We start from the raw sequence: 82,951 nt of genomic DNA on the forward strand, positions 1-82,951 counted from the left end.
GCACACGCCCTCGCGCTCGACTTCGTAACGGTATTCTGCCGGCTGCGCCGCAGGGGCGTACCGCTCTACGGCGCAGGCCCAGACGCCGCCGTCGGCGTATTGCAGGGCGATGCGCCGCTTGCCGAGGCGGAGTACGAGCTGTTCGCCCCAGCGGGTACGGTATTCGATGGTGAACAGGAGTTTCATGGCATTGGATTGTGGGAGGTTCTGATCGGTACTTGGGGTGTCGGTTGTCTTTTTGCGGAATCAAAAATAACCAAAATAATCGAATGACGGAAATTCCCCGGCGGAGAAGCGATGAAAAGCGAATCTCAGAGTCCTTCGATGAATCCGGTGACGGCGGCGACCAGCTCCGGAGCGACCGGAAGCGTATCGTCCGTATAGGCGGCGATCTGCTCCGTGCGCGTGGGGCCGGAGGCTTTTTTGAGCGTGTGGGTCATGCCTTCGATGATCGTTTTCCGGGACCGGGGCTGGGCTTTCGCCAGTGCGTCGGCGTTGTCGGGCGTCACTTGGAAGTCGATGTCGCCGTTGACGATCAGTACGGGAACCCTCACTTTGCGAATCTCCTCGCGCGGGTCGTAGCTCAGCGACGAGATCCAGAATGTCTGTAACGGGGGTGCGAAGAGGGGCGTCAGTTCGGGCGGACACGACTCGACCCGTTCGCCGCGTTTCAGGGCGGCGGTGATGGCACGGGCCTGCATCAGCAGCTCCATGTGCGTCGGGGCGAGTTGTGCGGCCAGCTGAAGCTGGAGTATTTCGTCGAGCGGATAGCCGGCGCCCGCCAACGAAATCACGGCATCGACTTCGGGGCATTGTTGCGCCGCGCAGAAGGCGATCAGCGCCCCCTCGCTGTGGCCGATCAGCACGATGCGGCGGAAATCCTGCCGGGAGAGGTACTCGGCCCATGCCGCAGCGTCGCCGATGAAGTCGTCGAGCGTGGCGTCGGCCATTTTGTCCGGGTCGTCGAATTTGCTCGATCCGATGCCCCGTTTGTCGTAGCGGAGCGTGGCGATACCCGCTTTTTCGAGCTCCTGCGCCAGATAAAGGTAGTTGTTCGTATTGCCGTTGCGGGGTGTGGGGCCTGATCCCGCGATGATGACCGCCACGGTTTCGGCGCCTTCGCCGGGCGTGAGCAGCGTGCCGTAGAGGGTTCCGAAATCGCGTTCGAGCGAAACGCTTTTTTCTCCGGCGGCGGCATTTGCCGCGGCCAGCAGCAGCAATGCGGACAGCAGTCGTTTCATGGCGTTATTATTTGGCGGTTCTCGTTTGTCGGTGCGGTTTGAGTCGGCGGAAAGGCGCTTTTTGTCGGCGTGACATGGGCCCACCTTTGTTCCGGGTCCTGTCTCGCTCCGGGGCCTCCTTCTGCTTCGGGCCCCTCCTCGTTCCGGCGTTGCGCGGCGGAAAGGTCCTGTAAGGCGGGGCGACTCTGTGCGCGGGAAGGCCTGCCGGGCGATGTTACAGCTCTTCGAGCGCCTTTTCCAGTCCGATGCCGCGTGAACCCTTGACCAGCACGAAGGCGTTCTCGACCGGACGGCGGCGCAGTTCGGCGATCAGCTCCTCGCGCGAGGGGAAGAGGGCGGTGTTGGCGGGCTGCGGCTCCATGCCGGCGCAGGCGCGGGCGAATTCTCCGCCTACGAGCATCAGTTCGGTGTCCGGATTCCGGCTTGCGAGGGCGACGATGTCGCGGTGCTCCTGCTCCGACCATGCGCCCAGTTCGAGCATGTCGCCCAGAATCAGCACGCGGCGGCTTCTGCCGCCGGCCGGCTCGGCGAGGAAGTTGAGGACCGAAGCGCGCATGCTCGACGGGTTGGCGTTGTAGCAATCCACGATCAGCGTGTTGCGGCCCGTTTCGGTCCGCTGCGAACGGTTGTTGTCGGGCATATAGCTGCCGACGGCGTGGCGGATGCGTTCGCCGTCGATGTCGAAATAGCGTCCTACGGCCACGGCCGCCGCGATGTTGAAGCGGTTGTAGTCTCCCTCCAGATGGTGCGCGATGCCGTCGGCCAGTGTTACGGAGTAGTATTCCGCAGCCAGCCCGTCGCGCTCCGCGGCCATGTTGGTCAGCGTTTGGTCTTCGCGCGGGACGAAGGCGCGGCCGCCGTTCGCGGCCAGATAGTCCAGCAGCTCGCCCTTGCCGCGGCGAATGCCCTCCGGGCCGCCGAATCCTTCGAGGTGCGCGCGGCCGATGTTGGTCAGGATGCCGTAGTTGGGTTCGGCGATAGACGCCAGCAGGGCGATTTCGCCGCAGGCGCTGGCGCCCATTTCGACCACGCCGAATTCGGTGTCGCGGGTCATGGCGAGCAGCGTCAGCGGCACGCCGATGTGGTTGTTGAGGTTGCCGTGCGTGGCATAGACTTCGAAGCGTTCGGCCAGCACGCGGCTCACCAGCTCCTTGGTCGTGGTCTTGCCGTTGCTGCCCGAAATGGCAAGAATCGGAATCGCCAGTTCGCGGCGGTGTTCGCGCGCCAGCTCCTGAAGGGCTTCGAGCGTATCGCCGACGAGTACCGTGCGGTCGCTGCTGACGGCCGCAGGATCGTCCACGACGGCGTATGCGGCGCCTTTGGAGAGTGCGTCGGCGGCGAAGCGGTTGCCGTCGAAGGTCGCCCCGTGCAGGGCGAAGAAGACGGACCCCGGCTCGATGCGGCGCGTGTCGGTCGAGATGCGGGGGTGCCGCCGGAAAATATCGTACAGTTCGGACATATGGATGCCGTATATGCGGGCTGCCGGCCCGGATGCGTCAGATGTGTTTGTCTCCGTTGTGGAATTTGACTTCGTCGATGAATTTCTTGATGTTCTGCTCCTCGGAGCGGGGGCAGATCATCAGCACGTCGTCGGTATCCACGACGATGTACTCCTTCAGGCCGCTGATGACGGCCACCTTGTCCTTGGGCAGCGAAACGATGCTGCTGCGCGTGTCGTAAAGGTAGCACCCCTGTTCAGGCACGGCGTTGGCGTAACGGTCCTTGCGCGAATGCTGGTAGACCGAGCCCCACGTGCCCACGTCGCTCCAGCCGAAATCGCCGCAGCGGACATATACGTTGTCGGCCTTCTCCATGATGCCGTAGTCGATCGAAATGGCGCGGCACTCCGAAAAGACGATTTCGACGGTGGTTTTCTCGGCGTCGGTGCCCAGCGCCTTCATCACGCCGCTGAACATGGCGTGGTGTTCGGGCAGGTATTTCCGGAAGGCTTCGACGATGGTCTGCACCTTCCAGATGAAGATGCCCGAATTCCAGAAGAATTCGCCCGTCTGCAGGAAGGTCTGCGCCAGTTCGAGGTTCGGTTTCTCGGTGAAGCACTTGACCTTGCTGATGACGTTGGTGTCCGAAACCTGAATGTAGCCGTAACCCGTATCGGGACGTGTCGGTTTGATGCCGACGGTCAGCAGGGCGTCGTGTTTGTCGGCGAATTCGAGACACTCGCCGATGATTTGGCGGAAGTCCTCTTCGTTGAGGATCAGGTGGTCGGCCGGGGTGACGATCATCTCCGCATCGGGATTCTGTTTCAGCAGCGTGTAGGCCGCATAGGCGATGCAGGGGGCCGTATTGCGGCCGATCGGTTCGCAGAGCACCTGCCGTTCGCCGATTTCGGGGATGTGTTCGAGTACGAGGTCCTTGTATTTATGGTTGGTCACGACGAGAAAGTTCTCGGCGGGGACGATTTTTGCAAAGCGTTCGTAAGTGTGGCGGATAAACGATTTTCCCGTTCCCAGTATGTCGAGGAACTGTTTGGGCATCGACTGCCTGCTCTTGGGCCAGAAGCGCGAACCGATGCCGCCGGCCATGATGACACAATATTTGTTGCTTGCCATAGTTATAATATGGAATTTAGTGAGACAAAGATAAAAATATTTTGTAACTTTGCCGCCTATTGCTGGAATAAATATTTTTAGGTTCCCGATGAAAATAAAACTGTTCACCATACCCAATCTGCTGACCCTCTCAAGCCTGCTCTGCGGCTCGTTTGCGGCGGTTTCGGCGTTGGTTTACCACGATCTGGAGCTGACTTTCTGGCTCACCGTCGCCGCGGGCGTCTTCGACTATTGCGACGGCTTCGCCGCCCGGCTGCTGAAGTGCCCTTCGGCCATCGGCGTCCAGCTGGATTCGCTCTCCGACATGGTTTCGTTCGGATTCGTTCCGGCTTCGGTGCTTTTCGTGCTGTGGAACGACGCGCTTGCGGCCGATGCCGAACCGTGGATGCGCTACGGCGGCAGCGTGCTCTGCTTCGTGGTGGCGGCTTTCTCGGCGCTGCGGCTGGCCAAGTTCAATATCGACGAAACGCAGCACACCGAATTCTGCGGTCTGCCCACTCCGGCCAATGCGCTGTTCTTCGCTGCACTGGGTTGGATGAACGCCAAGACGGGCTTCAGTCTGGGCGTCTGGGTGCTCCTGCTGATGCCGGTCATGTCGTGGCTGCTCATTTCGCCGGTGAGGATGTTCGCTTTCAAGTTCCGGAGTTTTTCTTTTAAAGGCAACGAGATCCGCTATCTCTTTATTGCGCTGTCCGTTGTCCTGTTGGTCGCTTTGGGTGTTCGAGCTGTCCCGGTTATCATTCTGCTTTACATCATCGTTTCGGCGGTAAACTGGATCGTGACGCTAAAAAGCCGTGATTCAGCGGCTTGCCCGGAGGAATAATTTTATATCTAAATTTTTTTAATTACCTTTGCCGCGGATTCCCGTTCTATGTCGAGATTGACGAAAAGAATATTGCTGACAGCTTTGCTCGGTCTGTTCCTGACAGCGCCCGGCGTCGTCCGTTCGCAGGGTTTCGACGCCAAGACGCTGATGCGTGCGCAGCAGCGCGGGCAGACCGGCAGCCTGTACGGCAACAATCCGTTCGAACAGCCTGCGGAAGAGGGCGAGGAGGGCGAACAGCAGCCGCAGGATACGACCAAGAAGGAGCGCAAGATCCGCAAGCCGCTCGAATCCTATTTTTTCAGCGATTCGGTTCGCTCGCTGAACAACTTCCGCTGGAACGTCAGGCGCGACTACAACCGCGTTGAGATCGGACCGCTGGACACGACGCTGACCGACTGGCGCATCGACTATCCGTTCTACCGCGAAGAGGTGGGCGACATCGCGCAGGGCGCTCTTGGACAGGCTTCGCTGCCGATGAACTATTTCCGGCGGCCCCAGAACTTCGACTTCGGTTTCGCGAGTCCCTACTATGCGTACACGTACGACATGGAGAACGTGCCTTTCTACAACACGAAGAAGCCGATCATCCGCATGACCTATCTCGAATCGGGACAGAAGCGTTTCCGCGAGGAGAACTTCAACATCATGCACGCGCAGAACGTCTCGCCGACGACGGGATTCAACGTCGATTACAAGGCGCGGGGAACGCGCGGCCAGTATATCTGGTCCCGCACCAAGAACCACAACCTCGCGGTGGCGTTCAACCATACGGGCAAACGCTATTCGGTGCATGCGGCCTATTACAACAATCACATCGAGCAGCAGGAAAACGGCGGCGTGGTCGGCACGTGGGCCATTGCCGATACGACGTTCCAGATGCCGTCGGGCGTGCCGATGAAGCTGGCCGACGCCGAGGCGCAGAATACCTACCGCAACAACGCCTTCTTCGTCACCCAGTCGTATGCGCTTCCGCTGCAGCGGGTGACGGACAGCGATTTTTCGCTGGCCGACCTTTCGGCGGTATTCATAGGCCATTCGTTCGAGTACAGCTCGTGGAGCAAGGTCTATACGGATATAAAGGCCGGCTATACGAACGAGCGGGGCGAGCGGGACCCGGAGACGGGCGAATTCAAGCCTACGGAGGGGATTTACTACAAGGACTGGTTCATCAATCCCCGCGATACGCGCGACTCGATTTACGAGCGCGTTATCTCGAACCGCTTCTTTGTTCAGGCGCAGCCTTGGGACCGCAACGGCGTGGTAGGCACGATTGATGCCGGCATAGGCATCGACATGCATACCTACTCGCAGTTCGAGATGCGTGATTTCCTGACGGGAAAGTATACGAAGGTCAACAAGACCAGCTATTTCGCATACGGCTCCGTCGGAGGCAAGATAAAGAAATATGTCGATTGGGATGCGAACCTCAAGTTCTACCCGTCGGGATACAGAGGCGGAGACCTCACCTTGGGCGCCCATCTGGCGCTGACGGGGTATCTCCGCGGACACCCCCTGATTCTCGAAGGCCGGTTCACGATGGACCGCCGCTCGCCCAACTACTGGCAGGAGAATCTCTTCTCGAACCATTATATATGGTCCACTCCTTTAGGCAAGGAGAATGAAACTCGGTTCGAGGTGAAGTTTTCGATTCCCGATTTCGCGTTTGAAGCGGGAGCATGGCAGGGCGTCGTCAGCGACAAGATCTATTACGACGCAGACAGCCAGATTACCCAGCAGGGTGGAAACGTAAGCCTCACGAGTGTGTACGCTCGCAAAGATTTCCGCTTAGGCGGACTTCATTTGGACAACAGGGTATTGTTGCAGTGGAGTACGAATCAAGAAGTTGCACCCGTTCCGCTTTTGAGCGCCTTCCTTTCGTATTATTACGAATTCTGGGTCGTGCGCAACGTACTGCGCCTGCAGATCGGTTTGGACGGACGCTATAATACGCGTTATTATGCGCCCGGTTACAATCCCGCACTGTCGGCGTTTTACAACCAGCGCGAGGTCGAGGTGGGGAATTATCCCTACATGGACGCTTTCGTCATGGGTAAGTGGAAGAGAATGCGGATATTCCTGAAATATCAGCATGTGAACAAGGGACTGTTCGGTAACGGAGAATATTTCTCGGCGGCTAACTATCCGCTGAATCCGGGCATGTTCAAAATCGGTATCTCATGGGGTTTCTATGATTAGCGTATTGTTCTGCGCGGTGTGAACTGCCCGCAAAACAACCTTTTATGTTAAAAAAGACAGTTTTAACGTTTGCGTTCTTAACAATTCTTACGACATTTTACGGCTTTAACGCCAAGTTCAGCACACCCGTGACGGACGACATGCTGAACGAAGAGGCCGATTTCGGCAATTCGCTGCTCAGCGACGGCGATTACGTGATTTCGGCCTACGACAACATCATTCGCAACATCAGCGAAAAAGAGGGCCACGACTGGCGCCTGATGAGCGCCATCGCGTATCACGAGTCGCGTTTTACGCCCGATATCACCTCGCGCAGCGGAGCCAAGGGACTGATGCAGATCATGCCTTCGGTAGCGCGTCAGTTCGACGTTCCGGCAGGCGATATAGCCAATCCAGAGACCAACATATGGCTGGCCAACAAGCTGATGTCGAAAATAAAGAGTACGCTCCGTTTTCCTGCGGAAACTTCGGACAAGGACCGGATGAGCATAATACTGGCCTGCTACAACAGCGGTATAGGCCATGTGAACGATGCACGGCGTCTGGCGCGTGTCAACGGGGAAGATCCCAATTCGTGGGAGGTGGTAGCCCGGTACCTGCAGCTCAAGGCGCAGCCCGAATACTACGAGAACGAAGTGGTCAAGTGCGGCCGTTTCACCGGCAGCCGGCAGACGCTGGCTTACGTGAACGACGTGATAGGCCGTTATGACAAATATTGCCGGGTCGCCGTGAGGTGATTTCCGCCCGGCGGAACGTAAGCCAGAGTGCGATAACGAAGCGGCAGAACCATCGGTTCTGCCGCTTTTGTTTTTTGTTCTGAGAGGGGCGGCGAAGGAGTGGGAACAGCAGCGAGCGATTGAGACTGCGGTGAGGGATTGGAGACTGCGGTGGGGGAGGCAGCGGCGCGGAACTGGGACCTGAGTGCCCGTAATGAAAAAGGATGGGACGCCGACGCGTCCCATCCTTTTTCGTTGTGTTTTCCGGTTTTAACGCTCCCGGCTTAATAAACCCATTCGAAGTCGTCGACGTACATCGTGTTCGTCGTGCAGCCGACCATGAAGTCGCCGTAGGCGCTGGTCGAGCAGGAGATGACGATGCTGTATTTGCCCGTGGGACGGGCCTGCGTGTCGTAGAAATCGAGCGGCAGCGTGATTTCGGTCATCCGGTCGCCGGCGGTCGAACGGTCGATGAACAGCGAACCGCAGGCGATGATCTTGCCCTCGTCCGTTGCCGTGGTTTCCGTCGGGTCCCAAGTGCCGGTCGGGGCGCCCGTTCCCGAAGCTACCCGGTGACGGGCATTCCAGTCTACGATTGCCACGAAGATCCGGGCCTTGTCCTGATCGCCCTTGCCGATCGGCGCTCCGCTGTGTTTTGTCTGATTGACGATGCCGACCGTCGCATGGTATTTTACTTTCATGCCGGAGGGGCGTGCCGTCCATGTGTAGGGCTGCCCGAATTCCACGACGCCGGTCGTCAGACCGTCTTTGTAGAAGATGCCGGACATCAGGTTGCCCGCGGCCAGTCCCACGATCAGGGGAGCCGAGGCTTTCAGCAGGGCGCAGCGGCTGCCGCCCATTCCGTCGAAAGCGGCCGATGTGCAGAGTTCCTTAGCGAAGCCGTTGTTGCCGCTGGCCCAGAATTCCGCATTCTGATTCTCTTGTGTGAAGCACGAAAGCCCCGGATTTTCCATGTTGCCGTCGGGTATGACGTCGCCCGCGGGGACGGTGTATTCGGACGTTTCGGTCGCTTCTCCGTTGACGAGCAGCCGCAACTCGTAGGTCTGACCCGCATAGACGCCCTTGGTCCGCACCAGACGTTTGACGGGTAGCCCGGCGGCGTTGGTCGAGTTCGTCCATTCGGGGGTGACAGCGGCCGTGAAGAGTCCGGTTTCGTCCCGCTCGCCCTTTTGCGTCGCCTGCCACTCGTCGGTGCCTTTCACACGGTATTGGATCACAGCATTGGGATACTCCTCTTCCGTTACCATGGCGGTTATGACGCCCGTGTTGTTCCAGAGATCGGTTTCGCGGAATGCTACTTTCAGGTCGGTATGCTCGACATGGAGCGTCCAGCGTTCGGTCGTTCCGTGATAGGTCGCATCGACGAAACGCATCGTTTCGAAGCCCGAAGCCGAGAGTTCTTCCGCCGTGGGAGAGTAGGTCGTGATGTCGGCAGGACCCAGTTTGAGCCGGGTGACTGTAATGTCGCCGAGGTTCGTCCCCTTGGCCACATAGGCCGTCGCCGTACGTTTCTGGGCGTCTATTACCGTCGCGCCGATCTGGCCTGCGACCGTAAAGGCGCGCTCGATCGGCTGTTCGGCCACGATCGTCCATTCGTAATCCTGATAGAGCGAGAGAGTGACGTACAGCGGCGAACGCAGGTCGAATTCTCCGCTGAGGGGCCGCGACGTTTTGATCTGGCCGATGAAAGACTCCGTGTCGGTCATCATCGGATTGGAGGTCGCGACGTCGAACGTAACCTTGTCGATGCCGACTTTGCGTATGTCGGTTTTCTCATCCAGCGTAAGCGCCACGGTGCGGTTGGCGATGCTGATGCCCGACACGGTGAAGCCGCTGCCTTCGACGCCCGCGATCCTGAGTTCGACGACGGGATAAGGCACGTCGTTGTCGATGCACGAAGCGGCTAAAAGAAGCGCTGCTGCCGAGAAGAGTATGCGGAAATATTTCATGTCTTACTGCTTTTTCTTGTCCCACAAATGGATCGTCATGCCGAAATTGATGGCTGCGATGTTGAGCCGGAAGCGCATGTTCGAAGCCTTGCGCGAACCGACCTTGTTGCCGTCGGCATCCTTCTGGGTGACGGAATTGTACTGTATGCCACCCAGCCCGAACGAAAGCGTCGCGCAGACGTTGGGGAAGATGTAGACGGCCGCTCCCGGATTAAACGAAAGTTTTACCTGCGTATTGTCACTGTAGGTACGATTGGGGTTGCCGCCCTCCTTGCGGTCGGGGTCGTACAGGAAGTTCGAAGTACCCGTAGAGAGGGCCAGTTCGAATTCGGCGAAGAGTCCGAAACGCCCCTTGGGATCGAGTCCGGCATACGAACGGTGGAAGATGCCGAACGAGTAGTTGTCGCTCGAAAGGTCGATGTAGGGGAGCTGCCCCGACAGGTCGTTGCCCTCGCCGGCATCGAAATAGGTGTTGTCGAGCGTGCCGCTCATGTGGCGGTAACCGAAACGCACGCCGATGCAGTTGTTGTCGCGGTAGAAATAGCCGACAAAGGGTTTGACCGTAGCAACCGTACCGTCCGCGTTGATGTTGTCGAGGATGAGCATGATGTCCGTATCGTCGCTTGACAGGGTGCCGTACGATGCCGTCAGTCCCATCATAACTTCGCCTTTGTAGGCGAATTTGAGTTTGTTGATTTCGCGGTCTATGCGTTTGCGCGTCGGCAGAAAGCGCTGTTCCTTGGGCCGTTTCTGCCTGTCGGCGGCGATGGGCGACGGTGCGGGCGTCGCAAAGGCGTCTGCGGTCAGCTGATTTCCGGATGTCTGTTCCGCGGCGGGCGCTGCTGTCTGCGCCGCAGGGGCTGCGGCGGATTCGGCCGTGACCGAAGGCGTTTCAGCGGCGGCAGCGGTTTCGGACTGCTGCACTGCGGGACGGGCTTGTTCTGTCTCCGCAGCGGCGCCGAGCGTAATGAATACCGAGAAGATGGAAAGTATGATTCGTTTCATGTGCTTGCCGATTTTAGAGATAGAATGCCATACCGAGTCCGATCGAGAAGATGTTGACCTTGAAGTTCATCATGCTGGCGTCGCGCTTGCCGACCGTAACCTGATTGTGTACCTGCTTGGTGTGCGTATAGGTGATACCCATTACGCCGACGTTTACTTCGACGGCCATGTTGTTCGTCGCGAAGGCCACGATGCCGGGCGAAACGCCGAGCGAGAAGGTGTAGCCGGTTTCGTAGGTGCCCTTCACCGGGGAATCCTTGGCGAAGCGCGCCTGCGTGCCGCCTCCGGACAGCTGCATTTCGTTGAAGAGCGCGAAGCGTTTGTTGCGTCCCAGCGGAATGTACTGCCGCCAGATTACCGCCACCGAGTAGCTGTGGCGCAGCGAATAGTAGTCGTTCACCTCGAAATTGAGGTCCGAATCCTCGCCGCCGAGGTTGAGGTCGGCCTTGTCGAGCTTGAGCAGCGAGCGCGAGTAGATGAAGCGTCCTCCGATGGCCATGTTGTCGCGCAATGCGTAGGCGATCATCGGGCTGACCTTGAAGGTGTAGCCCTTCGATTCGATGCCTTCGACGACCAGAAACCGGTAGGTTTCGTTCGAATGGGTCGAGTAGGAAGCCGTTCCTCCGAATATCCACTGTCCGCGCGGGACGAAGAGGTTGTGCGTATCGGTCAGACCGCGCTGTTGGCGCATTTCATTGATTGTGAGCGCGCGTTCCTGTCCGACGCTGTCGGCCGGGAGGGACGCGTCCTCCGTTGTCTGCTGCGCACGCAGCGCCTGAGCCGTACCTGCGAGATACAGCAGGGTCAGGAGCGTGCTGATGGTTATTTTGCGCATTGTCGTGCGTTTAGTCGTTAATATACCCATTCAAAATCGTCGACGTACATGACGTTCGTCGAACAGCCCGTAAAGTAATCGCCGTAGGCGTTGCAGGCACATGAGATCACGAGTGAGTACCCCCCCCCGCTGGGACGCGTCTCATGGTCGTACCATACGATGTCCAATTCGGCGTCCTGCATATCGTCGCCCTCCGTCGACTGCGTGATCCAGAGCGAACCGTATCCCAGAATTTTACCTTCCGATACGTTGTCGATGCCTTTCTCCGGGTCCCAAGCGCCTTTGGTAGTGGTCATGGCTGATACTACCTGATGCGGGGCGTTCCAATCGACGATGGCAACGAAAATCCGCGCCATGTCCGGATCGCCTTTCTTGATGTAGGGACAAATATCGCCGGAGGTGCGTACTTTATCTACCGTGCCGACCTTGGCGTGGTATTTAACCTTTAACGCCGAGGGGCGCACCGTGAAGTCATAAGGCTGGCCGAACTGCACGGTGCCGGTGAAGCTTTTGTAAGCGAATGTTCCCGTGAAAAGGTTGCCGGCGGCCAGAACGAGCATATTGGTGCTGGTGAGTTTGGCTGCCGGTGCCGCCTTGCCGAATTTTACGTCGGTGGAGGTGCAGAGCGTTTTTGTCATAGTGTTGTTGCCGCTGCTCCAGAATGCCCCTCCCTCCGCATTGGGGAATGCGAAACCGCTGGTCATGCTCCACCCCGACATGTCGGCATTGGGAATCGTTTGCGCCGCTCCGGCCGTGAACGAACCGCTTTTTTCAGTTCCGTCGATGGTGACTTTGTACTCGTAGCCGTATGTTGCGACGACTCCGGTGCCCGCCTCTCGCGTGTAGACCGTATGGCCGTTGGCATTGGTCGATTCCTGCCACTGCGGTGCGAACGTCGCCGAGATGAAATCGTCGCCCTGCGACGTGCCGGTCAGGTATTTCCATTGGCCGTCGCTGCCGCACAGACCGAACGTTACGTTTGCCGACCGGGTGAAATCCACGACCTGCAGCGTTACGGTATTGGCCCAGAGGTCGTAGCTTTTTTCCGTAACCGGAACCAGTCCCTGCAGACGGTAGGTCGTCGAAATCTCGTTGCTGCCGCCGTTGGCGTCTTCCACATGGATCGTCACGGCGTGGTCGCCGCCCGCTAGTCCTGCGAAGAAGGCGTCGGACAACGTCAGTTCGGTGTTGTATTTATCGGTAGGCGAGAATGAAATGCCTTCGTGCGTGCCGGTGAGCAGGTCGTAGCTGTCGTCGCCGACCGAGACCGTGAATTTTTTCAGTTCCGCGAAAGCCATGATCCGGTATTTCTTCTCGCCGGACGTATATTTCTGCAGTTCGTCGTTGTCGAATCCCTCGGTGAGAAGGGCCGGATCGGGACTGAAAATAATCTCGTCGTCCTTGTCTTCCGTCTCGGTATCGACGCGGATCAGCAGGGCGTCGATATAACCCGGCAGGTCGGGGGAGTAGCGGAAGGTGAAGACGTATTTGCCGCCGGCCTTGACCTCGGTCAGCGTGTTTTCCATCTCGACCTCCTTGCCCGACGTATGCGTGCCGCGGAACATCCATGCCAGCGAAGTCGTACCTGCGGGCAGGGTGTAATAGCCCGTGCCTTCGTCCGTGAATTTGAGCGCAGGAACCGCACCCGACTCGGCTTCCGCCTCGTCGAATTTGTCCGTACCGGCTATCCATACGAAGTAGCCCGGATCGAGATTCTCGACGATCGAAGCGTCGAATTTGACTTCGACGACGGTGTTCGCGATCTTGCAAACTACCTCCGCATGGGTCGTTTCGCCGGGTTTGACGGTGAATGTCTCCTCGCCTTTGTAGAAGCGTTTCGAGAAATCCGCGGGGACCTGTTCGCCCGCCTCGACCGCTACGCGGTAAGTGCCGGAGAGCAGCTCCAGCCGTTCGGGAATGTCGTCTTTCGCGGCGTATTTGCGGAGCAGCCCGCCCTCGCTGTTATAGATATACACTTTCTGGTATTGCAGCGGATCGTATTCGCCGTTGTCTTCCGCCCGCGAGGTCGAAATCGTCATCGCCATCACGCCCGTGCGCCCGTCGCCGGCAGGAGTTTCGTCCTGCGAGCATGACGCGCCGGTGAGTGCCGTGAGCAGCATGGCGATATATGTGATGTGTCTTTTCATTATTCGGCGGCTTTAACGATGAGTTTGACGGTCTTGTGCGTCAATACGTTGTTGTTGTCCGTCACGTCGAGGACGAAGTTATGCTCGCCCGGAATCTCCAGCAGTATCTCGACGAATTTGGTGATCGAGAACATTACGACGGTCTGGTTCTTCACCTGTTCGTTGATCGGGAATCCGAATTCGTCGTGGAGAATCGCGGCCAGATCGGCCGGAATGTCGCAGATGTCGAACTTCTCCGGCATGTTGATGACCGGAAGCAGATCTTTCAGCTCCTCGGAGTCGATCGTAACCCAAAAAGACTTGATGCCTGCACTTGCAGTCACGTCGATGTCGATTATCATGTCTTTCTGCACTTCGTACTGCTTGTCGATATCGTAGCCCCTCCAGACGATTGCAGGACCCTCCTGACCCGCGCTTTTGTCCACGACGAGCGTGAGCGCGGCTGCGGTCGAGACGCCTTTTGCGTCGGTCATGTCGAACGAGAAAGTGTGCGTGCCGTCGAATTCGTAGAGCGCCTTGATCTGCCCTGCGATGTTGAAGCTCTTGGCCTGCTGGCCCTTGAGTTCGCCGCCTACCGGGTAGCCGAATCCTTTGAGTATGATGCCTGCCGGCGACGATGCGTCGAGCGCGCAGAGGTCGAACGTTTCGGGAAGCTGGATTGCCGCCATCGAAGCCATGAACCGACTGCTGGTCGAGCCGATATTGACGCGCAGCGATTCGATGCCGTTGGGCGATGCGAGGTCGAAGACGAACGGTTCGATGCAGTTGCCGTTGTCGTCGAATATGGCGTCCGTCAGCGTAAAAGGCTTGGACATGTCATGTCCGGGCCATGCGAGAGTCGGCGCATTGGGGTCTTCGAGAAGCTCTTCCAGCAGGTTGTCGGTGCCGTCTACGACGAAAGAGTTGTCCTGAATGATGTTGTTGTCCACCGTTACCTGAAACAGAAGCGTTCCTTTGTCGGCGTAGTTGATTACGACCGAAATCTTACGCCACTGGCCGGCCTTGACTCCCGTGATCTGCTTGCTGAACTGCGCGGGGATGTCGGTGCCGGCGAAAACGCCGTCGAAGTTGAAAACCAGCGTATTCTCGATGTCCAGCGATTTGAAGTAGGCCGCGCGCGTTTCGGTTTTGAGAAACTCCTGACTGGTCTGGCCCAGCGATATGGTCGCCTTGCTGGTGTCGGCCAGCATGCCGGCCAGTTCGGACGAATAATCCACCGTGACCTTGATATTCTGCAATGTGCAGACCACCTCTTCGAGCTGGGTCGTCTGCGCCTTTGAAATCGAGAAGCTGCTCGTCGCGCCGTAGACCGGGTGCTCCCACGCTACGTCCGGAGTGCTCTCCTCCGAGCGAACCTCCATGCGGTAGGCGCCCACCGGAAGTTCCATCGGCTCGGTGAGCTGCTGTTTGAGTTCGGCATAGGTTTTTTTGAGTACCTGCGCGTTGTCGGCGTCGAGAATCTCTACGATAAAACCGTCCACGTCGGGTTGTTCGGCGCGGGTGCCGGATACGGCCTGCGGGCTTTGTGTTTGGTCCGAAGTGTCGTCGGGACGAACGTCCGTCTCGTCATAGACCACCCGCATCGAAAGGCCGCTTACCGACAGGAAGCCCGTCGCGTCGCCCGGCGTCGGTTTGGGTTCCTCCTTGTAGGGAGGTTCTTCGTTCACACAGCCTGCCGCAACGAACGCTGCAACCGCCAACATCGTAAAAAGTCTGGTAAATGTCTTCATATCTTTTGCTGTTTTTTATTCCTTATTTGGTAGCGTCGATAGCGCCCTCGTTGACCTCGCAGTCGATCGGCCGGGTTTCGGTGTAGTCGTCGCTGAGCGTGACGGTCAGCGTGACGCTGCCTGCATCCTTTGCGTCGAAGGTGAGAACGTGGCAGGTGCGCGGCGAAGTGGCTTCGAGCGTTTGCTCGGAGAAGGTGACCTTAGGCCCCTCGTCGGTTCCGGTCTGGCTCTGGCGGCGTGCCGTGCCGGTTACCTTGAGCGTCGTGGCGCTTTTGACGAATACCGGCTCGTCGGCGGGCGTGCTGCCGGGCGTGAAGTCGAACTGGTTGCCCGATGCCGTCGTTACGGTAAACTGCGCGTCGTGGAAATAATTGAGGAACTGTTCCGTGGCGCGGACCACCGTCTGCGAGTTGGCGATCGTAGCGGTCATCTCCACCGTTGCAGCGCGGCGGGGCAGCACTTCGACGCTCTTCTCCGCGGCATAATAGGGTTTGTCGATTCCCTCCGCATCGGGGTCGCCGTGTGCGACGGAGACGGCGTAGGTTCCCATTCGGAACACGGCGTCGCTCTGCTCGAATTCCGCGAGCGTATCCCATTTTTGCGTCCCCGATTCTCCGGTGACCGTAAGCGTGAAATCGCCGGCTTGGGGGACGGAGGGCGCAGCCGGCATCCGGGAAGTGTCGTCCGATGCGGCGACGATCGAACCGTCGGCGGTGCAGCTGACCTTCAGCGTGCCGTATTCCGTGCCTTCAGCCTTGTTTTCCGTGGAGCATCCGGCCGCCAGCAGGGCCGCCGATGCCATTAAGTATATGAGTTGTCTTTTCATGGTATTCCGGTCGTTCAATGGTGAGTGTTGTCGGTCGTGCCGTTTGCGGACGGCGCTGCCGGTTCGGCAGCCGCATCTGCCGCTTTGACTGTACCTGCCGGGGCGCCTTTATACGAAACGTCCCGAAGCGTCTGTTTGGGTCGGGATGTTTGGTTTTTTGTTCGCATGGATGCATGCCTTTTATTGACAATGTGCAAAAATAGGCATGCGCCGCGGATTTGTAAAATAAATTCAACGAACGGCGCATTTTTCATCACGAACACCCGACACGCCGCATGCCGTCGGGCCGGATTCTCCTCTCTTCGGGTGTCTTTCCGCTGCCGGGAAATGGCTTGCGCGCCCTTCTTTCGCGGTGCGGGCGGTGCCTAATAAAAGAACCTCCCTGCAATCGCAGGGAGGTCGGGGGTGAAGGCCGCGGGGCCTTCGGGTTTGTTATCGGAGGATTAGTATACCCACTCGAAATCGTCTACCCAGAGTTTGTTGGTTGAGCAGCCATTGAAAAACTCCCCATAAGCATTACATGCGCACGAAATTACAAGTGAATACTTGCCGTCGGTAGGCTTGGCTGTCTTGTCGTAGTAATTGATCGGAATGTCGATTGTCTGCCAATCGGTTTTCCCTTTTTCAATCCAAAGCGAACCGTAGCCTATTATTTTGCCTTCACCGGGATCGGTAGTCGTTTCCGGATCCCATGAACCGATGACAGTAGCAGGAAGTCCGCTTTTTACTTCAAGAGTTGAGGTTACAGTATGAGGACCGGTCCAGTCAACGACTGCAACAAATATGCGGGCTTTGTCAGGACTGTTTTTAGGGATATTTACCGTTGTTGTTGTGTTGACATAATCTACATTGTCGACTTCAGCTTTATAGCTGACCCGCATGGCGCTGGGACGTGATTTCCAAGGATATATTTGTCCGAAACGGACGTCGCCGCCGGTGCCATTTTGGGTAAATTGTCCGAAAAATAAGTTTCCGGCAGTTAATAATTTTCCGAAGACATAAGTGTTTTGGGTTCCGGATGTTAAGTATGCACATTTCCCGGAATTACCGTCAGCTTGTTGGCACAACCAGCAAGCCGATAGCACTTTGTTGTTACCACTGCCCCATGTTTCGGAGGTTTTGCTTGCGTCTTGCAGGATAAAGCACGGAAGAGCCATATTTTCCATATTCCCTTCTGGAATAATCTGATCTGTTTTCGTTGTGAATTGGCCTTTGTATTCTGTGCCGTCTACGGTCAATTTGTAATCGTACGTATTATTTGCGAAAACGCCGGTTCCTTCCGTAATGCGCCAAAACGGTTGTACGCTGTTGGGGGTAGTCCAGTCCGCCGCCGTAAATTGCGTGCCCCAGTCGGGTTTTATTTCCGCTTTTGTATTGTTTCCGGTAATTTCGGCGGTCTGCCATTCCGTATCTGAAGCGGTCGATTTCTTATATTGCACGGAAACGGATGTCGCATCGGCAGGGATGTTCAAGGTAAACGATGCTGTATTGGCCCAAAGGTCTGCGTCGTTGTTGTAAGTAATGGGGGAAACGACTGTTTTTACGTATTTCAGCGTGATGACTGTTTCCTGCCCTGCATTGTCCGTGACGGTGAACTTGAAATCGGAGTTCGTCGTTTCGGTCATCTCGGCGCAGACCATGGCGAGCATGTCTATCAGACCGCCGATCTGGAAATACACATGCTGCTGGTTGAGCAGTTGTGCCGGAGTCGGAAAGCCGAGTTGGGCAAGCATGCTTGCCATCTCTTCCGTGGCAGGATTCGTTAAATCCATGGATTCGGCAAGGTTGACCAAGGGAAGCTGCGTTGCCAAGGGGGCGGAAGTGATATCCACCTGCATCGACTTGATGCCGCCCGGTGCGCTGACCCGGATATTGGCGCTGTTGCCGCTTTCGGCCAGCTCGACGGGTGTCGTAAGGTCTTCGTGGCCGATCCACTTGACGGTCGGGGCTGCGGCTTTGGTGAATGATGCGGTCCGCTCCACCGTGTAGACCCAGTTGGCGACGACGGGTTTCGTTCGGGTGATCGTGAAGCTTGCTGCGTTGCCTTTGTCGGTGCAGGCCGAGAAGGTCAGGTCGCCGTAGCTGTCATCAGGGAGCACGTTGAAAAAGGTCTCGCTGTAATCGGCCGAAGGAGCCGTGCCGTCGGCGTAGGTGACGGTGATGTGCTCCGAGTCGATCGAGATGGGAGAGCCTGTTGCGGAGGTGCCTTCGGCGACCAGCTTCGGGGTGATAGCCGACGGATCGTATGCGGCGTTCGGGTCCGACGGAACGGTGAAGGTCAGCTTTTCGGAGGCGATCGGTTTTTTCGACGTCAGCATGACGGAGGCTATTTTCTCCGACGCAGCGCCGCCTTGCAGTTTGAGCGCGAGGATCGAGGTGATGCGGTGAAGATTGAACTTTACGGCATTCCCTTCCGGCGTTTTGCCCTGCTTGGCGTTGTTGTGGGTGATGGCGTCGGCGGCCATGATGTCGAATTCGCTGTTGTATTTGTTTCCGTTCTGGGTGCGCAGGGCGCTGAAAGGAACCGTTACGGTCGTGCCGGAAACGGTGGCGTTTCCGTTGTGAGGGTAGAAGGCGCGGTACGCCCAAGTGCCTTCGGAGCCGGAGAGCGAGCCTGTAAAAGCCTTGCTGTCTGTGGTGTACGTAAATTGCAGGAGCTTCGAGAAGTCGTTGGCGAGGACGCCGAGTTTGTCTTCGCCGTTCCATGTGCCGGTAAGGCCGGTTTCGAAATCGACGTTGATGTCGGCGCGGCTTTGTTCGCGGGGAGCGATATCGGCGAGAAAACCGACGGCAGTTGCTCCGTCGCCGGATGTTGCGGGAACTTCCTCGTAGGTGCTGCACGCGCCGAGGAGAAGCGCTGCGGTCAGCGTTAAAAGAGAGACTTGTTTTTTCATGGCTGCCGGTTTTTTATTCGTTTTCGCCCAAATAAAAATCGTCGTAGCAGCTCAGGGGGCTGATTCCGTCGGAGGAAGGGACGTCTCCGGACGTGGCAAATCCTTTTTCCGCGGCGACCTCAATCGTCTCGATCATCGGGGCGGAGTATTGCCCCCCCCCTTTCGTGGTTGATACAATTTCCATGGTATGCAATAGTTTAAAGTTTTATGACAAAAATAGACGGGAATTGGTTCTTTTGAAAATAAATTCAACGAACGGGCAGTGTTTCATCACGAAAAGGCATATTTGCCTTGTGGAACCGGAATCGATTGCGGCAATATTACAAGGCGGTGGAAATTAACAAGAAACCTCCCTGCAGGCGCAGGGAGGTCGGGGTGAAGGTTGCGGGGCCTTCGGGTTTGTTATCGGGAGATCAGTATACCCACTCGAAATCGTCTACCCAGAGTTTGTTTGCGTCGCATCCGGTCAGGTAGTCGCCCAGATAGCTGGTCGCGGTCGAAATGACCAGCGTGTAGTTGCCCGTCGGAGGCGTGTCCGTCTTTTCGTAATAGACGATCGGAAGCTCCAGATCCTTCATGCTGCCGGTGTGAGACTCCGTGATGTAGGCGGAACCGTAGCCGATGATTTTGCTTTCGTTCAGGCTCGATACGGTTTCGGGGTCCCAGAACGTCGTCTTGTCTACCGAAGTGCCCGATTGCACTGCATGGCGGTCGCTCCATTCGACGATACAGACGAAGATGCGTCCTTTGTCGATGCCGGTGCTTACGGGCGGATCGTTCTTGACCCGGTTGATTTCGCCTATCTCGGCGGCGTATTTCAGTTTGAGGGCGGCGGGACGTGCCGAATAGGTGTACGGCTGTCCGAATTGTGCGTAACCGACTGTGCCGTCCATCACGAAATCTCCGGTGTAGAGGTTGCCCGCAGCGAATGCGATGCCTGCATACTTCGCGGCGAGTTGCGCGCAATAATCACCGACCATGCCGGGATATGTTGCCTGAGTGCATAATTTGTCGGTTCCCGAACTGGTCATATAGGCGTTCGGATAGGGTGCGTTGGCAGAGCCTGAGAACATCTTTTTCATCGATTTCGTGCTCCAGCTCTCCATGCCTGCATTGGGAATGACGTCGCCGAGGTTGTTTTTGGGCGTGAATTCGCCCGAAGCGACTGTTGCGCCGTCGGCGAGCAGTCGGTATTCGTAGCTCTTGCGGGCGAAGATGCCGGTCTTGGGATCGACGCTATGGATCGTCAGCCTCGCTTCGTTGGTGCCGGTGGTCCAGTCGGGGCTGATCAGGGCCGTGCGGCTGCCGTCGTCGTTCGGCCCGGAGACGCTGGCGGCGTTCCATGCGCTTTCGCCTTTGATGCGGTACTCCGGCACGACGCTGCCGGCGTCGGCGAACTGATTGCTGATCGTCAGCGAGGCGGTGTTTTTCCAAAGGTCCGTTTGATCTACCCGCACGAGCGCCGGGGCCGTGAAGGTCAGCGATTGCTCGGTCACCTGCCCCGCGAGATCGGTCACCTTGACGTCGAAGACGTGTTCGCTGCCGGGGTCGGGACCCAGCAGGAGGATCATCGGCACGAGTGCCGTGATGTCGAAAACGCACTCTTTTTTATATTGTATTTCGGTCTGGCAGCTGAGTCCGAGATCTGCGAAGGAGATTTCCTCGATGACGTCGGAATCGTTGAACAGGTCGAGTTTCGAAATGCCCAGCATGCTCAGTACGGGCGACGAAACATCGACTTCCAGACCGGCGATGCCTCCCGGTACATGGATGTTGATGGCGGCGGAGTAGGTGAGTTGGTTGTTGTCGTCCACGGTGATTTCGTGCGCTTGGTCGATCTCATGTCCCCCGGCCAGTCGAACGACGGAGCTTCGAGCGGAGCGAAGACGGGCGTTTCGGCGCGCTTGTAGAGCTTGCCTGCGGCAAACGGTTTGTCTGCCCCGCGTTCGATGGCGACCGTACCGATCCGGGGTGCCGTAATCACGTCTACAGTCAGTTTGTCGTAGCTCCCCGGCATGATGTTGAAGAAGGCGTTGATGTCGTTGGCGTCGGGAGCCGTGCCCTCCTCGAAGCCCAGCGCGATGACGTTCGACGGAGCGGTTTGGCTGAATGCGAGTCCGGAGCCCATGTCTGAAATGTCGAAGTCGATGCTCGCGGCCGAGAGCGTCTGGGTTTCGTTTTCCGAAGTCAGCAGCAGGTAGCGGACCTTGTCGGCATTGTCTCCGCCTTTTACCTCCAGATTGAGAATCGAGGTCAGGCGGCTGAGGGTGAATCGGACCGGATCGCCTTCGTCGGTTTTGCCCGGTTCGGCATTGGCGAAGTTCAGGCACGGGGCCACCAGTGCGTCGGAGGCGCAGTTGAAAGCGTTGCCGCTCTGGGTGCGCAGGTTGCCGAACGGAATGCTGGCTTTGGTGCCGTTTACGGTCGCATGGGGATAGAAAGCCATGTATTGCCACGCTCCGGTCTGCGCCGGCAGTTCTCCTTCGAATGCGAAGTCGTTGTTGTTGTAGGTGAACGGCCGAAGTTCGGGAGTTGAGCCGGGGGCGGTGAAAAGAATTCCCATAGCGTCGTTCTCTTCCCAATATCCGGTAAATGTGCTTTCCCCGACGGAGATGCCGGCACGGGTTTCGGCGTCGTCGGCGACATCGGCAAGGAGCTTTACGGACGTATTGCCGGCGCGCGCCGGATCGTTCGTCTCGTCGTAACTGCTGCAGCCCGCAAACAGTGCGGCCGCAGCGAGGATTGACAGAGCTTTATGGAAGTTTTTCATAGCTGCGCCGTTTTTTATTCGTTATCCAAATAGAAATCGTCGTAGCTTGCGCCGGTCGGCTCTACGCCGCCGCCGGGGAAGGAGTTGGCAAATCCCTTTTCGGGCTGCACGTCGATCTATTCGAGCAGGGGTGTGACATAGCACAGCTTCCCCGCCCGGTGGGTGGTTACATTCTTCATAGTCAAAATCTGTTAATTGCGTCAAAAGCAAATGTAGGAAGGTCCTGACTAAGATGAAAATAAATTCAACGAACCGGCGGATTCTTCCAATGAACCGGTAGATTTGGCGGACGGCGGACGGGCTGAAATGGTTTAAGAAAGAGCGAAAAGGTTTGCTTGGCGAACGATAAAGGCCGCCCGACGATTCGGACGGCCTTCATATCGAGCCTTTCGGACGGTTATTTTACGTATTTGTTCAGCCAGCCGAAGAACTCGCGGTTCCATACGAGCGAGTTCTGGGGTTTGAACACCTGATGGGCTTCGTTTTCGAACTCCACCAGACGGGCCGGGATTCCGCGGACGCGGGCGGCGGTGAACGCTTCGAGCGACTGCGTGTAGGGGATGCGGAAGTCGTATTCGCCCGTGAAGATCAGCATGGGCGTGTCCCATTTCTCGACGAATTTGTGCGGCGAATTGGCGTAGGAGCGCTGTGCGACTTCATTCGACCGATCCCAGTAGGGACCTCCGTAATCGTTGTTGATGAAAAACAGCTCCTCGGTTTGGCCGTACATCGACTCGAAGTTGAAGATGCCGCAGTGCGAGATAAAGGCCTTGAACCGTTTCTCGTGGCATCCGGCCAGGAAATAGACCGAATATCCGCCGTACGATGCGCCGACGCATCCCATGCGGGTCTCGTCGGCCCACGGCTCCTTCGCCACGTCGTCGATGGCCGAGAGGTAGTCGCGGATGTTCTGGCCCGAATAGTCGCCCGAAATCTGGTCGAGCCACTCCTGTCCGAACGAGGGCAGGCCGCGGCGGTTGGGCGCAACGACGACGTAACCCTGCGCCGCCATCAGCTGGAAATTCCAGCGGTAGCTCCAGAACTGCGAAACGACGCTCTGCGGACCGCCCTGACAGTAGAGCAGCGTGGGGTATTTCTTGGCGGGATCGAAGTCGGGCGGCAGGATCACCCACGTCAGCATCTGTTTGCCGTCGGTGGTCCTGACCCAGCGTTTCTGCACCTCGCCCATTCTGATATTGTCGTAGACGGGTTTGTTGATGGCCGAAATCTGCGTCAGCGTGCCGTCCGCGGGATTCACGTCGAAGAACTCCGTGGCCATCGAGATCGTACACATTTCGGCGGCGATCCTGTCGCCCGCCATCGAGAAGGCGTTGATGTCGTGGTCGCCGCGGGTCACCACTTCGACTTCGCCGACCGAAGGCGCGATGCGGCATATCTGGTGCGTGGCTTCGATCGGGGCGATGAAGTAGAGCATGTCGCTGCCGCTCCAGACGACGTTCATGGCGTTGTAGTCGAAATCCTCGGTCAGGTCCTGCATTTGGGCCGTCTGGCAGTCGTAGAGGAACAGGCGCGCCTTGTCCGACTCGTTGCCGGCACGGCGCTGCGAGAGGAACGCGATCTGCCGGTCGTCGGGCGACCAGACGGGGTATTTGTCGTAACCCGCCATCGTGGCCATGTCCGCGATCGGTTCGCCGGTATTGACGTTTACGGGTTTGCAGATGTTCTGCGTCACGCCGTTTTCGAGGACGTAGACGAAGATGTCCGAATCGGTCGAAACGGCGTACTCGGTGCCGGTCAGCGGCTTGCAGGTGTACGCCAGCATCGTTCCGGCGTTGTTCCACGCGATTTCGGCCATGTCGAAGTAGGGTGCCAGCGGAGCGTCCCACGCGGCGTCCTTGCCGATGATGTCCACGCCGGGCTTCAGCCCCTCGGCTCCGAAGTCGCCGACGAAGATATGCAGGTAGGAACCCTCGTCCCAGTAATTCCAGTGGCGGGCCATCAGGTCGTCGTAGATGCGGGCCTTCGATTTGTCCATGTCCTTGTAGACGTCCGACGACTTGCGGTCGCAGACCTCGACGCGCTGTACGTACCACGCCTTGTCGCCGCGGGGACTGATGCCGAAGCCTTCGACGTCCTTGTCGAATGCCGAGAGCTGTCTGGCGTTGCCGCCTGCGGGCGTCATTTCCCATACCTGCATCGAGCCGCTGCGGTCCGAGAGGAAGTAGATCTTCTCCCCGTCGGCGCTCCACTTGGGATCGGTGTTGTTCGACGCGGTGTCGGTCAGGCGCGTCACGGCCTTGGTCGCAAGGTCTTCGACCCAGATGGTCGTCACGCCGCGGTTTTCGGCCATGTTGTAGTCGGTCTGCGCATAGAGGAGCGTACGCCCGTCGGGCGAGAGCGACGAGGAGCCTGCACGGCTCATTTTCCACATCACCTCAGGGGTGAGAATGCCTGTGGCGATCTCATCGGCCGTCAGGGCATTGTCGATGGTAAGGGGCTGCGGCCGCCTGCTGTCGCATGCGCTCAGTCCCGTAGCTGCAATAGCCATAAAAAGGAGTAATTTTTTCATTTTCGGTCGGGTTTCTTCTATTTATTCGTATTTTTGCATTCAAATCCGATCGGCATGAACCATACCGTATATTTTGCAGATAAATCCGTGATTTTCACTTCGGACGCGCTCGGCGGCGAATGCTATGCCGTCGTGCCCGCAGATCCGGCGGACCTATCACGAGCGAAGGTAACGAAAATTCTCGAATCGCACAACTGCGTCGCAGTCGTTTCTGCCGATCCCGACGCGGCGTTCCGCTCTTTTGCGGCTGATTTTACGCAGATCGAAGCGGCGGGCGGCGTGGTGGTGAACGACCGCGGCGAGTGGCTGATGATGCGCCGCAACGGCCGCTGGGACCTGCCCAAGGGACATCTCGAATGCGGCGAGCGCATCGAAGCGTGCGCCGTGCGCGAAATCGTCGAGGAGACGGGCGTGTGCGCCGAACCGGTGCGGCCGCTGTGCCGGACGTGGCACGCCTATTATTTCCCGAAGACCGAACGCTGGGAGCTGAAACGCACCCATTGGTACGAACTGCGCGCGGTGGCCTGCGGCGACCTCGTACCGCAGACCGAAGAGGGGATCGAGACGGTCGTCTGGTGCACTCCGGCCGAAGCGATGGCCCATGCCGCCGGGAGTTTCCCCACGGTGCGAGCCGTGCTCGAACGGCTCGAAGCCTGCTTGTCTGACGATAAAAAACGCTGATCCATATGCTTTCAATCTCCGCTTCCGCCTATCCCGACTCGAAGCCCCATTATGCGATCCTCGACGGTCTGCGCGGCGTCGCGTCGCTGGTTGTCGTGGCTTTTCATTTTTTCGAGGCGCATGCCGCGAGCCATACCGACCAGATCATCAACCACGGCTATCTGGCCGTCGATTTCTTCTTCGTCCTTTCGGGCTTCGTCATCGGCTATGCCTACGACGACCGCTGGGGACGCATGACCTACCGCGATTTCTTCAAGCGCCGTCTGATCCGCCTGCATCCCATGGTAGTGATGGGCATGCTGATCGGCGCTGCGGCGTTCTACTTCGGCGCCTGAGGACCTTACGAAATGATCGCCGGCGTTCCGGTCGGACGCATGCTTCTGATCCTGCTGCTGGGGTGTCTGATGATTCCCGTGCCGCCGTCGATGGATATTCGCGGCTGGAGTGAGACCTATCCGCTGGACGGCCCCGCATGGTCGCTTTTCTTCGAGTATATCGCCAATATCTGCTATGCCCTTGTCCTGCGGCGTCTTTCGAAGCTGTTGCTGGGGGCGCTCGCCGTTGTCGCGGCATGCTTTACGGTGCGTCTCGCCGTGACGCAGGGCGATATGATCGGCGGCTGGGCGCTCGACGGCGAACAGCTCGGCGTAGGTTTCACGCGGCTGGCCTATCCGTTTATCGCCGGACTGCTGCTGTCGCGCGTCGGAAAGCCGATCCGTCTGCGCGGCGCTTTCTGGCTTTGCAGTCTCTGCGTCGTCGCCGTGCTGGCCATGCCGCATCTGGGGACGGACCGCTTGTGGCTGAACGGTCTCTACGACGCCGTGTGCATCATCGTCCTCTTCCCGCTGGTCGTAGCGGCCGGCGCGGGCGGCAAAGTCACGGACCGGGAGTCGAAAAAGGTCTGCGGTTTCTTGGGCGATATCTCCTATCCGCTGTATATCACGCACTATCCGTTCGTCTATATTTATACTGCATTTATACTGCGTGGGTGGTCGATACCCGTCCCGCATGGCCCGAAGCACTGGGGTACGGTGCACTGGTCTATGGCGGCAGCATCCTGCTGGCGTGGTTGTGCCTGCGTCTGTACGACGAACCGGTGCGCGGGTGGCTCAAACGCCGCTTCATGCAGCGCAAACCGGTGCAGGGGTAATTTTGTCGCACGGACGACTCCAGCCGGAGTCGCGTTTTCGTGTCGTCAGTTCGATTTCTCCGTCAGTTTCTCCTGCACCTCGTACGCTTCCGCGATCAGGTCGCGCGGATAGTCGTACATTTCCAGAATCCGGATGGCGTTGCGGGTGGTGAGGGGACCCGTGTGCAGTTGGTAGTCGAAGACCAGCTTCCCGTCGATCACCTCCTCGCGGAAGTGGTGCAGTTCGTAGCCGTCTTTGCGGAGCAGGTCCGCCAGCTCGACGTCGTGCGTCGATACCAGCACGAGATGCGGCCCCCGGTTGAGGTGCGCCAGCACGGCTTTTCCTGCGGCGATGCGTTCGGTCGTGTTCGTGCCCTTGAAAAGTTCGTCGAGGGCGAACAGACACGGCGCCGGCTCCTGCGATGCGTCGATGAACCGTTTGACGGTCAGCACTTCCTGCAGGTAATAGCTCGTCCCTTCGGCGATGTCGTCCGAGATGCGGATCGAGCTGTAAATCTTCATGTACGGGGCTGTGTATGCCTCGGCGAAGCAGATGTCGAGCGTCTCGGCCAGCAGGGCGTTGAGCACCAGCGTGCGGATGAACGTGGTCTTGCCCGACATGTTGGAACCGGTAAGCAGCAATCCCGTGCCGTCCAGCTCCAGCGTATTGGGGACGCAGTCTCCGATGAGCGGATGTATGACCTCCTCGGCCCGCAGGTATTTCCCGTCGGTGAATTCCGGGCGGCAGGTCGGCGTTTCGCCGCGCAGGCGTGCCGCCGAAATCGCGGCGTCGGTCTCTCCGATGAACCGGAACAGTCCGTGGATGGCGTCGCGGCGCGCTATGATGCTGCCTGTGAAGCGGTGGAAGAGAATCACCTCGACGTTGAAGGCCGCCTTCAGCAGTTCGAGCACCAGCCATACGGCCGCGGCCAGCTCGTTGGCGCTGTCGCCCTGCGTGCCGACCACGCGGCTGCGCCGTTCGACCTCGGAGACCTGACGGATGACCTTCAGGGCCTCCTCCGTGCCGGGAACCTCTTCGGCAGCGAGATGCCGGGCGGTCCGCAGCGCCAGCGACAACTGTTTCACGGCCGAAGCATAGATCGAAATGTTGAGCTTGTTGCTGTAATGGATATACATGTTCGCTGCGAAGACGGCAAGAAACAGCAACAGCAGCAGCGGATAGAGAAAGCTCAGCAGCAGCGACACCACGGCTGCGGCCGAGAGCAGGTAGACGAGAGCGATGCGGCGCACCTGCTCCGGCTTGTCGAAAATCAGGTTTTGCAGGTCGTAGGCGTCGTCGTCCGAGAGCCGCGAAAGGTGTTTCGCGCATTGTTCGGCATGTCCGGCGTTCCCGGCGAAATGATCCGTCCTGCGGCCGAACTCCCGTACCTCTTCCGTGCCGCGCAGGGTCCTCAGCCGGGCGTACAGGTATTGCTGTCCCGGCTTGGAGGAGGTGCGGTCGATACGCTCGAATACGGCGTTGAGGTCGAGGTCGGCCGTGGTCTCGGCGTCGATGGTCTGAAAAGAGCTCTCTTCCGAGGAGACGTTGTAGAAATAACGGCTTGTCAGGTCGAAATTACACGCGGCCCGTTTTTCGCCGGATGCTCCGGGAAGCCCCAAAAAGGTTGTCAGGTATGCAGTAGGTTTCATGGTCGCGTGTCGGTTGTTCTGGCGTCCGACCGGAACGGCCGGTCGGATGCGGGACGGTGGGCAGGGGGCCGTATCGCATGCGGTCCCGCATTCCGTGCCGCCTCTGCGTTAATATTGCGGTGCGGCGTTCATCGCCTTGGCGATGCCTTCGGCGATCTGATCCAGTCCGCCTTGGAGTTTGCCGCCGATCATCATTTTCATCATCATATTCAGCTCGATGTGCAGCACCAGCCGCATGCGGGTGTCGGTGTCCGAGACCTTGTGGAGCTGGATCCAGAATGCGAAGTCCATCGGCACTCCGCCGCCGTCGGCGACGATCTTGACGTGCCGGGGCGCTTCGCGCTCCTCCATGCGGAGCTTTACGGTGAAGCCTTTGGCTTTGAACGAGCAGGTGTCTTCGGTCGCCTGCCACTCCTCGACCTTGTCTGCCACGGCGGGCGTCAGGTTGTCGAAACGGCTGATGACGGCGTAAATCTGTTCGGCGGGACGCAAAATCTGTTGCTGTTTGGAGATGTATTCCTGCATGGTTGTATTTAATGGGTGAATCGGATTTCAGCGCAGGGCCGGCCGGAGTTTATCCCTTCCGGAGCCTGCCGCCTGCAAAAGTAGTGATTTTTCGCGGGACGGGCAAATTGTCCGCCGCCGGGGGGGCGGAACGTGAACCGCCCGGCAACCTGCCCGGTGTAGCGGGGCGTGTTGCCGGGCGTATGTACAGGCTCGGAGTGTCAGTCGATCTCGAACGTGCGGGCCGTGTCGCTGTCCACGGTGATGCGTACCGTCATCACGTTGTCGGGCAGTAGCTGCTCGATCTTTTCGGGCCATTCGACCAGACAGAGGTCGCCCGAATAGAAATACTCTTCGTAGCCGAAGTCGTAAGCTTCGCGGACGTCGTTGATGCGGTAGAAGTCGAAATGGTGGATGCGGCGGCCGCCCTTGCCCTTGTACTGGTTGACGATGGCGAACGTGGGGCTGGTTACGGTGTCCGTCGCGCCCAGCTGCGCGGCGATTTCGCGGATCAGCGTCGTTTTTCCGGCGCCCATTTCTCCGCGGAAGGCGACTACCGTGCGGCGGCCGAGGGCTTCGATGACCGCTTCGGCGACGTCCGGAAGGTCGTCCTGCGAGGTGATATGGATGGTCTTCATCTATTGTTTGGGTTTTAAGACGATGTAGGGCACGATCATCTCTTCCATCGAGATGCCGCCGTGCTGGAATGTATTGCGGTAGTAGCGGATATGGCGGTTCGCGTCGTTGTTGTAAACCAGAAAATCCGAATTGTAGGCGAAGATGTAGCTCGACGTGAGGTTGCTCGACGGAAGCTGCACGTCTTCGGGCTTGAGCACTTCGTAGACGTCGCGGGAGTTGTAGGCCAAGTTGCGGCCCGTTTTGTAGCGCAGGTTGGCCGAAGTCTCGCGGTCGCCGGTCACCTTCACCGGATTGTCCACGCGGATGGTGCCGTGGTCGGAGGTGATGACCACCGTGTGTCCCCGTTCCGAGAGGAGTTTGAGGATGGTGTAGAGGTCCGAATGTTCGAACCACGAGCGCGTCAGCGAGCGGAACGCCGCGTCGTCCTCGGTGAGTTCGCGGATGATGTCGGTTTCGGTGCGCGCGTGCGAAAGGATGTCGAGGAAATTGTAGACGATGACCGAGAAGTCGGCGTCGTACACCTTTTGTATATTGTCCACCAGTTTGCGGCCCTGCTCCGGGCGCACGAGCTTGTCGAACGAGAATTTCCAGTTCTTGCCGTTCTGGGCCATCAGCCGTTTGAGGAACTCCTCCTCGTACTGGTTCTTTCCGCCCTCCTCGTTGTCGTTGAGCCATTTGTTGGGCATCAGCTTGTCGATGGCCAGCGGCATCAGTCCCGCGAATATGGCGTTGCGGGCGTATTGGGTGGCCGTGGGCAGGATAGCGCAGTAGAAATCGTCCTGCGCCACGTCGTAATAGCCTCTCAGCAGCGAGGAGATCGACCGCCACTGGTCGTAGCGGAAGTTGTCGATCAGCAACAGCGTGGTCTTCGGATTCTCGTCCGCCACCGGGAAGATGTTGGTGCGCATCAGCGTGTGCGACATCACGGGAGTGTCTTCCGAACGCCTGTTGATCCAGTTGTAGTAGTTGCGGCGCACGAACTTGCAGAACTCCTGATTGGCCTCGGTTTTCTGGTAGGTCAGCACCTCCTTGATGCTCTGGTCGGTGGATTCCGAAAGATCGACCTCCCAGTTGGCCAGCTTGCGGTACAGCGAACACCAGTCGCCGAAGGTCTCGGCCATCTGCAGCGACGAGGAGATGCGTCCGAATTCCGAACGGTAGTCGGCCGTGGTCTGCTCGGTGACGAGCTGCTGCTGGTGGACGTTCTTCTTGATCGAGAGCAGCACCTGATTGGGGTTCACGGGCTTGATGAGGTAGTCGGCGATCTTCGAGCCGACGGCCTTGTCCATGATGTTCTCCTCCTCGCTCTTGGTCACCATGATGACGGGCGTGGTGGGGCGCACCTCCTTGATCTTGGGGAGCGTTTCGAGTCCCGTCATGCCGGGCATCATTTCGTCGAGGATTATCAGGTCGTAGGCCCCTTCGGAAGCCATGTCGATCGCGTCGTAGCCGTTGTTGCAGGTGTCTACTTCGTAGCCCTTCTGTTTGAGGAACAGGACGTGGGGCTTCAGCAGTTCGACCTCGTCGTCCACCCAGAGTATTTTGACCATACCGTTAGCGGAATTTAGTTTGCAAAATTAGTTATTTTATTATCAAACGCAAAAACCGGGCGTTTATTGAGTCCCCGTATTTTCCGGCGCGGAATATAACCGCTTCGGCGCCGGCGTGCAGGGCGGGATTTCCGTCCCTGCACGCCGGAATTCCGGATGGCGTTTTGGGTATATTTTTGTTCCCAAAAGGTCGGGGCACTTTTGGGTGCTTAGAGACTATGTTGCTGATCCATAATTGATTGCCGAGTCGTCCGTCCGACGGAGTCCGACGGGGAATAATTGCCTGACACATAATATTTTAATTTTCGGGCGAGTTTTGCCCGATATTTGTTATCGTACTGTTCCAGTGGCAGGTAGAGGACTGCGGGAAAAATAATGAAAAAAAACTGCGGTTTGTTGGCTAAAATGTAAATAAAGCGTATATTTGCAGTCCGAATGTCTTCACACGAACTTAATAATTTAATACTATATAGAAATGACAAAGGCAGATATCGTAAGCGAAATCGCTAAGAGCACCGGAGTTGAAAAGGTGCAGGTACAGGCAATCGTTGAGGCTTTCATGGATAGCATCAAGACGTCGCTGACCAACAAGAACAACGTGTATCTCCGTGGTTTCGGCAGTTTCATCGTAAAGAAGCGCGCCAAGAAGGTTGCCCGCAACATCTCGAAGAATACGACCATCACCATTCCCGAACACAACATTCCCGCTTTCAAGCCCGCCAAGAGCTTTGCGGCGAAGGTGAAATAATTTAAATAAATAAGAACCTCAAAAAATCAAGGACTATGCCAAACGGAAAGAAGCATAAGCGACACAAGATGGCTACCCACAAACGCAAAAAACGTTTGCGTAAGAACCGTCACAAGAAAAAGTAGGGTAGCACTTTAGTGCTAAACGATAGATAAAGCTAAAGGAACCCCAAGTTCTTTTAGCTTTACCTATTTTTCAGCGGTTTTTCGTGACGGCATCCTGCTTCCGGGGCATGGGACTCGGTGCGGAGCCGCCGTTTCCGGGAGTCCTAACCTTTCCCGATCCTCTTCCGAGGGCGTTTCGGGGCGGACTCCACGATAACCGCAAAAAATAGTCCGGGGCCTTTCCGCGCCCGGACCGCGTGCCGGACGACGGGTCCGCACGGTTTTTATCCTTTGGAGTTCGCCGCCACTTCAGACCAAAAAGCGGCCTAACCGATTTCAGTATTCCGCGTCTTCGTCTCCGGAGCGCGACACACGATATAGATGAACAGAGAATTAATTGTAAACGTCAACCCGACCGAAATTTCCATCGCGTTGTGCGAGGACAAGGTCCTTGTCGAACTCAACAAGGAGCAGTGTCAGACCGGGTTCGCCGTCGGGGATATCTACCTCGGAAAAGTACGTAAGATCATGCCGGGTCTCAATGCGGCATTCGTCAATATAGGACACGAAAAGGACGCCTTTATCCATTATCTCGATCTGGGCGGTCAGTTTCTTTCGTTGCAGAAGCTCGTCGCTTCGCAGCAGCCCGGCAAACGGGGCCTGCGCGTCGAGAGCATGAAGCTCGAACCGCCCGTGGAGAAGTCGGGCAAGATCGGCGACTACCTGCAGGTCGGCCAAAACATCATGGTGCAGATCGCCAAGGAGGCCATCTCGACCAAGGGGCCCCGTCTGACGGCCGATATTTCGCTGGCCGGACGCAACGTCGTGCTGGTGCCCTTCTCGTCGAAGGTCTTCCTGTCGCAGAAGATCCGTTCGGTGGACGAGAAGAAACGCCTGAAGCGGATCGCCGCCGCCGTGCTGCCCAAGAATTTCGGCGTCATCATCCGCACTGCGGCCATGGAGGCCAAGGACGAGGATATCGAACACGACATCCAGACCCAGATCGACCGCTGGCGCAAGACCTGCGCGGCGATCAAGAAAAACACGGCTCCCGCCCAGCTGATGAGCGAGATGAACCGCGCCAATACGATCATCCGCGACTCGCTGAACGGTTCGTTCTCGCAGATCGCCGTGGACGACGAGGCGATGTACAACGACATCCGCGGTTATATCAGGCAGATCGAACCCGAAAAGGAGAAGATCGTCAAACTCTACCGCGGCAACGTGCCCATTTTCGACAACTTCGACATCTCGAAGCAGATCAAGTCGCTCTTCGCCAAATATGTCTCGCTGCGCCGCGGCGCCTACCTCATTATCGAGCATACGGAGGCCATGAACGTCATCGACGTCAATTCGGGCAACCGCACCAAGGCCGAGGACAATCAGGAGCAGACGGCGATGGACGTCAATCTGGCCGCTGCGGCCGAAATCGCCCGCCAGCTGCGTCTGCGCGACTTGGGCGGCATCGTCATCATCGACTTCATCGACCTGCGCAAGGCGCAGAACCGGCAGGCGCTCTACGACGAAATGGTGAAGCTGATGGCTACCGACAAGGCCAAGCACACGGTCCTGCCGCTCACCAAGTTCGGCCTGATGCAGATCACCCGCCAGCGGGTGCGTCCCGTGGCCGTGGAGGAGGTTTCGGACGTCTGCCCGACCTGCAACGGATCGGGCAAGATCGAACCGACGGTGCTGCTGGACAAGAAGATCGAGAACCAGATTTCGTTCCTTACGCATGACCGCGGTCACAAATATATCAAGCTGGTCGTAAGCCCCTATGTGGCCTCCTTCCTCAAGCAGGGCCTTTGGTCGCTGCGCCGCCGCTGGCAGTGGAAATACAAGGTGCGGCTGCATGTCGTCGCCGACCAGAGTCTCGGTATCGTCGAGGTCCATTACCACGACCGCAAGGACAACGACCTGATAAACAAGTAACCGTATGACTGCCCGCGAGCAGCTGGCGCAGTTCGCCGCCGGGTCGAAAGCCCTGCCCCGCCTGTGCCGCGAATATAAGAAAGAGCGCGCAACCGTCCATCTGAAAGAGCTGGTCGGCGGCGCTCTTTCGTTCTATGCCGCTGCCGCTGCGGCGAAAACCGGGGGCGTACACGTCTTCGTCGCCGAGGACCGCGACGCTGCGGCCTACCTGATGAACGACTTCTATAACCTGCTGGACGAGAAGCAGGTCTATTTCTTCCCCTCCTCCTACAAGCGTTCGGTGGCCTACGGCGCCGAAGATGCGCAGGGCGTGGTGCAGCGCACGGCGGCGATGAGCGCCGTGAAGGGCTTCACGAAAGGGTATCTGATCGTCTGCACCTATCCCGAAGCGCTGGTCGAGCGGGTCGCCGACGCCGAAACCCTCCGGCGGGACACGATCGCCGTGAAAGTCGGCGACAGTATCTCGATCGCCGTGCTGGAGGACGCGCTCGTCGATGCGAACTTCACCCGCGTCGATTTCGTCTATGAGCCGGGCCAGTATTCGGTGCGCGGCGGTATCGTGGACGTCTTCTCCTTCTCGGAAAGCAAACCCTACCGTATCGACTTTTTCGGCGACGAGGTGGACTCGATCCGCCGTTTCAACATTTCGAGCCAGCTCTCGGCCGACAAACTCGACCGGGTGGAGATCATTCCCAACCTCAATGCCGGCGATGGGGCGGCGAAGGTGTCGTTCGTGCAGTTTGCGGGCGACGCGGCGGCCTATTGGTTCTACGACGCCGATTACGTGCTGCGTCGGGTGAACGATATCCGCCGCAAGACGCTTGCCGACATGGAACGTCCTGAGGAGATCGACCGCCTGATGACCAGCCGTAACGCACTGCTCGGCGATTTGGCGAACTGCCGGATGCTCGCCCTGCGCGACAACCTGCCGGAGCGTCCCGCCACGGCGGCCGTAGAGTTCGATACGGCTCCCCAGCCTAAGTTCAACAAGAATTTCGAGATGCTGGCCGACGACATGATCCGCAATTCGCTGCGCGGGTACACGACCTATATCCTCTCGGAAAACAAGGTGCAGGTCGAGCGTCTCGAAAACATCTTTCACCAGATCGGACGCGGGCAGGCCGTCGTGCGGCCCCTTTCGGTGACGCTGCACGAGGGTTTCGTGGACAACGACCTGAAGTTGTGCCTCTATACCGATCATCAGATTTTCGACCGCTACCAGCGTTACCGCATCAACGGCGAGATCAGGCGCGACGAACAGATGACCGTCGCCGAGCTGAACCAGCTGCGGCCGGGCGACTATGTGGTGCATATCGACCACGGCGTGGGCCGCTTCGACGGGCTTGTGAAGATCAACGAAAACGGCAAGGCGCACGAGGCGATCAAACTGGTCTACAAGGATGGAGACGTGCTGTTCGTGAACGTCCATTCGCTCCATCGCATTTCGCGCTACAAGTCGGGCGACGGCGAGCCGCCGAAGGTCTACAAGCTGGGCAACGGCGCATGGCAGAAGCTCAAGAACGCCACCAAGAAGGCCGTCAAGGATATTTCGCGCGAGCTGATCGCCCTCTATGCCAAACGCAAGGCCAGCAAGGGATTCGCATTTACGCCCGACAGCTATCTGCAGCACGAGCTGGAGGCGTCGTTCCAGTGGGAGGACACGCCCGACCAGCAGACGACCGTGGCGGCCGTCAAGAAGGACATGGAGTCCGACCAGCCTATGGACCGGCTGGTCTGCGGCGACGTGGGCTTCGGCAAGACCGAGGTGGCGATCCGCGCAGCGTTCAAGGCGGCCGTGGACGGCAAGCAGGTCGCCGTGCTGGTGCCGACGACGATTCTCGCCCTGCAACACTACCGCTCGTTTTCGGAGCGTCTGCGCAACTTCCCCGTGCGGGTCGAGTATCTCAACCGCACCAAAACGGCCAAAGAGGTGTCGCAGATCCGCGCCGACCTCGAAGCTGGCCGTATCGACATCCTGATCGGCACGCACAAGATTCTGGGCAAACAGATCGTATTCCGCGATCTGGGGCTGCTGATTATCGACGAGGAGCAGAAATTCGGCGTGGCGGCCAAGGAGAAGCTGACGCAGCTGGCGGTCAACGTCGATACGCTGACTCTCACGGCGACGCCGATTCCGCGAACGCTGCAATTCTCGCTCATGGGTTCGCGCGACCTTTCGGTCATCTCGACGCCGCCGCCCAACCGGCAGCCGATCGTCACCGAATCGCACGTCTTCTCGGAGGAGATCATCCGCGACGCCGTCGAAACGGAACTCGCGCGCGGCGGACAGGTCTACTTCGTCCACAACCGCGTCGAGGACCTGATGACCATGCAGGGGCTTATCACCCGCATCTGCCCCAAGGCCCGCGTGGGCGTGGGGCACGGCAAGATGCCCGCCGAGAAGCTGGAGCGGCTGATCATGGACTTTATCTACGGGGAATTCGACGTGCTGGTCGCCACGACCATCGTCGAGAACGGCATTGACATTCCCAATGCCAATACGATCATCGTGAACAATGCCCAGAACTTCGGCCTGAGCGACCTGCACCAGCTGCGCGGACGTGTGGGCCGCAGCAATCAGAAAGCCTACTGCTACCTGCTTTCGCCGCCCGACGAGCTGCTGTCGTCCGATGCGCGCCGCCGCCTGCGGGCCATCGAGGAGTTCTCCGATCTGGGATCGGGCTTCAATATCGCCATGCAGGACCTCGATATCCGCGGCGCGGGCAACCTGCTGGGAGCCGAGCAGAGCGGATTCATCGCCGATATCGGTTTCGAGACCTATCAGAAGATCATGAACGAAGCGATTGCCGAACTGCGCGCCGAGGGACTGCATGTCGCGGGCCTGAACGATTCGGAACAGGAGGTGGTCGAGCAGCTGCGCTATATCGACGACGCGCATATCGAAATCGAGGTCGAAGCCGGTCTTCCCGACTCCTATGTGGCGCAGCAGGCCGAGCGCCTGAAGCTCTACCGGGAGCTGGATTCGACCAAGGACGAGGAGGCGCTGCTGGCCTTCGGAGAGCGTCTGGCGGACCGTTTCGGCCCTCTGCCACGTGAAACCGAAGAGCTGCTCAACGTGGTGCGCCTGCGCTGGGAGGCGATCCGGCTGGGCATGGAGCGCGTGAAGGTCAAGAACGGGCTGATGATCGTGCATTTCGTCGGCGAGCAGGACTCGCCCTACTACAAGAGCGACACTTTCATGGACCTGCTCCGCAAGGTCACGCAGAATCCCGGCAGATTTGTGTTGAAACAGCACAATAATCGTCTGGCGATGACCGTTAGGAATGTCAAAGACATTGAAGACGCATATAAAACGTTGCAGCAGCTTTGAATTTGGTAGTAGATATCGGAAACACCCTCGTGAAACTCGCTGTTTTCGACCGGGGGGAGATCGTTTTTCAGCGCTGCGTGGAGCGGCTGCATCCGTCGATGCTCGAAGAGCTGTTCGCGGCATGGCCCGTGCGCCGGGCCGTCGTGGCTTCGACGCGCGGCGAAGTGGACGAAGTGGCCGATCTGCTCCGGCCGCGCGTGGAGTATCTGCTGGAGTTCTCTTCGCAGACGCCCGTACCCATCGGCAACGCCTACCTGACGCCCGAAACGCTGGGCCGCGACCGGCTGGCCGCGGCGGTCGGCGCCACGGTGCTTTATCCGGGCCGCAACGTGCTGATCGTCGATTTCGGTACGGCGGTGACCATCGATCTGGTGACGGCCGACGCAACGTTTCGCGGCGGATGCATATCGCCGGGCATGAAGACCCGTTTCAGGGCGCTGCACGACTATACGGCCAAACTGCCTTTGTGCGCCGCTACCGAAAGCGAAGAGCTTGCGGGGCTTACCACCCGGCAGGCCATCGAGCTGGGCGTGATGAACGGAATCGCGTTCGAGATCGAGGGTTATGCGGCCCGCATGCGCAGCCAAATAGAGGATTTATGCGTAATTTTTACCGGAGGAGACGCGAATTTCTTTGTTAAACGAATTAAAAATACGATATTTGCGAATTGTAATCTGGTTTTTTGCGGATTGAATAGAATTTTAGAGTACAATGCAAGTGAAGAACACCTTAATTAAACTGGTTGTCATTGCAGCCGTGATGATTCCCTATGCCTCAGCGGCCCAGACAAGCAGTATTAACGCATTCTCTCCCTACACGATGTACGGCATCGGCGAACAGAACACGCCCGGCACCCTGCCGATGCGTTCGATGGGCGGTGTAGGTGTGGCCATGCGCAGTTCGGGCGTGGTCAATCTGCTCAATCCGGCGGCTTTCAGCGCCGCGCCGCAGAAGAGTTTCCTCTTCAACTTCGGGCTGGAGGGCCAGAATTACTACAACTCCCAGAAGGTCGACGGCATGTCGAAAAGCACGGCCTACAACACCTTCAACTTCCATGACATCGCATTTCAGCTGCCGCTGGCCAAGAAGCTCGGTCTGGGCTTCAGCCTCACGCCTTACAGTTCGGTAGGCTACCGCACCAAATACACCCATGACTACGATCCGTCCGATCCCGTATGGGGCAACGTCGGCCGCGCGCAGTACGTCTATCAGGGCGAGGGCGACGTGACGGAGGTCAAACTCGGCGTCGGCTGGGAACTTTTCAAGAACTTCTCGCTGGGTATCGCCGCGCAGTATTACTGGGGCGATATCGACCGTTCGTTCGTGATGACCCCGACCCCGATCACGGGCGACGGCTCCTACTCTTCGACGGTAGGCACCGACAACTACAGTATTTCGAGCATCAAGGGACAGATCGGCGTGCAGTGGAACGCCATCCTGAATCAGAAACGCGCCCTGACGCTGGGCGCCGCCTATGATTTCGGCGGCGACCTCAATCCCACGGTGACGAAAAATATCTATGTGGGCGACCTCTACAACTCCAGCGTAAAGGGCGATACGACGCATTTGGCACTCGTATTGCCCCGTCAGCTTTCGGTGGGCGCCTTCTACCAGACCTCCAAGTGGACGATGGGGGTGGATTACGTCTATCAGGACTGGGGCGGCCGCAACAGGCAGACCGAATCCACCGGCGTCAGCGGACCGGACCGGAGCGCCTTTGCGGTGGCGTATACCGATACGCATACGATCAAGGCCGGCGTGGAGTACACCCCCAACCGCTACGATGTGCGCAATTTCCTGAAACGCTGGTCCTACAGAGCCGGATTCCGTTACGGAACCCACAACCAGACCTACAACGGCGACAAACTGGGACAGTATGCCGTGACGCTGGGCGTCGGCGTGCCCGTGAAGTTCCTCGCCATCTCGTCCATAGACGTCGGCGTCGAATACGGCCGCCGCGGTTACAACTTGGCCGAACGCCTCGGACTGGTGCGGCAGCAGTATTTCAAATTCTCGATCGGCTTCACGCTCTTTGCCGGCAGCGAGAACGGCGAGTACTGGTTCCTGCGGCCTAAATACGATTAGTTTTTGACCCGAAAATTTGCACTTTTGGAGAACCGGCAGTAAATTGCATTGGATTTCGGTACATCCGACGGACACTAAAACATATAAAATTAAATACAAAAATTAATCTCTGACCGATGAAAAACGTTAAAATTCTGCTTTCCGCTGCTCTTGTATTCGTAGGGGCGACGGCTCTGGCTCAGGACTTCAGCGCTCCGCAGTACGAGAAGTGGGGAGACACGCCCGAACAACGCGAAAAGAACATTCTGAACAGCAACTTCCTCAAGGAGTCGTGCGACAACCGCGACTACAATGCCGCTGCTCATTATCTGAATGAACTCATCAACAGCGTTCCGACCGCTTCGGTCTCGTTCTACCAGCGCGGCGCCGTGATCTACAAGAACAAGATCAACCGCGCCAAGAGCGTCGCCGAGAAGAATACGTATATCGACTCGCTGATGCTCATGTACGACCTGCGCGCCAAGTATTTCGGAGACCATCCCAAGCAGGGTGCCGCTTTCATTCTCGATCAGAAGGCACGCGAGTACCTGCGCTACAAGCCCAGCGACCGCAAGGGTATCCGTGAGGCGTTCCGTGCCGCGATCGAGGCCGGCGGCGACAACACCGATCCCGAAACCGTCGTGGCTTATTTCAGCAACCTCTGCGACGACTACAAGAACACTGACGAGGTGCTGCCCGACGAGATCATTGCCGAGTACGACCGTCTGACGCCGTTCTTCGAGAAGAATCCCAATGCCAACGAGTACAAGGCACAGTTCGACGCCGCGTTCGGTCTGAGCGGTGCCGCAAGCTGCGAGAACCTCGAAAAGCTCTTCCGCGGCAAGCTCGAAGCGGCTCCCGACGACGAGGCGCTGCTGGCGCAGGCCGTGGCGCTGATGTCGCGCGCCAAGTGCGACGGCGACTTCTATTTCACGCTCGCAGAGAAATACTATGCCGTGAAACCCTCTTCGGAGACCGCCATGTTCCTTGCGCAGGCTTTCCAGAGCAAGGGCGATTACGCCAAGGCGATCAAATACCTCAACGAGGCGCTTGCCGTCGAGCAGGATCCTGCGGAGCGTCAGCTGCTGCTGGTGCGCATCGCGCTGATCGACTTGGTTGCAAACGATATCCCCGGAGCCGCTTCCGCTGCGCGTCAGGCCCGCGACCTGAATCCTGAGGACGGCGTGCCCTATTACGTGCTGGCCCAGTGCTATGCCATTTCGGCTGCCAACTGCGGCGGTTTTGCCGGTCAGGCTACCTTCTGGGCCGCTTACGACACGATGTCGAAAGCCATCGAACTGCTGCCTGCCGATTCGGAATACATCGAATCCGCCAAAACGTCGCTGAATGCGTTCCGCAGCCGTTTCCCGACCTCGGAGGAGTGCTTCTTCAACGAGCTGCAGGCCGGTTCCCGCTATACCGTGACCTGCGGTACGGCCGCCGGTGTCGTGACTTCCGTACGTCCCCGTTAATAAATGAACAGGCTCATCGCAAGATACGCCATGGTAGCACTCTCCGTTATGGGGAGTGCTATCTTGCTATTCTCCTGCGAACGCGACGAGGCGGAGGATGCTGCGGCTTCCGAAGAGACGATGAGAACCGAATACAGTGAAAATCTGTCGATCGTCGAATCGCAGAACGGCCGCCGTTCCTACCATTTCGTAACTCCGCTGGTCGAGGGCTATTCGCTGGCCCGCGAACCTTACCGCGAGTTCCGCAAGGGAGTCAAGATCACCACTTATAAGGACGATTCGCTCTCTACGGTCGATGCCGTGCTGACGGCCAATTACGCCATCTACTACGAGAACCGCAAATTGTGGGAGGCCAAAGGCAATGTCGTGGTCGTCAAATCGGATGGCAAGAACCTCTACACGCAGCAGTTGTTCTGGAATCAGCAGACCAAGAAGATCTATTCGAACGTCGATTCGAAAATCGTGCAGAACGACGGACGCGACGTCTTTATCGGCGAAGGTTTCGAATCCGACGAGGAGTTCAAGGACTGGCGTTTCCGCCGTATGAAAGGCCGCATGGAGGTCGAGGTCAAACCCACCGAACAGGAGGTCGAGGTCGTTCCCGATTCGACTGCCGGAGGCCGGACAGGGGCGTCGGGACCTGTCCCTGCGCAGCAGTCCGGCAAAACCGCCGTTGCATCCGCCGGCGAGCCTATGCCCGAACCCGCTGTCAAGCCCGCCGTCGCTCCGGTTCCGGTCCGGCGGCCCGTTCGCAGGGATGCGCCCGGCAGACCGGCGTCCGCAGGGGAGCCTGCCGAAGCCCGGCCCAGAACGGAACAGCAGCAGATGAAGCCGGTGGATCTGAAACTGGACGATGACGAGATACAATCAACCCAATAAGAGATGCTTACTTCGGTCATACTGATTGTCCTGATGCTGTTGCTGTCGGCATTCTTTTCGGGTATGGAGATCGCTTTTACGAGCAAGAACCGCCTGAAACTGGAGATCGACCGCAAGCAGAGCCGCATGTTCGACCGCATAGCGGATATATTCTCCCGCCACCCCGGACAGTATATCACCACGATTCTGGTGGGCAACAATATCGCGCTGGTCATCTACTCGCTCTACATGTCGCTGCTGCTGCGCGGTATTTTCTACGCGCTGGGGTGGGAGAGCATCGCCCGGAACGGTTCCGTGGCGATCGAAACCGCCGTTTCGACCGTCATCATCATCTTTTTCGCGGAATTCCTGCCCAAGTCGGTCTTCCGCAACAATCCGAACTTCTATTACCGCGCGCTGGCGCCGGTAATCTATTTCTTCTATTTGCTGCTCTATCCGATCGCGCGGCTGACGACGCTCATTTCGCACGGCATCCTGCGCCTGACGGGCCGCCGCGTCGAAGAGCGGACGACGACGCACAGTTTCGACCGCGAGGACCTCGCGTCGCTGCTCGACACCAACAGTTCCGAGCCGCGTCCCGAACCCGACAACGAGCTGAAGCTGTTCCAGAACGCGCTGGATTTCGCCGACCTGCGGGTGCGCGACTGCATGGTGCCGCGCGTGGACGTCGAGGCAGTGGACATCGACGATACGACCATCGAACAGCTCACGGCGCGTTTCGTCGATTCCAAGTATTCGCGCATCTTCGTCTGGCGCAAGAGCATCGACAACATCATCGGCTATATCAACTCGAAGAGTCTGTTCACCCGTCCGGCCAGTATTTCCGACGTGATGATGCAGGTCAATTTCGTTCCCGAAACCATGCCGCTGCAACTGGTGCTGCAGAACTTTATCAAGCACCGCACCAACATCGCCGTGGTGATCGACGAATTCGGCGGCACGGCGGGCGTCATTTCGCTCGAAGACGTGCTGGAGCAGATTTTCGGCGAGATCGAGGACGAACACGACGTGCCCGACCTGACCGAAAAGCAGGTCGGCCCCGACGAGTATGTCCTCTCGTGCCGTCTCGAAGTGAAATACCTCAATGAGAAATACGGTCTGGGTATCGAGGAGAGCCGCGAATACGATACGCTGGCGGGTTTCATCATCTTCAATTACGAGGGGATTCCCACGGCCGGAGAGACCGTTTTCGTCGGCGGTCTGCAGGTGCGAATCCTGCGTACGACGCGTTCGCGGATCGACTTGGCGCGGGTCCGGAAGTTGTGAGAATTTTTATGGCATAATAAGGGCCTTTTCCGAATAAATTTACTACCTTTGACTGCTAATTCGAAACAATACGAATAATTTACAATTTATATGGCAAGTTTAAACACTTTACGCACCAAGTTCGGCATCGTGCTGTCGATTGTCATCGCAGGCGCCCTCTTGGCTTTCATTCTCTCCCTGAAGACCGAAATGGGCTTCTCAGGCAACGACCCCCGGGTCGGTGTTATCGACGGTGAAAAGATCAACTATTCGGAGTATTACAACCAGTATGAGCAGGTCAAGGCGCAGAGCGGCGCTCAGGAGAGCAACGAACAGCAGTCGGCGATGCTTGCCAACGCTGCATGGCAGGCCCTGATCGGCAAATACGTGCTGACTCCCGGATTCGACAAGATGGGCCTTCGCGTTACCGAACCCGAACGTATGTCGATGGTCAGCGGCCAGCATCCTTCGCAGGCTTTCTACAATGCCTTCGCGGATCCCCGCACGGGTGAGTACAACGTTGCCGCCGTTCACCAGTTCCTCTCCGAGGCCGAAGCCAACGCGCAGGCGCAGCAGGCTTGGGCGCAGCTCAACGAGCAGGCCCGCATGGAGCGCGAGGTCGCCAAGTTCCTCGGCCTGATCAAGGGCGGCGTGTATGTCAATTCGCTCGAAGTGGCCAACGGTGTGAACTCCGCCAACAACACCTATGCCGGCAAGTGGGCCGGTAAGAAATACTCGGCCGTTCCCGATTCGCTGATTCAACTCAAGTCGAGCGACATCAAGGCGTATTACAACAGCCACAAGAACATGTTCAAGCAGACGCCGTCGCGTGCGCTTTCGTATGTCGTGTTCGAGGTTTCTCCGACCGACGACGACATGCTGGCGCTCGAAAAGAGCGTCGCCGAGGTCGGCGCGCAGTTCGCCGCCACCGAAGAGCTGAAGTCGTTTGTCCGCGCCAACCGCAACGGAAAGATCGCCGACAACTACGTCTCGGCGAAGCAGCTTTCGGAAGAGGAGGCCAAGGCCCTGCTCGACGGCGCTACCTACGGTCCCGTACTGAAGAACAACGAGTGGACGATGGCCCGCGCGCTGGATACCAAGATCGTTCCCGACTCGATGGGCATCCGCCACATCGTACTTCCCTATACGCAGGAGGCGCTGGCCGACAGCCTGCTGACCGTACTTAAGGGCGGCGCCGATTTCGCTCAGGTCGCTGCGCAGTATTCGGTTTATGACGCTACCGCCGCCAACGGCGGCGAGGTGGGCGTCATGCCGTTCTCGGCCTTCTCTGGCGAGTTCGCTGCGGCGCTTGCCAATGCGAAAACCGGCGATATCGTGAAGATCGCTTCCGGCGACGCCATTCAGCTGATGCAGGTTTACCGTGCCGACAAACCGTCGAAGCACGTTCAGGTCGCTTCGATCACCTACCCGGTCGAGGCTTCGGCCGCTACCCGCCGCGACATCCACAATCAGGCCGGCACCTTCTCGGTGAACGCCAAAGGTTCGGTCGAAGCGTTCAACGAGGCCGCTTCGGCTGCCGCCGTTACGCCGCGCATCGCGTCGCTGGCGCAGGGCGAGCGTACGATCCGGGGTCTTGAGGATTCGCGCGACGTCGCCCGCTGGGCTTACGGCGCCGAGGTGGGCGATGTTTCCGAAATCTTCCCGGTAGGCAAGGATTATGTGATCGCCATGCTGACCGAGATCGACGACAACGAATTCGCTCCCCTCGAAAAGGTTTCGGCACAGATCCGTGCTCAGGTACTCCGCGACAAGAAGTACGACTATATCGTGAAGGAGCTCTCCGGCTCTACGCTCGACGAGCAGGCCAAGAGTCTCGGAACCGAAGTCGCAGACTTCGACAACGTGACCTTCGGGGCTTTCTATGTGAACGGTCCCGGTTTCGAGCCCCGTCTGATCGGCGCTATCTCGTCTACGACCGAGAAAGGCGTTCTCTCGGCTCCGGTCAAAGGTCTGAGCGGCGTATATGTCTTCGAGGTGGATGACATCCAGACCTCGGACAAGCAGACAGCCGAAGGCGAGAAGGTGCGTGCGCAGGCTATGGCCGAGAGCATGGCCCAGCAGTTCTCGGTGCAGGCTATCCAGCAGATGGCCAAGATTCAGGACCTGCGCGGAAAATATTTCTAAACCCGATTTTTCGAGACATAGAAAGAACGCCGGAGTATTCCGGCGTTCTTTTTGTTATTTTTGCGTATATTTAGGAGTCGTATTGAAACTTATCGCATACCGTTATGAATAATTTCATTTATCACAATCCTACGAAACTGGTTTTCGGCAAAGGACAGATCGCCAGACTCGGCAAACTGATCCCTGCCGACAAGAAGATCATGATTACCTTCGGCGGCGGCAGCGTGCGCCGCAACAGGGTTTACGATCAGGTCGTGAAGGCGCTCGAAGGGCGCGACTGGGTCGAGTTCTGGGGCATCGAACCCAATCCCTCCGTCGAGACGGTCCGCGAGGCCGTGGCTTTGGGCCGTGAGAACGGTTCCGACTTCCTGCTGGCCGTGGGCGGCGGATCGGTCATCGACGGTACGAAACTCATCGCTGCGGGCCTGCTCTACGACGGCGATCCGTGGGATATCGTGCTCAAGGGACAGGCGGATAAAACCGTTCCGCTGGGCACCGTCCTCACGATGTCGGCCACGGGGTCGGAGATGAATTCGGGTTCGGTCATTTCGCGTCAGGAAACCAAGGAGAAGTACGCCTTTTACGGCGATTATCCGGTCTTCTCGATTCTCGATCCCGAAACCCTCTACTCGCTGCCGCAGCGGCAGATCGCCTGCGGGCTCTCCGATACCTTCGTACATGTGCTGGAACAGTATATGACCACGCCCGGCCAGTCGCGCCTGATGGACCGCTGGGCCGAGGGCATCCTGCATACGGTGATCGAAATCGCTCCGAAAATCCGGGAGAACCAGCATGATTATGCCGTGATGTCGGAATATATGCTGGGGGCGACGCTGGCGCTGAACGACATGATCCGCATGGGCGTGTCGCAGGACTGGGCGACGCATATGATCGGTCACGAGCTGACGGCCCTGCACGGACTGACACACGGTGCGACGCTGGCGATTGTCATCAATGGCACCCTGCGCGTGCTCCGGGAGCAGAAGCGCGGAAAACTGCTCCAATACGGCGAACGGATCTGGGGCATTGCCGACGGTTCGGAAGAGGAGCGCATCGACCGTACGCTCGAAGCCACCGAAAAATTCTTCCGTTCGCTGGGGCTTTCGACCCGGCTTTCGGAGGAGGGGATCGGCGAAACGACGATCGCGGAGATCGAACGCCGCTTCAATGCCTCCGGCGTCAAGTACGGCGAAGCGCAGAATGTAGACGGCGCCGCGGCGCGCCGGATACTCGAAGCGTGCATGTAGGCCGTTCGCACCGGATTTAAGCAGAGGGGCTGTCTGACAAGTCCCCGAAATTGGAAATCACCCCTGCCAGAGTTTTATCTGACGGGGGTGAAATTCTAAAAATCGGACTTGTTAGACAGCTCCTTTTGTTTTCGGAGGTGCGCTTCGTGTAAATCGGTCGGTTTTTGCGAAAGCAGGGAATTTCGTCATAGTCCGCCTTTCCGCTCTTTTCCCCGAACGGATAAAAAATACCCTCCGGGAAACCGGAGGGTATCGCTATTGCTTTCAGTCGCTTTAGTCGGCGAGCAGAATTTCGAGTATCTTGATAGCTGCGGTGGCGATCGGCGTACCGGGGCCGAAGATGGCGGCGGCGCCGTCCTTATACAGCTGGTCGTAGTCCTGTGCGGGGATCACGCCGCCGACGATGACGATGATGTCTTCGCGGCCGAGCTTCTTCAGCTCTGCGATGATCTGCGGCACGAGGGTCAGGTGGCCTGCGGCCAGCGACGAGACGCCCACTACATGCACGTCGTTCTCGACGGCCTGCTTGGCGGCCTCTTCGGGAGTCTGGAACAGCGGGCCCATATCGACGTCGAAGCCGATGTCGGCGTAACCCGTGGCAACTACCTTGGCACCGCGGTCGTGGCCGTCCTGACCGAGCTTGGCGATCATGACGCGCGGCTGACGGCCCTCTTTCTTGGCGAACTCGGCGCACAACTCCTTGGCGCGCTCGAACTGTTTGTCGTTTTTCACTTCTGAACTGTATACACCTGAGATGGAACGGATAACTGCTTTGTAGCGGCCTACGACGACTTCGCAGGCATCGGAGATCTCGCCCAGCGAAGCGCGGACCTTGGCGGCCTCGACGGCCAGCTCCAGCAGGTTGCCCTGCTTGGTCTTCACGCACTCGGTGATCGCGGCCAGCGCCTTCTTCACGGCGGCTTCGTCGCGGTTGGCGCGCAACTCCTTCAGACGCTTGATCTGGCTCTCGCGTACGGCGGTGTTGTCCACTGCGAGGATGTCGATCGGAGCCTCTTTTTCCAGACGGTATTCGTTCACGCCGATGATCTTCTCGGTGCCGGAGTCGATGCGGGCCTGCTTGCGGGCCGCTGCCTCCTCGATACGCATCTTCGGAATGCCGGTCTCGATAGCCTTGGCCATGCCGCCCAGCTTCTCGACCTCCTGAATACGCTCCCAAGCCTTGTCGGCGATCTCCTGCGTCAGCGATTCGACGTAGTACGAACCTGCCCACGGGTCAACCTCGCGGCAGACGTTGGTCTCCTCCTGAATGTAAATCTGCGTGTTACGCGCAATACGCGCCGAGAAGTCGGTCGGCAGGGCGATCGCCTCGTCGAGGGCGTTGGTGTGCAGCGACTGGGTGTGTCCCAGTGCGGCGCCCATGGCTTCGATGGCCGTACGGGCCACGTTGTTGAACGGGTCCTGCTCGGTGAGCGACCAGCCCGAAGTCTGCGAGTGGGTACGCAGGGCCAGCGATTTGGGGTTCTTGGGATCGAACTGCTTCACGATCTTGGCCCACAGCATACGCGCGGCGCGCATCTTGGCGATCTCCATGAAGTGGTTCATGCCGATGGCCCAGAAGAACGACAGGCGCGGTGCGAAGGCGTCCACCGACATGCCGGCGTTGATACCTGCGCGCAGGTACTCCAGACCGTCGGCCAGCGTGTAGGCCAGCTCGATGTCGGCCGTTGCGCCCGCCTCCTGCATGTGATAACCCGAAATCGAGATCGAGTTGAACTTGGGCATGTTCTTCGAGGTGTACTCGAAGATGTCGGCGATGATGCGCATCGAGAACTTAGGGGGATAAATATAGGTGTTGCGCACCATGAACTCCTTGAGGATGTCGTTCTGGATCGTACCGGCCAGCTGGTCGAGTGTGCAGCCCTGCTCCAGTCCGGCTACGATGTAGAAGGCCAGCACGGGCAGCACGGCGCCGTTCATGGTCATAGACACCGACATCTTGTCGAGCGGAATGCCGTTGAAAAGCACCTTCATGTCCTCGACCGAGCAGATCGACACGCCGGCCTTGCCCACGTCGCCCACCACGCGCGGGTGATCGGCGTCGTAACCGCGGTGCGTCGCCAAGTCGAACGCCACCGACAGACCCTTCTGGCCTGCGGCGAGGTTGCGGCGGTAGAATGCGTTGGACTCCTCGGCGGTCGAGAAACCCGCATACTGGCGGATGGTCCACGGACGCATCACGTACATCGTCGAGTAGGGACCGCGCAGGAAGGGGGCGATACCTGCCGCGTAGTTCAGGTGCTCCATGCCTTCGAGGTCTTCGGCCGTATAGGCGCCCTTGACGGGAATGCGTTCGGCCGTCAGCCACGGCTCGACCTGTCCGCAGCCTTTCGAGGCGCAGCAGCTCTTCTGCTGGCCTGCGTCATATGTCAGTTCTGAAAATTTAGCTCTCATGATTAGATTCCCATCTCTTTAAGGTAGAACTTAAGTGTTTCCAAGACGTTCGACTTCACGTTGATGAAGTTGGTGATGCCCTGCGCTTCGAGTTCGGGTGCGCAGGCGGGCGCTCCGGCAACCACGAGGATCGCCTTGCCGCCGAGCAGCTCCTTGATTTTGGGAGCGGCCTCGGCATAGTCGTCGTCGCTGGCGCAGACCACGACGATCTGGGCTTTCGACTCCAGCGCGGCTTTCACGCCCTCTTCGATCGACTTGAAGTAGGTGTTGTCGATCACCTTGATGCCGGCGCATGCGAAGAAGTTGCACGAGAACTGCGAGCGGGCGCGGGCCATGCCCAGATTGCCGCACGTCAGCATGAATGCCTTCGGCTCCTTGCCGCTGCGATCGACATGCAGGCGCATCTCCTCGAACGCCATGGCGCCGCGGTAGGGAACGAGCACGTTGCCCTCGGCCTGCTTGCGCGTAACGGACTCGGCGGTGATCTCCTTGCCGGCGACCTCCGTAAAGTTGGGATACTGGTTGGCGCCGAGCAGTATCTGGCGGCGCGTTGCGATGTTCTTGTCCTTGGCTGCGGCCGACGCTTTGATGCGCTCGGCGATGAAACCTGCCTTGTAAGCTTCGGTGTAGCCGCCCTTCTCCTCGATTTCGAGGAAGAGCTTCCACGCCTCGGCGGCGATCGACTGCGTGAGGTTCTCGATGTAGTACGAACCGCCGGCCGGGTCTACCACCTGATCGAAGTGCGACTCGTGCTTGAGCAGCAGTTCGACGTTGCGGGCGATGCGCTTCGAGAACTCGGTCGGGTTTTCGAACGATGCGTCGAAGGGCGTAACCTCCAGCGAATATACGCCGCCGATTGCGGCCGACATGGCTTCGGTCGTGCCGCGCAGCATGTTTACATAGGGGTCGTATACGGTCTGGTTCCACTTCGACGTCTCGGCGTGGATCTGCATCTTGCAGGCGCAGTTCTTTTCGGGATTGTAGCCCTTGACGATGTTGGCCCACAGCATGCGCGCCGCGCGGAATTTTGCGATCTCCATGAAGTAGTTGGAGCTTACCGAGAACGAGAAGCGCAGCTTGCGTGCGGCTTCCTCGATCGTCAGCCCCGCGTCCGTCAGGCGTACGAGGTAGTCATGTCCTGCCGAAAGGACGAAGGCCAGCTCCTCGACGATGGTCGAACCGGAGTTGCCGAAGATTTGACCTGATACGGTCACCACGCGGATGTGCTTGTACTCTTTGGTCTTGCGGATCAGCTCTGCGACGCGGGCGAAGCACTTCTCGCCGTTGGGCGAGCAGAAGTCGCCTTTGGTCGAGAGGCCCTTGACCAGCGGGTCGATGCAGAACGCGATGCGGACATCCTCTTTGGCGATGCCCTCTTTTTCGATCTTCGCCAGTACGAGTTCGGCTACGTCAGCCGTTTTCTGACCGCAGAAGGTCAGCTGGACGGCCGGAATGCAGATCTCGCCAAGCAGCGTGTCGAGGTCGGCGGCGGTGAAAGCCTCCGACGCGATGCAGAAGCCGAGCGAATCGACGCCTGCGTTGAGGATCTTCAGCGCCTCGGCGTTTGCCTCCTTGGGGCATACGACGCTTACGGTCTGATGTACGCGCCAGCGGTTGTGTGCGCGTGTACCCCGTACGTAAGGGAACTCGCCTGCCTGCGAGCCCAGAAACTTGATGCCTTCGAGGTTCTCGGCGCGGTAGTAGGGACGGACGTTGAATCCTTCGCCCGTTTTCCATACCAGTTTGCGCTCGTAATCAGCACCTTTCAGGTCGGCCGTAATCACTTCCTCCCACTTCTCGGTCGGGACCGGCGGGAATTCGGTGAACAGCTTTTCACGTTTGGTATTTGCCATAACTATTTAGAGATTAGTATAAGTGTTGTTTCAAAATTGCTTGTAAAGGTACAAAATTATTAATGATTGAAACAAGAAATTGTTAATAAAATAACACTGTATAATTTCTTTTTATAATGTGGTGCATTTCGTTTACTTTCGCCAGCGGGCTGAACGGTTGATTTCCTCGGAGGTGAAATAGTTGAAATATGTTCTTTATTGCTTCTGTTTTGCGGAAATTCCAGAAATCGCATTTTTTGGGGATTTCGGTGAAAAATTGAGGTAATTTTCCGGAAAATGGCGTGAAAATTCGAGCTTGTTGCTGAAAAATGGCCTTGTTTTTCGGAAAATGTTGAAAAAAATCGGTGTTTTTCGAAAAATAGCCGTTTTTTGTAAAAACAACGTAACGGAAAAATAATTACATTTGCAACCAGATAACAATACATACGGCGGCGGGGGAGAAGCCTCCGGTTGGTTAGGTCGGAGAGAGCCTGCCGCGAGGCAGTTGTCCGTTGAATTTCAGGTTAGGTTTTAGTTTAGCAATTATTTCGGTTTCTCCCCTGCCCGTATGTTTTTCGGAACGCTAATCCAATTCGGTTGATTATGTCATCATTACTCAGATTCAAGATGGTCGATGCGGCTATAAACCACACCGCCGTCGAGGTTAATGCCCCCGAAGGACGTCCGTCGGACTATTTCGGCAAGAAGGTGTTCGGGCGCGCCGCCATGCGCAAGTACCTGAACAAGGCGACTTACGAAGCGTTGGTCGATACGATGGAAAACGGCACGCGCCTGACGCGCGAGGTCGCCGACAGCATCGCGGCGGGCATGCGGCAGTGGGCGCTGGAGCACGGCGCGGACCACTACACGCACTGGTTCCAGCCCTTGACGGGCGGTACGGCAGAGAAGCACGACGCCTTTGCCGATCCCGACGGCTGCGGTTCGGTGCTGGAGGAGTTCTCCGGCAAGCTGCTCGTGCAGCAGGAGCCGGACGCCTCGTCGTTCCCCAACGGTGGCATCCGCAATACGTTCGAGGCCCGCGGCTATTCGGCGTGGGACCCGACGTCGCCGGCGTTCATCGTCGATACGACGCTCTGCATCCCGACCGTCTTCATCGCCTATACGGGCGAGGCGCTCGATTACAAGGTGCCCCTGCTGCGTTCGATCACGGCCGTGAACAAGGCTGCGACGGAGGTGTGCCGCTACTTCGATAAGAACGTGCAGCGGGTCGTGTCGTATCTGGGCTGGGAACAGGAGTATTTCCTTGTGGACGAAAGCCTGTGGGCCGTGCGTCCCGACCTGATGCTCACGGGCCGTACGCTCATGGGCCACGAGTCGGCCAAGAACCAGCAGCTGGAGGACCACTATTTCGGTGCGATCCCGACCCGCGTGATGGCATTCATGAAAGACCTCGAATACGAATGCCTGAAACTGGGCATTCCAGTCAAAACCCGTCATAACGAGGTGGCGCCCAATCAGTTCGAGCTGGCTCCGGTCTACGAGGAGGCCAACCTCGCCAACGACCATAACCAGTTGCTGATGACCGTGATGGACAAGATCGCCCGCCGTCACCGGTTCCGCGTCCTGCTGCACGAAAAGCCCTTCAAGGGCATCAACGGTTCGGGCAAGCACAACAACTGGTCGCTGGGCACCGACACGGGCGTGAATCTGTTCGGACCGGGCAAGACCGCTTCGGAGAACCTGCAGTTCATCGCCTTCCTCGTGAATGCCATCTCCGCGGTCTACAAGTTCAACGGCCTGCTGAAAGCCTCGATCATGAGCGCCACGAACGCCCACCGTCTGGGCGCCAACGAAGCGCCTCCGGCCATCATCTCTACCTTCCTCGGCACGCAGGTTTCGGCCGTACTCGACAAACTGGCCGCCAGCAAGGGCGACGACGCGATCCGTTTCGACGCCAAGAACGTCTTCAAGATGAGCGGTATCTCGCACATCCCGACGCTGCTGCTCGACAACACCGACCGCAACCGCACTTCGCCGTTCGCCTTTACGGGCAACCGCTTCGAGTTCCGCGCCGTGGGTTCGTCGGACAACTGCGCCGAAGCGATGATCGTGCTCAACACGGCGATGGCCTACGAGCTGACGGAGTTCCGCAAAAAGGTGGACGCCAAGATCGAAGCCGGCATGAAGAAGGAGAAGGCCATTTACGAGGTGCTGAAACAGATGATCAAGGCCTGCAAGGCGGTGCGTTTCGACGGCAACGGCTATTCCGACGAGTGGAAGGCCGAGGCGAAGAAGCGCGGTCTGGACTGCGAGACCTCGACGCCGCTGATTTTCGAGCGTTACCTCGACAAGGCGACCCTCGAAATGTTCGGTTCGATGGGCGTTTTCACCGATGTCGAGCTGGAGGCCCGCACCGAGGTGAAGTGGGAGACCTACACCAAGAAGATTCAGATCGAAGGCCGCGTGCTGGGCGATCTGGCGATGAACCATATCGTGCCTATCGCGTCGAAATACGAAGCCCTGCTGCTGGACAAGGTCTACAAGATGTCGCAGATTCCGGGACTGAACGCTTCGGCCGACATTGCGCTGATCAAGAAGATTCAGTATCATACGGCGGAGATTCAGCGTCTTACGGGCGAAATGATCGACGCGCGCAAGAAGGCCAACAAGATCGAGCAGATGCGCGAAAAGGCGATCGCCTACCACGATACGGTGTCGGTTTTCTTCGACGAGATCCGCCGCCATATCGACAAGCTGGAGGAGATCGTGGACGACCAGATGTGGCCGCTGCCCAAGTACCGCGAGTTGCTTTTCCTGCGCTGATGCGCTCCATAGTAAATAGTAAATAGTATTGACGTATTGTGCGATAATCCGGGCTTGCCGCCCGGATTATTTCTTTATCTTTGCTTCCCCGGAGGCTGCGAATAGTGTGCGGCCGCCGGATTGATTATAATATTAAGTATGGAGTATTTGAAGAGTTGGTTTCGCGGATTCGAGCAGGGAATTGCCGATTTGCAGCCGCAGCAGCGGGAGGTGCTGTTCCGTGCGTGCGCTGTAAACTGCGTGCATGGAGGACCGTTCGGACTCTACCGCAGTCTGTTCGAGGCGGCGGAGGGGGATTTGGACCGGTTTTTTGTGAAAATAGACGAACTGGACGGCGTTCGCGGCGAAATCGTGTGTGCGGGACGGGAGTACAACCTCTGTTTCGAGGCCTGTTCCTGTGCCCTGCACCGTGCGGGGTGCGTGAATACGCCGATGTTGTGCGAATGTTCGCGGCAAAGCTGCTTTACGTGATGTCCGAACTCTGGCCGGATCGGAAATTCGGGGTGGAAGTCCGCGCGTCGATCCTGCGGGGCGCTGACGAGTGCGTGCTGAATATCACGGTCGGATAACGGATTGGTGTGCGGTGCCCGGAGGGTGTCGGGAAACGGTGATGCCGGACGATGCTTTGGCTGATGCCGCACTTGATGCGGAATCGTGATTTCATAATGTGGGTAATTGTTTTTCTGCATTTATTTTTTTACTTTTGTTTTTGACCGTATGTTGCGGACGAAGAACCCACTTGTGAATGAAGCGAAAAATAGGAACGGCATTGCTGACGGTATGCGTCACCGCAGCAGCATATGCCCAAGGCCCGCTGTCGGCAGCAGATCGGACGCGGAACGCAAAAACAGCGGCGCGTATCGAACGGTACCGGCTCGATTCGAAAGAGAACAACCTCTTTGTGACGGCCGCGTCGGGGATTACGGCGCATAACCAGGCGACTGCCGGCGTGAAGGTGGAGTACAGCCGCCAACTGAAAGGAAATTTTTATTGGGGTGCGGATTTTTCGGCCCGGTGGCATCTGGGAAGTTTGATGGATTACGACTGGAGCGGCCGTGGACCTGACCCTTACCGCAATACGGTGGCACAGGATATTTACAAACTGGATGCAATGGCCTATTACCGGCTTCCGGTGGTGAAAGGCAGGCTTTTTCTGCGTTTCGGAGCTGGTATCGGGGCGGGATATCACCGGATGATCCGGGATGTGGACGGCGAAAAGGATATGGATAAAGATAAGGTGTTGCCTTACTTCAATGTAGAATGTGCGTGGATTCTGCGGGTGACGAAGGGGTTTGAACTGAAATTTTCACCGACGATCCTGCTCGCGCCCTCCGAATTTTCGGTGTCGCCCGTCAAACTCGGTGCGCCGACCGATGTGACGCCGTGGCTTACGGACGCCGGATTTTCGCTTACATGCGGCTGGCGGTTCTGATGAATTGAGAAGAAACAGTATAGTATGAAAATTATTGCCGACAGCGGATCGACCAAATGCACCTGGCTGCTCACCGACGGCGTGCATATCCGGGAGGTGCGCACGCGGGGAATCAACGCCGTGCAGCACTCGCCGGAGCAGATACGCGAAGCTCTTGCGGAACTTCCGCCCTGCGGCGGGGCCGAAGCCGTCTATTTTTACGGTGCAGGGTGCGGACATACGTTTCCCGACGCGACGGCGAAGATGGTCCGGGAGTTCGGTGAACATTTCGGCGCGGCGCGTATCGAAGCCGAATCGGACCTGCTGGGGGCGGCGCGGGCGTTGTTCGGCCGGGGCGAAGGCGTGGCCTGCATCCTCGGCACGGGTTCCAATTCGTGCTGGTGCCGCGGCGGCGAAATCGTGGAAAACGTACCGCCGCTGGGCTACGTTCTCGGCGACGAGGGCAGCGGTGCGACGTTGGGGCGCAACCTCGTGAACGGCATCTTCAAAGGGCATATTTCCCTGCGCGGCGAGTTTCTCGCGGCGCACGGACTGACTTACGAGGAGATCATCCGCCGGGTTTACCGGGAACCTTACGCCAACCGTTTCCTGGCGTCGTTCGCGCCGTTCGTCCATGCGCATCTGGACCGCCCCGATATCAGGGACATGGTCGAGAGGAGCTTCGCCGATTTCGCCGAGCGCAACCTGAGCGGTTATCCCGTCCATCTGCCCGTGGCGTGTGTGGGCGGCGTTGCGGCCGCTTTCGGGGATTTGCTGCGCGAAACGCTGACGCGCTGCGGCCGCGAGGTGGTGACGATCGTCCGCTCTCCGGCGGCCGGATTGACAGAATATCATTATGGAAAACAGAATAACCGAACAGGCTTCGGCCTATGACGATTTACAGCGGATGTCGGTGCACGACATCCTGACGGGTATCAACCGCGAAGACGCGCGCGTGCATGAAGCCGTGCGGACGACGATTCCGGTGATGGAACGTTTGGTCGAACGCATCGTCGAGCGCATGGAGTGCGGCGGGCGCATGTTTTATATCGGTGCGGGCACGAGCGGGCGGCTGGCCGTCACCGACGCTTCGGAACTGCCCCCGACCTACGGTGTGCCGTTCGACCGGGTCATCGGCCTGATCGCCGGGGGCGACGGGGCTTTGCGGCGGGCCGTGGAGCATGCCGAGGACGACATGGAAGGTGCGTGGCGCGATATGGCGCCTTACGCCCCGACCGGGAAGGACGTGCTGATCGGCATCGCCGCATCGGGAACGACGCCTTATGTGATCGGCGGCCTGCGCACGGCGCGGAAACACGGACTGCTTACAGGTTCCATAACCTGCAATCCCGCCTCGCCCGTGGCGGCCGAAGCGGAGTATGCGCTCGAAGCGGTTGTCGGTCCCGAATTCGTGACCGGCTCGACCCGCATGAAGGCGGGCACGGCCCAGAAGCTGATGCTCAACATGCTCTCGACCGCCGTGATGATCCGACTGGGCCGCGTCGAGGGCAACCGCATGGTCAATATGCAGCTCACGAACGACAAACTCGTGGCCCGCGGCACGCGCATGGTGGCCGAAGCTTCGGGGCTGGACCAGACGCGGGCCCGCGAACTGCTGCTGCGTTACGGATCGGTAAAAAAAGCATTGGAGCATGTACCGGAGTCTGAATGAATATATCGCGCGGCTGGAGCGCGAGGGTGAACTGATCCGGATCGGGGCGCCCGTATCGCCCGTCGAGGAGATCGCCGAGATTACCGACCGCATCTCCAAGACGCCGGGCGGCGGCAAGGCGCTGCTGTTCGAAAATACCGGCACGGCGTTTCCCGTGCTGACGAATCTGTTCGGCTCCGAACACCGCATGGCGCTGGCGCTCGGCGTCGGGGCGCTCGATGAACTTTCGGAGCGTATCGACGGACTGCTGAAGCAGGCGGCCGCGCCGCGCAATTCGCTCTCAGACAAACTGCGCGCCCTGCCGATGCTGGCCCAGATGGCGCGCTGGTTTCCCCGGACCGTGTCGGGCCGGGGCGCATGCCAGCAGGTCGTGCTGACCGGGGCCGAGGCGGCGCTCTCCGCGCTTCCGGTCCTCAAATGCTGGCCTGCGGACGGAGGCCGCTTCGTGACCCTGCCGATGGTCAATACGGTCGATCCCGAAACGGGCGTGCGCAACGTCGGCATGTACCGCATGCAGGTCTTCGACGACCGTACGACGGGTATGCACTGGCATGTTCACAAGACCGGAGCGCGCCATTACGACGCCTACAAGCGTCTGGGCCGCCGGATGCCCGTTTCGGTCGCGCTGGGCGGCGATCCCGTCTATACCTACGCCGCGACGGCTCCGATGCCTGACAACATGGACGAATACCTGCTGGCCGGGTTCCTGCGCCGCCGTCCGGTGAAACTCGTGAAGTGCGTTACCAACGATATCTATGTTCCGGCCGACTGCGACTTCGTGATCGAGGGCTATGTCGATCCGGCCGAAGAGAAGGCGGTCGAGGGGCCTTTCGGGGACCATACGGGCTTCTATTCGCTCGAAGACCGCTATCCGCTTTTCCATGTCACGGCCCTGACCCGCCGACGCGATGCGGTTTATCCGGCTACGGTCGTCGGCATTCCGCCGCAGGAGGACGCATGGATCGCCCGCGCGACGGAGCGGATCTTTCTCGCTCCGATCCGCATGGCCCTGCAGCCCGAAGTCCGCGACCTGACGATGCCCGAAGCCGGTACGGCCCACAACGTCGCCGTCGTTTCGATCGACCGCCGTTACGAGGGGCAGGCCGTGAAAGTCGCCCAGTCGTTGTGGGGCGCGGGACAGATGATGTTCAACAAATACCTGCTCGTCGTGCCGTCGGGTACCGACGTGCGCGATTTCGATGCGCTGGCGCGGCTGTTGCGGCGGATCGACCCCGTGCGCGACCTCGTTCGCAGCGAGGGAATCCTCGATGTGCTGGACCATGCTACGGCGACGCCCGGCTTCGGCGGTAAAATTGCAATAGACGCCACGGCGGCCGGCCTTGCGCCGGACTCGGCGTCTTCTGCGCAATCCGCGCCGCGGCTGCCGGAGGGCTGCCGCACCGATCTGCTCGAAAAGTGGGGCGCGGCGCTTGCCTTCGCCGAACCGGGGGCCGGGGTTCGAACCCCTGAGGGGGTGCGATATTTCGTGCTGTTCGACCCCGCGGCGGCGGAGCTGATGCCCGAAGAGCTGTTGTGGCTCGCGGCGGCCAATACCGATCCGCGGCGCGACGTGCGGACGGAGGGGGCGACGCTCGTGATCGACGCGCGAAGCAAACGGCCCGGCGAGGGCGGCAATCCGGCGCGGTTTCCCAACGTCGTGACGGCGTCGGAAGCGACCGTCGGGCTGGTCGATCGCCGCTGGACGGAGTACGGGCTGGGCGCTTTCGTGGAATCGCCTTCGCGGCGTTACCGCCGCCTGCTGCTCTCCGGCGGTGCGCAGTGGTAGGTTCCGGCCTTTGCCGGACGGTATGTAAATAGTCTCTGCATATGGGAAAGTTTTTTACAGAACGTGAGATTCGGGCCGTGGCGGTTTTTCTGCCGCTGGCCGGGTTGCTGGTCCTCGGCATCGTCCTCGTGCGTCCGAAGGCCGATCCCGCGGCGGCCCTGCGGGTCGAAGCCGAAATGGAGGAGCGGGCCGATACGGTCGTCATGCGGCCGTTCGATCCGAACACCGTGGATTACGACGGCCTGCGGCGGCTGGGGCTTACGAAACACGAAGCCGTGAGCCTGCTGAAATACCGCGCCGCAGGCAAGATTTTCCGTATTCCCGAAGATGTGATGCTCTGTTACGGCATCAGCGATTCGCTCTTTTACCGGCTGGAGCCCTACATACGCATCGGACGCAAGTATGCCATCGCTCCGCAGGAATACCGTACGGGGCGCGTCGTCTCCGAGCCGATGCCGCCCGCGCCGTTCCGCATCGACACGGTGAGCGCGCGTTACCTGCGGGCCATCGGCGCATTGTCGAAACGGCAGGCCGAAGCCTTTGTCCGATGGCGCGACCTGAGCGGCATTTACGACATGGAAGAGCTGCGGGCGTGCTATGTGGTGAGCGATTCGGTCGCATCGGCGCTCGAACCTTACGTCATCTTCCCCGAACGCAAAGCGGAACCGATCGACGTTCCCGTCGAGATCAACACGGCCGATTCTGCCGCGCTGAGGAGTGTGGCGGGCATCGGCGAGAAGACCGTCGTCTCGATTATCGGCTACCGCGACCGGCTCGGCGGATTCCTCCGTGCGGAGCAACTCGCAGAGGTTCCGGGAGTCACGGAACGCAATTATGAGAAAATTTTGAAACAAATTTACTGCGATAGTTGTGAAATTCGGAAAATTGATATTAACTTTGCAACCCCGAAAGAGTTGGGCCGGCATCCGTACATTCCGCCGCAGACCCTTCGGAAATTACTTAAACGAAGACAGTTGAAAGGAGGTTGGAGTACCGCAGAGGAATTGATCGAAGACGACATAATGACCCGCGAGGAGGCAGCACGGCTGGTTCCCTATCTGCGGTTCGGCCCCCGAAGCGGACCTGACGACGAGTAGACGAAGCGACATTGCAAGGGAAAAGGTATCGGAAGATATGCGTCCCGGAGGATTTTAAGTAAACGAAAGAATTAAAAAAACAATAAAAAGTAGAATATTATGATTATCATGCCGGTAAAAGAGGGCGAAAACATCGAGCGCGCCCTGAAGAAGTTCAAACGTAAATACGAGCGCACGGGCGTCCTGAAGGAGTTACGCCGCCGCCAGTACTTCACCAAGCCTTCGATCGCGAAGCGCGTGGCGAAGCAGCACGCCATTTACGTGGAGAACATGTACCGCGACGAGGACTAGTCCTCCGGTGTTCTGCACCATATACGCCCCGGCCATCAAAGGCCGGGGGTTTGTAGGTAAGAGAAAGTGCAGAAAAGAGTAAATATCTTGTTTGCAAGTATTTAATTCTCTCTTCTGCATATGCTCCGAGCAATAAAAAAGCAAAATCGGGCAGGTTTAACGGTGAGTTGTGTTACTTATCCGTTACCTGCCCGAAATGCTTTGATTTGCATTTAAGGCAGTAGTTTTCAGTTTATTGCATCGAATTTCCGCATAACAAATAACTTGACTTAACGTTTAACAAATCCTCAAAGTTCAAGTTATTATGCAACGCAGCACTTTCAAAGTCCTTTTCTATGTGAAAAGGCAGTCCGAAAAATCGGGTCAGGTTCCCGTCATGGGCCGTATCACCATCAACGGCACGATGTCGCAATTCAGCTGCAAACTCACCGTCCGTTCCTCCCTCTGGGATGCCAAAGCCAACAAAGCTTCCGGCAAAAGTCTCGAATCGCAGCGCATCAACGAGAAATTGGAGAATATCAAGACCAATATCGGCAAACAGTATCAGCGTCTCTGCGACCGGGATTCATACATAACGGCCGAAAAGGTCCGCAACGCCTTCCTCGGTATGGGCGATGATTGCCGCCTGCTGTTACAGACCTTCGACGAATATCTTGCGGAGTTCCGCAAGCGTGTGGGCAAAGACCGCGCTTATTCCACCTATGAGGATTACTGTCTGCGTCGCAGGCGTCTTGCCGCTTTCCTCGAATACGAATACCATGTAAAGGACATTCCGTTCAAAGAGCTGAAGCGGGAGTTTATCGAAAAGTTCGTCGTCTACCTCTCCACGGTAAAGGGTCTTGCTTCCGGGACGATCTGTGCCGGAGTCAAGAAACTGCGTCTGATGACCTATACGGCCTATAAGAACGGCTGGATTCTCGTCGATCCTTTTGCAGGGTTCCATGTCAGGCCTAAATACGCCGAACGGCGCTATTTATCCGCTTCGGAATTGCAGGCCGTGATGGACGTCGAACTTCCTAACTACCGAACGGGCATTAACCGGGATGCCTTCGTCTTCTGCGCTTTTACGGGCCTGAGCCATTCGGACGTAGCAAAGCTGACCCATGCCGATATTCATACAGACGACAATGGGGATTATTGGATCATCGACAAGCGGCAAAAGACAGGTACACAATTCCGTGTCAAACTCCTTCCCGTTGCTGAAATGATCTACGACCGTTATAAAAATCTGCATCTGGAAGGTAATAAGGTCTTTCCGATCAAACGCTACTATAAGACGATGAACATGTCCTTGCGGCATGTTGCCAGACATGCTGGATTGTCATTCAATCCGACAATGCACGTGGCGAAACATCATACAATCTCTATCTAATTGAAAATTAAACAGTTATTTCTGTTTAATTAATATCAGGTAACGATTTAGAAACGAGCGAATTACAATATTCTGTTTTCTTTTGCCTCTGTCAAAGAACGATTCTTTCAATGCAAATATACACTTTACTTGTGACAAAAGCAATCTTTTTCTACATTTAATCGACTTACAGTCAGCCTTAAAGAGGGTATCTGGTCTCATTCCATCTTCTTCCTCAAAAATAACATAGCAGTCTAAATTGGTTTATGTATGGGATAGGTCTTGTTCATTCGATCCGGTAGACTACTATACATAAAAGTATAAAGGCGAGATACGACAAGGAGATGCCATGCTTTTGTGTAAGGGGAATCTCTCTTAGCTTATCGCAGACCATGTATAGCTAAGTGTTTTGAGAATAAACAGTCTGTAAAAAACGGAAAGACACCGATTATGGGCCGTATCACCATCAATGGAACCCAAGCCGGTTTCAGTTGTAAGAAAGAAGTGTCCCTCGCTTTGTGGGACGTCAAAACCAACCGGGCCAAAGGCAAGTCCGAGGAGGCCCGTACACTCAATCAGGAGCTTGACAATATCAAGGCGCAAATCACCAGGCACTACCAGTACGTCTGCGACCACGACAGTTTTGTTACAGCCAAGAAAGTCTATAACCGCTATGTCGGCTTCTCAGAGGAATGCCACACCCTTATGAACCTTTTCAGGGAACAGCTGGAACCGTATAAAAAGAAAATCGGCATAGAGAAAGCCGAAAGCACCTACTGCGGTCTGGTTGCCGATTACAAGAGTCTCCTGCTTTTCATGAAAAGCAAGAAGAATGCAGAGGATATTGTCATCGAAGAACTTGAGAAATCATTCATCGAGGATTACTACAACTGGATGCTCGGTACATGCGCTTTGGCAAACTCCACTGTCTTCGGGCGTGTCAATACCTTGAAGTGGCTGATGTATATCGCGCAGGAAAAAGGCTGGATACGGGTTCATCCGTTCGCATCATTCGAGTGTATGCCCGAATACAAGAGGCGTTCTTTCCTTTCCGAAGAGGAACTGCAAAGGATAATCCATATAGAACCGAGATACAAACGCCAGCGTGCCATGCGCGACATGTTCCTGTTCATGTGCTTCACCGGTCTTTCCTATGTGGACTTGAAAGCCATAACATACGATAATATCCATACCGACTCCGACGGCGGTACATGGCTGATGGGCAACCGTATAAAAACGGGAGTGGCGTATGTCGTAAAATTATTGCCCATTGCTATCGAACTGATTGAAAAATATAGGGGTACGGATGAAAAGAAAGACTCCCCGAATGTGTCTTTCCGGTAGGTGAATACAATGCCATGCGGCTCAGTCTTGGAATCATAGGCAGGAAATGCAACTCCGGGGCGAGGTCACCCCGCACATCGGACGCCACGCATTTGCCGTTCTGGCCATACTCAAGGGGATGCTGCTGGAAACTCTTCAGAAAGTGTTTGGGCATAAGTCCATCACATACGTCCTGCGCATCCATTCACTTGTCCGGCGCAGGCGGGGCAATCTTTTTCTGGAAGTCGCCCATCTGTACGACCAGCGTGCTGACCAGCTTTCTCAACTCCTAATACGCGCTTGTTTCAATAATTGTCAGTTCCATACTAAAATTCTTTTTAAGATTCTGAATATGCGACAAAGTAACGCACATCCTATATCCTTTCCAAACAGATAATATCAGAGTCTTCCGTTGGCGTGCATTGGCGTATCCAAGGTTAAAAGAGAAGGTCCTTCACCTGCATCCATGCGGCAACGGAACTTCCATTCCCTTACTTGTTTTCCATAAATTTATAGGATTAATTTCTGGTGCATGATATTAATAGTCATTATTCTGTCTGCTTTTTTTGCTTGCATAATTGCAGCTAACAGTTATCTATTCCAGAACGCATTGTTATGGAAAATGGCAAGCTGTTTTGTTGGTTTATGGATATTGTGTATGATAATTACCGTCTTCGTTTGTCGTAAACTTGAATGCTCTAATTAAAACAGTACGGTTGTCATGCTTTGTGTGTTTTATTATAAATATTATGAATTATTTGGAATTGATATGTAATATAGATAATTTTGCAGTCGGGAAATGGTTTCGGGAGGTTTACGCCTTCCGAATGAAAAGGGAACCCGGTGAAAATCCGGGACAGTACCCGCTGCTGTGAGTCCACAAAAACGGACATCGAACTTTTGCCACTGGTGTAATACCGGGAAGGCACGATGACCGGGACGAGTCAGAAGACCTGCCATGACCGGAATGAGATTTACACCTGCGGGATATACGGGTCGTAATCAAATAAGGAATAGCTCATCGGCCATTCAATATTTGAAGACAGACATATTCCCGTTCGTGTAAGTCCGCACGAACGGGAATTTTTTGTGTTTGTTAATAATATGTTTTACATTAAAATGAGTGACCTATGAAAAGAAAATTACGCTTTCTGGCAGGTGCCTGTCTATTTACCGCAACCGCCTTGTTCTCTGGCTGTAGCTCGGACGATGACTTTTTGATGGACCCGGTTGATTCCGGAACTTCGCAAACCCGTGCTGTGACAAATTCGGACGGTACTTTAACTATCACTTTCGATGATTTCGATCCCGGCATGTTAGCAGGACCTACCTCGGCCGGAGAAAATCTTTATTCGTACCAAGGGTATCCTCAAGTAACCACCATTTACGACAATACTCCGGAAGAATATCTCTTCCTTTCAATGTTTAATACTGTAGGTGGAAGCACAGAGTATTCCAGCGGCGGCATCGCACTTTCCAACTGGAACATCCGCTCCAATCAGTCGGGAAATACCGGAGACTGGTGGTATTCTTATCTAAACCAATGTTCTGTCTATAACACTGCGGTGGAAGCGGAAGGACAGAATAAGGAAGCCGGGCACAGCGGTTCCAATTTCGGTGTCGTTTACGGATATGTGGATGCTTACAATCAGGCATGGATGGCTAAACCAGAATTTTATTTCAATGTTCCCCGGAAATTGGTCGGCCTGTGGATCTGCAACACCTCATACACTTATGGTGTCATTACTTATGGTAATCAGTTCGGTTCTACGGGGGTAGCGACTCCTCTGAAAGAGATGAAAGGGTATTTCCAAGTGAATCTGGAATGTTATGATGCGAATGGCGGTCTGATCCGCACTTACAAACGTCTTTTAGCCGATTATCGTAACGGCCAACAACAGGTTGATCCTATCACGACATGGGATTATTGGGAAATCAATGCCGAAGGGGTGCAAAGTGTGAAATTCAACTTCGAGGGTTCGGATTCGGGAGCATACGGTTTGAATACTCCGGCTTATATCTGTATTGATGATATCACCATACAATAAAAAGAATACAAGGATATCCCTTCTGTCGGGGGTATCCCTGTTATTTTTCTAAAATCCACACATCATGCATCGTTTTCACTATTTTATTATTTCTGCCTGTATGCTGTTCACCTCCTGCAACAAGGATGAAGTCATTACCGAAGAAGTAGGAGGACAACCTATAATAGAACTTGACAGCGAGACCGGTATTTACACGGTCAAGGTCGATCACGAATTGACTATCGCCCCGACATACCAGAATGTTGAAGATGCTCTTTTTGCTTGGACGATAGACGGTACGCTGGTTTCTTCGGGTCCGTCTCTTCAACGTACATGGAATGAATGCGGGGATTTTTATGTCAAACTAAGAGTAGACAATGCGGAAGGCTATGCCGAAGAGGAACTGAAAGTAGAAGTGAAAGAACTCACCCCTCCGGTCATCTCACTGGCACTACCTTCGCAGGGGCTAAAAGTCGTCCGGAATACCGATTACACATTTACTCCCGATATTCAGCATTCGGATGTCGAAGGGTTCAAAATCGAATGGGTACGGGAAGGAAAAATCGTTTCCACCGAGAATACTTATACTTTCAATGAAAAAGAACTCGGTGTTTATACGGTGACAATCAACGCTTCCAATATAGATGGGACAACAACGAAAGACGTAAGCGTAGAGGTCGTGGAAACGATGCCCTACGTTGTCAAATTCCCGACCCCGTCTTACCTGCAAACATCCACGGACAGGTACACTTTTGCCGACCGTCCTGTTTTCCTGCGTCCGTTGTTGGAGTATTTCGACAATCCCCGTTTTGAGTGGAGTGTGGACGGTCAGGTCATGGAAGGAGAAGTGGAACGCATGTTCAAGTTCACGCCGTCCGCACCCGGAGAATACACCGTCTCCTGTACTGTGTCGGAAGACACACCGACGGAAAAAATAAGCAGGAATATCGACAAAGGGAAAACGGCTGTCACTGCCACCGTAAAAGTCGTTTGTGTGGACAAAAAGGAACAAGACGGCTTCCGGGCTTCGGGAAGTTCCAAGCTCTGGAATAAAGTCTATGAATATACCCCAGCTCCCGGCCAATTTATCAACGAGACGAGCACGATAGGCGGTATGACCGGCAACGAAACATCCCCTGAAGCGGCTGTCGCATGGGCAACACAGCGTTTGAAAGACAAACTGCACGTCTCTTTAGGTTCTTTCGGGGGTTATATCATCGTCGGCTTCGACCACAGTATTCCCAATTCGGGTAACCAATATGATTTCTGTGTTCAGGGGAACGCCTTTGACGGCAGTTCCGAACCGGGTATCGTATGGGTCATGCAAGATATAAACGGAAACGGATTGCCGGATGACGAGTGGTACGAACTGAAAGGATCTGAAGCAGGCAAGGAAGAAACAATACAGAATTTTGAAGTGACCTATTACCGTCCGGAAGGCAAAAAAATGGATGTCCAATGGATCAGTTCCGACGGTAGAAACGGCTGGGTAGACTATCTGTCCGCTTATCATACACAAGACTATTATTATCCGGCTTGGATTTCGGAAAACAGTTATACCCTGACAGGCACTTGTCTGGCCGCCCGCAACACCCAAGATTCTCAAACCGGTTATTGGGATAATCAGAGTTATGACTGGGGGTACGTGGATAATTTCGGAAACGACCAGATAGAAGGCGGCAGTACGGTGGATGGAAGCGGACAAAGGAACGGTTTCAAAATTTCCAATGCCATCCATGCCGATGGAACGGAAGCCAATCTGCAATATATTGACTTTATCAAAATACAATGCGGTGTTCTGGCCAAAAGCGGCTGGCTGGGCGAAGTTTCTACGGAGGTATTTTCTTTTGAGGATCTAACCAAATAATAAAAATTACAAGTATGAAAATTTATTTTCTTCCCATGCTCCTATCCTTGTTCTTTTTGGGAGCGTGTGACAAAAACGATGAAATTATACCTGAAGATGCAGATGAAAATTTCATCACATCGGTCGTGATGACCGTGGACGGGAAATCGTACACGGCCGACATTACGGACAATACAGTAACAATAACCGTTCCCTATACGGTATCGCTGAACAACGCCGAAGTGGAATTCAAGTACACAACTTCTGCAACAATCATACCTGATCCTGAAACGGTAACGGACTGGGATAACGAACGAACCTTCCGGGTGACATCCTATAACGGAGATGCCCGCGAATATACCTATAAGGTCGTGAAAAGCGAGATAGAATCTGACGGAGATGTGGAGTTGAAGACCACCGAGGAGGTAGCTTCTTTTGCCGCAACCAAAACAACCGTTGTCAAAGGGAACCTGATTATCGGCTCTGATGCGGAAGAGGCAGAAAAAATCACTGACATATCTGCATTGGCATCTTTGAAAGAGGTTACTGGCAACATTGTCATTCGTAACAGTTACAACGGTGCAGACTTGACAGGGTTGGATAATATCGTTTCTGCCGGAGGTTTACAGGTAGGTTCGACCGATGTCGCCTCGAAAGCTACGGAACTTCACATGATTTCCATGAAAGCATTGGAAACGCTCTCCGGAGACATATCGGTATATAACGACCAAGTGACGTATGTCCTATTCGAGAAACTGGCAACTATTGAAGGAAGCGTGATGTTCAATGCGTCGTCGTTACAGAGTTTTGAGTTTCCGGTTCTGACTACTGTAGGTCAGGATCTGAATCTTCAAGGACTCAATGAAGAGAACACAGCAGCCGGTTCGATTGCGTCTTTGGAAATACCGGAACTGACAAGTGTCGGAGGGGTCTTGTCCGTAAACAATCTTGCCAAGCTGACTTCCATGAGCTTCCTTAAGCTGAAAGAGACCGGTGGCCTTGATTTCCATACCGTCCCCGTGATGTTGGAAACCATCAACCTTCCGGAAATCGAAACAGTAAACGGAAGTATTATTATGGAAGCCAATATGGAAGCTCCTCCTACCGGTAGTTTTGTTCCCCAACGAAATGACGTGCTTCAGGCTTTCGGTGGAATGGACAAACTGACAACGATAAAGGGACAGATAAAGATAAAGAATTTCACGGCACTCAAACAACTTCCCGACTGGAGCAAGATCACCACACTTGGAAGCATCACGCTGGATTATCTTGAAGATGTGAGCGGAACACTGCTGTTGCCGAACGCCCGATTTGAAACCTTCGGAGAAACAGCGCCCCAGATTGAAATTATAAACAAGGTGCAGCTCTCCAAAATTGAAACAGCCGAAGATTTGTCAAATGTAAATTTTGTCATCACCAGTCTCACGAATAATAAGTTCCCTGAAATCACGTTCAAGAATATCAAAGACTTCACTTGTAAGCCAACCACCAACAATATCGATTATACCATATCGACAATTCAACATGTATATGGAAATCTAAATGTGACAGGCCAAATGCGAAGCAATGCCAAATTTCCCGACTTGGAAATCATAGATGGATATGGATATATCCAAATACCCATGTTTGCTTCAATCACAATGCCAGTCTTGAAAGAAGTGGGAGGACAGTTCTATTTATCTGGAAATTTTACCAGTTGTAACTTGCCCTTACTATCCAAAGTTTGTTGTTCAGCTTCTCCTGTATATTATAAAGAGGGAGAGGGTTCGTTAGCAATATCTTTACAAAGTAAATCGCTGGATATTCCGGAATTGCTTCACGTAGGAGGTGAAGGGTTGTTCGTTAATAAAGCAACAGGCATTACTTGTGATAAATTACAGACTATAGATGGTACGCTACAGATAAAAAGTGCGACTTCTCTTTCTCAGGAAACACTTTCCATGGAGAAGTTGGAGACCTTGCATGGGGTTGTTTTTGACGGTTTGACGAAATTTACCGACTACACTTTCTTCGGCAAGTTTATAGAAAACGGAATGATTACGGGGGAAAGTTGGAGCGTGACGAAATGTGGGTATAACCCAACCTTCCAAAATATGAAGGACAAACAATATACGCAGCAGGATTAAACCTTATACCTTAACCAGAGTACCCGTAATGATTCGGGTACTCTTTTTTATCCGAATGACAATGAGCAGAACAATACAACGGATTTGCCTTTTTCTTTTCTGCCTGCCAGTTTTCGGCAGTTGCATGAAATGGGATTACGGAGAGATGGAAGATTTCTCTGTATCGGCCTCTGGTCTTTTCATTACCAACGAGGGGAATTTCCAGTACAGCAATGCCACGCTTTCCTACTACGATCCCGCCACGTGCGAAGTGGAGAATGAAGTGTTTTACCGTGCCAACGGGTTCAAGTTGGGCGATGTGGCCCAGTCTATGGTTATCCGGGACGGTATAGGCTGGATCGTGGTGAACAACTCGCATGTGATTTTCGCCATCGACATCAATACTTTCAAGGAAGTGGGCCGTATCACAGGTTTCACCTCACCCCGGTATATCCATTTTCTGTCGGATGAGAAAGCCTATGTGACGCAGATATGGGACTACCGTATCTTCATCATCAACCCCAAGACATACGAGATTACCGGCTATATCGAATGTCCAGACATGGACATGGAATCGGGTTCCACCGAACAAATGGTACAATACGGCAAGTACGTCTATGTGAACTGCTGGTCGTACCAGAACCGCATCCTGAAAATCGACACGGAGACGGACAAGGTCGTGGACGAACTGACCATCGGCATACAACCTACTTCGCTGGTCATGGACAAATACAACAAGATGTGGACCATCACGGATGGCGGTTACGAGGGCAGCCCATACGGTTACGAGGCACCGTCTCTCTATCGTATAGACGCCGAGACTTTCACCGTAGAGAAACAGTTCAAGTTTAAGCTGGGCGACTGGCCTTCGGAAGTCCAGCTCAACGGTACACGGGATACACTTTACTGGATCAACAACGATATTTGGCGAATGCCGGTGGAAGCCGACCGTGTTCCCGTCCGGCCTTTTCTGGAGTTTCGGGACACCAAATACTACGGCCTTACGGTCAATCCCAACAACGGGGAGGTATATGTGGCCGACGCTATTGATTACCAGCAACAAGGTATCGTGTATCGCTATTCGCCGCAAGGCAAGCTGATCGATGAATTTTACGTGGGAATCATTCCGGGAGCTTTCTGCTGGAAATAACGAGGAAGGAGGACAAAAATGAAAAGACATCTTATTCTATTGTTCGTGGGGGTAAGCCTGCCCTTTCTGCTTGCCGCCCAGCAGAAAAATTCCGTCAGCATTACCAAAAGGGTACTACGTATTCCGGAGGTTACGGTGGTGGGCAAACGACCTATGAAGGATATAGGCGTGCAACGAACCCGTTTCGATTCCATCGCCATGAAAGAGAACATCGCCTTGTCTATGGCCGATGTGCTGACATTCAACTCATCCGTTTTTGTCAAGAACTACGGACGCGCCACGTTATCCACCGTGGCTTTCCGGGGTACCTCTCCCTCGCATACCCAAGTGACGTGGAATGGTATGCGCATTAACAACCCGATGCTGGGCATGACGGATTTTTCCACCATCCCTTCTTACTTTATCGATGATGCCTCGCTGCTGCACGGAACGTCATCGGTAAACGAAACGGGCGGCGGCTTGGGTGGTCTGGTCAGGCTCTCCACTTCTCCGGCCAACCATGAAGGGTTCGGGTTGCAGTACGTGCAGGGAGTGGGGTCGTTCAGCACGTTCGACGAGTTTCTCCGCCTGACCTACGGTGACAAACACTGGCAGTCCTCCACCCGTGTGGTGTATTCCTCTTCCCCCAACGACTACAAATACCGAAACCGGGACAAGAAGGAAAACATCTATGACGAGGACAAGAACATCATCGGTTCCTATTACCCGACGGAACGCAACCGCAGCGGGGCTTATAAGGATCTGCACGTCTTGCAGGAAATTTATTATAACACGGGCGAAGGCGACAAGTTCGGGCTAAACGCCTGGTATATCAATTCCAACCGGGAACTGGCGATGCTCAGCACGGATTACGGGAACGACATGGACTTCGAGAACCGCCAAAGGGAGCAGACGTTTCGCGGCGTCCTCTCGTGGGATCGCGTGCGGGAGAAATGGAAGGTCGGTGTAAAAGGCGGCTATATACACACATGGATGGCCTATGATTACAAGCGGGACAAGGGAAACGGCGAAATGGCTTCGATGACCCGCTCACGCAGTAAGATTAACACGTTCTACGGAAGTGCGGACGGGGATTATGCTCCTTCAGAGAAATGGCTGTTCACGGCCGGTGTTTCCGTACACCAGCATTTGGTGGAAAGCGCGGACAAAAATATCATCTCGCAGGAAGGTAACAAGGCTGTTGTCGGGTATGACAAGGGACGTGTCGAGTTTTCCGGTTCCGTTTCTGCGAAATGGCGGCCTGTCGATCGTTTTGCCGCCTCGCTTGTCCTTCGCGAGGATATGTTCGGTACGGAATGGGCCCCGGTTATCCCGGCTTTCTTCATCGACGGGCTACTGTCGAAAAAAGGCAATATCGTGGCGAAAGCATCCATCTCCCGGAACTACCGTTTTCCCACGCTGAACGACCTCTATTTTCTGCCGGGCGGTAATCCCGACCTGAAAAGCGAGCACGGCTTCACATACGACGTGGGGTTGTCGTTCTCGGTGGGGAAAGAAAATGTATATGCTTTGAGCAGTGGTATCAACTGGTTCGATTCGCACATCGACGACTGGATCATCTGGCTACCCACAACCAAGGGATTCTTCTCCCCCAGAAACCTCAAAAAGGTACATGCTTACGGGGCAGAGACCAACGCCCACCTTGATATAATGCTCGGAAAGGACTGGAAACTGGATATGAACGGAACTTTCTCGTGGACTTCCTCGATCAACGAGAGCGAACCGATGAGTCCGGCAGACCAATCCGTCGGCAAACAGTTGCCATACGTGCCGGAGTTTTCCGCAACGGTGACCGGACGTCTGTCATGGCGGACATGGAGCCTGCTTTACAAATGGTGTTATTACAGCCAGCGTTATACCATGTCGAGTAATGACTATACTCTGACGGGCTATCTGCCCCCTTACTTCATGAATAACGTGACACTGGAAAAACAGCTCTCTTTCCGATGGGCCGATCTGTCGCTAAAGGGCAGCATCAACAACCTGTTCGATGAAGAATACCTTTCCGTATTGTCCCGTCCCATGCCGGGCATCAATTTCGAGATATTCATCGGCATAACACCCAAGTTCGGAAAAAACAAAAATAGTAAACGATAATCTGCATCAATATGAACGCATTAAAGAATTTAAGCCTGATTTTGTTGCTTTCTCTGGCATTTACAGGCTGCCACAACAAAAGCTCAAAAATCAATGATTTCAACCTGCTGCTTTATGCTCCCGAATATGCCTCCGGCTTCGACATCAAAGGGGCGGGCGGGAAGGAAAGCGTACTGATAACCGTCAGGAATCCCTGGCAGGGAGCGGACAGTGTAACCACATGGCTGTTTATCGTCCGCAACGGTGAAGAGGTTCCCGAAGGGTTTGCAGGACAGGTACTCAAAGGAGACGCCAAACGCATCGTGGCGATGTCTTCCACTCATATCGCCATGCTTGACGCAATCGGTGAAGTCCGGTGTATAACCGGCGTTTCGGGAATCGACTACATTTCCAACCCAGACATCCAAGCCCGCCGCGACAGTATTGGCGATGTCGGCTATGAAGGGAACATCAACTACGAGTTGCTGCTCTCGCTCGATCCCGACCTCGTTCTGCTCTATGGGGTGAACGGCGCAAGCGCAATGGAAAGCAAACTCGAAGAACTCGACATACCGTTCATGTATGTCGGCGATTATCTTGAAGAGTCGCCTCTCGGCAAGGCCGAATGGATGGTAGTGCTTTCAGAAGTCACAGGAAAACGTGAGAAGGGTGAAAAAGCCTTTGCCGCAATCCCGGTCAGATACAACGCCTTGAAAAAGAAAGTGGCCGACAGTACCCTCGGCACTCCTTCGGTTATGCTTAATGTTCCCTATGGCGACTCGTGGTTCATGCCTTCAACCCAAAGTTATGTAGCCCGCTTGATTACTGATGCGGGAGGCCGCTATATCTACCAGAAGAACACGGGAAACGCTTCTATCCCCATTGACTTAGAAGAAGCATATCTGCTCGCGTCGGATGCGGACATGTGGCTGAACGTGGGAATGGCGAACTCCCTTGACGACTTGAAGGCATCATGTCCGAAATTCACCGATACCCGATGTTTCAAAAATGGAGAGGTGTATAACAACAACGCCCGTACCAACACAGCCGGGGGTAACGACTATTACGAGTCTGCCGTCGTGAATCCTGACATCGTGCTCCGCGACCTCGTGAAGATATTCCATCCTGAACTGGTGCAGGAAGAGTGTGTGTATTACAAGCAACTGAAATAGATGCGTTCCCGTTCGACTATATTATTCTCCATATTGATTACGCTCACGGTCGGTCTTTTTTTACTGGACTTGGCCGTGGGAGCTGTCAACATTCCGATCCGCGATGTATGGGCAGCACTGACCGGGGGAAATTGTTCCCGTGCCACGGAAAAAATCGTACTCAACATACGCCTCATAAAAGCTATAGTGGCACTGTTGGCCGGGGCTGCCTTATCGGTCAGCGGTCTTCAGATGCAGACCCTCTTCCGTAATCCTCTTGCCGGTCCCTATGTCCTTGGCATCAGTTCCGGTGCAAGTCTCGGTGTGGCACTTGTGGTACTTGCCGGGATCGGTTCATCAATAGGCATTGCCGGAGCAGCGTGGGTGGGTGCGGCTGTCGTGTTGCTCGTGATAACTGCCGTCGGACAGCGAATAAAAGACATCATGGTAATCCTGATTCTGGGCATGATGTTCTCATCGGGCGTAGGTGCTGTCGTGCAGATATTGCAGTACCTCAGCAAAGAGGAATCGCTGAAAGCCTTTGTCATTTGGACGATGGGGGCTTTGGGTGACGTCACCTCCGGACAACTTCTGATTCTTGTTCCATCTGTGTTTGCCGGACTGCTGTTGGCGGTACTGACCATCAAACCGCTTAACCTCCTGCTGTTCGGAGAGGAATATGCCGTAACAATGGGACTGAATATTCGGCGTTCACGCAGCCTGTTGTTTCTCTCGACAACGCTGCTCGCCGGAACGATAACCGCTTTTTGCGGTCCGATAGGTTTCATAGGTCTCGCTATGCCTCATGTCACAAGAATGCTTTTCCAAAATAGCGATCATCATGTCCTTCTGCCCGGAACAATTCTTTCGGGAGCATCGATATTGCTTCTTTGCGACATCATTTCTAAAATATTCACCTTGCCGATCAACGCCATTACAGCTCTATTGGGAATCCCAATCGTCGTATGGGTGGTTTTACGCAACAAATCCATCACCGCATGATAGAATTACAGCATTTTTCCATAGGTTACAAAGAAAACTCGTTGCTCCACGAGGTAAATGCCACGATAAAAAAAGGTCAACTGACAGCCCTTATCGGAAGAAACGGGACAGGAAAATCGACGTTGCTCCGCGCCATAGCCGGTCTGAACCGGTGTTATTCCGGAAAAATCATTCTCGACGGGCACGACATCGCCTGCATGAAAACCGAAGATATGGCAAAAACGCTGGCTGTCGTCACGACCGAGCGCACGCGCATCGCCAACCTGCGGTGCAAGGATGTCGTAGCCATAGGCCGTGCTCCTTATACCAACTGGATAGGTAGGATGCAAGAAACAGATAAGGAGATAGTCATGCAATCGCTCATTTCGGTGGGAATGGAGGCTTATGCAAACCGCACGATGGATAAAATGTCGGATGGCGAATGCCAGCGTGTGATGATTGCTCGTGCATTGGCACAGGATACTCCTATCATTCTCCTTGATGAACCGACTTCCTTTCTTGACATGCCTAATCGCTACGAACTTGTGGCGTTGCTTCGTAGGCTTGTCCACGACGAGAAAAAATGTATCATGTTCTCGACACATGAACTTGACATCGCGTTGTCCATGTGCGATTCGATAGCATTGTTAGATACCCCGAATTTAAGTTGCTTGACCGCGTCTGAAATGCAGAAAAGCGGATACATTGACAGACTTTTCCAAAATGAAAACATCCGTTTCGACTCCTTATGCGGTACAATGATTTTGAAACAATGAGTATATACACTGTAGAAAATTTTACTTCAGACATCACTGTTGAAGGATATATCGCCGAATTCCGTGACGAACCACATTTTCTTGAACTTTGCAAACAATGTACCAATTACGGTAAAAGTTGGGGGTGTCCTCCATTTGATTTTGATACGGAATCGTTTCTCCGACAATACAAGTATGCACATCTTATGGCAACGAAGATAATCCCTGAAGACAAAGATATTCCGATTGAATATACACAAAAACTCATTTTACCGGAACGGATACGAATCGAGAGCGAATTATTGGATATGGAACGGAAATATGGAGGGCGTTCATTTGCCTATATAGGTAAATGTCTTCACTGCTCAGATAACGAGTGTACGCGTAACTGCGGCACACCATGCCGACACCCGGAAAAAGTGCGTCCGTCACTCGAAGCCTTCGGATTTGACATAGCCAAAACGCTTTCTGAACTTTTTAACATCGAACTTCTTTGGGGAAAGGATGGCAAATTACCTGAATATCTTGTTCTCGTAAGCGGATTTTTTCATAATGAATACGAACTTTGCAACATAGCATACTAATGATTCGGACATGAAATAAACAGACAAACTAACCACATTCGGTTCAATCTGTTTTGTGATTTCAAATGAATTATAGTTAGATATGTAAAAAGCGACGCTGGAGCTTGAAATAAGTAACGGTTTATCGGTGTATTCTCCGTTAAACCGTCCTGTTTTCGTTAAACGAAAACACAACTTGCTGTCCCCTAATGGGGACAACGTTTTGAATATTACGCTATATCCATATAGTGCTATAAAGCCTTTTGTCAGGGGAAAAACGCATACGGTTTCCGCCGGTTTTTCTGCATTTCCGGTCTTCTGAAGGTGAATATTTCCCCACAGAACGTGCGTCTTCCCGCTATACTGCTATAACCATATAGCCATATAAAAAAGAATCGGAAATTGAAATATCATTGATTGACAGCATAATTCACCGATTTTCGGGAATGTCTTCTGTATTCTTTAGTCCGCTATACCACTATCGGCATAGCTTTAGTTATCTCTATTTCGATGTCACACCCTATGTGGTTCGCCATATCATGATATATCACTATCCGGCTAACCCGTTATACCGCTATCAACATATTCCCGTCTATTCCTATTTTGATGTCACATCTTATGCGGTCAGCCATATCATGATATATCGTTATCTGACTATTCCGATATATTGCCGTCTTTTGTCATCCGGGACTTGCAGCGGATAAGATTCGGATACCCCAAATAAGGACTTTTAGCCTAAGATAAAGTAAGCTAATGATATGATAATAAGGATATTACAATTACGACTTCTCCTATAAAAGCATTACCTTAGTAGAGTAAAAAATAAAGGAGGTAACAAGTTGTGAACGAGCAAGTTAGAAGCATTTTAGCACAAGAAACAACAAAAACGAGCAAGATCCGGCAACTGTATCTTTTAGGGATTCCCCGTGCGGAAATCGCAAGGATGGTGACCAACGGCAATTACGGTTTTGTAGTGAACGCCCTGCACCGACGGTCGAGTTCCGCCAGCATTCGGGAACGACCAACTTCATAAAAATACAAAATTGGGTGCTGTTTCTCCACAAATTGGTTACCTTTGCCACAAGGGGGGCAGGTGCCTGCGGCCACCGCGCTCCAGGACATCCCCTTCCTGGACGATGAACAGAAACTATATTATAAACTGAGAACTAAAAAATTATCGGCATGAACAGGCATATGTATATTTTGGCGGATGGCGGCAGGATTGCCGCCTCCGACCCTTCCGAGTTTGTACGCGTCCTACGTGAGGGCAGTTGGTTTGACAGCGGGTGCACCGACGGGGAGTACATGGTGAATTTCTCCGGGCGGTACAGGGAACTGCACGGGGTGACGGTGAGGACTGACACGCCGGAGCATTTCATGGACGACCTGAAAAAGTACGGTTACATCACGGGCTGAGAAGCCCGCTCCTTTAAATGTTACGCTCCCTGCCGGTCTCACATGGATCGGTAGGGATTTTTCTTTTCATCGCCGTAGTGTTCCCATTCTGCTGTCTACTCGTATACCGCTATCTTACCAACATGAGTTCCTGCTATCTTCATAGCTTGACATATCACTATTCCAACAACATAAGCCGTCACAATATCCGTAGCCTGGTGTGTCATTATAATGTAAGCTGTCAATATCTCGTGGCTTGACATGTCACAATCCCGGCAACATCGGAGAGAATCCTGACTTCCCGCCGGACTGCCATTTGTCATGTCTTTTGCCGGCATTGACTATTCATGTCTATATATGACTATAACTGACAAGGTATTCTCTCACACGTTTATTCTTTTTTTCTTTGCGGCGTAGGACGATAATCCGCCATCGGGAACGTCCGCCTTACAAAACGCCCAATTGTCACATGGAATTAATGTATAAATCATAGTTATGGACAGCATTGAAAGGAAAAAAACAAATCCGTATCATATCAACGAGAAGGAGATACTGGATATAGTTGCCGCTAAAGGCTCATATTTGAGCTGCATTTCCGGGGATCTGGAAGAGGTGGCGCCCCACAAGGAATCTTCATCCCGGCCGGAGAGTAAAAAGACGGTAACGGAGGAAGAGGTAAAAAAATATATTGAAGCCCTCCTGAACAACTTTTCATCCAACCGGCGCAAGCCCCTGCATATTGACGCACAGGTGTACGAATGTATCTCAGACATTGTCTGGGCGGTCAGACGTAAGGATTTCACTGTTTCCGGTGTTATAAGCCGCATACTGGTTGAACATATCAAGGAAAACGCCGACGTGATAAGGAAGATCACAGGACGGGATTACAAACTGTTCCAGCCGTAATATGACGGGAAATCCTCCTTAAAACGGCTCTGGAGGGGGAGTCGGAAACCACGACACCCATCCGGAAGTGCCTTTGGAAAGTATTTTGAACTGTATTTCAATAATTTGAGTTTCTGACAGGAAGCTATTTTAAATGGAAAGAAAATGGAAGTATATTACATTGAAGCCGGAATCTTTGAGGAGATGCTGGCGCGGGCTGATAGCCTGTCCGCGCAGGCGGACCGCTTGTATGAAAAGAACAGGGAAAAGAAACCGGGGGAATGAATGGACAACCAGGATGTCTGCCTGCGCCTTGACATCTCTCCACGTACCCTTCAGACTCTCCGGGATACCGGACGGCTGGCATTCACCCAAATCCAACGGAAAATCTACTACCGGCCGGAGGACGTGGAAAAGCTGATGGTCTATGCCGCCATGAAACGCAAGGAAAAGGCGGTGAGAGAAAAAAGAAAGAATGACAGTATTAATTGGAAGCGACATGGAAGGGATTATTAGCAAAGAGACGGGCAGTGTCCGCCGGTTCTTTGGCCTGCTGGATAACATTCAGACGAAGTTGGAAAGGCTTGCGGAGGATAACCGCCCCCTGTTTAACGGTGAGCGTTTTCTCTCTGACAAGGAGTTGTCGGACCTGTTAAAAATCAGCCGCAGATGCCTGCAGGATTATCGGGACCAGGGGCGTATTTCTTATATCCGGCTGGGCGGAAAAATTTTGTATAAGGTATCCGACATTGAGAAACTCCTGGAGGATAATTATCATGAGGCCCTGATATAATCGGGGGCGTTCAATATTTAAGAATGCCGGCCGGAACCATTGAGAACATCGGTTCCGGCCGGCATTTCATTATTAGGACATTTCCGTCAGGAGGACCGTATCCCCTTTCTGTCTTCTTTTCATCAGCCGGTCCATGTCACCGGATATCTTCTGGTCAGTAACCTGTGCATAGACCTGCGTACTGTTGATGTTCGTATGGCCCATCATCTTGGCGATGCTCTCTATCGGGATGCCGGAGGACAGTATCAGGGTTCCGAACGAATGCCGTGCCATGTGGTAGGACAGGTTCTCCTTCATGCCCAATGCCACGCCCATTCCATGTACCTCGTACCAGAGGACGTCGCGGACCGGCAGCGGGAATACCGGCCTGTCGTCATCCGTGGTGTTGTAAAGTTCCAGTATCTGTTCGGCTATGGGATGCAGCGGGATGAACGCCTCCACGTCCGTCTTGGCACGGCAGACGCGGATATATTTTCTTCCTTCCGAGGTATTTCCGATATGACGGGGATGGAGTGCTCTCGTGTCCGCATAGGCCAGACCGGTCAGCGAGGAGAAGATGAACGTCCTGCGTGCAAGCTCCATCATCGGGTCGGGCAGCGGGGTTTCCATCATCCGCTTCAACTCACCCCGGCTAATGTGCCTTAGCTTTAACGGTTCTTTCTTTTCATATGCCACATCCTCTATCGGATTGGCTCTCAATATCTCCCGGTCCACTGCTATATAAATAAGCCGGTTGAGCCAGCACAGACAATGGTTCACATGTCCCGGTTTGTGTCCCAATTCCTTTTTAAGAAAAACCTTGAACGATTCGGCGAACTCCTCGGTGATGTCCGAAAAGGCGATGTCCTTCATCCCGCGGGATTCGATGAACTGCCTGAGGTTGAGCTGCGTGGTCTTTGACTGGCGGTAGGTCGAGGTGGAGTTGATCTCTTTGGAGCGGACCCTGAGACGCTCGCGTTCCACCTCTCCGGCCTGTAGGAGGTATTCCGGCACGGAATTGGCACCTGACACGGTGGCCTTGAGTAGTTCGGCTGTGACCACTCCCTGATGCCTCAGCAGATTGTCGTATGCCTTTTCCAGCTGGTCACGGAAACCGGCGAGGCGGTTGTTCTCCCTGACTGTTCTGATCTCACACTTCTTGCTGTCCCAGTCCTCCGACCTGCAATAGATGCCGGTGGCAACGGCTGACTTCTTGCCGTCAATGCTGATCCGGCAGAGGACGGCGGTCGTGCCGTCCGATTTCACCTTGTTACGGTTGATGTAGAATAAGAGCTTGAATGTACTGCGCATGGTAATGATATTTTTAGGGTTAAAGGATGAGTTTCAAATCACGGGTTGCCTCGATGAACCTGTCCATATCCTCGAACAGCCGCTTCGGGCTGACACGGGCGTAAATTTGTGTGGTCTTGATGTTGGAGTGTCCCAGCATTTTGCAGATGGTCTCGATCGGTACTCCCTCCTCGAGCGTGACCAGCGAGGCGAAAGAGTGCCTCCCCATGTGGTAGACAAGGTCCTGGCTGAGTCCCGCCATCAGACGCAGGGCTTTCATATTTCCTCTGAGGGTATGGTAGTCCTGTGGCGGGAAAAGAGTCTCGCGGGTATCGTCCCGGTATTTCTCAATCAGTGCGACGGCTTCCGGCAGCAGCTTGACACGTCCAAGGTAGTTGGTCTTCTTTCTCCGGTATTTCAGCCAGAGGCTGCCCCCGTCATCGGTGAAGAGGTTCTCCCGGGTGATGCTTACCGCATCCGCGTAGGCAGTCCCTGTATAGCAGGCGAAGAGGAAGAGGTCTTTGGTGATAATATGTGACCTGCGTTTTTCCAGAATTTCCAGATCACGCAGCTTCTCGAAATTCTCACGGCTCAATGCCTTCGGCGTACTTTCCTTCTGCTTGGGCAGCTTGAAGTGGCAGAAATGGTATTTCTCGGAATGGCCCTCCTTGTAGGCGATGCGGCAGATCTTTTTCAGGATGGCCAGGTAATGGCGCACCGTCTCCATCGCCAGTCTCTTCTTTTCCAGGCAGAAGTCCTGGTAGTCACGGATGAACTGCTCGTTGAGCTGTCCGAAGGCAAGGTCCGAGACCTTGAACTCCGTTTTGATGAATTCGGCAAGGGTACGCCGGGTGTACACGTAGGTCGACATTGTTGTCGGCGCGCGGTCCACACCGACACGGACTTTCATCTCTTCATTGTGCCGGTCGAGAAGTTTGAGCAGGGTCATCTGCATGCCGGCATTTCCCTGGAACAGGTCCCGGACTGCGGCGGCATCGAAATCCTTTTTCCTTTCCATGAGGGAGTCGAAGGCAGAGTGTACGGCAAGCAGCAGCCTCTCTATTTTTTCGTTGGTCTCTACCGCTTCCCGGCTCTTGCCGTTCAGCCGGCTTTCACGCGCGTTCCATAGCTCAGGGGTACAGGAGAGCTTGCAGCTGAACTGCGCCATCGTACGGTTGAGGGTGATACGGCCCATGACCGGGGCCTTGCCGGTCTTGTCCGGCTCGCTCTTTTTCAGGTAGAACAGCACCTTGAATTTTTCCACTTTCATACGCTTCTTTTTTAGGTTGTAAAAATACTCCTTTGAAAAGCGTTCTTCGACATGCAAAACATTGAGAAACAGTGAATACAAATCCGTTCTGTCTCTACCGGTAAAAATCCGGTTACCTGTCGTTGTTTCCGAAACAGGCGGCTAACAGTCTGGTAACTGAAACGCTGCAATATTTTATTTCCTTTTGCAGGTCAGGCTATTTTGCAATTCCCGCAAAATGCTTAATTATAAACGATTTACGTTTTATTCTCACCATTCTGTTTTTTACTGCATTTCTAAATATTACTCACATGGCTCGGCATACCTTCGCTACGACGATTACGCTTGCGCAGGGCGTACCGCTGGAAACCGTATCGAAGATGCTGGGGCATAAACATATCACCACGACCCAAATCTACGCTAAAATCACCAACGACAAGATCGGACAGGATATGACGGCATTGAGCGAGAAACTCAACAGCGTCTTCAAGGTCGCGCAGTAATCCGGCGCGATCCCGGAATATCATATCCCAGTCATTTATTTCCGCCGGCAGGGAATTAAACGCCGGAGATGGAAATATGCAAGGCCATGCGAATCGCCCGAGGGCGAGCCTTGCATATTTCCATCCCCGGCGTTCTGCTGGTCGCTACCGTCGGAATAGGCGGCTTTCTGCGACATGGACGCTACCCTGCGGACGCTACCCAAATCCACGACCGGAACACTTATGCCAATAGACGGCAAATAACCTGTGACGGGAGTTTTCCGACGCCGCCTTTCTGGTTGCAGATTGAAATGTTTGCAGATTCCATGAATCGAATGTGTTGAGAATTATTTAAGTGAGTAAGGATTTCTTTTGCTGCCTGCTTCGATAAACAGCCGTATGAATGCAGATTTGTTTAGATATTTATTTCTTGAATTATATATTTCTCCGTTTCTGCATCGAATCATCCGCATATCCGGGTGATTATTCCGATAAATATTTGTCCAACCGTCTGTTTCTTTATCTGAATATTTGTTTCGATGGCAATATACAACCTGCCGAAAAGCTTCGCTTCCGATGTCCGCTCTGGTCCGCTCCAGTCCGTTCAGCGGGCTTTTTTTCATCTCCAGACGTTGTAATATTGCATCGGGAACCGACCCGGCCACAAGACCCGTAACGGAGAACTTCCGAAACCATCGGTAAAAATTTACTGCGGCGGACCTTTACCCTCGCCAGAGGGTAGCGAGCTGTGTTTTTGTCCGACAAAAACGCTCGCTCTGCGAGGCCGGGGCCGCTCCCAAGTCGCGCCCCTTTTTCAAGCTATATATGGATACCAACCGAAAACAGACCGACAAGAAGCCCCGAACGCCGAGTTATAAATACTCGTTTCGGCTTAACGAGGAGCAAAACATCCGCTTCAACGAACTGCTCTGCAAAGCCGGATCGGAGCATAACCGCAGCCGTTTTATCGTCAAAAGAATCTTCGCCGAGGAGTTTGTCGTCATCAAACGCGACCCGTCGAAGACGCAGTTTATTGCCCGGCTGAACGAGTTTTATTTTCAATTTCAGAAACTGGCCAATAACTGTGCGCCCGTCAAGGCGATATAATAAATATAGCGATGGCAAGCTATTAGGTAAGTGTTCTTTGCAAATAACCTATCATCAACCGACTTATCTGAGAGGGAAACCGGACAGGGAGTGTAGCATGTCGGGGTAAACCATAAGTCAGTCAGTTATCGGACTGCGACTGAATGGGGTGATGAAAGACAGATATGAGGATAAAATCCGGATTGATTGAATGACAGCCTGAGCGGTACCTGCCGAAACTGTGACGTTAGGGTAACTATACTCGTCATATCGTGATACTCTCATTGTGGTAGTTGTACAGAGAGAGCAAGAACTTATCACGACGCAACTGCAATAAGCAGTAAAAGGCGGACGTCATATCCGACAATCTGTCGTGCCATAGTTATTATATCGTAAACGGGGATTACCTAAACCGGAATGCCGTAAGGCTATTGGACGAAGGTCTATGAATATCCGGTATGGTAACGGAGCCGCCGTAGTAGTCCGCGCGGGGGAAAGCCTCGTACAAGGCGAAGGGCGGCAGCTAATATTCATTAATACGATTAACGGAAAATGCGAGAGGCATTATGAGAAGTCCCGCAAGAGTATTAAACAGTCTGACAAAGCATAGTCAAACCACGGAATACAGGTTTGAGAGGCTTTATCGTATTCTTTTCAATGAGGAAATGTATTATCTGGCTTATCAGCGAATATATGCCAAGCCGGGTAATATGACACAAGGTGCAGACGGAGAAACCATCGACCGTATGAGCCTTCCCCGCATTGAGAAACTGATCCTTTCGTTGAAAGACGAAAGCTACTCTCCCCAGCCATCGAGAAGAGTACACATCCCGAAGAAAAACGGAAAGACACGACCTCTCGGCGTACCCTCTTTCGACGACAAACTGGTGCAGGAGGTAGTACGAATGGTACTGGAAGCTATTTACGAAGGTCACTTTGAAGATACTTCGCACGGCTTCCGTCCGCATCGCAGCTGCCACACCGCATTGAATGCCGTACAGAAGACTTTTACGGGTAAGAAGTGGTTCATCGAAGGAGATATAAAAGGTTTCTTCGACAATGTCAATCATGATATTCTGATCGACATCTTGAAGGAACGTATCTCCGACGAACGATCCATACGGCTTATCCGGAAGTTCCTCAGGGCGGGTTATCTGGAACAATGGCGATTTCATGGAACGTACAGCGGCATGCCGCAAGGCGGAATTATCAGTCCGGTACTGGCGAACATTTACTTGGACAAGCTGGATAAGTACATGAAAGAATATGCCACCGGATTCGACAGGGGTAACAGGGTAAGAGCGTGCCGTGAATACGAAGCTCTCACTTACCAAAAGAGGCTGGTTATGCGTGAACTCAAAACAGCGACAAATAATGTAGAAAGAAAAGTGCTCGTCAAACGGCTCAAAGAGATAGACAAAACCCGATCCGCGATGCCGTGCTTCGACCCTATGGACGGAAACTTCAAGAGGCTTAAATATGTGAGGTATGCCGACGACTTCCTCATTGGAATTATCGTAAGTAAAGTAAAGATCAAGGACGATATAAAGCGTTTCCTTGCAGACAGACTGGCATTGGAACTATCGGACGAGAAAACGCTCGT

General features: G+C 55.3%; 64 protein-coding genes, 3 pseudogenes and 1 riboswitch. Of the genes and pseudogenes, 43 read left to right on the forward strand and 24 right to left on the reverse strand.

Features of this window, described 5'->3' with window-relative positions:
* The 4 genes from ACESTR_RS12055 to ACESTR_RS12070 form a co-directional block, all read right to left on the reverse strand.
* Window positions 1-186, reverse strand: a 186-nt coding sequence (locus ACESTR_RS12055; RefSeq protein ID WP_373179318.1) for a hypothetical protein, incomplete at its 3' end; no start/stop codon positions are given.
* Between the two features lie 125 nt (window positions 187-311).
* Entirely contained in the window at window positions 312-1,241 is a 930-nt protein-coding gene (locus tag ACESTR_RS12060; protein WP_279064336.1) for an alpha/beta hydrolase, read from the reverse strand.
* A 214-nt stretch (window positions 1,242-1,455) separates the two neighbouring features.
* Entirely contained in the window at window positions 1,456-2,700 is a 1,245-nt protein-coding gene (locus ACESTR_RS12065) for a UDP-N-acetylmuramoyl-tripeptide--D-alanyl-D-alanine ligase (RefSeq protein ID WP_279064334.1), read from the reverse strand.
* Between the two features lie 37 nt (window positions 2,701-2,737).
* Window positions 2,738-3,811 carry a mannose-1-phosphate guanylyltransferase gene (locus ACESTR_RS12070; protein ID WP_193559077.1) on the reverse strand — a complete coding sequence of 358 codons (1,074 nt, stop codon included), beginning with the start codon at window positions 3,809-3,811 and terminating at the stop codon, window positions 2,738-2,740.
* Between the two features lie 88 nt (window positions 3,812-3,899).
* On the opposite strand from ACESTR_RS12070, the gene ACESTR_RS12075 reads away from it, so the two are divergent.
* From ACESTR_RS12075 to ACESTR_RS12085, 3 genes are all read left to right on the forward strand, one after another.
* Complete coding sequence (locus ACESTR_RS12075) at window positions 3,900-4,634, forward strand: CDP-alcohol phosphatidyltransferase family protein (protein ID WP_009596070.1); 735 nt, start codon at window positions 3,900-3,902, stop codon at window positions 4,632-4,634.
* Between the two features lie 72 nt (window positions 4,635-4,706).
* Entirely contained in the window at window positions 4,707-6,833 is a 2,127-nt protein-coding gene (locus tag ACESTR_RS12080; protein WP_009596066.1) for a putative porin, read from the forward strand.
* A gap of 44 nt (window positions 6,834-6,877) precedes the next feature.
* Complete coding sequence (locus ACESTR_RS12085) at window positions 6,878-7,570, forward strand: transglycosylase SLT domain-containing protein (protein ID WP_009596086.1); 693 nt, start codon at window positions 6,878-6,880, stop codon at window positions 7,568-7,570.
* Between the two features lie 263 nt (window positions 7,571-7,833).
* On the opposite strand, the gene ACESTR_RS12090 is transcribed toward ACESTR_RS12085, so the two are convergent.
* The 11 genes from ACESTR_RS12090 to ACESTR_RS12140 form a co-directional block, all read right to left on the reverse strand.
* On the reverse strand, window positions 7,834-9,519 hold the full coding sequence (locus ACESTR_RS12090; protein ID WP_237958718.1) for a PCMD domain-containing protein: 1,686 nt from the start codon (window positions 9,517-9,519) through the stop codon (window positions 7,834-7,836).
* Window positions 9,520-9,522: 3 nt separating this feature from the next.
* Entirely contained in the window at window positions 9,523-10,524 is a 1,002-nt protein-coding gene (locus ACESTR_RS12095) for a hypothetical protein (protein WP_009596096.1), read from the reverse strand.
* 13 nt (window positions 10,525-10,537) lie between these two features.
* The gene (locus ACESTR_RS12100) at window positions 10,538-11,359 is read right to left on the reverse strand and encodes a hypothetical protein (RefSeq protein WP_009596119.1); all 822 of its coding nucleotides are present in this window, start codon (window positions 11,357-11,359) and stop codon (window positions 10,538-10,540) included.
* Between the two features lie 17 nt (window positions 11,360-11,376).
* Window positions 11,377-13,506, reverse strand: coding sequence for a DUF4493 domain-containing protein (locus tag ACESTR_RS12105; protein ID WP_276807513.1), 2,130 nt, complete (start codon window positions 13,504-13,506; stop codon window positions 11,377-11,379).
* Entirely contained in the window at window positions 13,506-15,236 is a 1,731-nt protein-coding gene (locus ACESTR_RS12110; RefSeq protein WP_373179319.1) for a DUF4493 domain-containing protein, read from the reverse strand. Before ACESTR_RS12110 ends, ACESTR_RS12105 begins: the two co-directional genes overlap by 1 nt.
* A gap of 22 nt (window positions 15,237-15,258) precedes the next feature.
* The gene (locus tag ACESTR_RS12115; protein WP_373179320.1) at window positions 15,259-16,062 is read right to left on the reverse strand and encodes a DUF4493 domain-containing protein; all 804 of its coding nucleotides are present in this window, start codon (window positions 16,060-16,062) and stop codon (window positions 15,259-15,261) included.
* A gap of 443 nt (window positions 16,063-16,505) precedes the next feature.
* Window positions 16,506-18,956, reverse strand: coding sequence for a PCMD domain-containing protein (locus ACESTR_RS12120; protein ID WP_373179321.1), 2,451 nt, complete (start codon window positions 18,954-18,956; stop codon window positions 16,506-16,508).
* 13 nt (window positions 18,957-18,969) lie between these two features.
* A complete protein-coding gene (locus tag ACESTR_RS12125; RefSeq protein WP_014775959.1) occupies window positions 18,970-19,140 on the reverse strand; it encodes a hypothetical protein in 171 nt (56 codons plus the stop codon).
* A 229-nt stretch (window positions 19,141-19,369) separates the two neighbouring features.
* Window positions 19,370-20,770, reverse strand: a complete 1,401-nt coding sequence (locus ACESTR_RS12130) for a PCMD domain-containing protein (protein ID WP_373179322.1) — start codon at window positions 20,768-20,770, stop codon at window positions 19,370-19,372.
* Window positions 20,671-21,726, reverse strand: coding sequence for a fimbrillin family protein (locus ACESTR_RS12135; RefSeq protein ID WP_302576340.1), 1,056 nt, complete (start codon window positions 21,724-21,726; stop codon window positions 20,671-20,673). Before ACESTR_RS12135 ends, ACESTR_RS12130 begins: the two co-directional genes overlap by 100 nt.
* Before the next feature lie 397 nt (window positions 21,727-22,123).
* On the reverse strand, window positions 22,124-24,256 hold the full coding sequence (locus ACESTR_RS12140; RefSeq protein WP_373179323.1) for a S9 family peptidase: 2,133 nt from the start codon (window positions 24,254-24,256) through the stop codon (window positions 22,124-22,126).
* Between the two features lie 54 nt (window positions 24,257-24,310).
* Here ACESTR_RS12140 and ACESTR_RS12145 point away from each other — a divergent pair, with 54 nt between their 5' ends.
* Window positions 24,311-24,937 carry an NUDIX hydrolase gene (locus tag ACESTR_RS12145; RefSeq protein WP_149874116.1) on the forward strand — a complete coding sequence of 209 codons (627 nt, stop codon included), beginning with the start codon at window positions 24,311-24,313 and terminating at the stop codon, window positions 24,935-24,937.
* Window positions 24,938-24,942: 5 nt separating this feature from the next.
* A pseudogene (locus ACESTR_RS12150) lies at window positions 24,943-26,087 on the forward strand (acyltransferase family protein).
* A gap of 45 nt (window positions 26,088-26,132) precedes the next feature.
* Here ACESTR_RS12150 and ACESTR_RS12155 read toward each other — a convergent pair.
* The 4 genes from ACESTR_RS12155 to ACESTR_RS12170 form a co-directional block, all read right to left on the reverse strand.
* Window positions 26,133-27,716: a MutS-related protein gene (locus ACESTR_RS12155; RefSeq protein WP_373179324.1), complete on the reverse strand. Its 1,584-nt coding sequence runs from the start codon at window positions 27,714-27,716 to the stop codon at window positions 26,133-26,135.
* 108 nt (window positions 27,717-27,824) lie between these two features.
* A complete protein-coding gene (locus ACESTR_RS12160; RefSeq protein WP_009596069.1) occupies window positions 27,825-28,241 on the reverse strand; it encodes a polyketide cyclase in 417 nt (138 codons plus the stop codon).
* Between the two features lie 200 nt (window positions 28,242-28,441).
* Window positions 28,442-28,858, reverse strand: a complete 417-nt coding sequence (gene tsaE / locus ACESTR_RS12165) for a tRNA (adenosine(37)-N6)-threonylcarbamoyltransferase complex ATPase subunit type 1 TsaE (RefSeq protein ID WP_014775965.1) — start codon at window positions 28,856-28,858, stop codon at window positions 28,442-28,444.
* Window positions 28,859-30,409, reverse strand: a complete 1,551-nt coding sequence (locus tag ACESTR_RS12170) for a response regulator (RefSeq protein WP_009596052.1) — start codon at window positions 30,407-30,409, stop codon at window positions 28,859-28,861. It abuts the gene before it with no gap.
* Window positions 30,410-30,884: 475 nt separating this feature from the next.
* On the opposite strand from ACESTR_RS12170, the gene ACESTR_RS12175 reads away from it, so the two are divergent.
* The 10 genes from ACESTR_RS12175 (at window position 30,885) to ACESTR_RS12220 (ending at window position 45,576) form a co-directional block, all read left to right on the forward strand.
* Window positions 30,885-31,157 carry an HU family DNA-binding protein gene (locus ACESTR_RS12175; protein WP_009596092.1) on the forward strand — a complete coding sequence of 91 codons (273 nt, stop codon included), beginning with the start codon at window positions 30,885-30,887 and terminating at the stop codon, window positions 31,155-31,157.
* Between the two features lie 485 nt (window positions 31,158-31,642).
* Window positions 31,643-33,193 (forward strand): Rne/Rng family ribonuclease, encoded by a 1,551-nt coding sequence (locus ACESTR_RS12180; protein ID WP_009596110.1) that lies wholly within the window; start codon window positions 31,643-31,645, stop codon window positions 33,191-33,193.
* A gap of 4 nt (window positions 33,194-33,197) precedes the next feature.
* On the forward strand, window positions 33,198-36,524 hold the full coding sequence (mfd, locus tag ACESTR_RS12185) for a transcription-repair coupling factor (RefSeq protein WP_014775967.1): 3,327 nt from the start codon (window positions 33,198-33,200) through the stop codon (window positions 36,522-36,524).
* Window positions 36,521-37,261, forward strand: coding sequence for a type III pantothenate kinase (locus ACESTR_RS12190; RefSeq protein WP_014775968.1), 741 nt, complete (start codon window positions 36,521-36,523; stop codon window positions 37,259-37,261). The genes mfd and ACESTR_RS12190 overlap by 4 nt, the downstream gene beginning before the upstream one ends.
* Window positions 37,236-38,609 (forward strand): OmpP1/FadL family transporter, encoded by a 1,374-nt coding sequence (locus tag ACESTR_RS12195; RefSeq protein WP_237958728.1) that lies wholly within the window; start codon window positions 37,236-37,238, stop codon window positions 38,607-38,609. The genes ACESTR_RS12190 and ACESTR_RS12195 overlap by 26 nt, the downstream gene beginning before the upstream one ends.
* Before the next feature lie 116 nt (window positions 38,610-38,725).
* Window positions 38,726-40,060: a tetratricopeptide repeat protein gene (locus tag ACESTR_RS12200; RefSeq protein WP_014775970.1), complete on the forward strand. Its 1,335-nt coding sequence runs from the start codon at window positions 38,726-38,728 to the stop codon at window positions 40,058-40,060.
* Window positions 40,061-40,063: 3 nt separating this feature from the next.
* Window positions 40,064-40,939 carry an LPS export ABC transporter periplasmic protein LptC gene (lptC, locus tag ACESTR_RS12205; RefSeq protein WP_009596094.1) on the forward strand — a complete coding sequence of 292 codons (876 nt, stop codon included), beginning with the start codon at window positions 40,064-40,066 and terminating at the stop codon, window positions 40,937-40,939.
* A 3-nt stretch (window positions 40,940-40,942) separates the two neighbouring features.
* Window positions 40,943-42,205, forward strand: a complete 1,263-nt coding sequence (locus ACESTR_RS12210; RefSeq protein WP_014775972.1) for a hemolysin family protein — start codon at window positions 40,943-40,945, stop codon at window positions 42,203-42,205.
* A gap of 90 nt (window positions 42,206-42,295) precedes the next feature.
* Entirely contained in the window at window positions 42,296-44,329 is a 2,034-nt protein-coding gene (locus ACESTR_RS12215) for a peptidylprolyl isomerase (protein ID WP_288488368.1), read from the forward strand.
* Window positions 44,330-44,433: 104 nt separating this feature from the next.
* Window positions 44,434-45,576, forward strand: a complete 1,143-nt coding sequence (locus tag ACESTR_RS12220) for an iron-containing alcohol dehydrogenase (RefSeq protein WP_302576346.1) — start codon at window positions 44,434-44,436, stop codon at window positions 45,574-45,576.
* 273 nt (window positions 45,577-45,849) lie between these two features.
* Here the strand turns inward: ACESTR_RS12220 and scpA are convergent, their stop codons facing one another.
* Together scpA and ACESTR_RS12230 are read right to left on the reverse strand one after the other, a co-directional pair.
* The gene (scpA, locus tag ACESTR_RS12225; RefSeq protein WP_302269625.1) at window positions 45,850-47,988 is read right to left on the reverse strand and encodes a methylmalonyl-CoA mutase; all 2,139 of its coding nucleotides are present in this window, start codon (window positions 47,986-47,988) and stop codon (window positions 45,850-45,852) included.
* A 2-nt stretch (window positions 47,989-47,990) separates the two neighbouring features.
* Window positions 47,991-49,841: a methylmalonyl-CoA mutase family protein gene (locus ACESTR_RS12230; RefSeq protein WP_279064305.1), complete on the reverse strand. Its 1,851-nt coding sequence runs from the start codon at window positions 49,839-49,841 to the stop codon at window positions 47,991-47,993.
* 606 nt (window positions 49,842-50,447) lie between these two features.
* Between ACESTR_RS12230 and ACESTR_RS12235 the strand changes: the two genes are divergently transcribed.
* Both ACESTR_RS12235 and ACESTR_RS12240 read left to right on the forward strand, forming a co-directional pair.
* Window positions 50,448-52,604, forward strand: coding sequence for a glutamine synthetase III (locus ACESTR_RS12235; protein WP_278714218.1), 2,157 nt, complete (start codon window positions 50,448-50,450; stop codon window positions 52,602-52,604).
* A gap of 138 nt (window positions 52,605-52,742) precedes the next feature.
* Window positions 52,743-53,075: a hypothetical protein gene (locus ACESTR_RS12240; protein WP_009596077.1), complete on the forward strand. Its 333-nt coding sequence runs from the start codon at window positions 52,743-52,745 to the stop codon at window positions 53,073-53,075.
* On the opposite strand, the gene ACESTR_RS12245 is transcribed toward ACESTR_RS12240, so the two are convergent.
* Window positions 53,068-53,268, reverse strand: a complete 201-nt coding sequence (locus ACESTR_RS12245) for a hypothetical protein (protein ID WP_278714177.1) — start codon at window positions 53,266-53,268, stop codon at window positions 53,068-53,070. The two genes, ACESTR_RS12240 and ACESTR_RS12245, sit on opposite strands and share 8 nt — an antisense overlap.
* A gap of 81 nt (window positions 53,269-53,349) precedes the next feature.
* Between ACESTR_RS12245 and ACESTR_RS12250 the strand changes: the two genes are divergently transcribed.
* From ACESTR_RS12250 to ACESTR_RS12360, 23 genes and pseudogenes are all read left to right on the forward strand, one after another.
* Window positions 53,350-54,036 (forward strand): hypothetical protein, encoded by a 687-nt coding sequence (locus ACESTR_RS12250; RefSeq protein ID WP_278714178.1) that lies wholly within the window; start codon window positions 53,350-53,352, stop codon window positions 54,034-54,036.
* A gap of 24 nt (window positions 54,037-54,060) precedes the next feature.
* The gene (locus ACESTR_RS12255; protein ID WP_278714179.1) at window positions 54,061-54,909 is read left to right on the forward strand and encodes an ATPase; all 849 of its coding nucleotides are present in this window, start codon (window positions 54,061-54,063) and stop codon (window positions 54,907-54,909) included.
* Entirely contained in the window at window positions 54,872-55,687 is an 816-nt protein-coding gene (locus ACESTR_RS12260) for an N-acetylmuramic acid 6-phosphate etherase (RefSeq protein WP_130063693.1), read from the forward strand. Before ACESTR_RS12255 ends, ACESTR_RS12260 begins: the two co-directional genes overlap by 38 nt.
* Window positions 55,668-57,473 carry a menaquinone biosynthesis decarboxylase gene (locus tag ACESTR_RS12265; protein ID WP_278714180.1) on the forward strand — a complete coding sequence of 602 codons (1,806 nt, stop codon included), beginning with the start codon at window positions 55,668-55,670 and terminating at the stop codon, window positions 57,471-57,473. Before ACESTR_RS12260 ends, ACESTR_RS12265 begins: the two co-directional genes overlap by 20 nt.
* 41 nt (window positions 57,474-57,514) lie before the next feature.
* On the forward strand, window positions 57,515-58,570 hold the full coding sequence (locus tag ACESTR_RS12270) for a helix-hairpin-helix domain-containing protein (protein ID WP_227042436.1): 1,056 nt from the start codon (window positions 57,515-57,517) through the stop codon (window positions 58,568-58,570).
* Window positions 58,571-58,669: 99 nt separating this feature from the next.
* Window positions 58,670-58,861 (forward strand): 30S ribosomal protein S21, encoded by a 192-nt coding sequence (rpsU, locus tag ACESTR_RS12275; protein ID WP_009596091.1) that lies wholly within the window; start codon window positions 58,670-58,672, stop codon window positions 58,859-58,861.
* A gap of 304 nt (window positions 58,862-59,165) precedes the next feature.
* The gene (locus ACESTR_RS12280; protein ID WP_014775999.1) at window positions 59,166-60,233 is read left to right on the forward strand and encodes a site-specific integrase; all 1,068 of its coding nucleotides are present in this window, start codon (window positions 59,166-59,168) and stop codon (window positions 60,231-60,233) included.
* A 429-nt stretch (window positions 60,234-60,662) separates the two neighbouring features.
* Window positions 60,663-61,556, forward strand: a complete 894-nt coding sequence (locus tag ACESTR_RS12285) for a phage integrase SAM-like domain-containing protein (protein WP_130062817.1) — start codon at window positions 60,663-60,665, stop codon at window positions 61,554-61,556.
* Window positions 61,557-61,602: 46 nt separating this feature from the next.
* Window positions 61,603-61,932: a hypothetical protein gene (locus tag ACESTR_RS12290; protein ID WP_004289226.1), complete on the forward strand. Its 330-nt coding sequence runs from the start codon at window positions 61,603-61,605 to the stop codon at window positions 61,930-61,932.
* Between the two features lie 386 nt (window positions 61,933-62,318).
* Window positions 62,319-62,511: riboswitch (cobalamin riboswitch) on the forward strand.
* 154 nt (window positions 62,512-62,665) lie between these two features.
* Window positions 62,666-63,583 (forward strand): DUF4465 domain-containing protein, encoded by a 918-nt coding sequence (locus ACESTR_RS12295; protein ID WP_004289228.1) that lies wholly within the window; start codon window positions 62,666-62,668, stop codon window positions 63,581-63,583.
* A gap of 64 nt (window positions 63,584-63,647) precedes the next feature.
* A complete protein-coding gene (locus ACESTR_RS12300; protein ID WP_004293827.1) occupies window positions 63,648-65,429 on the forward strand; it encodes a PKD-like domain-containing protein in 1,782 nt (593 codons plus the stop codon).
* A gap of 14 nt (window positions 65,430-65,443) precedes the next feature.
* Window positions 65,444-67,534: a hypothetical protein gene (locus tag ACESTR_RS12305; protein ID WP_007567602.1), complete on the forward strand. Its 2,091-nt coding sequence runs from the start codon at window positions 65,444-65,446 to the stop codon at window positions 67,532-67,534.
* Window positions 67,535-67,562: 28 nt separating this feature from the next.
* On the forward strand, window positions 67,563-68,663 hold the full coding sequence (locus ACESTR_RS12310) for a YncE family protein (protein ID WP_004293828.1): 1,101 nt from the start codon (window positions 67,563-67,565) through the stop codon (window positions 68,661-68,663).
* A gap of 18 nt (window positions 68,664-68,681) precedes the next feature.
* The gene (locus tag ACESTR_RS12315) at window positions 68,682-70,760 is read left to right on the forward strand and encodes a TonB-dependent receptor plug domain-containing protein (RefSeq protein WP_373179325.1); all 2,079 of its coding nucleotides are present in this window, start codon (window positions 68,682-68,684) and stop codon (window positions 70,758-70,760) included.
* Between the two features lie 11 nt (window positions 70,761-70,771).
* A complete protein-coding gene (locus ACESTR_RS12320; protein WP_004289233.1) occupies window positions 70,772-71,911 on the forward strand; it encodes an ABC transporter substrate-binding protein in 1,140 nt (379 codons plus the stop codon).
* Complete coding sequence (locus ACESTR_RS12325) at window positions 71,912-72,892, forward strand: FecCD family ABC transporter permease (protein ID WP_004311292.1); 981 nt, start codon at window positions 71,912-71,914, stop codon at window positions 72,890-72,892.
* Window positions 72,889-73,647: an ABC transporter ATP-binding protein gene (locus ACESTR_RS12330; RefSeq protein WP_004289235.1), complete on the forward strand. Its 759-nt coding sequence runs from the start codon at window positions 72,889-72,891 to the stop codon at window positions 73,645-73,647. The genes ACESTR_RS12325 and ACESTR_RS12330 overlap by 4 nt, the downstream gene beginning before the upstream one ends.
* Window positions 73,644-74,210 carry a DUF2284 domain-containing protein gene (locus tag ACESTR_RS12335; protein WP_004289236.1) on the forward strand — a complete coding sequence of 189 codons (567 nt, stop codon included), beginning with the start codon at window positions 73,644-73,646 and terminating at the stop codon, window positions 74,208-74,210. The genes ACESTR_RS12330 and ACESTR_RS12335 overlap by 4 nt, the downstream gene beginning before the upstream one ends.
* Before the next feature lie 969 nt (window positions 74,211-75,179).
* Window positions 75,180-75,375 (forward strand): annotated as a pseudogene (locus ACESTR_RS12340) (amidoligase enzyme); the annotation flags it as partial.
* Window positions 75,372-75,605: a hypothetical protein gene (locus tag ACESTR_RS12345; protein ID WP_373179326.1), complete on the forward strand. Its 234-nt coding sequence runs from the start codon at window positions 75,372-75,374 to the stop codon at window positions 75,603-75,605. The pseudogene ACESTR_RS12340 and the gene ACESTR_RS12345, both read left to right, overlap by 4 nt.
* Before the next feature lie 474 nt (window positions 75,606-76,079).
* Window positions 76,080-76,490: a DUF3408 domain-containing protein gene (locus ACESTR_RS12350; RefSeq protein ID WP_373179327.1), complete on the forward strand. Its 411-nt coding sequence runs from the start codon at window positions 76,080-76,082 to the stop codon at window positions 76,488-76,490.
* 264 nt (window positions 76,491-76,754) lie between these two features.
* Window positions 76,755-76,985: a helix-turn-helix domain-containing protein gene (locus tag ACESTR_RS12355; protein WP_373179328.1), complete on the forward strand. Its 231-nt coding sequence runs from the start codon at window positions 76,755-76,757 to the stop codon at window positions 76,983-76,985.
* On the forward strand, window positions 76,969-77,262 hold the full coding sequence (locus ACESTR_RS12360) for a helix-turn-helix domain-containing protein (protein ID WP_373179332.1): 294 nt from the start codon (window positions 76,969-76,971) through the stop codon (window positions 77,260-77,262). Before ACESTR_RS12355 ends, ACESTR_RS12360 begins: the two co-directional genes overlap by 17 nt.
* Window positions 77,263-77,334: 72 nt before the next feature.
* Here ACESTR_RS12360 and ACESTR_RS12365 read toward each other — a convergent pair whose 3' ends face one another.
* Together ACESTR_RS12365 and ACESTR_RS12370 are read right to left on the reverse strand one after the other, a co-directional pair.
* Window positions 77,335-78,552 carry a site-specific integrase gene (locus tag ACESTR_RS12365; protein WP_373179329.1) on the reverse strand — a complete coding sequence of 406 codons (1,218 nt, stop codon included), beginning with the start codon at window positions 78,550-78,552 and terminating at the stop codon, window positions 77,335-77,337.
* 19 nt (window positions 78,553-78,571) lie between these two features.
* Window positions 78,572-79,801 carry a site-specific integrase gene (locus tag ACESTR_RS12370; RefSeq protein ID WP_227042965.1) on the reverse strand — a complete coding sequence of 410 codons (1,230 nt, stop codon included), beginning with the start codon at window positions 79,799-79,801 and terminating at the stop codon, window positions 78,572-78,574.
* A 290-nt stretch (window positions 79,802-80,091) separates the two neighbouring features.
* Here ACESTR_RS12370 and ACESTR_RS12375 point away from each other — a divergent pair, with 290 nt between their 5' ends.
* The 3 genes and pseudogenes from ACESTR_RS12375 to ACESTR_RS12385 all read left to right on the forward strand — a co-directional run.
* Window positions 80,092-80,283 (forward strand): tyrosine-type recombinase/integrase, encoded by a 192-nt coding sequence (locus ACESTR_RS12375; protein ID WP_373179330.1) that lies wholly within the window; start codon window positions 80,092-80,094, stop codon window positions 80,281-80,283.
* An 804-nt stretch (window positions 80,284-81,087) separates the two neighbouring features.
* Window positions 81,088-81,345: pseudogene (locus tag ACESTR_RS12380) on the forward strand (hypothetical protein); the annotation flags it as partial.
* A 569-nt stretch (window positions 81,346-81,914) separates the two neighbouring features.
* Window positions 81,915-82,951: reverse transcriptase/maturase family protein (locus ACESTR_RS12385; RefSeq protein WP_373179331.1), on the forward strand; the 1,037-nt coding region annotated here is incomplete at its 3' end.

This window comes from Alistipes sp. DJF_B185, from assembly GCF_964250025.1.
Taxonomy (GTDB): domain Bacteria; phylum Bacteroidota; class Bacteroidia; order Bacteroidales; family Rikenellaceae; genus Alistipes; species Alistipes finegoldii.

Excerpts from the sequence above, each read along its gene's own strand:
- ACESTR_RS12060 (WP_279064336.1), bottom strand. The coding sequence starts at position 1,241 with ATGAAACGACTGCTGTCCGCATTGCTGCTGCTGGCCGCGGCAAATGCC.
- ACESTR_RS12065 (WP_279064334.1), bottom strand. The coding sequence starts at position 2,700 with ATGTCCGAACTGTACGATATTTTCCGGCGGCACCCCCGCATCTCGACC.
- ACESTR_RS12070 (WP_193559077.1), bottom strand. The coding sequence starts at position 3,811 with ATGGCAAGCAACAAATATTGTGTCATCATGGCCGGCGGCATCGGTTCG.
- ACESTR_RS12075 (WP_009596070.1), top strand. The coding sequence starts at position 3,900 with ATGAAAATAAAACTGTTCACCATACCCAATCTGCTGACCCTCTCAAGC.
- ACESTR_RS12085 (WP_009596086.1), top strand. The coding sequence starts at position 6,878 with ATGTTAAAAAAGACAGTTTTAACGTTTGCGTTCTTAACAATTCTTACG.
- ACESTR_RS12090 (WP_237958718.1), bottom strand. The coding sequence starts at position 9,519 with ATGAAATATTTCCGCATACTCTTCTCGGCAGCAGCGCTTCTTTTAGCC.
- ACESTR_RS12095 (WP_009596096.1), bottom strand. The coding sequence starts at position 10,524 with ATGAAACGAATCATACTTTCCATCTTCTCGGTATTCATTACGCTCGGC.
- ACESTR_RS12100 (WP_009596119.1), bottom strand. The coding sequence starts at position 11,359 with ATGCGCAAAATAACCATCAGCACGCTCCTGACCCTGCTGTATCTCGCA.
- ACESTR_RS12105 (WP_276807513.1), bottom strand. The coding sequence starts at position 13,506 with ATGAAAAGACACATCACATATATCGCCATGCTGCTCACGGCACTCACC.
- ACESTR_RS12110 (WP_373179319.1), bottom strand. The coding sequence starts at position 15,236 with ATGAAGACATTTACCAGACTTTTTACGATGTTGGCGGTTGCAGCGTTC.
- ACESTR_RS12115 (WP_373179320.1), bottom strand. The coding sequence starts at position 16,062 with ATGAAAAGACAACTCATATACTTAATGGCATCGGCGGCCCTGCTGGCG.
- ACESTR_RS12120 (WP_373179321.1), bottom strand. The coding sequence starts at position 18,956 with ATGAAAAAACAAGTCTCTCTTTTAACGCTGACCGCAGCGCTTCTCCTC.
- ACESTR_RS12125 (WP_014775959.1), bottom strand. The coding sequence starts at position 19,140 with ATGGAAATTGTATCAACCACGAAAGGGGGGGGGCAATACTCCGCCCCG.
- ACESTR_RS12135 (WP_302576340.1), bottom strand. The coding sequence starts at position 21,726 with ATGAAAAACTTCCATAAAGCTCTGTCAATCCTCGCTGCGGCCGCACTG.
- ACESTR_RS12140 (WP_373179323.1), bottom strand. The coding sequence starts at position 24,256 with ATGAAAAAATTACTCCTTTTTATGGCTATTGCAGCTACGGGACTGAGC.
- ACESTR_RS12145 (WP_149874116.1), top strand. The coding sequence starts at position 24,311 with ATGAACCATACCGTATATTTTGCAGATAAATCCGTGATTTTCACTTCG.
- ACESTR_RS12155 (WP_373179324.1), bottom strand. The coding sequence starts at position 27,716 with ATGAAACCTACTGCATACCTGACAACCTTTTTGGGGCTTCCCGGAGCA.
- ACESTR_RS12160 (WP_009596069.1), bottom strand. The coding sequence starts at position 28,241 with ATGCAGGAATACATCTCCAAACAGCAACAGATTTTGCGTCCCGCCGAA.
- tsaE (WP_014775965.1), bottom strand. The coding sequence starts at position 28,858 with ATGAAGACCATCCATATCACCTCGCAGGACGACCTTCCGGACGTCGCC.
- ACESTR_RS12170 (WP_009596052.1), bottom strand. The coding sequence starts at position 30,409 with ATGGTCAAAATACTCTGGGTGGACGACGAGGTCGAACTGCTGAAGCCC.
- ACESTR_RS12175 (WP_009596092.1), top strand. The coding sequence starts at position 30,885 with ATGACAAAGGCAGATATCGTAAGCGAAATCGCTAAGAGCACCGGAGTT.
- ACESTR_RS12180 (WP_009596110.1), top strand. The coding sequence starts at position 31,643 with ATGAACAGAGAATTAATTGTAAACGTCAACCCGACCGAAATTTCCATC.
- mfd (WP_014775967.1), top strand. The coding sequence starts at position 33,198 with ATGACTGCCCGCGAGCAGCTGGCGCAGTTCGCCGCCGGGTCGAAAGCC.
- ACESTR_RS12195 (WP_237958728.1), top strand. The coding sequence starts at position 37,236 with ATGCAAGTGAAGAACACCTTAATTAAACTGGTTGTCATTGCAGCCGTG.
- ACESTR_RS12200 (WP_014775970.1), top strand. The coding sequence starts at position 38,726 with ATGAAAAACGTTAAAATTCTGCTTTCCGCTGCTCTTGTATTCGTAGGG.
- lptC (WP_009596094.1), top strand. The coding sequence starts at position 40,064 with ATGAACAGGCTCATCGCAAGATACGCCATGGTAGCACTCTCCGTTATG.
- ACESTR_RS12210 (WP_014775972.1), top strand. The coding sequence starts at position 40,943 with ATGCTTACTTCGGTCATACTGATTGTCCTGATGCTGTTGCTGTCGGCA.
- ACESTR_RS12215 (WP_288488368.1), top strand. The coding sequence starts at position 42,296 with ATGGCAAGTTTAAACACTTTACGCACCAAGTTCGGCATCGTGCTGTCG.
- ACESTR_RS12220 (WP_302576346.1), top strand. The coding sequence starts at position 44,434 with ATGAATAATTTCATTTATCACAATCCTACGAAACTGGTTTTCGGCAAA.
- scpA (WP_302269625.1), bottom strand. The coding sequence starts at position 47,988 with ATGAGAGCTAAATTTTCAGAACTGACATATGACGCAGGCCAGCAGAAG.
- ACESTR_RS12230 (WP_279064305.1), bottom strand. The coding sequence starts at position 49,841 with ATGGCAAATACCAAACGTGAAAAGCTGTTCACCGAATTCCCGCCGGTC.
- ACESTR_RS12235 (WP_278714218.1), top strand. The coding sequence starts at position 50,448 with ATGGTCGATGCGGCTATAAACCACACCGCCGTCGAGGTTAATGCCCCC.
- ACESTR_RS12240 (WP_009596077.1), top strand. The coding sequence starts at position 52,743 with ATGGAGTATTTGAAGAGTTGGTTTCGCGGATTCGAGCAGGGAATTGCC.
- ACESTR_RS12245 (WP_278714177.1), bottom strand. The coding sequence starts at position 53,268 with ATGAAATCACGATTCCGCATCAAGTGCGGCATCAGCCAAAGCATCGTC.
- ACESTR_RS12250 (WP_278714178.1), top strand. The coding sequence starts at position 53,350 with ATGAAGCGAAAAATAGGAACGGCATTGCTGACGGTATGCGTCACCGCA.
- ACESTR_RS12255 (WP_278714179.1), top strand. The coding sequence starts at position 54,061 with ATGAAAATTATTGCCGACAGCGGATCGACCAAATGCACCTGGCTGCTC.
- ACESTR_RS12260 (WP_130063693.1), top strand. The coding sequence starts at position 54,872 with ATGGAAAACAGAATAACCGAACAGGCTTCGGCCTATGACGATTTACAG.
- ACESTR_RS12265 (WP_278714180.1), top strand. The coding sequence starts at position 55,668 with ATGTACCGGAGTCTGAATGAATATATCGCGCGGCTGGAGCGCGAGGGT.
- ACESTR_RS12270 (WP_227042436.1), top strand. The coding sequence starts at position 57,515 with ATGGGAAAGTTTTTTACAGAACGTGAGATTCGGGCCGTGGCGGTTTTT.
- rpsU (WP_009596091.1), top strand. The coding sequence starts at position 58,670 with ATGATTATCATGCCGGTAAAAGAGGGCGAAAACATCGAGCGCGCCCTG.
- ACESTR_RS12280 (WP_014775999.1), top strand. The coding sequence starts at position 59,166 with ATGCAACGCAGCACTTTCAAAGTCCTTTTCTATGTGAAAAGGCAGTCC.
- ACESTR_RS12285 (WP_130062817.1), top strand. The coding sequence starts at position 60,663 with ATGGGCCGTATCACCATCAATGGAACCCAAGCCGGTTTCAGTTGTAAG.
- ACESTR_RS12290 (WP_004289226.1), top strand. The coding sequence starts at position 61,603 with ATGCAACTCCGGGGCGAGGTCACCCCGCACATCGGACGCCACGCATTT.
- ACESTR_RS12295 (WP_004289228.1), top strand. The coding sequence starts at position 62,666 with ATGAAAAGAAAATTACGCTTTCTGGCAGGTGCCTGTCTATTTACCGCA.
- ACESTR_RS12300 (WP_004293827.1), top strand. The coding sequence starts at position 63,648 with ATGCATCGTTTTCACTATTTTATTATTTCTGCCTGTATGCTGTTCACC.
- ACESTR_RS12305 (WP_007567602.1), top strand. The coding sequence starts at position 65,444 with ATGAAAATTTATTTTCTTCCCATGCTCCTATCCTTGTTCTTTTTGGGA.
- ACESTR_RS12310 (WP_004293828.1), top strand. The coding sequence starts at position 67,563 with ATGATTCGGGTACTCTTTTTTATCCGAATGACAATGAGCAGAACAATA.
- ACESTR_RS12315 (WP_373179325.1), top strand. The coding sequence starts at position 68,682 with ATGAAAAGACATCTTATTCTATTGTTCGTGGGGGTAAGCCTGCCCTTT.
- ACESTR_RS12320 (WP_004289233.1), top strand. The coding sequence starts at position 70,772 with ATGAACGCATTAAAGAATTTAAGCCTGATTTTGTTGCTTTCTCTGGCA.
- ACESTR_RS12325 (WP_004311292.1), top strand. The coding sequence starts at position 71,912 with ATGCGTTCCCGTTCGACTATATTATTCTCCATATTGATTACGCTCACG.
- ACESTR_RS12330 (WP_004289235.1), top strand. The coding sequence starts at position 72,889 with ATGATAGAATTACAGCATTTTTCCATAGGTTACAAAGAAAACTCGTTG.
- ACESTR_RS12335 (WP_004289236.1), top strand. The coding sequence starts at position 73,644 with ATGAGTATATACACTGTAGAAAATTTTACTTCAGACATCACTGTTGAA.
- ACESTR_RS12345 (WP_373179326.1), top strand. The coding sequence starts at position 75,372 with ATGAACAGGCATATGTATATTTTGGCGGATGGCGGCAGGATTGCCGCC.
- ACESTR_RS12350 (WP_373179327.1), top strand. The coding sequence starts at position 76,080 with ATGGACAGCATTGAAAGGAAAAAAACAAATCCGTATCATATCAACGAG.
- ACESTR_RS12355 (WP_373179328.1), top strand. The coding sequence starts at position 76,755 with ATGGACAACCAGGATGTCTGCCTGCGCCTTGACATCTCTCCACGTACC.
- ACESTR_RS12360 (WP_373179332.1), top strand. The coding sequence starts at position 76,969 with ATGGAAGGGATTATTAGCAAAGAGACGGGCAGTGTCCGCCGGTTCTTT.
- ACESTR_RS12365 (WP_373179329.1), bottom strand. The coding sequence starts at position 78,552 with ATGCGCAGTACATTCAAGCTCTTATTCTACATCAACCGTAACAAGGTG.
- ACESTR_RS12370 (WP_227042965.1), bottom strand. The coding sequence starts at position 79,801 with ATGAAAGTGGAAAAATTCAAGGTGCTGTTCTACCTGAAAAAGAGCGAG.
- ACESTR_RS12375 (WP_373179330.1), top strand. The coding sequence starts at position 80,092 with ATGGCTCGGCATACCTTCGCTACGACGATTACGCTTGCGCAGGGCGTA.